This is a genomic window from Devosia sp. LC5, from assembly GCF_000735585.1.
Taxonomy (GTDB): domain Bacteria; phylum Pseudomonadota; class Alphaproteobacteria; order Rhizobiales; family Devosiaceae; genus Devosia.
The window spans coordinates 1-111512 of sequence record NZ_JNNO01000046.1 but is presented as its reverse complement, the minus strand read 5'-3'; the positions used below and the strand labels follow the sequence as shown (position 1 = coordinate 111512).

Annotated in this window: 117 protein-coding genes and 1 pseudogene (1 of these 118 running past the window's edge); 60 read left to right on the top strand and 58 right to left on the bottom strand. The window is 61.9% G+C overall.

The genetic code is table 11. The features are described from left to right. The 6 genes from FF80_RS19690 to FF80_RS19665 all read left to right on the top strand — a co-directional run. On the top strand, positions 1 to 374 hold the 3' portion of the coding sequence (locus FF80_RS19690) for a MaoC family dehydratase (RefSeq protein ID WP_035103461.1). It extends 106 nt beyond the left edge of the window; only the last 374 of its 480 coding nucleotides appear in the window; its start codon lies off the left edge, out of view; it ends in the stop codon at positions 372 to 374. Next, the gene (locus FF80_RS19685; protein ID WP_081917559.1) at positions 371 to 928 is read left to right on the top strand and encodes a MaoC family dehydratase; all 558 of its coding nucleotides are present in this window, start codon (positions 371 to 373) and stop codon (positions 926 to 928) included. The genes FF80_RS19690 and FF80_RS19685 overlap by 4 nt, the downstream gene beginning before the upstream one ends. A gap of 32 nt (positions 929 to 960) precedes the next feature. Continuing rightward, the gene (locus FF80_RS19680) at positions 961 to 1305 is read left to right on the top strand and encodes a hypothetical protein (RefSeq protein WP_035103459.1); all 345 of its coding nucleotides are present in this window, start codon (positions 961 to 963) and stop codon (positions 1303 to 1305) included. A 382-nt stretch (positions 1306 to 1687) separates the two neighbouring features. After that, on the top strand, positions 1688 to 2707 hold the full coding sequence (locus tag FF80_RS19675) for a TerC family protein (RefSeq protein ID WP_035103457.1): 1020 nt from the start codon (positions 1688 to 1690) through the stop codon (positions 2705 to 2707). A 122-nt stretch (positions 2708 to 2829) separates the two neighbouring features. Then, positions 2830 to 3222 carry a VOC family protein gene (locus tag FF80_RS19670; RefSeq protein ID WP_035103455.1) on the top strand — a complete coding sequence of 131 codons (393 nt, stop codon included), beginning with the start codon at positions 2830 to 2832 and terminating at the stop codon, positions 3220 to 3222. Between the two features lie 66 nt (positions 3223 to 3288). Further along, a complete protein-coding gene (locus FF80_RS19665; RefSeq protein WP_035103453.1) occupies positions 3289 to 3687 on the top strand; it encodes an aldehyde-activating protein in 399 nt (132 codons plus the stop codon). Positions 3688 to 3820: 133 nt separating this feature from the next. Here FF80_RS19665 and FF80_RS19660 read toward each other — a convergent pair whose 3' ends face one another. The 5 genes from FF80_RS19660 to petA form a co-directional block, all read right to left on the bottom strand. After that, complete coding sequence (locus tag FF80_RS19660) at positions 3821 to 4354, bottom strand: adenine phosphoribosyltransferase (protein ID WP_035103612.1); 534 nt, start codon at positions 4352 to 4354, stop codon at positions 3821 to 3823. 37 nt (positions 4355 to 4391) lie between these two features. Next, positions 4392 to 4586, bottom strand: a complete 195-nt coding sequence (locus tag FF80_RS19655; RefSeq protein ID WP_035103451.1) for a hypothetical protein — start codon at positions 4584 to 4586, stop codon at positions 4392 to 4394. Between the two features lie 145 nt (positions 4587 to 4731). Further along, positions 4732 to 5577 carry a cytochrome c1 gene (locus FF80_RS19650; RefSeq protein WP_035103449.1) on the bottom strand — a complete coding sequence of 282 codons (846 nt, stop codon included), beginning with the start codon at positions 5575 to 5577 and terminating at the stop codon, positions 4732 to 4734. 17 nt (positions 5578 to 5594) lie between these two features. Next, the gene (locus FF80_RS19645; RefSeq protein WP_035103447.1) at positions 5595 to 6845 is read right to left on the bottom strand and encodes a cytochrome b N-terminal domain-containing protein; all 1251 of its coding nucleotides are present in this window, start codon (positions 6843 to 6845) and stop codon (positions 5595 to 5597) included. A 14-nt stretch (positions 6846 to 6859) separates the two neighbouring features. Beyond that, positions 6860 to 7384 carry a ubiquinol-cytochrome c reductase iron-sulfur subunit gene (gene petA, locus FF80_RS19640; RefSeq protein WP_035103610.1) on the bottom strand — a complete coding sequence of 175 codons (525 nt, stop codon included), beginning with the start codon at positions 7382 to 7384 and terminating at the stop codon, positions 6860 to 6862. A gap of 253 nt (positions 7385 to 7637) precedes the next feature. On the opposite strand from petA, the gene FF80_RS19635 reads away from it, so the two are divergent. The 4 genes from FF80_RS19635 to FF80_RS19620 all read left to right on the top strand — a co-directional run bounded on the left by FF80_RS19635 (position 7638) and on the right by FF80_RS19620 (position 10560). Continuing rightward, positions 7638 to 8108 (top strand): TrmH family RNA methyltransferase, encoded by a 471-nt coding sequence (locus FF80_RS19635; RefSeq protein WP_035103445.1) that lies wholly within the window; start codon positions 7638 to 7640, stop codon positions 8106 to 8108. Continuing rightward, positions 8105 to 9001 (top strand): oxygen-dependent coproporphyrinogen oxidase, encoded by an 897-nt coding sequence (gene hemF / locus FF80_RS19630; RefSeq protein ID WP_035103443.1) that lies wholly within the window; start codon positions 8105 to 8107, stop codon positions 8999 to 9001. The genes FF80_RS19635 and hemF overlap by 4 nt, the downstream gene beginning before the upstream one ends. 2 nt (positions 9002 to 9003) lie before the next feature. Further along, positions 9004 to 10176, top strand: a complete 1173-nt coding sequence (locus tag FF80_RS19625; RefSeq protein WP_035103441.1) for an AAA family ATPase — start codon at positions 9004 to 9006, stop codon at positions 10174 to 10176. A gap of 180 nt (positions 10177 to 10356) precedes the next feature. Further along, positions 10357 to 10560: a DUF1059 domain-containing protein gene (locus FF80_RS19620; protein ID WP_035103439.1), complete on the top strand. Its 204-nt coding sequence runs from the start codon at positions 10357 to 10359 to the stop codon at positions 10558 to 10560. A gap of 195 nt (positions 10561 to 10755) precedes the next feature. On the opposite strand, the gene FF80_RS19615 is transcribed toward FF80_RS19620, so the two are convergent. From FF80_RS19615 to FF80_RS19605, 3 genes are all read right to left on the bottom strand, one after another. Further along, positions 10756 to 11937, bottom strand: coding sequence for a CCA tRNA nucleotidyltransferase (locus tag FF80_RS19615; RefSeq protein WP_035103437.1), 1182 nt, complete (start codon positions 11935 to 11937; stop codon positions 10756 to 10758). Continuing rightward, positions 11934 to 12560 (bottom strand): CoA pyrophosphatase, encoded by a 627-nt coding sequence (locus FF80_RS19610; protein WP_052153791.1) that lies wholly within the window; start codon positions 12558 to 12560, stop codon positions 11934 to 11936. The genes FF80_RS19615 and FF80_RS19610 overlap by 4 nt, the downstream gene beginning before the upstream one ends. A gap of 64 nt (positions 12561 to 12624) precedes the next feature. Beyond that, complete coding sequence (locus FF80_RS19605) at positions 12625 to 13179, bottom strand: N-acetyltransferase (RefSeq protein WP_052153790.1); 555 nt, start codon at positions 13177 to 13179, stop codon at positions 12625 to 12627. Between the two features lie 351 nt (positions 13180 to 13530). Between FF80_RS19605 and FF80_RS19600 the strand changes: the two genes are divergently transcribed. After that, positions 13531 to 14490, top strand: coding sequence for a glutathione S-transferase family protein (locus tag FF80_RS19600; RefSeq protein WP_035103435.1), 960 nt, complete (start codon positions 13531 to 13533; stop codon positions 14488 to 14490). 179 nt (positions 14491 to 14669) lie between these two features. Here FF80_RS19600 and FF80_RS19595 read toward each other — a convergent pair whose 3' ends face one another. Then, positions 14670 to 15146: an NUDIX domain-containing protein gene (locus FF80_RS19595; RefSeq protein ID WP_052153789.1), complete on the bottom strand. Its 477-nt coding sequence runs from the start codon at positions 15144 to 15146 to the stop codon at positions 14670 to 14672. Between the two features lie 110 nt (positions 15147 to 15256). On the opposite strand from FF80_RS19595, the gene FF80_RS19590 reads away from it, so the two are divergent. Then, positions 15257 to 16147 carry a metallophosphoesterase gene (locus FF80_RS19590; protein ID WP_035103433.1) on the top strand — a complete coding sequence of 297 codons (891 nt, stop codon included), beginning with the start codon at positions 15257 to 15259 and terminating at the stop codon, positions 16145 to 16147. 296 nt (positions 16148 to 16443) lie between these two features. On the opposite strand, the gene FF80_RS19585 is transcribed toward FF80_RS19590, so the two are convergent. Both FF80_RS19585 and FF80_RS19580 read right to left on the bottom strand, forming a co-directional pair. Then, positions 16444 to 17019 (bottom strand): dihydrofolate reductase family protein, encoded by a 576-nt coding sequence (locus FF80_RS19585; RefSeq protein ID WP_035103431.1) that lies wholly within the window; start codon positions 17017 to 17019, stop codon positions 16444 to 16446. Positions 17020 to 17232: 213 nt separating this feature from the next. Next, on the bottom strand, positions 17233 to 18132 hold the full coding sequence (locus tag FF80_RS19580) for a MurR/RpiR family transcriptional regulator (protein WP_035103429.1): 900 nt from the start codon (positions 18130 to 18132) through the stop codon (positions 17233 to 17235). Positions 18133 to 18277: 145 nt separating this feature from the next. On the opposite strand from FF80_RS19580, the gene FF80_RS19575 reads away from it, so the two are divergent. The 8 genes from FF80_RS19575 (at position 18278) to FF80_RS19545 (ending at position 23513) form a co-directional block, all read left to right on the top strand. Then, the gene (locus tag FF80_RS19575) at positions 18278 to 19315 is read left to right on the top strand and encodes an ABC transporter substrate-binding protein (RefSeq protein ID WP_035103427.1); all 1038 of its coding nucleotides are present in this window, start codon (positions 18278 to 18280) and stop codon (positions 19313 to 19315) included. Positions 19316 to 19375: 60 nt separating this feature from the next. After that, a complete protein-coding gene (locus FF80_RS19570) occupies positions 19376 to 20152 on the top strand; it encodes an ABC transporter ATP-binding protein (RefSeq protein ID WP_035103425.1) in 777 nt (258 codons plus the stop codon). Next, positions 20149 to 20907 (top strand): ABC transporter permease subunit, encoded by a 759-nt coding sequence (locus FF80_RS19565; RefSeq protein ID WP_035103423.1) that lies wholly within the window; start codon positions 20149 to 20151, stop codon positions 20905 to 20907. The genes FF80_RS19570 and FF80_RS19565 overlap by 4 nt, the downstream gene beginning before the upstream one ends. Further along, complete coding sequence (locus FF80_RS19560; protein WP_035103421.1) at positions 20904 to 21650, top strand: ABC transporter permease subunit; 747 nt, start codon at positions 20904 to 20906, stop codon at positions 21648 to 21650. Before FF80_RS19565 ends, FF80_RS19560 begins: the two co-directional genes overlap by 4 nt. Positions 21651 to 21678: 28 nt before the next feature. Beyond that, positions 21679 to 22257, top strand: a complete 579-nt coding sequence (locus FF80_RS19555) for an ATPase AAA (protein ID WP_035103419.1) — start codon at positions 21679 to 21681, stop codon at positions 22255 to 22257. After that, a complete protein-coding gene (locus tag FF80_RS19550; RefSeq protein ID WP_035103417.1) occupies positions 22254 to 22841 on the top strand; it encodes a nucleoside 2-deoxyribosyltransferase in 588 nt (195 codons plus the stop codon). Before FF80_RS19555 ends, FF80_RS19550 begins: the two co-directional genes overlap by 4 nt. Before the next feature lie 164 nt (positions 22842 to 23005). Beyond that, a complete protein-coding gene (locus tag FF80_RS21750; RefSeq protein ID WP_152558444.1) occupies positions 23006 to 23260 on the top strand; it encodes a hypothetical protein in 255 nt (84 codons plus the stop codon). A gap of 25 nt (positions 23261 to 23285) precedes the next feature. Next, complete coding sequence (locus FF80_RS19545; protein ID WP_152558443.1) at positions 23286 to 23513, top strand: hypothetical protein; 228 nt, start codon at positions 23286 to 23288, stop codon at positions 23511 to 23513. 34 nt (positions 23514 to 23547) lie between these two features. Here FF80_RS19545 and FF80_RS19540 read toward each other — a convergent pair whose 3' ends face one another. Genes FF80_RS19540 through FF80_RS19530 form a run of 3 tightly spaced genes read right to left on the bottom strand, consistent with a single transcriptional unit; the run spans position 23548 to position 25441 of the window. Next, positions 23548 to 24537 (bottom strand): zinc-dependent alcohol dehydrogenase family protein, encoded by a 990-nt coding sequence (locus FF80_RS19540; protein ID WP_035103413.1) that lies wholly within the window; start codon positions 24535 to 24537, stop codon positions 23548 to 23550. 20 nt (positions 24538 to 24557) lie between these two features. Beyond that, the gene (locus FF80_RS19535) at positions 24558 to 25043 is read right to left on the bottom strand and encodes a GNAT family N-acetyltransferase (RefSeq protein WP_052153786.1); all 486 of its coding nucleotides are present in this window, start codon (positions 25041 to 25043) and stop codon (positions 24558 to 24560) included. Next, the gene (locus FF80_RS19530; protein WP_035103411.1) at positions 25040 to 25441 is read right to left on the bottom strand and encodes a rhodanese-like domain-containing protein; all 402 of its coding nucleotides are present in this window, start codon (positions 25439 to 25441) and stop codon (positions 25040 to 25042) included. The genes FF80_RS19535 and FF80_RS19530 overlap by 4 nt, the downstream gene beginning before the upstream one ends. Positions 25442 to 25522: 81 nt before the next feature. On the opposite strand from FF80_RS19530, the gene ftrA reads away from it, so the two are divergent. Further along, positions 25523 to 26515 carry a transcriptional regulator FtrA gene (ftrA, locus tag FF80_RS19525; RefSeq protein ID WP_035103598.1) on the top strand — a complete coding sequence of 331 codons (993 nt, stop codon included), beginning with the start codon at positions 25523 to 25525 and terminating at the stop codon, positions 26513 to 26515. A gap of 12 nt (positions 26516 to 26527) precedes the next feature. On the opposite strand, the gene FF80_RS19520 is transcribed toward ftrA, so the two are convergent. From FF80_RS19520 to FF80_RS19510, 3 genes are read right to left on the bottom strand one after another with little or no spacing between them, the layout of a single operon-like run. Continuing rightward, positions 26528 to 26860 carry a hypothetical protein gene (locus tag FF80_RS19520; protein WP_152558442.1) on the bottom strand — a complete coding sequence of 111 codons (333 nt, stop codon included), beginning with the start codon at positions 26858 to 26860 and terminating at the stop codon, positions 26528 to 26530. 2 nt (positions 26861 to 26862) lie between these two features. Next, positions 26863 to 27714 carry an NAD(P)H-binding protein gene (locus tag FF80_RS19515; protein WP_035103406.1) on the bottom strand — a complete coding sequence of 284 codons (852 nt, stop codon included), beginning with the start codon at positions 27712 to 27714 and terminating at the stop codon, positions 26863 to 26865. Beyond that, the gene (locus FF80_RS19510; RefSeq protein ID WP_035103404.1) at positions 27711 to 28799 is read right to left on the bottom strand and encodes an alkene reductase; all 1089 of its coding nucleotides are present in this window, start codon (positions 28797 to 28799) and stop codon (positions 27711 to 27713) included. Before FF80_RS19510 ends, FF80_RS19515 begins: the two co-directional genes overlap by 4 nt. 181 nt (positions 28800 to 28980) lie before the next feature. Between FF80_RS19510 and FF80_RS19505 the strand changes: the two genes are divergently transcribed. After that, positions 28981 to 29421: a MarR family transcriptional regulator gene (locus tag FF80_RS19505; protein ID WP_035103402.1), complete on the top strand. Its 441-nt coding sequence runs from the start codon at positions 28981 to 28983 to the stop codon at positions 29419 to 29421. Between the two features lie 85 nt (positions 29422 to 29506). On the opposite strand, the gene FF80_RS22135 is transcribed toward FF80_RS19505, so the two are convergent. Next, the gene (locus FF80_RS22135) at positions 29507 to 30049 is read right to left on the bottom strand and encodes an antibiotic biosynthesis monooxygenase (protein WP_200877240.1); all 543 of its coding nucleotides are present in this window, start codon (positions 30047 to 30049) and stop codon (positions 29507 to 29509) included. On the opposite strand from FF80_RS22135, the gene sigJ reads away from it, so the two are divergent. Beyond that, positions 30036 to 30968 (top strand): RNA polymerase sigma factor SigJ, encoded by a 933-nt coding sequence (gene sigJ, locus FF80_RS19495; protein WP_081917557.1) that lies wholly within the window; start codon positions 30036 to 30038, stop codon positions 30966 to 30968. The two genes, FF80_RS22135 and sigJ, sit on opposite strands and share 14 nt — an antisense overlap. 366 nt (positions 30969 to 31334) lie before the next feature. On the opposite strand, the gene FF80_RS19490 is transcribed toward sigJ, so the two are convergent. Continuing rightward, positions 31335 to 31871, bottom strand: a complete 537-nt coding sequence (locus tag FF80_RS19490) for a MarR family transcriptional regulator (RefSeq protein WP_200877239.1) — start codon at positions 31869 to 31871, stop codon at positions 31335 to 31337. Here FF80_RS19490 and FF80_RS19485 point away from each other — a divergent pair. Continuing rightward, a complete protein-coding gene (locus tag FF80_RS19485) occupies positions 31870 to 32823 on the top strand; it encodes an alpha/beta hydrolase (protein WP_152558448.1) in 954 nt (317 codons plus the stop codon). The genes FF80_RS19490 and FF80_RS19485 overlap by 2 nt on opposite strands. A 48-nt stretch (positions 32824 to 32871) precedes the next feature. On the opposite strand, the gene FF80_RS19480 is transcribed toward FF80_RS19485, so the two are convergent. After that, a complete protein-coding gene (locus FF80_RS19480) occupies positions 32872 to 33261 on the bottom strand; it encodes a helix-turn-helix domain-containing protein (RefSeq protein WP_035103396.1) in 390 nt (129 codons plus the stop codon). A 123-nt stretch (positions 33262 to 33384) separates the two neighbouring features. Between FF80_RS19480 and FF80_RS19475 the strand changes: the two genes are divergently transcribed. Further along, a complete protein-coding gene (locus FF80_RS19475) occupies positions 33385 to 34233 on the top strand; it encodes an SDR family oxidoreductase (protein WP_035103394.1) in 849 nt (282 codons plus the stop codon). A gap of 30 nt (positions 34234 to 34263) precedes the next feature. Here FF80_RS19475 and FF80_RS19470 read toward each other — a convergent pair whose 3' ends face one another. Next, entirely contained in the window at positions 34264 to 35166 is a 903-nt protein-coding gene (locus FF80_RS19470; RefSeq protein ID WP_035103391.1) for a LysR family transcriptional regulator ArgP, read from the bottom strand. A gap of 94 nt (positions 35167 to 35260) precedes the next feature. On the opposite strand from FF80_RS19470, the gene FF80_RS19465 reads away from it, so the two are divergent. The 3 genes from FF80_RS19465 to FF80_RS19455 all read left to right on the top strand — a co-directional run bounded on the left by FF80_RS19465 (position 35261) and on the right by FF80_RS19455 (position 37636). Continuing rightward, complete coding sequence (locus FF80_RS19465; protein ID WP_035103389.1) at positions 35261 to 35872, top strand: LysE/ArgO family amino acid transporter; 612 nt, start codon at positions 35261 to 35263, stop codon at positions 35870 to 35872. 24 nt (positions 35873 to 35896) lie between these two features. Continuing rightward, the gene (locus FF80_RS19460) at positions 35897 to 36529 is read left to right on the top strand and encodes an FMN-binding negative transcriptional regulator (protein ID WP_035103387.1); all 633 of its coding nucleotides are present in this window, start codon (positions 35897 to 35899) and stop codon (positions 36527 to 36529) included. 180 nt (positions 36530 to 36709) lie between these two features. Continuing rightward, on the top strand, positions 36710 to 37636 hold the full coding sequence (locus FF80_RS19455; RefSeq protein WP_035103384.1) for a LysR family transcriptional regulator: 927 nt from the start codon (positions 36710 to 36712) through the stop codon (positions 37634 to 37636). Positions 37637 to 37670: 34 nt separating this feature from the next. On the opposite strand, the gene FF80_RS19450 is transcribed toward FF80_RS19455, so the two are convergent. From FF80_RS19450 to FF80_RS19440, 3 genes are all read right to left on the bottom strand, one after another. After that, positions 37671 to 38618 carry a hypothetical protein gene (locus tag FF80_RS19450; protein WP_052153784.1) on the bottom strand — a complete coding sequence of 316 codons (948 nt, stop codon included), beginning with the start codon at positions 38616 to 38618 and terminating at the stop codon, positions 37671 to 37673. A gap of 834 nt (positions 38619 to 39452) precedes the next feature. Further along, a complete protein-coding gene (locus FF80_RS19445; RefSeq protein WP_052153783.1) occupies positions 39453 to 41297 on the bottom strand; it encodes a hypothetical protein in 1845 nt (614 codons plus the stop codon). Further along, a complete protein-coding gene (locus FF80_RS19440; protein ID WP_035103382.1) occupies positions 41294 to 41971 on the bottom strand; it encodes a response regulator transcription factor in 678 nt (225 codons plus the stop codon). The genes FF80_RS19445 and FF80_RS19440 overlap by 4 nt, the downstream gene beginning before the upstream one ends. 131 nt (positions 41972 to 42102) lie before the next feature. On the opposite strand from FF80_RS19440, the gene FF80_RS19435 reads away from it, so the two are divergent. Further along, positions 42103 to 42570: a hypothetical protein gene (locus FF80_RS19435; protein ID WP_035103380.1), complete on the top strand. Its 468-nt coding sequence runs from the start codon at positions 42103 to 42105 to the stop codon at positions 42568 to 42570. Between the two features lie 74 nt (positions 42571 to 42644). Then, positions 42645 to 45908: an Ig-like domain repeat protein gene (locus FF80_RS19430; RefSeq protein ID WP_160172866.1), complete on the top strand. Its 3264-nt coding sequence runs from the start codon at positions 42645 to 42647 to the stop codon at positions 45906 to 45908. Between the two features lie 236 nt (positions 45909 to 46144). Here the strand turns inward: FF80_RS19430 and FF80_RS19425 are convergent, their stop codons facing one another. Further along, positions 46145 to 46504 carry a helix-turn-helix domain-containing protein gene (locus FF80_RS19425; RefSeq protein WP_035103375.1) on the bottom strand — a complete coding sequence of 120 codons (360 nt, stop codon included), beginning with the start codon at positions 46502 to 46504 and terminating at the stop codon, positions 46145 to 46147. A gap of 101 nt (positions 46505 to 46605) precedes the next feature. Between FF80_RS19425 and FF80_RS19420 the strand changes: the two genes are divergently transcribed. The 10 genes and pseudogenes from FF80_RS19420 to FF80_RS19370 all read left to right on the top strand — a co-directional run bounded on the left by FF80_RS19420 (position 46606) and on the right by FF80_RS19370 (position 56070). Continuing rightward, complete coding sequence (locus tag FF80_RS19420) at positions 46606 to 47445, top strand: enoyl-CoA hydratase/isomerase family protein (protein ID WP_035103373.1); 840 nt, start codon at positions 46606 to 46608, stop codon at positions 47443 to 47445. A 463-nt stretch (positions 47446 to 47908) separates the two neighbouring features. Beyond that, positions 47909 to 48475: pseudogene (locus tag FF80_RS22435) on the top strand (PAS domain-containing protein); the annotation flags it as partial. Further along, complete coding sequence (locus FF80_RS19410; protein ID WP_348270341.1) at positions 48452 to 49462, top strand: PAS domain S-box protein; 1011 nt, start codon at positions 48452 to 48454, stop codon at positions 49460 to 49462. The pseudogene FF80_RS22435 and the gene FF80_RS19410, both read left to right, overlap by 24 nt. A 681-nt stretch (positions 49463 to 50143) precedes the next feature. Beyond that, positions 50144 to 51277 carry a spermidine/putrescine ABC transporter substrate-binding protein gene (locus FF80_RS19400; RefSeq protein ID WP_035103367.1) on the top strand — a complete coding sequence of 378 codons (1134 nt, stop codon included), beginning with the start codon at positions 50144 to 50146 and terminating at the stop codon, positions 51275 to 51277. 103 nt (positions 51278 to 51380) lie between these two features. After that, the gene (locus tag FF80_RS19395; protein WP_035103364.1) at positions 51381 to 52208 is read left to right on the top strand and encodes an ABC transporter permease; all 828 of its coding nucleotides are present in this window, start codon (positions 51381 to 51383) and stop codon (positions 52206 to 52208) included. After that, a complete protein-coding gene (locus FF80_RS19390) occupies positions 52208 to 53023 on the top strand; it encodes an ABC transporter permease (protein ID WP_052153782.1) in 816 nt (271 codons plus the stop codon). Before FF80_RS19395 ends, FF80_RS19390 begins: the two co-directional genes overlap by 1 nt. Beyond that, positions 52980 to 54113, top strand: a complete 1134-nt coding sequence (locus tag FF80_RS19385) for an ABC transporter ATP-binding protein (RefSeq protein ID WP_244445836.1) — start codon at positions 52980 to 52982, stop codon at positions 54111 to 54113. Before FF80_RS19390 ends, FF80_RS19385 begins: the two co-directional genes overlap by 44 nt. Before the next feature lie 19 nt (positions 54114 to 54132). After that, positions 54133 to 54633, top strand: a complete 501-nt coding sequence (locus tag FF80_RS19380) for a nucleoside deaminase (RefSeq protein ID WP_035103360.1) — start codon at positions 54133 to 54135, stop codon at positions 54631 to 54633. Next, positions 54626 to 55426 carry a GntR family transcriptional regulator gene (locus tag FF80_RS19375; protein ID WP_081917554.1) on the top strand — a complete coding sequence of 267 codons (801 nt, stop codon included), beginning with the start codon at positions 54626 to 54628 and terminating at the stop codon, positions 55424 to 55426. The genes FF80_RS19380 and FF80_RS19375 overlap by 8 nt, the downstream gene beginning before the upstream one ends. Then, a complete protein-coding gene (locus FF80_RS19370) occupies positions 55426 to 56070 on the top strand; it encodes a flavin reductase family protein (RefSeq protein WP_052153781.1) in 645 nt (214 codons plus the stop codon). The genes FF80_RS19375 and FF80_RS19370 overlap by 1 nt, the downstream gene beginning before the upstream one ends. A 172-nt stretch (positions 56071 to 56242) precedes the next feature. On the opposite strand, the gene FF80_RS19365 is transcribed toward FF80_RS19370, so the two are convergent. Next, positions 56243 to 57007 (bottom strand): YafY family protein, encoded by a 765-nt coding sequence (locus FF80_RS19365; protein ID WP_081917553.1) that lies wholly within the window; start codon positions 57005 to 57007, stop codon positions 56243 to 56245. A gap of 104 nt (positions 57008 to 57111) precedes the next feature. On the opposite strand from FF80_RS19365, the gene FF80_RS19360 reads away from it, so the two are divergent. After that, positions 57112 to 57510, top strand: coding sequence for a VOC family protein (locus FF80_RS19360; RefSeq protein WP_035103358.1), 399 nt, complete (start codon positions 57112 to 57114; stop codon positions 57508 to 57510). Here FF80_RS19360 and FF80_RS22295 read toward each other — a convergent pair. From FF80_RS22295 to FF80_RS19335, 7 genes are read right to left on the bottom strand one after another with little or no spacing between them, the layout of a single operon-like run. Then, a complete protein-coding gene (locus FF80_RS22295; RefSeq protein WP_244445842.1) occupies positions 57507 to 57698 on the bottom strand; it encodes an SDR family NAD(P)-dependent oxidoreductase in 192 nt (63 codons plus the stop codon). The two genes, FF80_RS19360 and FF80_RS22295, sit on opposite strands and share 4 nt — an antisense overlap. After that, positions 57695 to 57808 (bottom strand): SDR family NAD(P)-dependent oxidoreductase, encoded by a 114-nt coding sequence (locus tag FF80_RS22290; RefSeq protein ID WP_244445835.1) that lies wholly within the window; start codon positions 57806 to 57808, stop codon positions 57695 to 57697. Before FF80_RS22290 ends, FF80_RS22295 begins: the two co-directional genes overlap by 4 nt. 44 nt (positions 57809 to 57852) lie before the next feature. Then, entirely contained in the window at positions 57853 to 58011 is a 159-nt protein-coding gene (locus tag FF80_RS22035; protein ID WP_160172865.1) for a hypothetical protein, read from the bottom strand. Beyond that, positions 58008 to 58481, bottom strand: a complete 474-nt coding sequence (locus FF80_RS19350) for a cyclophilin-like fold protein (protein ID WP_035103356.1) — start codon at positions 58479 to 58481, stop codon at positions 58008 to 58010. Before FF80_RS19350 ends, FF80_RS22035 begins: the two co-directional genes overlap by 4 nt. After that, the gene (locus tag FF80_RS19345) at positions 58478 to 58690 is read right to left on the bottom strand and encodes a hypothetical protein (protein ID WP_035103354.1); all 213 of its coding nucleotides are present in this window, start codon (positions 58688 to 58690) and stop codon (positions 58478 to 58480) included. Before FF80_RS19345 ends, FF80_RS19350 begins: the two co-directional genes overlap by 4 nt. Continuing rightward, the gene (locus FF80_RS19340) at positions 58690 to 59787 is read right to left on the bottom strand and encodes an alpha/beta hydrolase (protein ID WP_035103352.1); all 1098 of its coding nucleotides are present in this window, start codon (positions 59785 to 59787) and stop codon (positions 58690 to 58692) included. Before FF80_RS19340 ends, FF80_RS19345 begins: the two co-directional genes overlap by 1 nt. 10 nt (positions 59788 to 59797) lie before the next feature. Beyond that, a complete protein-coding gene (locus tag FF80_RS19335; RefSeq protein ID WP_035103350.1) occupies positions 59798 to 61006 on the bottom strand; it encodes an MFS transporter in 1209 nt (402 codons plus the stop codon). Positions 61007 to 61100: 94 nt separating this feature from the next. Between FF80_RS19335 and FF80_RS19330 the strand changes: the two genes are divergently transcribed. The 3 genes from FF80_RS19330 (at position 61101) to FF80_RS19320 (ending at position 65020) form a co-directional block, all read left to right on the top strand. Then, positions 61101 to 61988 carry a LysR family transcriptional regulator gene (locus FF80_RS19330; RefSeq protein WP_035103348.1) on the top strand — a complete coding sequence of 296 codons (888 nt, stop codon included), beginning with the start codon at positions 61101 to 61103 and terminating at the stop codon, positions 61986 to 61988. A 425-nt stretch (positions 61989 to 62413) separates the two neighbouring features. Continuing rightward, positions 62414 to 63265, top strand: a complete 852-nt coding sequence (mepA, locus tag FF80_RS19325) for a penicillin-insensitive murein endopeptidase (protein WP_244445834.1) — start codon at positions 62414 to 62416, stop codon at positions 63263 to 63265. 141 nt (positions 63266 to 63406) lie between these two features. Next, positions 63407 to 65020 carry an ABC transporter substrate-binding protein gene (locus FF80_RS19320; protein WP_244445841.1) on the top strand — a complete coding sequence of 538 codons (1614 nt, stop codon included), beginning with the start codon at positions 63407 to 63409 and terminating at the stop codon, positions 65018 to 65020. Between the two features lie 45 nt (positions 65021 to 65065). Here FF80_RS19320 and FF80_RS19315 read toward each other — a convergent pair whose 3' ends face one another. Together FF80_RS19315 and FF80_RS19310 are read right to left on the bottom strand one after the other, a co-directional pair. Continuing rightward, on the bottom strand, positions 65066 to 65887 hold the full coding sequence (locus FF80_RS19315; RefSeq protein WP_035103343.1) for an NlpC/P60 family protein: 822 nt from the start codon (positions 65885 to 65887) through the stop codon (positions 65066 to 65068). A gap of 128 nt (positions 65888 to 66015) precedes the next feature. Then, positions 66016 to 66429, bottom strand: coding sequence for a YciI family protein (locus FF80_RS19310; RefSeq protein WP_035103341.1), 414 nt, complete (start codon positions 66427 to 66429; stop codon positions 66016 to 66018). Between the two features lie 149 nt (positions 66430 to 66578). Here FF80_RS19310 and FF80_RS19305 point away from each other — a divergent pair, with 149 nt between their 5' ends. From FF80_RS19305 to FF80_RS19295, 3 genes are read left to right on the top strand one after another with little or no spacing between them, the layout of a single operon-like run. Beyond that, positions 66579 to 67907, top strand: a complete 1329-nt coding sequence (locus tag FF80_RS19305; protein WP_152558439.1) for an endonuclease domain-containing protein — start codon at positions 66579 to 66581, stop codon at positions 67905 to 67907. Beyond that, positions 67897 to 69237 carry a UDP-N-acetylmuramoyl-L-alanine--D-glutamate ligase gene (gene murD / locus FF80_RS19300; RefSeq protein WP_035103339.1) on the top strand — a complete coding sequence of 447 codons (1341 nt, stop codon included), beginning with the start codon at positions 67897 to 67899 and terminating at the stop codon, positions 69235 to 69237. The genes FF80_RS19305 and murD overlap by 11 nt, the downstream gene beginning before the upstream one ends. Positions 69238 to 69268: 31 nt before the next feature. After that, positions 69269 to 69601 (top strand): SMR family transporter, encoded by a 333-nt coding sequence (locus FF80_RS19295; RefSeq protein WP_035103336.1) that lies wholly within the window; start codon positions 69269 to 69271, stop codon positions 69599 to 69601. Here FF80_RS19295 and FF80_RS19290 read toward each other — a convergent pair whose 3' ends face one another. The 7 genes from FF80_RS19290 to FF80_RS19260 form a co-directional block, all read right to left on the bottom strand. After that, positions 69602 to 71296, bottom strand: coding sequence for a hypothetical protein (locus FF80_RS19290; RefSeq protein WP_035103334.1), 1695 nt, complete (start codon positions 71294 to 71296; stop codon positions 69602 to 69604). A gap of 549 nt (positions 71297 to 71845) precedes the next feature. Further along, positions 71846 to 72370, bottom strand: coding sequence for an MgtC/SapB family protein (locus FF80_RS19285; RefSeq protein ID WP_052153778.1), 525 nt, complete (start codon positions 72368 to 72370; stop codon positions 71846 to 71848). A 62-nt stretch (positions 72371 to 72432) separates the two neighbouring features. Then, positions 72433 to 73218 (bottom strand): SDR family oxidoreductase, encoded by a 786-nt coding sequence (locus tag FF80_RS19280; RefSeq protein WP_035103332.1) that lies wholly within the window; start codon positions 73216 to 73218, stop codon positions 72433 to 72435. A 120-nt stretch (positions 73219 to 73338) separates the two neighbouring features. Beyond that, a complete protein-coding gene (locus tag FF80_RS19275; protein ID WP_035103330.1) occupies positions 73339 to 74385 on the bottom strand; it encodes an NAD(P)-dependent alcohol dehydrogenase in 1047 nt (348 codons plus the stop codon). 205 nt (positions 74386 to 74590) lie between these two features. Continuing rightward, the gene (locus FF80_RS19270) at positions 74591 to 75403 is read right to left on the bottom strand and encodes an ATP-binding cassette domain-containing protein (protein ID WP_052153777.1); all 813 of its coding nucleotides are present in this window, start codon (positions 75401 to 75403) and stop codon (positions 74591 to 74593) included. Continuing rightward, on the bottom strand, positions 75400 to 76476 hold the full coding sequence (locus FF80_RS19265; protein ID WP_035103328.1) for an ABC transporter permease: 1077 nt from the start codon (positions 76474 to 76476) through the stop codon (positions 75400 to 75402). Before FF80_RS19265 ends, FF80_RS19270 begins: the two co-directional genes overlap by 4 nt. Before the next feature lie 143 nt (positions 76477 to 76619). Beyond that, on the bottom strand, positions 76620 to 77648 hold the full coding sequence (locus tag FF80_RS19260) for a sugar ABC transporter substrate-binding protein (protein WP_035103326.1): 1029 nt from the start codon (positions 77646 to 77648) through the stop codon (positions 76620 to 76622). Between the two features lie 286 nt (positions 77649 to 77934). Here FF80_RS19260 and FF80_RS19255 point away from each other — a divergent pair, with 286 nt between their 5' ends. Together FF80_RS19255 and FF80_RS19250 are read left to right on the top strand one after the other, a co-directional pair. Next, entirely contained in the window at positions 77935 to 79149 is a 1215-nt protein-coding gene (locus tag FF80_RS19255; RefSeq protein ID WP_035103324.1) for an ROK family transcriptional regulator, read from the top strand. A 94-nt stretch (positions 79150 to 79243) separates the two neighbouring features. Beyond that, the gene (locus FF80_RS19250) at positions 79244 to 81487 is read left to right on the top strand and encodes an EAL domain-containing protein (RefSeq protein WP_052153776.1); all 2244 of its coding nucleotides are present in this window, start codon (positions 79244 to 79246) and stop codon (positions 81485 to 81487) included. Between the two features lie 90 nt (positions 81488 to 81577). Here FF80_RS19250 and FF80_RS22030 read toward each other — a convergent pair whose 3' ends face one another. Next, a complete protein-coding gene (locus FF80_RS22030) occupies positions 81578 to 81736 on the bottom strand; it encodes a hypothetical protein (protein ID WP_160172864.1) in 159 nt (52 codons plus the stop codon). Positions 81737 to 81864: 128 nt separating this feature from the next. Between FF80_RS22030 and ade the strand changes: the two genes are divergently transcribed. Beyond that, positions 81865 to 83574, top strand: coding sequence for an adenine deaminase (gene ade, locus FF80_RS19245; protein ID WP_035103322.1), 1710 nt, complete (start codon positions 81865 to 81867; stop codon positions 83572 to 83574). Here the strand turns inward: ade and FF80_RS19240 are convergent, their stop codons facing one another. From FF80_RS19240 to uraH, 11 genes are all read right to left on the bottom strand, one after another. Continuing rightward, positions 83575 to 85731: a malate synthase G gene (locus tag FF80_RS19240; protein WP_035103320.1), complete on the bottom strand. Its 2157-nt coding sequence runs from the start codon at positions 85729 to 85731 to the stop codon at positions 83575 to 83577. Between the two features lie 248 nt (positions 85732 to 85979). Continuing rightward, positions 85980 to 87281 (bottom strand): guanine deaminase, encoded by a 1302-nt coding sequence (gene guaD, locus FF80_RS19235; RefSeq protein ID WP_035103318.1) that lies wholly within the window; start codon positions 87279 to 87281, stop codon positions 85980 to 85982. Then, positions 87278 to 88504, bottom strand: coding sequence for a urate hydroxylase PuuD (locus FF80_RS19230; protein ID WP_035103316.1), 1227 nt, complete (start codon positions 88502 to 88504; stop codon positions 87278 to 87280). The genes guaD and FF80_RS19230 overlap by 4 nt, the downstream gene beginning before the upstream one ends. A 208-nt stretch (positions 88505 to 88712) precedes the next feature. Next, the gene (locus FF80_RS19225; RefSeq protein ID WP_200877237.1) at positions 88713 to 89801 is read right to left on the bottom strand and encodes a BMP family ABC transporter substrate-binding protein; all 1089 of its coding nucleotides are present in this window, start codon (positions 89799 to 89801) and stop codon (positions 88713 to 88715) included. A 46-nt stretch (positions 89802 to 89847) separates the two neighbouring features. After that, positions 89848 to 90777 (bottom strand): ABC transporter permease, encoded by a 930-nt coding sequence (locus tag FF80_RS19220; RefSeq protein WP_035103314.1) that lies wholly within the window; start codon positions 90775 to 90777, stop codon positions 89848 to 89850. After that, a complete protein-coding gene (locus tag FF80_RS19215; protein WP_035103312.1) occupies positions 90774 to 91853 on the bottom strand; it encodes an ABC transporter permease in 1080 nt (359 codons plus the stop codon). Before FF80_RS19215 ends, FF80_RS19220 begins: the two co-directional genes overlap by 4 nt. Then, positions 91837 to 93369 carry an ABC transporter ATP-binding protein gene (locus FF80_RS19210; protein ID WP_035103310.1) on the bottom strand — a complete coding sequence of 511 codons (1533 nt, stop codon included), beginning with the start codon at positions 93367 to 93369 and terminating at the stop codon, positions 91837 to 91839. Before FF80_RS19210 ends, FF80_RS19215 begins: the two co-directional genes overlap by 17 nt. Before the next feature lies 1 nt (position 93370). After that, positions 93371 to 94231 (bottom strand): xanthine dehydrogenase accessory protein XdhC, encoded by an 861-nt coding sequence (xdhC, locus tag FF80_RS19205; RefSeq protein WP_052153775.1) that lies wholly within the window; start codon positions 94229 to 94231, stop codon positions 93371 to 93373. A gap of 349 nt (positions 94232 to 94580) precedes the next feature. After that, positions 94581 to 96908 (bottom strand): xanthine dehydrogenase molybdopterin binding subunit, encoded by a 2328-nt coding sequence (gene xdhB, locus FF80_RS19200; RefSeq protein ID WP_035103308.1) that lies wholly within the window; start codon positions 96906 to 96908, stop codon positions 94581 to 94583. Between the two features lie 172 nt (positions 96909 to 97080). Next, positions 97081 to 98538: a xanthine dehydrogenase small subunit gene (gene xdhA / locus FF80_RS19195; RefSeq protein ID WP_035103306.1), complete on the bottom strand. Its 1458-nt coding sequence runs from the start codon at positions 98536 to 98538 to the stop codon at positions 97081 to 97083. 2 nt (positions 98539 to 98540) lie between these two features. After that, a complete protein-coding gene (gene uraH / locus FF80_RS19190) occupies positions 98541 to 98897 on the bottom strand; it encodes a hydroxyisourate hydrolase (RefSeq protein ID WP_035103304.1) in 357 nt (118 codons plus the stop codon). 109 nt (positions 98898 to 99006) lie between these two features. Here uraH and FF80_RS19185 point away from each other — a divergent pair, with 109 nt between their 5' ends. Further along, positions 99007 to 99990 carry a LysR substrate-binding domain-containing protein gene (locus FF80_RS19185; RefSeq protein ID WP_052153774.1) on the top strand — a complete coding sequence of 328 codons (984 nt, stop codon included), beginning with the start codon at positions 99007 to 99009 and terminating at the stop codon, positions 99988 to 99990. An 82-nt stretch (positions 99991 to 100072) separates the two neighbouring features. Beyond that, positions 100073 to 101488 carry an allantoinase PuuE gene (puuE, locus tag FF80_RS19180; protein WP_035103302.1) on the top strand — a complete coding sequence of 472 codons (1416 nt, stop codon included), beginning with the start codon at positions 100073 to 100075 and terminating at the stop codon, positions 101486 to 101488. Here puuE and FF80_RS22025 read toward each other — a convergent pair. From FF80_RS22025 to FF80_RS19170, 3 genes are read right to left on the bottom strand one after another with little or no spacing between them, the layout of a single operon-like run. Continuing rightward, complete coding sequence (locus FF80_RS22025) at positions 101468 to 101617, bottom strand: hypothetical protein (protein ID WP_160172863.1); 150 nt, start codon at positions 101615 to 101617, stop codon at positions 101468 to 101470. The two genes, puuE and FF80_RS22025, sit on opposite strands and share 21 nt — an antisense overlap. 43 nt (positions 101618 to 101660) lie before the next feature. Next, positions 101661 to 102023: a glyoxalase/bleomycin resistance/dioxygenase family protein gene (locus FF80_RS19175; RefSeq protein ID WP_035103300.1), complete on the bottom strand. Its 363-nt coding sequence runs from the start codon at positions 102021 to 102023 to the stop codon at positions 101661 to 101663. Then, positions 102020 to 102472: an SRPBCC family protein gene (locus FF80_RS19170; RefSeq protein ID WP_035103298.1), complete on the bottom strand. Its 453-nt coding sequence runs from the start codon at positions 102470 to 102472 to the stop codon at positions 102020 to 102022. The genes FF80_RS19175 and FF80_RS19170 overlap by 4 nt, the downstream gene beginning before the upstream one ends. A 51-nt stretch (positions 102473 to 102523) precedes the next feature. Between FF80_RS19170 and FF80_RS19165 the strand changes: the two genes are divergently transcribed. The 8 genes from FF80_RS19165 to FF80_RS19130 all read left to right on the top strand — a co-directional run bounded on the left by FF80_RS19165 (position 102524) and on the right by FF80_RS19130 (position 109161). Next, positions 102524 to 102859, top strand: a complete 336-nt coding sequence (locus FF80_RS19165; RefSeq protein WP_035103297.1) for a metalloregulator ArsR/SmtB family transcription factor — start codon at positions 102524 to 102526, stop codon at positions 102857 to 102859. Positions 102860 to 102918: 59 nt separating this feature from the next. Further along, the gene (locus FF80_RS19160; protein ID WP_035103296.1) at positions 102919 to 103746 is read left to right on the top strand and encodes a bifunctional allantoicase/(S)-ureidoglycine aminohydrolase; all 828 of its coding nucleotides are present in this window, start codon (positions 102919 to 102921) and stop codon (positions 103744 to 103746) included. Further along, positions 103746 to 104246: an ureidoglycolate lyase gene (locus tag FF80_RS19155; RefSeq protein ID WP_035103294.1), complete on the top strand. Its 501-nt coding sequence runs from the start codon at positions 103746 to 103748 to the stop codon at positions 104244 to 104246. The genes FF80_RS19160 and FF80_RS19155 overlap by 1 nt, the downstream gene beginning before the upstream one ends. A gap of 74 nt (positions 104247 to 104320) precedes the next feature. After that, positions 104321 to 105082, top strand: a complete 762-nt coding sequence (locus FF80_RS19150) for an META domain-containing protein (RefSeq protein ID WP_035103292.1) — start codon at positions 104321 to 104323, stop codon at positions 105080 to 105082. A 10-nt stretch (positions 105083 to 105092) separates the two neighbouring features. Further along, a complete protein-coding gene (locus FF80_RS19145; RefSeq protein ID WP_035103290.1) occupies positions 105093 to 105716 on the top strand; it encodes a nucleoside deaminase in 624 nt (207 codons plus the stop codon). Positions 105717 to 105914: 198 nt separating this feature from the next. Further along, complete coding sequence (otsB, locus tag FF80_RS19140; protein WP_081917550.1) at positions 105915 to 106691, top strand: trehalose-phosphatase; 777 nt, start codon at positions 105915 to 105917, stop codon at positions 106689 to 106691. A 67-nt stretch (positions 106692 to 106758) separates the two neighbouring features. Then, a complete protein-coding gene (locus FF80_RS19135) occupies positions 106759 to 108171 on the top strand; it encodes a trehalose-6-phosphate synthase (protein ID WP_081917549.1) in 1413 nt (470 codons plus the stop codon). 132 nt (positions 108172 to 108303) lie between these two features. After that, positions 108304 to 109161: an intradiol ring-cleavage dioxygenase gene (locus FF80_RS19130; RefSeq protein ID WP_035103288.1), complete on the top strand. Its 858-nt coding sequence runs from the start codon at positions 108304 to 108306 to the stop codon at positions 109159 to 109161. A gap of 117 nt (positions 109162 to 109278) precedes the next feature. Here FF80_RS19130 and FF80_RS19125 read toward each other — a convergent pair whose 3' ends face one another. After that, the gene (locus FF80_RS19125) at positions 109279 to 110811 is read right to left on the bottom strand and encodes a DEAD/DEAH box helicase (protein WP_052153773.1); all 1533 of its coding nucleotides are present in this window, start codon (positions 110809 to 110811) and stop codon (positions 109279 to 109281) included. Positions 110812 to 111512 lie beyond the last annotated feature (701 nt).

Genomic DNA, 111512 nt, shown 5'->3' with positions numbered 1-111512 from the left:
TCGCGCGGCAATTCGACCCCCTGCCCTTTCATCTCGATGAAAAGGCCGCCAAGGCGTCGCTGCTCGGCGGATTGGCGTCGAGCGGCTGGCAGACCGGGGCGCTGAGCCTGCGCATGCTGGTCGACAGCTTTCTGGGCCAGATCGCCTCGGCCGGCGGGCTGGGCTTCACCAATCTCAAATGGAAAAATCCGGTCATGGTGGATGACACGATTGGCGGCACGGTGAAAATCACCGATCTGCGCCGCTCCGCCAGCCATCCGCAATGGGGCATTGTCACGCTCGACTTTGACGTGCGCAACCAGCAGGGCAGGCCGGTGCTGACCATGCGGCTGGCCAACCTGGTCGAGACGCGCGAAACGGAAGCCGCAGCATGACCCGCTGGTTCGAGAATATCGCGCTGAATGAGGTGTTTCCGCTCGGCAGTCACACTTTCACGGCCGATGAGATCATCAGCTTTGCCGCGCTTTACGATCCGCAATATTTCCATCTCGATCCCGAGGCTGCCAAGCACAGTCATTTTGGCGGGCTGGTCGCCAGCGGCTGGCACACGGTCAGCATCGGCCACCGCCGCATGGTCGACGCGCTTGAGGCTGAGGAAGAACGCCTGCGTGGCCTGGGGGAAGAGCCCGGCATTTCCGGCCCGTCGCCGGGCGTCAATTCCATGGACTTCAAGGTGCCAGTGCGACCAGGCGATACGGTGAGCTACGAGCTGGTCGTGACCGACAAGCGCGCCTCCAATTCGATTCCCGGCTGGGGCCTGTTGTTCAACCGCATCACGGCGACCAACCAGCATGGCGAGTTGGTCTACACGGCCGAAGTGGTCGGCTTTTCCAAATTGCGCGACTATCGCGCCCCCGCCAGCCGGCGAGTGTTGCTCGCGCTCACCAGATTGCCCTTGATCGGCGGATTGCTCAAGCGGCGCTCTTGAATGCGACAGCGCGCCCCGGCACTCTGCCGCTCATGCGCCGAATCGCCCTCACCGTCAGTCTTCTCGCCCTTGCTGCCACGCCCGGCTTTGCACAACAGGTTCAGGGCAATTGGTCATGCCGGGACGCCAATGCCACCCGCGCCGGCATCCTGACCATCTATGGTTCGGTCTATGGCTTCGCCTCGACCACTTTTGGTGACCCCTCCTCGGGGACTGGCGCCATTATGGGCTATCAGGACGGGGTCGGCTTCAGCGACGGCCCCCTGCGCGCCGCCCGCAATGTGCAGGCCGGCAGGGTTATTCCCGACCCCAATCATGGCGTGGCCATGCAGCTCGAAACCAGCGACGCCATCGTGATGTTGTGCACGCCGCGGTAGGGCGCGTTCTGCCTGCCAAACCGCACATATTTCAGTGGCAGCACTCCCAAATCGCCCCACCCACCGCTCTCCCTCGGGCCTGACCCGAGGGTCGCCCTCAACCCGGCACAAGCGGCGAATGGCCCTCGGGTCGAGTCCGAGGGAGAACGGTGCTGGTTTTGGCCTCCACGCCTAACCACGCAACCCATCGTGTCATTCTCACCACGGGTGGCCTGACGGCGGGCTAGATCGAGGCGCCAAAATCACCCCAAATTGCCGGGGGCTTGAATTCCGTCCGCTGCCTGCGCATAATTAGGGCGCGGCGCCGGGCCCCTCTGGCGAGAGTGATGATGCTCTCGCGATGTCGGAGCTGCTCCAATTTTCTCATGGAGATGGTCCGGCGATGGAATCGCTTCTTGCCGCCCTATCGGGTGATTTTCTAGGTACTCCTGTCTACTTCTGGGTCGCGTTTATCGCGCTCGTCATCGGCCTGTTGGTCTTCGACCTCGGCGTCCTGCACAAGGATGAGCATGAGATCGGCGCCAAGGAGAGCCTGACGCTTTACGGCTTCTACGTGCTGATTGCCCTGGCCTTTGGCGGCTGGGTATGGTGGCAGCGCGGCGCGGAAGCCGGTCTTGAATTCTACACCGGCTACCTGCTCGAGCAGAGCCTGGCGATGGACAATATGTTCGTCATCGCCACCATTTTCGGCTTCCTGGCCATCCCCCGCCTCTATCAGCATCGCGTGCTGTTCTGGGGCATTCTGGGCGTCATCCTGTTCCGCGCCATCCTGATCGGCCTCGGGGCCGCTTTGGTCAACGAATTCAACTGGATACTGTTCGGCTTCGGCGCCTTCCTGGTGTTCACCGGCATCCGCATGTTCACCCACAAGGACGAGGAGCCGAACCTGGAAGAAAACAAGGTCTTCCAGTTCATCTCCAAACGCTTCCGGGTGACCAAGCAACTGCATGGCCGCAATTTCACGGTCAAGCAGCCCGACCCCAAGACCGGCAAGATCGTCACCTGGCTGACCCCGCTGGCCGTGGCGCTGATCATGGTGGAAGTCGTCGACCTGGTCTTTGCCGTGGATTCCGTGCCCGCCGTTTTCGCGGTGACGCAGGACACGTTCATCGTCTACACGTCCAATATCTTCGCCATTCTGGGCCTGCGCTCGCTCTACTTCGCCCTGGCTGCCGCGATGAACCGCTTCCGTTATCTGCAGGTGTCGCTGGCGATTATCCTGGTGCTGGTCGGCATCAAGATCTTCCTCGTGCCGCTGCATATCCATATCGACACGCTGCTCTCGCTGCTGGTCACCGTCAGCATCCTGGCGGGCGGGATTGTCTTCTCGCTCTACATGACCCGCAACGAGCCCGATATTTCAGCCGAGGACCAACCCAAGACCGGTCAGCTCGAGCCGTAACGCTTCAGCGCTGACATACACTTCAAGAGGCCCGGCGCATCCCCTTGCGCCGGGCCTTTCCTTTGCCCAGTCTTGCCTCAATTCCGGTTTAACGAAAAGGAAACGACCACAGGAGCCAAGGCATGGGTGCCATCCAGGAAATCGTATTCGACTGCGACAAGCCGGCCAAACTGGCCCAGTTCTGGGCCGCAATGCTCGAGGGCTATGCCGTGCGGGACTATGACGAGGCCGAGATCGCCCGGCTCGCGGCGCTCGGCCTGACCCCGGATACCGACCCAACCGTGATGGTAGATGGCCCGGGACCCAGCATCTGCTTCCAGAATGTGGAAGGCCGGCGCTATGACAATAACCGTGTGCATTTCGACATTGGGGTGAGCGATCGCGGCAGTGAGGTCGAACGGCTCAAGGCCGCAGGCGCCGAAATCGTGCGGGTGCTGCCCACCTATACCGTGATGCGCGACCCCGAGGGCAACCAGTTCTGCCTCGTCGACCAGCGCCAGGCCATGGCGGCGTAACGTTGCTGACACGGCCTGTCACGGCCCATGGCTATGCTCGCGCCCATCACAGCTTGGAGCCACATCATGTCCCTTATCGCCACCTGCCACTGCGGCCAAACCAGGATCGAACTGCCTCATTTGCCCACCTCCGCCAAGGAGTGCAATTGCAGCTTCTGCCACAGGACCGGCGCGGTCTGGGGCTATTTCGGCGAAGGCGAATTGAACATGCTCTCAGCGACGGCGGAAAAGACCTATTCGGCCAGCGGCATGAATATGCACCATTTCTGCGCCAATTGCGGCATCCAGACCTGGGGCGATTCACCCGACTGGGCCTCGATGTACAATAGCGACGGCACCCCCAAGAACGGCGACCCCAACAGCTTCCCCACTGCACGCACCTATGCAGTCAATCTGCGGCTGGTGGATGGCCTGGATCTGTCGAGCGTGGTGATCGAGAAGATGGATGGGCGCAATAGCTGGTAGGTGAACTCCCTCGCGTCCGCCACCATTACTCACCCACCCACCGTGTCATTCCCGCGAAAGCGGGAACCTCTGTTGGCGATGCGAAGAAAGTAAACGGAGGTTCCAGCTTTCGCGGGAATGACACCGTGGTGGGTCAATGCCCCTGGAACGCCATCAGCGTCGACACTTCCACGCCCTCGGCTTCGAGCTTTGCCGCCCCGCCCAGGTCCGGCAGGTCGATGACGAAGGCCGCATTGGCCACCGTGGCACCTGTACGGCGCAGCAGGCCCACAGCAGCAATGGCCGTGCCGCCGGTCGCGATGAGATCATCGACCAGCAGCACATTGTCGCCGGCATCCAGCACGTCGGCATGGATCTCGATCGTGTCGACCCCATATTCGAGCGCGTAATTCTGCCCGATGGTCTCGCCGGGCAGCTTGCCCTTCTTGCGCACGGGGATGAAGCCGACGCCGAGCGCGATCGCCACCCCGGCCCCGAAAATGAAGCCCCGCGCTTCGATACCGGCCACATGGGTAACACCGAACTGGCGGTGCGCCTCGGCGATCTGCTCAATGCTGGCCTTGAAACCCTCGGGGTGCTCGATCAGCGTGGTGATGTCGCGAAACAGGATGCCCTTTTTGGGATAGTCCGGAATCGTGCGCACAAGGGCCTTGAGGTCGAGCGTCATCGCAATCCTGCAAATTGGATAATTGGTCTTGGAAAAATCAGGGAGCGCGGCGGCCCACAATATGTCGCGCGATCACGCCGGCATTATAGGCCGCGCTTCGGGTGACCCCGATGGCCGTTTCGCGTGCCTTGGGATTGCTGACAACCGCCCGCATACCGGCGCGCACCACGGGGTGGCGGCTGACGGTGATAGCGGCGCTGACGACGGTCACGGCGATGCGAACTGCGGACATGTCGGCGGCCTCGCGATTAATTTGGCGACTATTACCATATTGCGGCACCGCGCGCTCTTGGCAAGAGGCCTGAAGCCGATGTGACCCGTGACAAAAACAAAGGGCCCCCCATGGGAGCCCTTTGACGAAGTCGTATGAGCCCAGCTTAGTGCTCGATGCCCTGCCAGAGCTTGCGCTTGGTGGCATACATCAGGCCGGCAAAGGCGATGAGGAACAGCAGCACCTTGAAGCCGGTTTCCTTGCGGGACACGAGGCCCGGCTCGGCCAGCCACATCATGAAGGCGGCGACGTCGTGCGAATATTGCTCGACGGTCATCGGCACCGGCTCCTGGCCTTCGCCGGCTTCATAGGCTACCAGCTCGTCCTGCAACGGCGGGCCCATGCCAATGGCATGGCCGGGGAAATAGTCGTTGTAGAACTTGCCCTCGGGCAGGTCAAACCCTTCGGGCGCTTCGTCGTGATAGCCGTTCAGCAGCGCATGGATATAATCCGGGCCGCCTTCGGAATAGCCGGTGAAGTAATTGGTGATCCACCAGGGGAAGGCGTCCTTGATGCCACGAGCCTTGGCCAGCACCGAGAAATCGGGGGGCACGACGCCGCCATTGGCGTCGCGCGCATCCTGATCGGTCGCGAAGGGCGAGGGCCAGCGATCGGCCGCCACGGCCGGGCGAACCCCGCCCTCGGCGGTGGCGTCGGCCACTTCATATTCGGCCGCCAGCGCCTTGACCTGGCCTTCGGTAAAGCCGGGGCCGCCGTCTTCGGTCAGGTTGCGGAATGCCAGCAACCGGGCGCTGTGGCAATTGGCGCAAACTTCGCGGAACACCTGGAAACCGCGTTGCAGCTGGTTTTCGTCATAGGTGCCGAAAATGCCGGCAAAGCTCCAGCTTTGCTTTTCAACCGGCGGCGCGGTGCCTTCGGCAGCGAAAGCCGGCGCTGCGGCCATGCCAGCGGCGATGGCGACAGCAGCGATGATGGTCTTGAACGTCAACATTGAACCCGCCCCGCCTTTCACGAATGTGCCTTGCCGAGAACACTCTCGGAAATGCTGGTCGGCAGCGGCCTGGCAATTTCGATGCGCGACAACACGGGCAGGATGACGAAGAAATGGAGGAAATAGTAGCCGGTGCAGACCTTGGCCAGCGTCGTGTAAGGCTCGATCGCTTCCTGTGCACCGAGATATGCCAGGGCGATGAAGTCGAGCACGAACAGGGCGTAGAACCACTTGAACATCGGGCGGAACGTGCCCGAACGCACCTTGCTCGTATCCAGCCACGGCACCACCAGCAGTGCCAGCATCGACAGGCCCATGGCGATCACGCCACCGAGCTGGGAGTTGATGAACAGCACGTTGAAATCGACGGCACGCAGGATGGTATAGAAGGGCAGCAGATACCATTCCGGCACGATATGGGACGGGGTAACCTGCGAATTGGCCTGGATGTAATTATCCGGGTGACCAAGGATATCGGGGGCGAAGAACACGAACCACGCGAAGGGGATCAGGAACAGCACCATCGCGAAGGCGTCCTTCATCGTATAATACGGATGGAAGGGCACGGTATCGCGCTTGTCCTTGACCTCGACGCCGATCGGGTTGTTGTTGCCCGGCACATGCAGCGCCCAGATATGCAGCACCACGACCGCCGCAATGATGAACGGCAGCAGGTAATGCAGCGAGAAGAAGCGGTTGAGCGTGGGGTTGCCGACGGCAAAACCACCGCGCAGCAGCTGCAGCAGGCTCTCGCCAACCACCGGGATTGCCGAGAAGATATTGGTGATGACCGTAGCGCCCCAGAAGCTCATCTGGCCCCAGGGCAGCACATAGCCCATGAAGGCCGTGGCCATGGTCAGGATGAAGATGACGACGCCCAGGATCCACAGAATCTCGCGCGGCGCCTTGTAGGAGCCAAAGAACATGCCGCGGAAAATGTGGATGTAGAGGGCCGCGAAGAACATCGAGGCGCCTACCGAGTGGACAGCCTGGATGATGCGGCCGCCATTGACGTCACGGCGGATATGCTCGACCGAGTCAAAGGCCAGCGCCACATTGGGCGTATAATGCATGGCCAGGATAATGCCGGTGACGATCTGCACGCCAAGGCACAACACCAGGATGGCGCCGAACGTCCACCAATAGTTGAGGTTCTTCGGCGTGGGGAAATCCATCAGGTGCTCTTTGGCAAACCTGACGACGGGCAGGCGCTCGTCGAGCCACTTTTCGGCGGCGTTTCCCGGAACGTAAGTCGAATGTTCTGACATCGGAAAAGCCCCCACTAACCGATCTGGACCAGCGTATCGCTGATAAATTCATAAGGCGGCACCACAAGATTCTTGGGTGCCGGGCCTTTGCGGATGCGGCCGGCGCTATCGTAGTGCGAACCGTGGCATGGGCAGAACCAGCCATCGAAATCGCCCGACTGCCCGGTCGGCACGCAACCGAGATGAGTGCAATTGGCGATCATGATCAGCCATTCTTCATGGCCGGGCTTGGTGCGCTGCTCGTCGGTCTCGGGATCCTTGAGGTCTGCCAGCGGAACCGCCTTGGCCTCGTCGATCTCGGCCTGAGTGCGATGCCGCACGAAAACCGGCAGGCCGCGCCAGGTGATCGTCACCGACTGGCCCTCTGGAATATTGGCGAGATTGAACTCGATACTGGCCAGCGCCAGCGTCGAGGCATCGGGATTGAGCTGGTTGATCAGCGGCCAGACCACTGCCGCCGCGCCCACGGCACCAACGGCACCGGTTGCGACATACAGGAAGTCCCGCCGCGTCGTTGAATGTTCTGCTTGCGTAGCCAAGGTCACGATCCCCGTACAATACACGCCCGACGCGGCCGGCAGCGGCAAGGCTCCTCACGCATAAGCGGAATCAGCCGCCGTCCACCCTCAAGCGGCCCGTCAGTCCGGGGTTCTTTTTGCACTGTCACAGGAACTTGTCCAGTGCGCCCGGCAATGACATGGAACAAGTGCGACACTATTCCCAACCCGATTGCCGCAACAGACCTTAAAGTGCCAAATCCACGGCGGGGATACCGCCTTGTCCGAGGAGTCCATGTCCGTAGAACTCGCCCTCTATCAGCCTGATATCGCTAACAATACCGGTACGCTGATCCGGCTTGGCGCCTGCCTGGGCGTCACGATTCACATCATCCACCCCACCGGCTTCCCCTTTTCGGCCAAATCACTGGCTCGAGCCGGGCTCGACTATGTCGACCACGCCATCGTGCGCGAGCACACGGGCTTTGCCGCATTCCAGGCATGGCGCTTGTCCGAGGGCCGGCGGCTGGTGCTGCTCTCCACCAAAGCGACGATTTCGGCCTATGCCGCCCGATACGAGGCCAACGACATCCTGATGGTGGGCCGCGAAAGCGCAGGCGTACCCGATACCGTGGCCAACACTGCCGGCCTTTGCGTGCGCATTCCGATGCGCGACGGTTTGCGCTCGATCAATGTGGCGCTGGCCGCAACGCTTATCCTGGGGGAAGCAAAAAGACAGACCGATGGGTTTACAGGGCTGCAATGAGCGTTCATTCCACTTCCACCATGACTCTTCCGACCGGTATCGACGACAAGAAAGCCACAGCCGCCGCCTGGTTTCGCGCCCTGCGCGACCGGATTTGCGCGGCCTTCGAACAGCTGGAGGCCGATGTCAGCGGCCCCAACAGCCATCTGCCGCCTGGCACATTCGAGCGCACCCCCTGGGATCGCGCTGCCGGCGGGGGTGGGGAAATGTCCATGCTGCATGGCCGGGTCTTTGAAAAGGCAGGCGTGCATATCTCGACCGTCCATGGCGAGTTCTCGGCCGATTTCGCCAAGCAGATGCCGGGCACCGAAACGGGCGCCCAGTTCTGGAGTTCGGGCATTTCGCTGATCGTGCACCCCTGGAATCCTCATGTTCCAGCCGTGCATATGAACACGCGCATGATCGTCACCGGCAAGCAATGGTTCGGTGGCGGGGCTGATCTGACCCCGGTGCTGGATCGCCGCCGTGTTCAGGACGATCGCGACAATCTCGATTTCCATGCCGCCATGCGAGCCGCCTGTGCGGATCGGCCGGGCATTGATTACCAGCGCTACAAGGACTGGTGCGACGAGTATTTCTTCCTGCCCCACCGCAATGAACATCGCGGCATTGGCGGCATTTTCTACGACCAGCTCAATTCGGGTGATTGGGCGGCCGATTTCGACTTCACCAAGGCGGTAGGCGAGGCGTTTCTGGGGATCTACCCCGAACTGGTGCGCCGCAACTATGAAACGGCATGGACCGACGCGGACCGCAACGAACAGCTGATCCGGCGCGGGCGCTATGTCGAATTCAACCTGCTCTATGATCGGGGCACCATGTTCGGCCTCAAGACCGGTGGCAATGTGAATTCGATCCTCTCCTCCATGCCGCCTGAAGTGCGCTGGCCCTAGCCATGAGCATCTCGGCGCTCGAGATTGTCGGCTATCGCTCCGTGCGGAAGATTCGCTTCCCGATCCGCCGCCTGACCGTGCTGGTCGGCGGCAATGGCGTGGGCAAGACCAATCTCTACCGGGCGCTCGAACTCTTGCAGACCTGCGCCCGCGGCACGCTGGCCGAAGAGATCGCCCGCGAGGGCGGCCTCAGCTCGATCTTCTGGGCCGGCGGCAAGAATCTCACGGCCGATGGCAGTTTCGATCCGCGCTACCGGACCGACGGCTTTCGCAAGGGCGAAGGCAATAGCCTTCGGCTCGAAGCCCAATTCGAGGAACTGGGCGAAGGCGGCATCGACCCGCGCTATCAGATCGAGGTGGGCTTTGCGCCCGCCAAGGCCGCCGCAGCCTTCCCCAATGAGGCGCAGGTCAAGGCCGAGACGATCCAGCTTGTCCAGCGCGGCAAGACCGTATCGTTGATGGAGCGCAAAGGGGGCGTCGCCTGGGCGCGCGATGACGCAGGCCGCAAGCAGACCGCCAATGACGACCTGCTGGCCAGCGAGACGGCACTGGCGGCATTGTCGGGCCGCCCCGAAATAGCCGCGGTACGCGATGCGCTACTGGGCTGGCGGTTTTATCATGGCTTCCGCACGGACGCGGATTCGGTACTGCGCCGGCCCGCCCGTGCCGTCACCGCCCCCATGCTCGCCTCGGACGGCAGCAATCTGGGGGCGGTGTTTGCCACCCTGCGCTTCATTCGCGAGGACACGACCGACCTCGACGCCGCGATTGCCGATGCCTTTGGTGGCGCAGAACTCGTCACCGAGATCGGTGAATTTGCCACTTTCGGCATGCGCTATCCCGAAATGCCCAAACGGGCCTTCGCGCCGCATGAACTCTCCGACGGAACGTTGCAGTTTCTGGCCCTGGCCGGGGCCTTGCTCTCCTACCGGCTGCCCCCGTTCATTGCCCTCAACGAGCCTGAAACCAGTCTGCATCCCAGCCTTTTGCCCATGCTGGCCCGCATGATCGTCAAGGCCGCAGAACGCTCGCAAATCTGGGTGGTAACGCATTCGCGCGAACTGGCCGACGCCATCGCCGCCGAAAGCGGCGTGCTGCCGCGCGAAGTCACGCGCGATGATGACGGCACCTGGATCGAGGGGCTGAGCCAGATCGGTCTGTTCCCGGACGAATAAGAGACATGGTGCCACGACCTCGTTCTTCGACAAGCTCAGGATGGAGGTCTACGGGGGTATTCGGCGCGCTGTCAGTAGACCTCATCGTGAGCCTGTTGAACCACGAGGTCCTGGCACAAATTCCGGAACCCTCCCCCGCCCCGCACGTTCCCTCCCACTGCTCAAACTAGGGAGATGCAGATGAAACGCTTTGATTCGGGCTCACTGATCCCCGGCTCCACCTGGCATGCCGAAGCGGAAAGCGAAGCCGAGGTGGTGCGCCGCGCGGTAGAAAATCTCAAGACCCTGCATGGCGAAACCGATGTGCGCCCCGACATGATCGAGCGCATCAAGGAGCGCATCGTCGATACCGGTGCGCCTGCGAAGAAGGCAACCAAGCACTAGGACCAGATGGCAGTCCAGCGCCGCTTCACCTCTCCCCTTGGGGGAGAGGTCGGCCCGTTTGGGCCGGGAGAGGGGGCCTTTCTTCGTATACGGCATCAAGAAAAGGCCCCTCACCCCACCCTCTCCCCAAAGGGAGAGGGTGCGGCAGCCCCAATGCCGCAGCAAAAGACCTACCGGCGTGAATGTCGATTCAGCCTAGACCCTAGCCTGCGCCAGCAGCGACTCCCGATCCAGCGCGAAACCGCTATCGATCCAGATGCGCTCGAGGCGCGCCAGTTCCTGGCCCAGGGCCGGCCCCGGTTTGATGCCGAGGCCGGCCAGATCGTTGCCCGAAATCGGAAACGGCACCAATTGCACCGCGGCAAGCGAGCGCGCGGCTTCCGCCAGCCGGTCAGGCTTCCAATTGCCTTGCGCGGCGGCCAGCGCCAGCCCCTCGACGGCCACTTCACCAAACCGATAGGCGGCCTCATCCAGCCGGTCCTGCTCGACCATGTCAGCAGCGGTCGCAACGGCCTGTGCCGCACGCATGACCTCGTTGGAGAGCCGCCATTGCTGCTGCACGCTATCGGCGGGCCGGTCTCCGATCAGAACGGCGAGGCGCGTGGCAGGCGTAAAACCGCCCAATGTCTCATAGGCCTTGAGAATCTTGATCCGGTCGGCGTCGATCTCAACCAACCCGATGGCCGCCATGGCACCCAAAGTCAGCGCGATATCGGGCAAAGCCAGCATGCGCATGATTTCGCTGCCGACCCGCTCGGCCGACAAATGGCCCAATTGCCCCACCGCCGCGGCACAGGCGGCAAGCCCGTCGGGGTCCAACTTTTCACCCCCATGGCTGGCTGAAAACCGGAAGAAGCGATAGACGCGCAAGCCATCTTCGGCGATCCGCATCGCGGCGTCGCCGATGAACCGCACGCGGCCATTGAGCGCGTCATTGATGCCACCCAGCGGATCAAACAGGGCGCCATCGGCCCCGCAATAGAGCGCATTGAGCGTGAAATCGCGCCGCGCCGCGTCCTCGGCCCAGTCATTGCCGAACGCCACCACGGCATGGCGTCCATTGGTTTCGACATCGCGGCGCAGCGTTGTGACCTCGGCCAGGGTCTCACCCAGCTTGAGGGTCACCGTGCCGTGGTCGATGCCGGTGGGGTAATGGGCGATGCCATTGGCCTTGGCGCGCGCGATGACCTCGTCGGGCGTGAGTTCGGTCGCCAGATCAATATCGGGATTGTCCCGCTCGCGGCGCAGCAACGTGTCACGCACCACCCCGCCAACGGCGCGGGTGCGGCCCATGCCGCCATCGAGCGCAGCAAGAATCGCCTGCGTTTCCGGGCGGACCAGCCACTCGGCGCTCGCCAGCCGTTCTTCGGGGCTCATAATGCAGCCTCCCCAAGGGCCAGGTCGCGGAACTGACGGGTGAGGTTGGCGGTAATGCCCCAGATGGTGTGGCCATCATGGTCGATCTGCCAGGTGCTGTGTTCCCGCCCATTCCGCTTGATGCGGAAGCGGCCATAACTTTCGGTGTCCAGAATGCGCTGCAGCGGCACCTCGAACACCGAATGCACCTCGCCCGGATTGGGCACAAAGGGGCCGCTGGGCGCCACTTCGGCAATAACCGGGGTGATCAGGTAATTGGTGCCGGTGAAATAGGTGGGCATGAAGCCCAGAATGCGCGCGTCCTTGCGCCGCATCCCCACTTCCTCATAGGCCTCGCGCAAAGCCGCTGCCCCGACATCGCTATCGGATGCATCCACCTTGCCGCCAGGAAAAGCCACCTGGCCGGAATGCGCCCGCAAGTCTGGCGAGCGCTCAGTATAGAGCACGGTATAGCCCTCGGGCCTCCGAATCAGCGCGATCAGCACCGCCGCCGGCACGGGCGGACGATCAAAAGCCCGCTCCGGCAGCCAATCGGGCACCAGGTGCTCCCCGCCCGGCAGAGCAGGCGGCGCCGGCAGCAGCCGCGCGGCAAGTTGATCGATGACGGAAGCGTCCAGCGACAAGAGGCACCAGCAATTCAAATCGGAATGAGGAGCTTAAGCGAGCCTGCCCGCCCCTGCATCCCTTTTATCGCTGGAAAGCCACGATCGAACCGCTCAGCGTCGTGGCCAGCGATTTGTCATCGGCATAGACCAGCACGCGGGTCGGATCGACCGGGCCGGGGAACTGGATGGCGCCCAGGGTCGTGGGCTCCCAGCCCAGGGGGCAATAGTAATCGCGGTCGCCCACCAGCATGACGAATTGGCCATCGCCCCGCGCCAAAGCGCGCTTGGTGACTTCGCGGGCCAAGAGCTTGCCGGCGCCAAGCTTGCGGAAATTGGGGTGAGTAGCCAGCGGGCCGAGCATCCAGCCATTGATGCCGCCAACGCTGATCGGGGTCATCCAGACCGAGCCGCAGGCCGTGCCATCCACCTCGGCAACAAGGCTCAGGCTCCTGTCGATCGGGAACCGCTCGCGAATGCGAAAGGCCGTGCGGGCAAACCGGCCCGGACCAAAGGCAATGGCCTGCAATTCCTCGATGAAAGCATCATCGGCGGCAGTTGCATAGCGAACGGTCGGAACACGAAGGGGCGAAGCGGAGACAGCAGCGGCCGCAGCCGAAGGCGCAGATTGAAGGCTCATGACAAGTTCCAGGATGGAATGCGTAGGACAAACCCGGCACCCCAAGAGGGGCACCGCTTCAAAGGACCGCTTACGGTCGTCGTGTCACCAGCAAAACCTTTACCATCCTGGGCGCCTCCACGCCTGAAAATCGCATTAGCACCATGGGCGCCTCGCGTAAACAGAAAGGTATTGCAGCGCCGAAGAAAATCAAGGCCTTCGGCAGGCGCTGTGTTCAATATGCACAACACTTCGTCACGCCATTGGGTTCTTATCCTTCCCGCCGCGCCGGTCTATGTGAAGGGCAACGTATTCGGCTTGCCGGACTTAGACCTGCAAACGAGACGACAACATGACGGAAAGGCTTCGATCGTGGGACAATTGATCGACGGTAAATGGTCCACCCAATGGTACGACACCAAAAAGACGGGCGGCAAATTCGAGCGCAGCCAGGCGGGTTTCCGCAATTGGGTCACTGCCGATGGCAGCGCCGGCCCATCGGGAACAGGCGGGTTCAAGGCCGAGGCGGGACGCTATCATCTTTATGTGTCGCTGGCCTGCCCCTGGGCGCATCGCACGCTGATCTTCCGCAAGCTCAAGAATCTTGAAGACCTGATCACCGTGTCGGTCGTCTCGCCCAAAATGCCCGACGAAACCGGCTGGAGCTTCAAGACCGATGAAGGCTCGACCGGTGACGGCCTGCTCGGCAAGGACTTCCTGTGGCAGGTCTATACAAAGGCGGTGCCGGACTATACCGGCCGCGTCACCGTGCCCGTGCTGTGGGACAAGCAGACCGGCACGATCGTCTCCAATGAAAGCTCGGAAATCATCCGCATGTTCAACTCGGCGTTCGACGAGTTGACCGGCAATACCGACGACTATTACCCCGAAGCCCTGCGCCCCCAGATCGACGCCATCAATGCCCGCGTCTATGACGACATCAACAATGGCGTCTACAAGGCCGGCTTTGCCACCAGGCAGGAGGCCTATGACGAGGCCGTCGCCAAGCTGTTCGACGCGCTCGATTGGGTCGAAGGCCTATTGGGCGAAACCGCTTATCTGACCGGCGAGGCCATCACCGAAGCCGATTGGCGGCTGTTCACCACGCTGGTGCGGTTTGACGCGGTCTATGTCGGCCACTTCAAATGCAACCGCAAACGCATCGCCGACTATCCCAATCTCAGCCATTATCTGAAGGCGCTCTACGAGGTTCCCGGCGTCAAGGAAACGGTCGATCTCGACCATATCCGCACGCATTATTACTGGAGCCACATCACGATCAATCCGACGCGGATTATCCCGATTGGGCCGGAGCTGCCGTTTTTGAAGTAGGTTACGCTTCCTAACACTTGCGCTATTCCCTCCGTTCATCGTCATCACCCGGCTTGTCCGGGTGATCCATATCTCGGCACGCGCGGCGGCATGGATTGCCCGGACAAGCCGGGCAATGACGATAAAGGGGCTAGCTTGGGAGAAAGCCGAGAGTTCTCAAAGTGCCCCGATGACAGCCCTCAATACCCCCAAACCTCCCGCTTGGGTTGGCCATCGAAATACTCATCGATCCGCTGCGACGTCGCTGGGGTCACCCCCTGGGGCAGCGCCTTGCGGTCGAACCAGCCGGCTTCGGCAATCTCGTGATTGGGCTTGAAAGCGCGTTCCAGCACATGGTTCTTGGCGACATAGAAGGCGACATGGTCGCGATCGGTGACGGGGCTGGCATTGTGATAGATGCCGAACAGCTCGATCGGCCCGGTGACCCGGTAGCCAGTCTCTTCCAGCGCTTCGCGCCGTGCCGCCGCTTCCATGGTTTCTCCGGGATCGACGCCCCCGCCGGGAAATTGCCAGCCCGGCACATAGGTGTGGCGGATCAGGAACACCTTGTCCCCATCCACCAGCATGATGCGCGCGCCTATGGTCATCCTGTGCCAAAGCCCCTTGAGAGTCAGGAAGACCTTGGCGCGCACCTGCTGGAATCGATTCATCTGCATGGCTGGCTCCGTTTTCGCCCTATCGGTAGCAGAGCTTTGATGACGACAAAATTGACGTTACGGGCGATTGTCCGTTTTCTTGCCCCTTCCCTTCTGGCATTACGCCCTCAATGATCACCCTTGCCCATATCTCCGACATCCATCTTTCGCCCATGCCCGAGGTCGCGCTGCGCGATTTGCTCGGCAAGCGGCTGACCGGCTTTCTCAACTGGAAACTCAAGCGGCATGGCGAACTCAATAGCGAGACGCTGGGGCGCCTTGTTGCCCATATGCAGGGCCAGAATGCCGATTTTACGGCAGTCACGGGCGATTTGACCAATCTGGCGCTCGATAGCGAAGTGGCGCGCGCCGGCAAATGGCTCGAGGCTTTGGGCAGCGCCGATCGCATTGCGGTCTGTCCGGGCAATCACGACGCCTATGTGCCCGGCGCGCTCGAAGCCGCCCAAAAGGATTGGGGCGGCTATCTCAAGGGCGAAACCCTTGACGGAGCGGCCTTTCCCTTCGTGCGTCGCATGGGCGAGCTGGCCATCATTTCCTGCTCAAGCGCGGTTCCCACGCGCCCCTTCCTCGCCATCGGCCGCTTCGACGAAAAACAGGCCGACCGCCTGGGGCGCATTCTGAAGGCCATGGGCGATGCCGGCTATTTCCGCACCGTGCTGATCCATCACCCGCCCAATGCCGAATTGCAGCATCCCTCATTCGGCCTCAAGGGGCACAAGCTGTTCCGCCAGGTCGTTGCCGAGCATGGCGCCGAACTGATCCTGCACGGCCATACCCACCGCTCCTCGATCCATTCCATTCCCGGCAAGAACCACGAAGTGCCGGTCGTCGGCGTTGCCGCGGCCAGCGCCGCACAGGGCGGCACACTGGACGATCCGGCGCGCTACAACCTGTTCCGCATCGAGAAATCCGGCGAAGGCTGGACCTGCACCATGCGCGAATACGGCTTCCAGCGCCTGGGCTCGGACATCGTCATGCGCCTGCAAATGCGGATCTACTGAGCGCTTTTCGGCGCGTTTGTTATCGTTCGATAGGTTTGGCATTTCGCTCGGTACGTGCGGCTCAAAGTTCGCACTGGTCTGGCTCTCCATGACTGCCTAGGTTAGTTTGAGAAGTTGCTGTAATGTCGGGAAGGCGCCCCATTTCAGCCATTGGCGCGGTGTCGACCGCATCCCAAAAGCGGCCGTTCCGGTGAAAGGCCGGCAATGGCGATAACGGGGTGAATTGCTGCCACGCCGGTAATCAGCTGCCAACGGCAGGCAAGTGCCGGAGCGGCATTCCATTGCGCGTCGCGTCGTCAATGTAGGGACGGTCGATAGATGAACTCTTGGATGCGACCGTCGAGAGTTCGGGTTTCCAGCAGCTCAAGATCGAAGTCCTGGGCGCCCTGGAACAGCGGCTCGGTGCCGGTCAGACCGGTGATTGCGGGGAAGACCGTTACCTGCAGGCGGTCGACGAGACCCGCGGCAAGCAGCGACCGGTTGAGCGACAGGCTGCCGTGTGTTCGTAGCGGAACTGCAGATTCCTGCTTGAGACGGGCAAGGATATCGACGCCATCGCCGGCCTCGACGGTGGCATTCGGCCAATTCAGCGGCGCCTTCAGGGAGTTGGACACGACCGTAGTCGGCAGGTTCACCATGCGATTGACCCATGGATCGAAAACGTCCGAATCCGGATCATCTGAGGAGCGCATGCTCGCAAACGCCCTGTAAGTTCTGGCTCCAAGCACCAGACGCTGCTCCTCGCTGTAGAGGGCGAGACGATGGGCAAGCAGCTCGGGACCCTGCTTGCCCCAATAGCCACCCCAGCCGCCGCTCACACTCCCGAAGCCGTCCAGGCTGCAGAATACATCGACGGTCAAAATTGCGGTCATGATAACCTCCTGTCGGGGTTGAGTGCGCGCAGGTTCGACTGGTTTATCGCCCGGCTTCAGAACGACGAACGAGGCCATGCGAAATAGACATGCTTCGTGAAGAATCGCCGGGGGGCACGCAACGTCCCTTTTGTCCGTGAAGTTCCATCGCCGGAGCGATGCGCCAATGCCTGGGTAGGCCACCGAATCTCAGGGATCGATTTATGATGGCGCTTAGTCTGGAACCCAATCCGTCGGCGAACTGATCATCCAGGGATACGTATAGGCCGCAAATTTTTCCACCACCTCGGCGGCATTGGGCGTCTTGCTGGCGACGGCGGCGACAAGCGCTTCGATTAGACCCAAAATGGCGGTGTCAGACGGCGGGTTGAATTCATGATGCGCCTCGACCAGCAGCGATAGCGCGCTCATGGCGGCCAAGGGCGAATTGAGATGATCGGTGATCGCCAGGACAGGTATGCCGTGTTGCCTGGCATGCTGGGTCACCACCAGCGTATCGCGCATGTAGAAGGCGAAGGCTACCGCGATGACAAGGTCGTTTTCGCCAAACTTGAACAATTGCCGCCCAGCGCCGACCACACCACCACCATTTTCGGCCGTGCGGACCGATTTTCCGGTGAGTTCCAGCCCGACGGCAAGGATATTGGCGAGGCTGCCCGCATTCTCGAAACCGGCGATGTAAATGCGTTCGGCATTGACGATCATCTCGACGGCTTTTTCGGTCTGTGATGCGGTGAGGTTGGAGATGGTCGCTTCGAGGTTAGCGATATCCTCGCGCATTGAGGCGATCATCACCTCCTGCGGGCTGGCGCCCTCCGCCAGCTTCTGCTTGAGCCGCTCAGCCGGAGCAAACAGGGATTCAAAGCCCTTAATCAACTCGCTGCGGAATTCAGCATAGCCGGCAAAGCCGATGGCGGTGGCAAACCGATTGGCCGTCGCAACCGACACCCCGACGGTTTCCACCGCCTCGTGAATGCTCATGCGGGCCAGGGTGACGGGATCGGCCAGCACCTGGTCAGCGAACTGGCGCAGCGCCGAGGACAGGTCCGAATAATGCGTGGCAATACGTTGGGCGACCAATGTTTGCGCTGGAAGTCTATTTTTTGTGCGCATCTATTTTTCTGCCGGTTTTCCGCTCAATAAACTTGAAACTCCTGTTACAGGTGATATCAATCTCTGTAACAAAAACAACATCCCAGGGTGAGGACGCCGTGCTGCCACGGCGCAGGTTCTTCGTCGCCAAGGAGCGTAACGACATATGAGCAAGCTGCCACCACTTTCTCTTACCCGCCGTCAGATGCTGGTTAGCATGGCCGGCACCGGCCTCGCCATGAGCATTCCGGGCTGGGCCGTTGCGCAGGCTGGCGCCCCCGTGACCACAGCCCTCGGCTGGATCCCCAATGCCGAATATGCCGGCCTGTGGATCGCCATCGAGAATGGCTATTTCGCCGAGGAAGGTATCGACATCAGCTATACGCCGGGTGGCCCGAACGCCCCGGGCGTGCTGGTCGCACTCGCGGCGGGTGATGCCAATTATGCCGGGGCGGACTGGATTCCCTTCTTCGAGGCCCTGAAACGCGGCAACGACTTCGTCGTTCTCGGCGCTGCCTTTCCCACCAGCCCCGCGGCGCTCCTGTCCATGGCCGCCCACCCGGTGAAAGAGCCCAAGGACCTCGTTGGCGCACGCATTCTCAACCAGATGCCGGCCGACAAGAACACGATAGACTTCATTCTCACCAAGGCCGGTCTGCCGCTCGATTATACGCTGGTGCCGACCGGCTTCTCCCCCGAGCCATTGGTGGCCGGCGATGGCGACGCCTATTTTGCCTTTGCCACCAACCAGCCGATCACTCTGGAGAATATGGGCCTCGCCCGCGACAAGGATTTCTTCGTCACCCTGATGAGCGATCTTGGCTATTCGACCCCGGCCGGCATCATTGTCGCCGACCGCAAATATGTCGAAGAGAACCGTCCGCGGGTGGTCGGCTATCTCAAGGCGCTGCTCCGCGGCTGGATCGAGAACGGCAAGGACCTCAAGGTTGCGGCCGAGCTGATCATCAACAAGTACGGTGCCGATTTCGGTCTCGAGCTGGCCCAACAGATCCGGCAGAACGAACTCGGCCAGCCGCTGATCCAGGCGGCCGACGCACCCGGCCCGTTCTGGTTCGACCCGGCAGTCGTCGACACGACCATTGCCGAAATCGCCAAGGCATCCGGCATCGACTCCATCCCGGCCTCTTCCGAGATCGTGGACCTCGGCCCGCTCGAAGAAGCCATCGCGGCCATCAAGGCCTGACCGTCTCCCTGACTGTGGTGGAGGTGTTCGCACCTCCACCACATTTTTCCGGACTTTCCGATGACCGAAACCGCCATCCATCTCGATCGCGTCGGCAAAAGCTTTGCCCTCGACAATGGCAAGCAACTGACCGCACTCAGCGAGATCGATCTCCGCATCGGCAAGGGCGAGTTCGTGGCGCTGCTTGGGCCTTCCGGCTGCGGCAAGAGCACGGTCCTGCGGTTGGCGGCCGCGCTGGAAACGCCGAGCGCCGGGCGCGTGACGATCGACGGCAAGGAGCCACAGGCTCTCAGCCGCGCCCATCGCCTGGGCGTCGCCTTCCAGGATCATGCCTTGCTGCCCTGGCTCGACATCTTCGCCAATGTGGCCCTGCCGTTCCAGGTCGCCGGCCGAAAGGTCGACGACGCTCGCGTCAAGGAACTGATCGGGCTCGTTGGGTTAGCGGGTTTTGAGAAGGCGCGGCCGCGCCAATTATCCGGCGGCATGCGACAGCGTGCTTCCATCGCGCGTGCTCTTGCCCTGCAACCCGATGTGCTGCTGCTCGACGAGCCTTTCGGCGCATTGGATGCGGTTACCCGGCGGCATATGAACCTGGAGCTGCAGCGCATCTGGAGTGCACAGCGGATTACCACGCTTCTGGTCACGCATTCTGTCGACGAAGCGCTTTTCCTGGCCGACCGCGTGATCGTCATGAGCGGCCGTCCCGGACGCATCATCAGGGACATCAGTATTCCCTTCGAGCGCCCCCGGCATCCATCCGTCATGCGCGACAAGCGCTTCCACGAACTGGTTGACGAGCTGACCCTGGCGCTCGAGCCGGAAGGGGCCGCGCCATGACGCTGCAATCGGAGGCGGTGCATCGCCTCGTTCTTGGGGCCGTGGGGGTGGGGCTGTTCCTGGCTATCTGGCAGGTCATCGGCACCTATCGGCTGGCGGGAATGACCTGGCCTCCGTTGACCGACGTGCTGGCTTTCATAGCCGATCCCAGCAAGCAAGGCCTGTTCGTCCGGGCCATGCTGGCCAGCTTTGCCTCGGTCGCCCTGGGCTATGTCGTGGGTATTCTGAGCGGCGTCGCTGCAGCCATGTTGGGACAGGTGCTGCCGATCATGCGGCCCGGCCTCGACCGTCTCGTTGCGGTCATCCATGCCGTTCCACTTGTGGCTCTGGCGCCAGTCTTCATGGTGCTGGCCAATCGCGACCTGACCCCGCCCGCCATCTCGGCGCTGGGAGTCTTCTACATGATCTACGTCGCCACCACCTCCGGCCTAAAAGCCGCCAGCCATACCCATCGGGATCTGTTCACTGCGCTTGGTTCCAGCCCCACGAGCCGCTTTCTTCGTCTTGAACTGCCGGCGGCGCTGCCGGCGCTAGTCTCGGGCATGAAGCTGGCCATCCCCGTGGCCTTCATTGGCACCATTGTCGGCGAATGGTTCGGCGCCTCGCGCGGCCTTGGCCTGCTGATGGTTTCGGCCATGCAGAACTTCCAGATCCCATTGCTGTGGAGTGCCGTGCTGATCGTCACAACGGCATCGCTAGCCCTCTTCGGGCTGATGAGCCTGTTCGAACGTCTCGTCTATGGACGGTTCCAATGAGCGGCGTACGCACCTTCATCTCGCACTACTGGGGCGTTCTTGGCATCCTGCTACTCTGGCAGGCCTGGGTCAGCATTTCCGGTCTCAACGCGATCGTGCTGCCGAGCCCGCTCAGCGTCGTGGCGGACCTCGTCGCCAATCCGGCGATCTATGCAGGCAATGCTGGCAAGACCTTCCTCGTCGCTGTCCTGGGGCTGGCCTTCGGCCTCCTCGCCGGTGTGCTCCTGTCGCTGGCCGCATGGACATCGCGCCTGCTCAACGGCCTGCTGACACCGCTCGGCCTGATCTTTTCGTCCATTCCCGTTGTGGCTTTGATCCCGATCCTGGCGCGCCTGCTCGGCTATGACATGCGCACGGAAATCGCCATCGTCGCCGTCGCAGCCTTCTTCCCGACTTTCGTCTTCGTTGGGGCGGGCCTCAAATCCCGGCCGCCTGGCAGCGATGATCTGTTCAATGTACTGGGCGCCACCCCCTGGCAGCGCCTCCTGCGCCTCGTCATGCCGGCTGCCGTGCCCAACATGATGGTTGCCCTGCGCCTGACCGCCCCCGAAGCCGTACTGGCAGCCATTCTCGCCGAACTGCTCATGGGCACCTCGGGCCTTGGCTTCATGTTCCGCGAGGCCGCCGGGCGGTTCGCTATGGAGCGCGCCTTCGGCACCTCGATCATCGCCACCATCACCGCCGTTATCGTCTTCGGTCTGTTCATGGCGGCCGAAAGGCGCGTCGACGCGCTGTGGAAATAACTCTTCTCTCACCTCTCAGGAGCCCATCATGAAAGTCCAGCAGCCGCCCGATCCGTGGCAGCGCACCACCACCGAACATGGCTTTGCCGCCGACGAAGTCATCTCGGCGCTGCAAAAATGTACCCGCCGCGGCATGACGCAGAACGTCCTGCTTCTGGCCTGGGAAATGTTCATCACCAGCCCGGAAATGGAAGAAATGATGTGGTCGCGCCTCTGCGTGATCGCCGTGGAAGACATCGGCTTCGGCAATGTCGACGCGCCCGTGCTGGTCGAGACGCTCTATCAACAACACCTGCGCTACCCACGCCCGGCCGGCGATCGTTTCCTCTTTGCCGCCCATGCCATCCGACTGCTGACCGGCTCCAAGAAGGACCGCACTAGCGACGACATGGTCAACTGGGCGAAGCGTTCCATCGAACTGGGCGAAAACTTGCCAGAGATTCCCGATATCGCGCTCGACATGCACACTCGCCGTGGCCAGGAAATGGGCCGCGACTATCTATTCTTCATGACGGAAGCTTCCAAGGTCATTCCCGAGATCGAGAATAAGGACCAGAGCTACAAGGATTGGATCCTGAAAGCACTGGCCGACGGGAAGCTCACATGAGCCCGACCCACAAGGTCTATATCGCCGGACCGGAAGTCTTCCTACCCAATGGCTTCGACCAGATGCGCATCAAGGGTGAAATGGCTCTGGCTGAAGGATTTTTCCCTAGCACGATGGCCGAAAACGACCTCGACCCAACCGGCGCCACGCCCTTCGAATTCGGCTGCCAGATCAGCGCCGCCAACGAGCGGATGATGCGAGAGGCCGATTTCTGCATTGCCAACCTGACGCCGTTTCGCGGTATCTCCGCCGACGTCGGAACCGGCTATGAAGTCGGTTTCATGATCGCTCTGGGCAAGCCGGTGTTCGGCTACACCAACATCAGCAAGCTCTATTACGACCGCTTGCTCGAAGACTATTACGGCGGCAAGGCCGAGAAGGACGCTGACGGCGTGCTGCGGGGCGCCGACGGGCTGATGATCGAAGACCACGGCATGGTGGACAATCTGATGTATGACGGCGGCATTGCCGCCATCGGCGGCAGGCTGGTGCGTCGCGACGTGGCGCCTGGTCGCATGCTCACGGACCTCGGCGGCTATCAGGAATGCCTGAAGCTGGCGCGCGAACTGTTCGACAAGCGCTGATTTTGGAGGGCGGAGACGACAGGCGTCGCACGCGTGGGCGGATTGAGCGTGGCAACCCACACCACATGGCCTGAAACGCTTGTTTCGTGCCTCCGCCTCGACCAGCCGTTGACAAGCCAGGCCATCAACCAATGCCGCAGATAGGGTCTTCGATGAGTTCGAGAATGGTTCATTCCAGCGCTGTTCCCTCCGGAACCCTGTTGAGCAGATACGACAGCCCACCGGCTTATGCCGATTGCTTTGTCGTTGATGTCGATGGAACCGCTGACGTGGGCAGCTTCTGCGCGGCGTTCTATACGACGTTCCTGTTCCGGATCGAGCGCGTCATTCTTGCGATGCTGGGCCGCAATGCTACCGACCATGATGCGGCCTCGTTGGCACGGGGAGAGCGCCAAGGAATTCGCGGCCTGGACAGTTGAGCAGCGCAATGAGCAAGAGATACTCATGCGTGATGCGACGGGGCGCACACGGTCATGGTTCATGACCGCACCGCTGGGCTCGGGTGGCACGCGGCTATTCTTTGGCTCGGCGATCAGCGCCACGACAACAGGACCCGGCAAGCCTGCCTCGATCGGTCCTGTGTTCCAGATGCTCCTGGGTTTTCACAAGCTCTATTCGAGGACCCTGCTGGCCCAGGCAGCCGCGAAAATCCGTCGGAACGCCCAGGACTGACCCGCAGGGCGCGGCGCAGTGGCCATCCAGGCGATCAAACGGTGATGACGACCTTGCCGAATTGGTCGTTGGATTCGAGATGGCGATGGGCCCCAACGATATCGTCGAATGCAAAACTCTTCGAAATGGTTGGCTTCAGGTCGCCAGACTGCACCCCTTCGAGAATGAAGGCCTTGGCAGCCTCGAGCTTTTGCGGGCTGCGGACAGTCTCGTGGACGAGATAACCGCGGACCGACAAGGTCTTGCTGAGGGCGATAAACAGCGGGAAGGGCGTCGGTTCCGGACTAAGGCCGCCATATTCGATGATGGTTCCACCAACCGATGCGGCGCCGGCCAGCGCTTCCACCATGGGTCCTCCGATAGCGTCCAGAACGGCCTTCACACCGGCTATGCCGGAGATTTCCTTCAGCCGGGCTTCGACATCTTCCTCTGCCGCGGCGATGACGTAGGCGGCGCCGGCGTCAAGCAAGGCCTGCCGCTTCGTCGACGTCCGGGTGATGGCGATCGGTGTCGCCCCGATCTTGCGGCAGATCTGGATGGCGGCGAGGCCAACGCTGCTCGAGGCTGCGGTGATGGCTGCGAAGTCGCCCGCCCGCAGTCCGCACACGTCGATGAGGGCGCCATGCGCGGTCAGGTAGGCCATCCACAGCGCAGCCGCCTCGCCCCATCCCAGATTCGGCGGATGCCTGACGACATGAGCGAATGGGATAGTCGCGAGTTCTCCGTGCATCGGATATGCGATCATCGAGATCGGTGGCACAACGCTCACGGCGTCGCCGATAGCGAGCCCCGTCACCCCTTCGCCCAACGACTCCACCGTGCCCGAGGCTTCAAGTCCGAGCCGTGCGGGCAGCGTCGGCGTTTCGATATAGGCTCCGGCGCGCATGAGCGCTTCGGCGCGGTTGAGCCCGAGCGCCCTGGTGCGAATGCGCACTTCGCCGGGGCCAGGCGGGGCAACGTCCACCTCCTCGATGCGGAGAACTTCAGGACCACCGAACTGGTGGAAACGCACGACACGTGCCATGGGCTAACTCCAAATGGTCATTAGATAGGGGAATCGGGACCCTGACCCGTCGCCAGAGTCGTCGAAATAATCTTCGTGAAACGCATCTTGCTTTGGCCGGCAGCGCCTTCGCGTTCGTAGAAGCGAATTGCATCCGCGTTCCACGCCGGTGTCTGCCACTCGATCCGGTGCACGCCCGCTCCATCTGAAAGGTGGCACGCGTGGTCGAAGAGGCGCTTGCCAACGCCTCGACCGCGCGCATCCGCGCGGACGAACAGGCAATCGAGATAGGCGAAACGGCTGGCGCTCCAAAGCGCATAGTCGAATGTGAAAGCGGCGTAGCCGGACAGCGCGCCGTGTTCTTCAGCCACGATCAGGCGGATGGGTGGATCCGCTTGATGCAGGACGAATACGATATCGTCCTCGTCCAGAGTTGCCGACGCCCCTTCGAACGCTGCGTGTTGCCGGATCAAGTCCAGTAAACGCGCAGCGTCCGCCGGGACTGCATTTCTGACGAGGCGCGTCACGCCGCTTCGTCTGAGACGAGGGTGAAACCTTCGTCCAGCCAGCCGGTTACACCCCCGGCCATGATCTTGACCGGCCGCCCGAGTTCGGCAAGTCGCAACGCACCACGGGCCGCCCCATTGCAATGGGGACCAGCGCAATAGGTGACGAAGATCGTGTCTTCCGGCCATTCAGCCATCTTGGACCGCACAATCTTGCCATGGGGAAGGTTGATGGCTCCGGCAATGTGGCCCTTGGCGAAAAGCGCCGGGCCGCGCACGTCCAGCAGGACGAAATCCGCGCCCTTTTCGAGGGCGTCGTGGGTGTCCCAGCAATCGGTTTCAAAGGTGAATTCTGCCGCAAAATGCTCCCGGGCCAGGGCGCTGGGGGCCGGTGGAATAGCGGTAACGGATGTTGCCATGATTGGTCTCCTTGCATCGCCAATCTGTCCGAACCTAGCCGGGGCTTGCAATTGGCTGGAATGACAATATACGTAAACATCATGCCAAACCTCTCCGGTCCCCTTGTCGTCGCCCTGCTCTACGATGGTCTGTGCACCTTCGAGTTCGGCATCGTTGCGGAAATCTTCGGCCTCGCGCGCCCTGAGATGGGCCCCGAGTGGTATCGCTTCGCAAGCTGCGCGGTGGATAAAGGGCCGATGCGCGCCCATGGCGGCTTTACCATAATGGCCGATAGCAACCCGGAGCTGCTGCAACAGGCCGATATCGTCGTCGTTCCCGGCTGGAAGGGAGCGGACGTTCCTGTCCCTGACGCGCTTTGCCAGCAGCTTCGTGCTGCCCATGAACGGGGCGCGCGGCTAGTATCCATTTGCTCCGGCGCCTTTGTCCTGGCGGCGACGGGGCTCCTCTCCGGCGGCACCGCCACGACACATTGGCGATATGCCGACAAGCTCCGCACGCTCTATCCCGAGGTCGCGGTTGATGACGCCTCGCTCTACCGGGAGCACAACCGGATTTACACATCCGCGGGCAGCGCTGCCGGCATTGACCTTCTGATCGAGATCATCCGGCAGGACTTTGGCGCCACCGCCGCGAATTCGGTGGCAAGACGCCTGGTGATGCCTGCCCATCGCACGGGCGGCCAAGCCCAGTTCATCGAGCGCCCGGTTGCACAGCGTGAAGGTCTGGAGATCGCTCCGCTTCTGGAGAATGTCCGGGCAAATCTGGCGCAAAACTGGAGCGTGGACCGCATGGCCGAGCAATGTCGGATGAGTGTCCGGACGTTCATGCGCAGGTTCTCCGAAGCCACGGGCCAGACACCGGGAGATTGGCTCGTGTCCGAACGTGTCGGCGAAGCGCAACGGCTGCTCTGCCAGGGGCAGGCGAATATGGACCTGGTGGCGCTGGCGTCGGGATTTGGCAGTTCTCATACGCTTCGCCACCATTTTCGGAAAAGGATCGGCATCAGCCCGAGCGAATTTCGCAAGCGCTTCATCAACGAGACCCCTGGCAGTTGGGTATCCGCGGCACTTTGATCGCATTGACCATCAGTCAAGGTGCAGGACGACTTTGCCCGAAATCTCGCGGCGCATGAACCGTTCGGCGACGTCTCCGATATCTTGCCAAGACGCCTCCAGCGCAATTCTCGGCCGCAGGGATCCTAACTCGACCAGCCGTATCAATCGCTGCAGTCCCTCAGCAAAATCCCAGCCGGGCCTGGTTCCGTCCGGAGCCGTGGTCATGGCAAAACGAAGCTCGCCCTGATTGAGCGACGTCGAATGGACGCGGACAACAGCCTGGTCCGGCAAAGGAGCAGCTTCTGGAACCTCCCGCAGGACGAGGCGCGAGCGAGACGACGAATCGACGACGATCGAGCGCATCCCTACCGCGACCCTTCGAGCCATTCGGATCGGTGTTCGTGGATAAAGGCCTCCAGGGAGCGTGGCTGGGCGCCGCCCACTGTCTCCACGATGTCAGAAGGTTCGCCAAAATCACCGTCCCGGACACGCCTATAAAGGCTGTCGAGAACGTCGGTGATCCAGGGCGTCAATCCATTCAAGGCCTCTTCAATTGGCTGGTCGATGGCCTCGATCGTGCGTCCGGTTGCCGATGAAAGAAGTTCGGCGACCTCCTGCAGCGTGACGCCTTGCGGCCCCGTAATGGTGTAGTGCCGCCCATGATGGATGTCGGGGGCGAGCAGCGCCTTGACCGCCACCGTCGCGATGTCGCGTGTGTCCACCCATGCAATGGGTGCGCCACCCGATGGCATACGGAGGACGCGATCTCTTTGGATTGATTTCAGGAAGTGTCGCGCATCGGTGAGATCCTGATGGAACCACGATGGCCGCAGGATCGTCCAGCGCCCGGCATTCGCAACAACTTCTTGCTCGACGCGCCGTATCCAACTGTCGCCGGTATCTTTCTCGGCGCTCTGTTCCGAAAGCAGCACGACCTGCGCATCTGGCGCCCGCTGAACGAGGCTGCCGACCAGATCGTCAGCGTTCTCCAGGTCGGGCCGCATGAGGTAGATCGCATCGACATCAGCGACGGCAGAGTCCCATGTTTCCACCTCAAGCCAGTCAAACCGGATAGACCGAGCAGCAGGATCAGTCTCAGCGCCATAGGGCCGGGATGACCCGGCCCTGACCTCGACATCAGGCTCGCAAGCCAATTGCCGGATGACCTCGCGGCCAGTCTTGCCGCGAGCACCAGTGACAAGGACGGACCGGGTCATGCGACTTCCAACTGGTGGAGTGCAGGATAATCCGTATACCCCGTGTGGTCGCCGCCATAGTAGGTCGCGGGATCGGGCATATTGAACGGCCCGCCTGCGCGGATGCGGGCGTCGAGGTCGGGATTTGCCAGCCAGGCCGTGGCAAGAGTCACGGCATCGGCGATCCCGGACTCCACCGCTGCCAAGGCCGCATCAGGCGAGGCGGGGAAGGCATCGGGGGACGCGTGCGGGTTGAGAATGAACGTGCCCGGCCAGGCGGCCCGAAGCGTCTTCGTCAGTTCGCGGTCGCCGACCTCAACCACATGCACATAGGCAAGGTTCTCTTCGGCCAGCCCTTCCAGGAGGGGCTGATAGACCGGCGCAGGATTGCTCTCGACAATATTGTTGAACGGACTTGCCGGTGACAGCCGGATGCCAGTGCGCTCTGCACCAATGGCACCGGCAACCGCCCCTGCGACCTCGAGGGCGAAGCGGATTCGGTTCGGTATCGACCCACCATAGTTGTCGGTGCGGACATTGGTGTTGTCGGCGAGGAATTGATGAACCAGGTAGCCGTTCGCGCCATGGATTTCAACGCCGTCAAAGCCCGCGTCGATGGCGTTGCGCGCAGCAGCGACAAAATCGCCAATCGTCGCTGTAATATCGGTGGAAGTCATCTCTCGTGGTACCGGATGATCGAGCAGCCCTTCGCCGGTAAACAGCTTCTCGCCTGAGGCAATAGCCGAGGGTGCGACCGGCATCGCCTGGTCAGGATAGAGATAGGGATGCCCTATGCGTCCGGTATGCGTCAGCTGTGCGAAGATCCGGCCGCCCTTGGCATGAACTGCGTCCGTGACTGTGCGCCACCCCTGGATCTGGTCGGCCGAATGCAGGCCCGGCGTATTGATGTAACCCTGCCCGATCACGCTGGGCTGGATACTTTCGCTGATGATGAGGCCGGCACCTGCACGTTGCGCGTAATACTCGGCTGTCAGGGCGGTGACGACGCCTTCCGCTGAGGCGCGGCTGCGGGTCATGGGCGCCATGAACAGGCGGCTCGGTAGGACCAGGTTTCCGACGGTTATGGGATCGAAGAGGGTGCTCATGCGGGAAATCTCCATAATGCTTGAGTGGATCAAGTATTAGGCCATCGCGATTGCTTGAGTCAATCAAGTATGTTTGCTGGGGTGCGCGATCGCCCCGTGGTGCCTCCGGCGCATCAGGTCCCGGACCTGTCGGAACGCAACAGCCTTGAGTCACTCAAGTAATTGGGGATAGAATGGCGATATGGCTATTCCATCCGGTCCCGTTACCCCGTCCACCGACGCCGAGCGCGCAATGTTCGACTTTGTCGATGCCTATGACCGCGCCTATGAGATTGCGGCGGCCCAGCACGACATGACGGTGGCACAGGCCTGCGTCCTGGGCAGGATCAGCAAGCCACGCGGAATGCGCGATCTGGCCGACGAATTGCGCTGCGATGCCTCCAACATCACCCAGATCGTCGCGCGGCTTGAGGCCCGCGAACTCATCGAACGGCATGCGAACCCGGAGGATCGGCGTGCCCGGCAGCTCATTCGCACCCCGGCCGGCGATGCCCTCAATGCCGCATTTGAGCGCTCGTTCGAATTCGCAAGAAATGCATCGGCTACGCTCACCGCCGATGAGCAGAACGAGCTCGCCCTCCTGCTCCGAAAGGCGCTTGGCCAACCAATGGTCGATGGTTGATCCGTCAGTTGGTTGGCCCAACGAGTTTCCGATGAGGTCGGCGCACACCGGCGCGCCAACCCCTTTGCGAAACATGCCCGCATATCTAGGCGCTATATTCACCTACAACGTCGTAGAGGCCGGGAACCGGCTTGGCCAAACCCGCCAGTTTCTTGGCAAACTCGGCGGCGGCAGCATCATTCTGCGTGGCTTGAACATCGGCCGCACTCGCCCATCTGGCAACGTTGACAATGCGCTTGCCATCCTTGCTGGCCAGAAGCGTCACCGAAACGAAGCCGGGACGCTTGCTGATTACCGTGTCGGTGGCGTCCTGAAGAATTTTCGCAACCTCGGCCTGCTTGCCGTCTTCGACTTCAAGGATATTGACGAAGGTAACTTCACCGTTCGACATGACTTTGATCTCCATCTTTTTGGCGCTGCATGGAGCGCGCCGGTCAAAAGTCGAGCCCGCCTGGCGAGCTCGCAGATATGACGATCGCGCGCATGGAAATGTCAGTTGCAAGTCGCTTGCACAGGCAAAACTCTCGCCTGACATTTGAGCTGCCTGCATCGTCATTGGCTTAGAGAGGAAGCCGGTGTGCGGCTTTCCTGAAACAAGAGTCGAGGCAGAAACGGTGAAACCGACCAATCGCAAGCTCGTCGGGCATCCAAAAGATGATCCGGGGTTCCGAAAGGATGAAGCTGCGCTGATCGCGTTGGGTTATCGCCTGCTCGGAACAGTTGCTGACGCAGAAGATGCGGTGCAGGAAACCTATGCGCGATGGTACGCCCTTGACCCCGATCAACGACGGGAAATTTCCGTCCCCTTGGCCTGGAAGCGCACGACGCTGGCCCGGATATGCTTTGACCGGCTCAAATCCTCCCAACGCAAGCGGGAGGTCTATGTCGGCGAGTGGTTGCCCGAGCCGGTCCAGGGCAGCCAATTCTGGGGCTTCGCCTCCAACCCGCCGATGGATACAGCATTCGGGACGTCGGTGGGCGCTGAGTCCATTTCAATGGCACTGATGATCGTGCTCGACAAGATGACCCCACCGGAGAGGGTCTGCTTCATTTTGCATGATGTGTTCCAGTACACCTTCGAGGAAATCGCCGAAATCATCGGTCGCACTCCGCAGGCGTGCCGGCAATTGGCCTTCTCGGCGCGGAAGCGCCTGAGCAACCGGGCGCGCAGCCAATCGACGCGTGAGGACCATGCAAGGCTCAACGACGCCTTCAGGGCCGCCTGGCAAACGGGCAATGTTGCAGCGCTGATCGCCCTCCTGGATCGCGACGCCGAGGCCATCACCGATGGTGGGGGAAAAACTGCAGCGGCCATCGAGCCATTGGTCGGATCTCATGCAGTTGCCGAGTTTTTCGTGGGAATTTTTGCTCGTCAGCCGGATTTGCAAGTCGAGCCCGCGACGGTGAATGGAGAGCCCGGCATGATCGGCATGGCAGGAGACCAGATTATCGCGGTGATCACGACCTCTGTCCGGAAGGGCGTGATTCACAATATCTGGGCCATGCGCAATCCGGACAAATTGCGCTCATGGGTCAAGAGACCCTAGGGTCAGGACTCATTGATCAGAACCAGAAGATGACGGTTGCTGCGATTGCTGAGAAGAAGATGTGGGCTCATCGATCATAGCGGGTTACCCGCACTCCTGCTCTTTGCGCACAGCGGCGTCTATCGACCCGTTCGGATCGCGGGCGCCGCGCTGGCTATGGTCGCGTCGCTTGGCTGGTTGGCGGATCGGCTGGGCGGCACATCATCTATCGCCATCTGGGCGGACGGCGTTGGGCACCAGCTGCCATGGGGCATTGCGATCCTTTTGATAGTAGCCGTTGCGATATGGGCGTTCCGGCGCAGGATAAGCCGATAGGCCGATTGGATTAAGCTCGCTCAGAATATGGCAGCTTTCGCGATTGCAGCATCACGCATCGCCAATATCGGAGACAATCCGGCCCGGTGCAGCGAGACTAATCGGTTCGCTGCCGACAAGCTCAGTGAGGGTCCTTTCGAGTCTGGCGAGTTCATCGCTGCCAACCTGCTTCGCCCATCTCGAGCGCAGTTCCTCGAAAATCGCCTCGCCTTCGCGCATAACCGCATTTCCCTGCAGGGTAACCTGAACCAGCTTGCGACGTGCATCGGTCGGGTCGTCGGCGCGGGTGACGTAGCCGCGCTCCTCGAGCAGCGCGATGGTCTTGGCGGCCGCCTGTTTGCTGACTGCCAGCCGTCGACCCAGTTCCGACGCGTTGTCGGCTCCTGCAGCAATAGCCCGCATGGCGAAATCATGCGCCGGGTGCACATCATCATGGCCGCGACGCGCCAGTTCGGCCGTCGCGGCGGCCGCGAGCGAGCGAAAGCCGCCAAGCAGGAGAAGTGCGAGATCTGCGCCGGTTCGTGACATGGCGCCAGCATAAGTCGCGCCGAATGAAGTGACAACCAGGTTGTCGAAATGCGTGGACATGGACAATGGGGTTGTCTATATCTCTATAACGACAACTAGGTTGTCCAAATGGAGATCAAAAATGCAAATTACTCCTGTCGGCCAGACGCGCCCCGGCTTTACCCATCACCGCGTTGCGATCAACGCTGCCGAGATCCACTATGTGTCGGCCGGCACCAGGGGCTCGCCAATCCTTCTGGTGCATGGCTTTCCGGAAACCTGGTGGACTTTTCACAAGGTGATGCCGCTGCTTGCCGAGCGCCACCGCGTCTTCGCCCTCGACCTGCGCGGCTTCGGCGATTCCAGCGCCGGGGACGATATGCAGGACGGCAACACGGCGGCAGCGGATCTGCACGATCTCATTGCTCATCTCGATGTCGGCCCCGTACATCTCGCCGGACAAGACATTGCCGGCGCTAGCCTTTTCCAGTTGGCGGCGAAGCATCCCGCTGACATCACGAGTTTTACCGCGATAGAGATGGGCCTGGCCGGCTTTGGACTGGAGGCGCTGGCCGACATCACGCATGGCGGCGCCTGGCATATTGGGGTACTGGCCGCCCCTGGTATTGCCCAGATGCTGCTGACGGGACATGAAGACGCATTTCTGCAATTCATGTTCGCCTCGATGTCTGCCGATCCGGCAGCCATTTCTCCAACGGACATCGCAGAATTTGCCCGCACCTATGCCAGGCCCGATGGCTGGCAAGGCGCTGCGGCACTTTATCGATCAATGCTCCGCGACGGTGCCGCCATCAAGGCTATCGCCCAGGCAGAGCCGTTGAGCATGCCTGTCCTTGCCATCGGCGCGGGTGGCGGTGAGTTCACCGCCGCCACCATGGCCCAGGTGAGCCTGCACAAAATACGCACGGTTTTGCTTGATGGCGTTGGCCACTACGCAGCCATGGAAGCGCCCGACCGGATGGCCTCTGCCATGCTCGACTTCCTGGCTGATGTCGACGGTGACAAACTTTAAACGTTACAGAGGAGTCGGCCATATCGGTGTCCAGCAAACATCTCGATATTAGCCGCGACGGCGTTGATCGAACAGCAGTTGCGCTGTTTCGATCCCCTCCTGGCGCGATCGGGCCCATGAGACGAGGGCTTGCAGCGGGGCCTTGAGCGAATGCCCTGCCTCAGTCAGGGCATATTCCACGCGAGGTGGAATAGTCGGAAATGCCGTGCGCTGCACCAAGCCATCGCGTTCGAGGCCACGCAGCGTCAAGGTCAGCATGCGGTGAGAAATTCCAGGAACGGCTCGTTGCATGGCGTTGAAACGCAAAGGGCCATGTGTCAAGACCTCAACCACCAGCACGGTCCACTTGTCGCCTATCCTGTCGAGAATACGCCCAAGAGCTTTGCAATTCGCCGCAGCCTCTGTTTCGGCCTCGCCTGGTAAATTTGCCATCGTCATTCTCCCCAAACCTGCGCGCGATCAAACCTGTTCGCGAGGCACCAAATCGTGCCGTCTTGCGCCTTTCTCAGTTACCCTCTTATCGTCACGAACAAATTGTTCGTAACGATATTGGATGGATAAATGAAGATCGGCGTTAGTGGCGCAAGCGGAAATCTGGGGCAGGCTATCGTGGGAGAGTTGACCGCCCGTTCAGCAGGTCACGAGACGATAGCAATTTCTCGTACACCCGATAGGATCCCCAACGGGGTCACGGCGCGATATGGCGACTACGATCACCCCGACACCCTGGCGCAAGCCTATGCAGGCTTGGATCGGTTGGTTCTGATCCCCTCAAGCGATATGCGTCCTGGCAAGAGGAGCGAGCAGAATATCACAGCGATTGAGGCGGCTGTCAGCGCCGGCGTCAAACATGTGGTGATCTTGTCGGGAGCCGGAGCGCGCGACGTCGCCGAGCCCGACATTGGCGCGGCGTACTGGGCCAGCGAGCGATATGTTATTCGCAACGCGCCGCGTTGGACCATTTTGCGCATGAATTATTATGCGGAATCTCTGGCTCAAGAGGCAACCATGGCTACGCAGCGGGGTGCCCTGCCCGGCTTTTCTGAGAACCGTGTGGCATTCGTGGCGCGGGATGACATCGCTGCAGCAACCGCCGGCATTCTGCTGGGGGAAGGCCATGCCGGAGCGACATACACGGCCACCGGCTCCAAGGCCTATACCGGGGCAGAGCGTGCGGCACTGATTGCCGAAGTCACCGGCCAATCGCTCGGTTTTTTGGTTGTTTCCGCCGCAGCATTCAAGGCTGGCCTCGAACAGGCAGGGATACCCACGGACTTCGTGAATGTCCTGGTGAGCATCCAGCATCATTTCGCCGCTGGTGGAATGGATATCGTCACCGGCGACGTGGAGCGTCTCGCTGGGCGTCCACCGATGGCGTTGCGCGATGCTCTGGTTGCAGCCTTGCGTTAGGCCCGCCAGGTGCGCTGCCGGAAGCCCCGATCAACTCACCACCAGTTCGCGCCGCGCCGCGCCGATGACTGCCTGGGTGAGCGCGGATAGCGGATCGGCAGACAAGCGATTCACCTGCCAAAACAGGGGTACATCCAGCGAGATGCCCGGGATCAGTTCGACCAGCCGGCCTTCCGCCAGGTGATCCTTCACCAGTTGCGCCGGGTTCAGGGCCCAACCGATCCCCGCGAGGCTTGCATCGACAAAGCCCTGCGTCGAGGGCAACCAGTGGGTTGGATGGGTGACGCTCTGTCCGAAGGCTTTATGCATCCACTCGATCTGGAGGCGATCCTTCTGGTTGAAGGTGAGCGCCGGCGCCTGGACCAGCGATTCCGGCGTTACGCCGGCCGGGAAGTGGCGATCGATATATTCGAGGCTCGCGGTGGCGTGGTAGCGCAGCGCGCCCAATGGAGTGGCATGGCATCCCTGGACCGGCTTGCCGAGGGAGGTGACCGCCGCCACCACGCGGCCGCGCCGCAGCCATTCGGCTGTGTGTCCCTCGTCGTCGATCGAAACACTCAAGAGGTGGTCGGTTTGCCGGGTGAAGGCGGCAACAGCAATAAGGAACCACGTCGCCAGGCTGTCGGCATTGGTGGCGACGTTGAGCGTTACCCTTTGCATGCCGGCATCCGGATCAATGAGCCCCGGAAGATTCTCGATCAATCCCCTTTCGAGCATGCCCACATGCTCCATGTGCCGACAGAGCCATTCCCCCCGTTCGGTGGCCGTGCAGGGGGTGCCCCTCTCGATCAGGACGACACCAAGCCGTTCCTCCATCTGGCGGACGCGTTGGGAGATAGCGGACGGGGTGACATTGAGCGCCCTGGCCGCCTTCTCGAAGCTGCCCGTCTGTACCACCGTCGCTACGGCTCGCGCCGCGCCATAGTCGATCATGGATTAGCTCCGCTAAATCTTGGTTAGCTAGTTTAACTGGCCTAATCACCCTGCGCCAGTTATCTGCAGGTCCAACAATCATCAAGGGGTTCAGGTGGATTTCTCGGTTTTCATCGCCGGCATGACGATGGGCCTAAGCCTCATCGTCGCCATCGGGGCACAGAACGCCTTCGTGCTGCGTCACGGGTTGCGCAACGAGCACGTCCTGGCGGTCTGCCTGACCTGCGCCCTGTCGGACGCAATCCTGATCGTGGCCGGCGTGACCGGCTTCGGAAAGGTGACGGCCTGGCTTCCCTGGCTCGACCCGGTGATGCGCTATGGCGGCGCCGCGTTCCTGATCTGGTATGGCGCCAGGAGCCTGCTCAGTGCCCTGCGGTCGACGGAGGCGTTGCGCGTCGCAACCGAGGTGGCGAGCCCCACTCTCATGGCGACACTGCTTGCCTGCCTCGCCATCACCTGGCTCAATCCGCACGTCTATCTCGACACTGTCGTCCTGCTTGGGACGATATCGACGCAGTTTCCGGGCCTCGAACTGTCCTTCGCGGCGGGTGCCGTGATTGGATCATTCCTGTTCTTCTTCTCGCTTGGCTACGGGGCAATCTGGCTGCGGCCGGTCTTTGCCAAACCGTTGGCATGGCGCATTCTGGACGCGGTCATCGCCGTGGTCATGACCGGCATAGCGCTGAAGCTCATTGTCGGCGCCTGAGCCGTCAAAACTGGAGGCAGACCGATGTATACCCCGCCCGCATACAAGCAAGACGATCCCGAGACGCTCCGGGTGATCATGCGGCAATCGCGACTGGCGACGCTGGTGACGGCGGCGGCCGAGGGTCTGCTGGCGACGCCGCTGCCTCTGTTCCTGGACGAGACCGAGGGTCCCCATGGGACGCTCTACGGGCACCTGGCGCGGGCAAATAGCCAGTGGAGCCTTCCTGTGCTGGGGGAAGCTCTCGTCCTGTTTTCGGGGCCGGACGCCTATATCACCCCATCCTGGTACGCGACCAAGCAGGAGACGGGCAAGGTCGTGCCCACCTGGAACTATGTGGCGGTACACGCCTACGGTCCGGTCGAGTTCTTCCAGGACAAGAACCGGTTGCTTGATGTCGTTTCGCGGCTGACCACGCTCCACGAGAAAGATCGAGCGGAACCCTGGGCCGTCGCCGATGCGCCTGATAGCTACATCCAGGCGCAACTCAAGGGCATAGTGGGGATCCGGCTGCCCATTGCCCGCCTCGAGGGCAAGCTCAAGATGGGCCAGCGCGACAGTGCGCAAGACCGTCTCGGCGTCGCCAAGGGCCTCGCCGAAAGCGCTCGGGCCGGCGACCAGGCCGTCGCACCGCTCATTCCGACTGGACCACGATAGATAAGGCTCAAAAGGTCGGTGTCCGGAGGGACAGATTGCACTGATGATGGCTACTACCGCGCGGCCCGGCTGAGCTAGACCCGTTCGAGTCTTACGGTGAGGCCATTTCAATGGCTATTCAGCAGATGACAGCGCCGGTGCATGGTGACTACATGTCGATCGAGCTGCGGAGAACTTGGATTGAACCATCCACTTGCGGAACTTGATGTCAGCCTGTTGGTGACCTTGGATGCACTGCTCAAGGACAACAATGTCACCCATGCCGCGGCACGGCTGAACATCACGCAATCCGCGCTTTCTGCCCGCCTGACGCGACTTCGCCAACTGCTGGGCGATCCGCTTTTCATCCCTTCGACGTCGGGCCGAGGAATGGTCGCCTCGCCGCACGCCCTGGCGCTGAAGTCTGACCTGGCTGGGTTGTTGGAGCAGTTGAGCGCATTCATCGGCACGGCAAAAGTATTCGAGCCAGCGACCAGCACGCGCATCTTCCGCATAGCGGCGACCGACAATCCGGTGTCGATCCTGGCGCCCGACCTGATCCCTTTGATCAAGGCCGCGGCGCCGCGCGCCAGGGTGGCCTTCACCATGCCCAACAAGGCACGGATCGCCGAGGATCTCGAAACGGGCGACATCGATGTGTTCATCGGCGTTGCCGAGGACGTCGTGCCCGGCCTGATGGCGCGCAAGCTGTTTAAGGAGGAGTTCGTTACGGCCCAGCGGCGCGACCATCCACGCGGCACCGGACCGCTGACCCTGGACGAATTCTGCACCCTCGATCACTTGTTGATTTCGACCAGCGGGGGCAATTTCTCCGGCATCATCGACGCCGTGCTGTCCGACCTCGGGCGTGAGCGTCGTGTGAGCGTCTCGGCGCAAAGCTATGCCCTCGCGCCGCTGATCCTGGGCAGCACCGACCTTGTCTGCACCCTGCCGCGCCGGTTCCTGCAGCGGTTTGCCGGCACGCTGGACCTGGTAGAGGCACCGCTGGAACTGGCGCCGTTCGAGATGAGCCTGTTCTGGCATCCGCGCATGAGCGCGGATGCCGCACATAGCTGGTTACGCAAGCAAGTGCTGCAGAGCGCCAGGAACGGACGCGGGTCGAACTGACACGGCCGGGCGGCGTTCCCGGCCGTGTCAGCCGCTAGAACTCCTGCAGTAGGTAGTCGCCGACCTTGGCCGCCTCGGGGTCGAACAGCGTATCCAGCCGGGAGTTGAGCACATATGTGTCGCTTCCCGCGGTTGCGGCTGCAGTCGGCATCGAGAGTGCACTGGCCTGCTGCCGCGTGATGGTGGCGGAGCGCCAGCCATCGGTCGAGGTCAGCTCAACCACGCGATCGGCGCCAAGGTTCTGCACCGCCAGCAGGTGTTCGCCATCGACCAGATGGATGCCGTCGACGCCCACCAGTGCTTCGGGCAGCGTGACCGAGGCGATATCGGTCGGATCGGTCAAGCTGACCCGGAACAGCTCTCCGCTATTGTATTTACCGACCAGCAGGTAACCATCCTCATGCCAGGCGATCCCGTTGAGGTTGAAGCCCTGCTCGGTCAGAAACAGCGGACTCTGGGCAAAGATGGCAGCATTGCCCGAGGTGTCGATCTTGTAGATGAGCGGTGCGAAGCTGTCAGTCACATAAGCATTGCCCGCATCGTCGAGGGCGATGTCGTTGGCAAAGTGGGCGCCTTCGCTGAGGTTGCCCAGGTCATAATAGGCCTTGGGTGCGCCGGTGGTGGCGTCGTAGGTGGCGACAGCTGCCAGCGTGCCTTGGGTCGCGGCGGCGGTACGGGCGCCCGCACCCGGATCTGAATTGGTGACCCACAGCGTGTTGCTGGCATCGTCGACCAACAGGCCGACCGTCGAGACCAAACGGTCATCGGTGACGAACGGCGTGTAGGCGCCGGTTCGATCGAGCCTGGCGACAAGGCCCTGCGTGACCGAACCGAGCATGAAGCTGTCCTGCTTGGCCGAATAGGTGAAGCTCTCGGGATAGGACTGGTCCGAGTTGAAGGCTATGTCCTGAGCCACGGAGGGGGCAGCGAGGGCGAGGATGGGGGCAATCGCCACGCCGGCGAGAAGAGTACGACGGATCATTTCTGAAGTTCCTTTCGATCATCGATGACGCTGATCTAGGGGGCTCCTGCCTGCTGCAGAAATTCCAATCCTCGATGGGACAAATCGATCAGATCGATTGCTCCACGGCTTGCGCCGTAAAAACGGGTCGCCCTTGGCAGGCAGGATCGTACTGCGAGATGCCCATCCGACCCTCGCTCGTTAGAGAGTCGCGCGCTGCAGCGTCAGCAGCATAGCGGGCGTGTGCGGTCCGTTCTTCCCTAGGTGCTGGCGGGCCCGCGTCCAGCTAGACCATGAATCGTACGATTGCGCGAAGCAATGCCCAAGTGCGGCGCCGGTAACCGCCAGGACGCCGATCGCTCCGCCTAATGATCGTTCGCACGCTCAAATTGCTTGGGTTACCTCGCCCGGCGCCACCAAATGAACGGCAACTTCGGTGACAGTGGGAGCACTTTGAAGGACCGATTTGGGGGTCGGTCGCCGTCTTAAACGAGGTGGTTTGCCGACCGGCGGCTTCAAAACCGAAAAATCCGTTGCCGCGCCTCACACCCACGGAAGCGACCGCCGTCGCCAGTTGCCGCTCCTTTGCCCAAGCGTTAACCGTAGGTCTGTAGCCGCTACCCGAGTGTGAATAGATCGACTGCCGGTGAGTGACTGACCATGTCGGTCTGCAATTGCTCATGTGCGGCGTTCACCGGATCGATGCCGTCGGCATAGGGACCAACGGTCAGGCGGTTGGGGCGCGTCCCGAACTCCATACCCGCAAGACCGATGAGCATTGGGCGTTGGGCGATGCGAGCAGGCAGTTAGCGGATCGCTGCGCTTGTTTCCAAGCTCTGCCAGGTCGGCAATTGCTTAGCGATCCGCAAGCCGGAGCGGGAGGCGCAGGGTTAGAATGGCCTGGCCGTCAGCCCGTTTGAAGCAGACCTGACCACCCAGCGCCTCAGCCCGGCGGCGCATGTTATCGAGGCCGTGGCCGGAGCCGATTTCGTCATCTTGCACCACGTCATTGCCGATGGTGATTGCTGCGCCGTTGATATCGGGGCGCCCCTGAATGCGGATCGTCGCGGTCGTGCTGTGCTTGATCGCATTGGTAACTGCCTCCTGCAGGATCCGCAAAACCGAAAGCGCATTGCCAGGCGTCACGCCGGAAATCTCGGGCAATTTCTCCATCGACCAGTCCAGCGCGACGCCAAGACGCCGCAATTGCGGCTCCAGCTTTTCGCGAAAGCCGGCCATGGCCAGCGGCAGGTCCTGGTCGCCAATGTCGAGTGAATTGATCACCAGCCGCAGATCATCGAGCGCCGCGCGGGCGGCGCCTTCGACGACCTTATGATCCGCGCCGCGCTCGCTGAGTGCGATTATGGAAACCAGGTGGCCGCTGAGCCCGTCGTGCAGGTCCAGCGTGAGCCTTTGCCGCTCGTCTTCGCGTACCGTCTGGGCTGCATGCCGCCGCTCCCGCTCATGAAGAGCCGAAAGCTCGCTTTCCTGCTCGGCCAGGCGCTGTCGCAGATCGTCATTGGACCGGTCCAGGCTATTGAGACTGGTAGCCAGCCGGCGCATGAGCAGCACGACAATGGCCAGCATGGTCAGTGGCCGCAAATAGCTCGAGAGCAGGAAGGGCGCGTCGCGCAGCCCCAGCACCACGATAAAATCGCGCAGCCCGATCCAGCCCACCAGCAGGAAGGGCACGGCCAAAAGCCCCATGGTCCAGCGCTTTTGCCGCCAAAAACTGATGATCAGCATCAGGGCGGCGCCCAGATAGCCCGTCAGCGCCATGGCGACGCTGATAAGCACGGCCAGCATTGGCCACATGGGGAGCAGTCGCACGCAACCCACCAAGGCCAGCGGCAAAATCCAGACGGCGTGGATCAGCCAGGGCGGCCGGGCGCGCTCTGCCAGCGCCAGGGCCAGGCCCAGCACGATCAGGCCGAACGATCCCAGCAGCAGGTTTTGCAGCAATACCAGCGACCCGGTGGCTGCGCCCAGCGTTGCTCCCTCCATTTCAAGAAAGGTGACCGCCAGCGTGGTGCAGCCCAGCAGCGCCAACCAGCGAAACACCGGATCGTGCCGCCGCGCCGTCCACAGGGTGACCAGCCCCAAGACCACCACCATATGCAGCACGAGGGCGGCAATGCGCGCCTGCCCGGCTTGCAGCATGGCAAACCATGGCGATTTCCCCAGCACGTCGATCGGCCCGAGATGCACGGCAGAAAGATAAAACGGTATCTGTCCTTCGGTCCGGGCCAACTCCAGCCGCAACCGGTTGGTGCCCACAACGAACAGATTGGGCGGCACGCGCAGCAGCAACGTTATGCCCTGGGTCGGCTGCATCCAGGGCGATACCAGGGGCAGCGGGCCGAGATTGCCGTTGAGCGTGAAGGACAAATTGTGACGCAATGCCGGGATATAGATTTCCTGCGGCTGGGAAGGGATTTCCCCAAGGGTGAAGACGATCTCATAGGCGGCGCTGGCTGCTCCCGCTGTGGGCGGATGAAAGCTATGCGGCAGTTGCACCATTTCATTTGGCCTGCCCGCTACGGCCAGTTCGGCCTGCTCGAAGGTCAGCCCTGCGGTCGGTATGGGTAGCCGGGCCCAATCGGGCATGGTCCCCAGCACCAGGGTCAGCAGGATCAACAGGAACGCGGGCAGCGCGGGAGCCTTGCGCTGCGCCGGGGCCTCTGCGTCCGCTGCGCTCACAGCCGGATCAATCCCAGACGCGTCGCCTCGAACACCGCCTCGGAACGGTTGGAAGCCTGCAGCTTGCGGTAGATATTACGGATGTGCACCGGCACGGTCTGGCGCGACATGTTCAGCCGCTCGGCCAGTTCGGCATAGGTAAAACCTTTGGCAATACCCCAAAGAATATCCATTTCGCGTGGCGTGAGATGGGGCTTGTCAGGGGCTGGCTCGGCGGCAATATCGCCCCGCTCCGAGAGCCGCCGCACGAGCACCCGCGCAATGCGCGAGGAAATGGGGGAGCGCCCCGCCATGACATCGGTAATGGCCTCGATGAGGTCGATACTGTCGGCGTCTTTCAGCAGGTAGCCCGCAGCACCGGCCTCAATGGCGTCGAGCACGATACGCTCGTCAGTCATCACCGAGATCACCATGGCTTCGGCGTCCGGCCGGGTCTGGCGCAATAGTCTTATCGCCTCGATGCCATTGCCATCGGGCAGTTTGAGGTCGGTAACCAGCAGGTCGAATTCTTTTGCCTTGATGGCCTGCAAGGCCTCGGCAAGCGTGCCGCATTCGGCCACCAGAGCGGCTCCCTGCCAGGCGGCCAGAATGGCGGCAAGGCGCCGGCGGATCGGCTCGTCATCCTCCACCAGAACAATCCGAAGACGCTCGCTCCTGTGCCCCTCGCTCGCCATGGCGGTCCCCGCTAACCCGGCCCGACTATAGTCAGCCCCCACCGGCCAAGCATACCACTTTCATGGTATGCCCTCGCCGCGCCCCCGCGCCTATGGTCCGGCCCAGCTATGGCGCCTGGGGGAGGCGGATCATGATCGCAGCTTTTCGTCGGATACGGCAGAAACTGGACGGCCTGGTGACAAGCTGGGCGCCCGCGCAGGATGTAACCATGCTTACGCTGCGGCCCATGCCTTGGGAGTTGGACCGGAGAGGCCACCCCACACGCGGTTTGTGGACCGATATCGCCGCGCTCGCCGCCCGCGGCTGGTGCGCCGATTGCGGGTATTTTCCGGACCTTGCTGCCGGTAAACCGGAATTGCAATCCCAATCCGCCAAGGCGCGGCTGCGGCCCTTTGAAAGCTTACTGGTCCGCACCAGATTTTTCGCCATCGGCACCGGAGAATTGCTTCTCTACCATGAGCTTTGCACACCGGCCGGCGAAATTATGGCGACTTTCACCACGCGCCTGCCCCTCGCCGAACTCACGCCTGCCGACCCGAGCACATCCACGAGCACCGTCGCCCCGATACCGGCAGATCCTGTGGCCCGGGCGGCGTGATCGGTCGCCCCATCGTGCCGTGATGCCAGGTACGCATCTTGAGATTGAACAGATAGTTTTAGAAGGCGTGGCGCGTGCTCGTAGATCATATCCGACGTCCGGCTCCGCCCCGGTCGCTGAAGAACGCCGGCTTAGTTCTGATCCTTGCCGCCCTGGTTCTGATCCAGGGGGTGTCCCAGGCCGCCGCCGCTGTTTCAAACGGCAGCTTGATCTGGTCCTATGTAGGCGACGATCTCTGCGTGGCCGGGCCCTATAAGAACAGTGATGTCGCAGTTGTCCACACCAGCTTTAGTGCGACCACCGGCGGCCCAGGGGAGACGGTTTCGGTTAGTATCTGGACCTCGGGCTACAATCGCAATCAATTGACAGCGACGACGCCTGCCGGTTCCACGATTGCATCGGCATCAGGTGACGTTACTGTTCGGAGCGCTTATCTCGTCGGGAATGCCACATACCTCTACCTGCGTTCATCTTTCATCGATGCAGGTGATGGCCGAGGCGACTACACGCCACCACTTTCACCTCCGGACGCCCCTGCTGGCAATGGCGGCAATTATCACCAGACAGCCGTCGATATGTCCCAGGACCCCGACTGCATCCCCCGCCCCGATGTCCAGCTCGAATATAGTGGTGCGGTGTCCTCCGGTGCCGCCACCGTTCTCAACGGCCGCGACTTTGGCGATGTGCAAGTGGATGCCGGGTCTGTAGCCCACACGTTCACCTTGCGATCCATCGGCATCTCATCGGTCAATGTTTCGGCGATCACGGTCACTGCCGGATCCGGTTTCAGTGTGTCCCCCGCATCGCTGGGGGCGATTTCCGCTACCGGGGATTTCACGGTCAGCTTTGACCCAAGCTCGGGCGGTATCGTCACGGCGCAGCTCGATATCGTCAGCGATGCCGTCTCCGGCCCTATATCGGTGCCCCTTGCCGGCAATGGCCTGGCGGATACCACCGCCCCAGCGGCGCCGGTGATAACGGCGCCGGCCAACGGCGCAATCATCCACGACAGCACACCCACGATCAGCGGAACGGCCGAAGCCAATGCAACGGTAACGCTGACGATCGACGGCGTCCCGGCAGGCAACGCGACGGCTGCTGGCGGCGCCTGGGCGTTTGCCAGCGCCTTGCTCGCGGATGGACCGCACCGGGTCACCGCCACTGCGACCGATGCCGCCAGCAACGTCTCGCCCGCGTCGGCCGAGACGGTTTTCACGGTGGGCCAGGTCTCAACCACAGTCTCGCTTGCCGCATCGGTCCCGACTTCGACGCTTGGCCAGGCCGTCCTGTTTACCGCGACGCTATCCGGCGGCGTGGCGCCGACCGGCAGCGTTGAGTTCTTCGACGGTGCGACCTCGCTGGGCAGCGTGCCGCTATCGGGCGTCGAGGCGTCGTTGTCGCTTTCGACCCTGGGCGTGGGTCCGCACTCCATCACCGCAGTCTATTCGGGCGACACCGATAATGCGTCCAGCACCTCGGGTATTGTCGCTCATTCAGTCGATCAGATCGTCACGACGCTGACACTTGCCGCGTCGGGCCCGACCTCGACTGCCGGCGAGTCCGTCAGCTTCACCGCGACGGTGGTCGGCGCCGCGGCGCCAACCGGCAGCGTTGAGTTCTTCGATGGTCCGACCTCGCTGGGCAGCGTGCCGCTATCGGGCGTGGAAGCGTTGCTTACGCTCTCGACGCTCGGTGTTGGTCCGCACGCCATCAGCGCCACCTATTCTGGAGATATCAACAATGCGCCCAGCACCGGCGCCATTGCTCATTCGGTCGGCCAGATCGTCACGACGGCAACGCTTGCCGTATCCAGCCCCAGCTCGACGCCCGGACAGGCGGTGACCTTCACCGCCACGGTGTTGCCGGCCACGGCGTCCGGCACCGTCACCTTTCTGATCGACGGGACCGCCCAGCCTCCATCGGCAATGTCGGGGGGCGTTGCGACATTGACGACCAGCCTGCTCGATGCCGGTTCGCATGAGATTCTTGCCCGCTATGACGGGGACACGCGCCACGCCGGCTCAATGACGCCGACACTCGCCCATACGGTGATCGCGCTGGGTTCGGTCACCATCCGGCAAGAAACCGATGGCATGGATGCAGTGTTTGGCTTCTCGTCAGCAACGAGCGGTCTCAACCTGTCCGTTGCCACTTCGGGTGGGCGCGGGGCAAGCGCGGCCATATCCCTTGCGGCCGGGACCTATAGCGTCACCGGCGACGACATGAGCGGCGCCGGTTTCGGCCTTACCGGCCTGGCCTGTTCCGATGGCGATAGTATCGCCGATATCGCCAGCCGCACCGCCAGCATCGTGCTCGATGCCGGCGAGGCACTTATCTGCACCTTCACCTCGGTCCAGTCCGGCGAGAAGACCAGCCGGCTGATCGAGGATTTCCTGATTACCCGCGCCGACCTGATCCTGGCCAACCAGCCCGATGTCCAGCGCCGCATCGATCGCCTCAACGGCGCCACGCCCTCCGGTGGCAATCCCGTTTCCGCGCTGATGAATTATCTGCCGGGCGTCGTCCAGGGCGGCCCGCTTACCGTCTCCACCTCGCTCGGCGCCATCGAGCGCCTAGCCGGCAATGAGGCATCCGGCCAGTTCGACATGTGGCTCGAGGGCACTTTCGCCTTGTTCGACGCCGGCGGTCCGGACGGCACTTTCAACACTGCCAGCTTTGGAGCCGACTATCTGGTCACGCCGGACCTGCTCATCGGTGGGTTCGTGCAGGTGGACCACCTGTCGCAAAGCTCATCGCTGGATCCGGCGACGATATCAGGCACCGGCTGGCTGGCCGGGCCCTATGCCACCGCGCGCCTGAACGAAAGTCTTTATCTCGACATTCTCGCCGCAGCGGGCACATCCTCAAACCTGGTCAGCCCCTATGGCACCTATGAGGACGGGTTCGATGCCACGCGCTGGCTGCTAAGCGCCTCGCTGCAGGGCCAGTGGCAATGGGCCAACTGGACGTTCAGCCCGCGTGCCCGGGTGAGCTATTTCGAGGAAACCACCAAGGCCTATACCGATAGTCTGGGGGTTGGCATTGCCTCGATCACCGCCGGTCTCGGCCAGATCGCCGTTGGGCCAGCGATCTCCTACCGCTATGCAGCCGCGGGCAATGTGGTCATCGATACCGGCCTGCGCCTTGAAGCTATCGCCGATATTCTCAGGACCCCGACGGCTTCCGGGTTCGGCGATATTCACGCGCGTATCGAAGGCACGATCGATTTATCTCTGCCCGGAGGCGCGAAATTGGGCTTGTCGTCGGCCCTCGATGGCATCGGCGGCGACACTGGAACGGTCACCAGCGCCAAGATCAAGGTTAGACTGCCCTTCTAGCGCATTGCCCGACATTTCCATGCTCGCGGTCGTCATACAAATGGGCCCGATTGGTAAGCCCGGCGTTTGGCTGGCGCGCTCTAGGCCGCGCCATAGAGATGGAGCATAAAGTTATGTCGAACGGTGAAGTGACCTTCGTCAATATCCTCGCCCCCAGCTGCATTTGGGCCAGTTTCCGAAGCGAACGTTGAACGTTGAAGAATCGACGGTATGACGCCGCCCGCCCGATCGAACTTCTAGTCTCGACTGTCATAGTTGGACTGCGCCGCACCAATCGCGTCCATATTGTCAACGGTCCAGCCGTACAGGACTGAAAACGGCCCCTCCAGCGATTGGCCAAGCGGGGTCAACGCATATTCGACCCCGAGCGGCGGTCCGGGCAAAACCCGGCGGGTGATCATGCCATTGCGTTCAAGCTTACGCAGGGTTTGCGTCAGCACCCGCTGGGTTATGCCGGCAAGCCTGCGCTTGATCTCGTTGAAGCGCCTAGGCTCTCTCAAGACGAACAAGGCCATCATCGACCACTTGTCGGCGATCTGATCGAGAATTTGCCGGCTGGGGCAATCCACTTTGAAATGGGGATCTACATCGTCCATCGGTATGCTCCGGCATCCCTGATATCTTCAGAATGCGTAATTGACACTAGGTATCAGATGCATACTTAAGACGCTCCCTTTTCACAAGAGCTGGAGCCTTCATGACTGCCCCATACCAAACCATTCACGTCGTTACCCAAGGCGGCATCGCCCGCGTCACCATCGATAATGCGCCGGTCAATGTCCTCTCGCTCCAGATGATGGTTGAGCTGACCGCCTTTCTCGACTCGGTGAAGGACGATGCGGCGACCAAGGTCGTCGTCTTCGACAGTGCCAATCCCGATTTTTTCATCGCTCATGTCGACATGACCATGGCAGAAGATCCCAAGTTCTTCGAAAAACTGACCGCGCTCGCCCTGCCCGGGTTGAACCCATTCCAAAGCCTCTCCGAGCGTGTGCGTCGCCTGCCGCAGGTTACGATCGTCCAGCTCGAAGGCATGGCGAGAGGCGGGGGCGCCGAATTCGTTGCCGCAGCTGATATGAGCTTTGGTGCTATCGGCCGGGCCGCGCTCAGCCAGGTCGAAGCCTTGATGGGCATCGTTCCTGGTGGAGCGGGAACGCAATATCTACGCCACCGTGTCGGCAGGAACCGTGCACTTGAAGTATTGCTTGGAGCCGATTTGTTCGATGCGAAAACCGCAGAACGCTATGGTTGGATCAATCGCGTACTTCCGCCTGACAGCATCGGCGCGTTCGTCGATGCTCTTGCCCAAAACATTTCGACCCTGGCCGATGGCGTTGTTGCCGCAGCAAAGCAGGCTGTCCCAGCCGAGGACTATGGGAACGGCTTAGAAAGCGAGAATGCTGCCTGGGCCGGCCTGATTGCACGACCGGCGGCCGGACGATTGATCCTTGGCGGCCTGGAACGGGGCGCACAGACACCTGTTGTTGAGCGCAACATCGAAGTCATGCTTCGCGAACTGGCAGCGCAACAACCGTAATCCATCTCGAATGCTTGGCGGCGCGATCTAGCGCACCCCGCCAAGTTCACGTTCCCCTGGAGCGGTAGCTTCTCTATCGCGGTTTGTGTCAATGGCCCCCCTTCCTTTGCGCTGTCTATTCTATCTTGCCTATGGTAGGTTTACTGTTGCTGTCGTTTAGAAGCGGAGAACCGAGCGGCTGCGGCGCCCGGACGTTAATAGTTCCGGAGAACGCTATGCCATTGCTTGAAAAGACATCTGTCAAAAGTCCCTCCACACAGCTTTCCGAGCTACTTGATGACGGGTTCCTGCTGCAGAACCTACCTATCGGCGTGTACGTGTGCGACGCGGATGGCCTAATCACCAGATTTAATCCTGCTGCGGCAGAGCTCTGGGGACGGGAGCCAAAGTTGGGAGAGCCCGATGAGCGCTTCTGCGGCTCCTATCGTCTGCTTGATCTCGACGACACACAAATCCCCACGCCGAATGTCCTACGGCCGTCGCGCTCGCGACAGGCCAGCGGTATCGCGATAAGCGCATCCAGGTAGAGCGCCCGGATGGAAGCCGTATTACCGCGCTGGTGAGTATCGAACCGCTAAAGGACCACAACGGGCATGTCGTCGGCGCCGTAAACGTCTTTCGCGACAGTAGCCTTCATTGGCCCTCGCTCAGGACCTCTGACGCCGGCGCAACCTCGCTTGCGCAAATCCTCCAAGCGCTGCCTGCGGCGATCTATACGACGGACGCTGCGGGCAAGATCACTTTCTTCAACGAAGCAGCCGTCAGTTTGTGGGGCGCGCGTCCGGAGATCGGGCGGAGCGAGTTTTGCGGCTCGTGGAAGCTTTACTGGCCGGACGGCACGCCGCTACCGCACGATCAGTGCCCCATGGCCATTGCGCTCAAGGAGCAGAGGGCCATCGCGGGACAGGAAGCAGCGGCAGAGCGGCCGGACGGCGCGCGCGTTCCGTTTCTTGCCTACCCTACGCCGCTGTTCAACGAAGCAGGAGAACTCGCCGGCGCCGTCAACATGCTGGTGGACATCAGCGGGCGCAAAGCTGCGGAGCTCGCCAGTCAACGTCTGGCTGCGATCGTGGAATCCTCCGATGATGCAATCCTGTCCAAGGATGTGAACGGCATCATCATGAGCTGGAACCAGGGCGCAGAACGCGTTTTCGGGTATCGTGAAGATGAGGTGATCGGGAAGCCCGTCACCATTCTCATTCCGCAGGACCGCCAGGACGAAGAGCCACGGATCCTTGCCCGCATCCGACAAGGCGAACGCATCGACCACTATGAGACCGTCCGGCAGAGAAAGGACGGCAGCCTTATCGATGTCTCCCTGTCCGTATCGCCTATCGCCGATGCAGATGGAAAAGTTGTTGGCGCGTCGAAAATCGCGCGGGACATTTCGGACAGGCGGCGCGCCGAAGAGCAGAAGGACCTCTTGCTTCATGAGATGAACCACCGCGTGAAGAACCTCTTTGCGTTGGCTGGTGGACTTGTCAATCTGAGCGCCCGCGGCGCCTTATCTGTTCAGGACCTTGTCTCCGACCTTCAGGGAAAATTTCTGGCGCTGGCGCGAGCTCATTCTCTTACTCTGGCAACTGCCGAGACCGATTTTCACCAGATCGCGACGCTTCACGCGCTCATTGCAGAGGTGACCGAGCCTTATTGTGGCGATGAGGCCTCCGGGCCTCGAATAATCGTTGTGGGGGACGACTTCTCGCTCGGGCGCAGCGCCATTACCAATATCGCCCTGCTGCTTCACGAGTTCGCGACGAACGCGCTCAAATACGGTGCTCTGGCGGAACCCACGGGTCAGGTGGTGGTCGAGTGCTCGGGCGAGGGAGACACGTTCCGCATGATCTGGCGGGAAGATGGGGTGGGCCAGCGAGGAGTAGATTCCTCACAGGAAGGATTCGGCAGTCGCCTGGCACGTGCGACCATCGGCGCGCTCGGTGGCAGTTTTTCTCGAGAGTTTACGAACCATGGCCTTGAGATAAAGGTCACATTGCCACAAGCCAAAATCCGCGAATAGCAGCAGAAGACGTCGGGGCTGGTCGACAGCTTGCCTGAAAATTTGCAACTGACCATGGGGTTCAGTATCCGTATCCGGCGAGTGTGTGCCGGCGGGGACCAAGAACCTTCCCCGGGGCCAGGGCGGCCAGAGTGGATCGGGCAATTCATCGGCGAACTCCTCCAGGAAGCAGCGGCGAAGAAGCTCGTCCTCCCTATTGAAGCTGCTTACGACATCCAGCCGCCGATACCGCTGATGAATGCCTCCAAGTCCGCCGACCAAATCCTCGCCTCGGTCCAAGCTGCCCATAAAGTGGCGATGGAGCGTAGCTAGAAAACGTTGCTCTGCGGGCAACGTCGAAGAGGAGGAGTAGCGGCTTGTTCGCTTCCGGCATCCAGAAGGTGATTGGCAGACTTTAGGCAAAATCGCCAGCTGGCCAAGGGCCTCGGGCGACAGGCATGGATGCAGGTGACCCGTCTCTGCGTCCGGCCTGTTGAATGCCGCTCAAATGATTAAATAGTAAGCGACCCTGCGCAGGGCGCCTCCTTTGTAGGCAGAGATCCTATTCTCTCATCTGGCGCAAGTGCAGCGCGGCCGTTGATATCAAACAACTTTTTCGGGCGGCAAAGTTGGCACGCAATTTGCTCCATGTTTTGCATGCACCAATCGCATGCACTTACTGCGCACAATGGAGAGAGAACAATGAACGTGCCGAAATTCATGTCTCGCGACCTCAGTCGCAGAGGGTTCATTAAAGCCGGCCTGGCCGGCGCGGCCGTCGCCGCGACCAGCAAGTGGTCGCTGGCCCAGGCCCAGGAGCCCAATGTCCTCAATTACCTGTCATGGCCTGGCAATGCCGACCCCTACCTGATCGCCGACTTCGAGAAAGAACATGGCGTCACCGTCCGGATCAAAGAATATGTCGGTGGCGACCAGATGCTGGCGGTGATCAACCAATCGCCACCGGGCTCCTTCGATGTTGTGCTTGCCGACGCCGAATACATGCACCTGCTGCACGAAGCCGATTTCATCGAGGAGCTGGACCCGGCGGACTATCCGCTCGAGGACTTCTTCCCCGAATTCCAGAAGTTCCCGCTGCACTGGTTCGACGACAAGCTTTATGGCGTGATGACCGATTTCGGCTATCTCGGCCTGTCATACAACACCGATGTCTATAAGCCTGAGGAAGTGCAGTCCTATGCCGCTCTGTGGGCCGAGAAGGCGCAGGGCAAGGTCGGGTTCTTTGACTGGTATCTGCCGTCCATGGGCTCGATCAGCCTGGCCGAGGGCAATCGCCCACCCTTCGATATCGACTCCGAGCACTTCGAGGCGGTCAAACAGAAGCTGTTCTCGCTGAAGCCTCAGGCGTCGGGTTTTTACACCATTGCCGACATCTTCTCGTCATTGACCAACGGCCAGACGCATCTGGTCCCCGGCATTGGCGAATGGATCACCTTGGGCCTCCGCCTCAACGGCGTGCCGGTCGATACCATCATCCCCGACGAGGGCGGGCTGCAATGGACGGAGTCTCTTTCGATCGTGAAAGGAACGCCGAAGGCTGATCTGGCTCGCAAGTTCATCCAGTACACGACCTCCCCGGAAGGCCAGGTGAAGATGGCGACCAAGGTCGACAACAAGAAATCGATCCCCTCGATGGCAGGCTGGCGGTTGCTGAACGAGACCATGCCAACCGATGCAGAAATCCTGCGCCTGACCTTCGACGCGCCCAATGTCATGGACGAGTACAAGGCCGGCAAGATCGCCTTCCGCCAGTTGCCGTCGCAGCAGTCGATCGAGGATTGGAACGACGTCTGGAGCGAGTTCAAGAGCCTCTAGCAACAAGCCTGGGGAGTTCTCAGCGATGACTGACAGCATACACGTCGACGGCGCGACCGGATCTCGGAGAGCCCCTGCTTCCAGGGTCGGATCGCACTCGTTTATGCCCGTGGTGCTGGGAGCTCCCGTTCTTATCTGGCAATTGGTCTTCTTTGCCGCGCCACTGGCCTTCCTGCTGGTCGTGACATTCTGGAAGGTTGCGTCCTTCAAGCTCGAGCCTGCATTCTCGTTCGATAACTGGACCAAGGTCCTGCTCTCCGGTCCCTATCAGAAGGCACTGGTCTACACGGCCGGAACCGCCTCGCTGGCAACATTGCTGACCGTGCTCGTCGCGCTCCCGGCGGCGTACACGATTGCCTTCAGGTTGTCGCCAAAACTGCGAAACCTGGCCGTCACCTGTCTCATCGTCCCGGTGTTCTCGAGCTATCTGCTCCGGATCTATGCCTGGCAGATTGTCTTGAGCCCGGAAGGCGTCATCAACAGCGTCTTCAAGGGGCTGGGAGGGGCCGGTCTATCGCTCCTGGGCGGACAGTTGGCGCTGCAGATCGGCCTGCTCACCCTGACGCTGCCGGTCGCTATCCTGGTATTGGTACTCGCTTTTTCGGGCATTGACCGCACACTGATCGAAGCAGCCGAAAACCTTGGCTGCCGGCGCAGCAAGGTGATCGTTCACGTCTTGCTGCCATCGATCCGCAACGCCATCGTCCTGGCGGCGTCCACGGCATTCATCCTGTCCTTTGGCGACTATGTCAGTCCGCTGTTCATGACCGGCAGCAATCCGCCCACGCTGTCGATCCTGATCGTCGATACCGTCAAATCCGGATCGCAATGGCCCAGGGCCTCGGTCATCGGCATCACGATGCTGGCGGCGCTCATTCTGGTCTTTGTCGCCGGACAGTTACTGACTCGCACCGGCAAGGGAGCCCAGTGATGTCACGTATCCTGAATACCCGCCTGTCGCGGCTGTCGCAGTTTGGTTTCCTGTCCCTGCTGGCGCTGTTCATCGCGACGCCGATGTTGATCATCGTCGTGTTCTCATTTGACGCGAACCGGTTCCCGACCATCCCATGGGGCGGGTTCAGCCTGCAGTGGCACCAGGCGGTGCTGGCCGACTCGATGATCCGCGACGCCTTCGTCAACAGCGTCATCGTGGGGCTGGGAACGGCGGCTATCGCTACGGTGCTCGGCTTCGCGGCCGCCTATATCGACTATCGCTACTTCTTTCGCGGCAAGACACTGTTCGGCCTGCTGGTGGCCGTGCCCCCGGCCGTGCCTGTCAGCATTCTGAGCATGGCCATGCTGGCCTTTCTGTCTCGCATCGGCCTGTTCGGGAGCCGGGAGGCGATCATCGTCTGCCACGTAGCGATCGCGACCTCGTTCGCCATGGCCATTGTTCGGCTGCGGCTGGGGAAGTTTTCCCGTGACCTGGAGCCGGCAGCGTGGAACCTGGGAGCCTCGCCTTTTGCGACGATCTTCTTCATCACCGTGCCGTTTTGTCGGCCGGCCCTGTTCGCCTCGTTCTTCCTGTCAGCGGCGGTGTCGTTCGACGAGTTCCTGATCGCCTGGTTTGTGGGTGGCGTGAATGAGACGCTGCCAGTGCGCATCCTCAACCTCCTCCAGGGACAGGTGAACCCGAAAATCAACGCGATCGGCACCATGGTACTCATCATCAGCGTGGCTCTTGTGCTTATCGCTCAGCGCTTTGTCGGGTTCCGCGCCACCCGGGCAACCTCCTCCAACGGCTAAAGGCATCCCCATGACCGATCCCTTCGTCAGCCTAAAAAATCTGGACAAGCGCTTCCCCGGCCACCATGCCGTCAAGGATATCAGCCTTGACATCAAAGGCGGTGAGTTCATCGCCCTGATGGGTCCCTCTGGATGCGGCAAGTCGACCACGCTACGGCTAATTGCCGGTCTGGACGAGCCGACAGGTGGCGAGATCTATATCGGTGGCCGTGCCATGAGCGGCATCCCGGCCTATGAGCGCGACACGCCCATGGTTTGGCAGAGCCTGGCTCTCTTCCCATTCATGACCGTCATCGAGAATGTCGAATTTCCGCTGCGTATGAAGGGCGTTACACCCAAAGTACGTCGCGACAGGGCTATGGAATGGCTGGAGAAGCTGGGCCTTGGGACCATGGCCAATCGCGGCATTGCGCAATTGTCCGGCGGCCAGCGCCAACGCGTCGCCATAGCCCGATCGCTGGTGACGCAGCCCTCCGTTCTGCTGCTTGATGAACCCTTGAGCGCCCTCGACTCCCACTTGCGCGTGCGCATGCAGACGGAACTGTCGCGGCTGCATAAAGAACTGGGCATCACCTTTATTTATGTCACTCACGCCCAGTCAGAAGCCTTTGCGCTGGCGGACCGCATCGTTCTCATGAGCGAAGGCACCATCCAGCAGACCGGCCGCCCACAGGATGTCTATCGCGAGCCAGCAAATGCCTTCGTGGCCGATTTCATGGGCATGAACAACATTGTTAGTGGCTCAGTGTCGCGGAGCGATGGCGAGGGTGTGGTAATCGATGGCAAGGCAGGTCAGTTTCGGGTAGCCAGCAAGAACGCTGCTCGTTCCGGAGATGTGAGCTTCGTCATTGCCGCCGACCGCATCCAGATCGGCCAGGCCAATATGGCCTCCGCCAACTCCGTGGCCGGCAAGGTGATTGGCATTGAGTTTGTCGGCTCGACGCAGACGATTTTCGTCGAGGCAGATGGCGCCGAGTTCCGCGTGCAGAAGCAACAGCACGAAATTGAAGCTCTCAACATTCAGCCCGGCTCAAAGCTGACTCTATATTGGCAGCCCGATCACGCCTGGCTGCTGCCCGACACGAACTGAAGACCAGACCGGAGGAACTATGACCTACAACGAAGCCTTCATGCAGCGCGCGATCGAACTGTCCGGGACGGCATTGGGAATAGCGGGAACTGAACCTTTTGGCGCCGTCGTCGTCCGCGACGGCCGGATTGTCGGCGAAGGTCTCAACCATTCTCTGGCGCATTTCGACCCGACCTCGCATGGCGAAGTAGAGGCGATCCGTGACGCCTGTCGGAAATTGTCGACTGTCGATCTCAGCGGCGCCGAAATGTACACCAGCTGCGAGCCCTGTCCGATGTGCGTCGCCACCATGGAAGTGGCGGGTATTTCCGCGCTCTACTACGCGGCCTCGATGAGCCAGACAGGCGAGGCATTCGAGGGATTGACTAAGACGCATCGTCATCCCATCGATGTCGACCGCCTGCGAAGCCAGGCCGGTGCTCTGGTCGGGGACCGGTTGATCCCCTCGCAGCAGCATCTTGATAGGCAAGCCAGTGACATTCTGGTCGCCTGGGCGACCGCAAGGAAATCCAATGGCTGACAAAAAGGTAGATCTACAGGTCCTGGCGGCCCGTTCGGTCAACGACCCCACCGCCAAGGGCGAGGGGCCACCCGAAACCGCCCGCAATCCATTGACCAAAGCTGCCCCGGCATCGCGTACCGAGGCGGTCCAGGAAGCGCTGCGCCAGGCAATCATCGAACAACGATTGCGGCCCGGAGCGCGTCTGCCGGAAGACGCCATCGGCGAGACATTCGGAACCAGTCGCACCATAGCCCGGGAGGCGCTTGGACGCCTGGCCGTGGAAGGACTTGTGGAATTGAAACCGAACAAGGGCGCATTCGTCGCCAATCCCTCGCTGGAAGAGGGCCGCGACATCTTCATCGTGCGGCGAGGGCTGGAGAGCATCGTAACCGGCTTGCTAGCCGGGAAATTGAGCCCGAAGGAGCTCAAGGCTCTGCATGATTTGGTCGACAAGGAGGAGGCTGCGGCAGACGTTGACGAGCCTGAGTCGATCCGGCTGGCGGGTGAGTTTCATCTGGTTCTGGTTCGGATGACTGGGAACGCCCTGCTCATACGGTATTTGACCGAAGTGATCTCGCGTTGCTCGCTGATCCTGGCCATGTATGGACGCCCGCATTCGGCACAGTGCGGGGCCGATGAGCACCGCGACATCATCCAAGCGCTCTCCGACGGTGATGCGGAAGCCGCAGACCGGCTAATGGATACGCATCTGGCGGCCGTCGCCAGCCGTGCCCAGCTGGAGAGCAAGCCGGAGCGCGACATCCGGGATCTGCTCGCTCCCTACGCTAAGCTGGTGAGGGAGGCTCAATAATGCTCGACATAACCGCAACGGCGGAACCACAATCTGCCCGCACCACCTTTGATTTCAGCGAATTGACTGCCCGCGAGCGCTATAAGCTCATGATCGGCACGGTGGTGCCGCGGCCAATTGCACTGGTCACAACCGTCGACGAGCAAGGGCGTGTCAACGCAGCACCCTTCAGCTTCTTCAATTGCCTGTCTGCCGATCCGCCCATCCTGGCGCTTGGAGTCGAGTTCCAGCCGGACATGTCGTTCAAAGACACCGCCCACAATATCCGGATGACCGAAGTCTTCACGGTCAACATGGTCTCCATGTCCATAGCCGAAGCCATGCATGTATGCGCCGCAAAATACCCTCGTGACGTCGACGAACTCAAGCGGGCCGGCCTAACGGCGATGCCTGGCGTAAAGATCGCCGCTCCCTGGATAGCCGAAGCCCCTGCGGCGTTCGAATGTCGGCGGCATCTGACGCTGGAGTTGGGGAAGTCGCGTCAGATCATCATGGGCGAGATCGTCTATGCCCATTACGCGGGCGGTATCGTGGACGATCGGTTGCACGTCGACGCGGGAAGGATGGATACCATTGCCCGTCTCGGCGGCGACACCTGCTCCACGATCCGAGATCGCTTTGAGATGCTCACACCTACGGTGTAGGAGGCCCGATATTGCCGTTACTTGCTCGGCCTGGCGGGGCATAGGATGCAATTTTGGCCGTGGGGCCTGAGACTCTTCAGCACTGTTTGTGCCTGGGGGGTGGGCAGGCAGCCTCTGAAAACGCGACGAATATCTGAACCGCAGATCCATGGACTCCGAGCGCTCGTCGGTGTCAGGCAGGTTGGTCTCGCCTTCCATCCAGTTGTTTTTGTCGGCGGTCAGCTCTGAAGCTTGCCTCGGCGTTGCCCTGTGCAAGTTCCGCAGACCGCCACGCCGCCCATCGCCTAAGCAACACGCCATGGGACTCCGAGACGGGCTGGTCGAGTATCTCGACGGTTTCTATCCGATCGGTGCGGAAATGGCGAAAGCCCTGCCGCAACTCGCACCATGCGATAAGGACGCAGCTGGTGTCCGAATAACCAAGCACAACGGGCCAGATCGTGCGTTCGGTCCGATTGTCTTGCTCAGCGCGGTAGATCAGGCGAACCTTCATTCGCCTCCGGATCGCGTCCCGCATCATTGCCGTATCCGCCTGCTCTGCCGATGCACCGAGAGGCGGCTGCGCCGCCGTGCTCGGCTCTGCAACAAACGGTCTCAGGTGAGCCGGAACAGCCGTTACGATCTTGGCAAGAACATCGTAGGCAGCAGGTGAAAGCTGCGGGTCACCGCGCATCGCCACCCATTGCGCTCCGAGCACAATGGCCTCGAGCTCTGCCGGGGTCAGCATCAACGGCGGCATGTCGTATTCGTCCGCCAAAAGATAGCCGAACCCTGCCTCGCCCTGGATCGGCACCCGTTGCGCCATCAAGGCCGCCATATCGCGGTAGACGGTGCGTGCGGACACTTCCAGCTCGGCGGCCAGCGCAGCGCCCGTCACTGGCCGGCTCGATCGGCGTAATATCTGAATGATCTGAAAAAGGCGTTCTGCGCGACGCACGACCTCATGACACCTGCTGACATAATGGTGGCAACAGGATTGCGCTACAAGCCGGCCATGCGCAAGCCGTCGTCAACAATCCGACCAGTATCAAAGGAAACGTCATGAAGTTCGCATCCGTCCGTCTCATCGCGGCTGACATCAAAACCATGGTGGCCTTCTATGAGATGGTCACGGAGACAACCGCCGCCTGGCTGGCGCCACAGTTCGCCGAAATTGTCACCTCTGCCGGCACACTCGCCATCGGGAGCGCGGAGACGGTCGCATTGTTCAGTCCGGGAAGCTCGGAGCCGCGCGCCAACCGCACCGCAATCCTCGAATTTATGGTCGATGACATCGACGCTGCATTCGAAAGGCTCAAAGATAAAGCTGAGATAGTCCACGAGCCCAAGCTTTTGCCCTGGGGCAATCGCACCTTCCAGGTTCGCGATCCTGAAGGCTCTGCGGTCAGCTTGTTTATGCCTTTTATCGATGCAGCAAAAGCGCGTTTCGCATCACGTTAGGAGGGCAGAAAGTTGGAGTTGGGCATCAGGCCGGCATTCAGAAACGTGACATCGACCCGGCCGAACTTTTCCTTGGCGAGCATCACCAGGTCGTCATTGTCCGACTGCTTGGTGACGTCCAGCTCCTGGAAAGCGACCTGCCCGCCATTGCGCTCTATCTCGGCAGCGATCGTTTTGAGTTTATCTATACGGCGTGCACCCAGAACGACTTTCGCCCCTTGCTGGCGAGCAGCTTCGCAGTGGCTTCGCCGATGCCCGACGAAGCGCCGGTTATGAGCACAACTTTGTCTTTGATCATTTTTTGAGCTCTTTCATTTGGGTTTTGGTGTCAGCTCGCGCCGGTCACCGCTGGAAGGTAAAGTCCGTTGGCCCCGGCGTTCTGCTGAGGCCAAAGTCGGCAAGACCGCGATGATCCAGCTCGCGCCGCAGGGTCTTCAAAACCCGTTTGCGCTGCCAGGCGTGAACGATCTTTCGTGCGATAGCCACAATGCGCTTGCTCATCGGACCGGCTCGATACGGACTGGAAATTCGCCCCTGATATGGAGGGCCTCATAGCCTTCATCAAAGCGGCCAAGGCGGATCAGACCGGTATGCTCGTAGGGGGCGCAAAACAGCGCCAGGTTGCCCCAGGACTTGAAATAGCAAAGGTCGTAAGGCTGTTCATTCTCGAACGGCCCGCTGCCCTCTTCCGTGAGCTTTCGCGGCAGGTGCACGATTTTCTCATTGCTCGAAAAATCCTCGATCGTGAGATCGAGTGGCAACATCGAGTAGAAGTCCCGCGCGGACGGATTGTCGTACAGGGTGGCGATCATGGTTTGACTGCCGAACGTCATCCTGATTTTCATGTCGGTCCTCCTCTGGCCTGCCGGTTCATTCCCCTGTTGGGCTTTCGCCAGGGAGGGCAATAGAACTGTGGCAACGCCGGCGGCGATCAAGGCGCGGCGGTTGATCAAAATGGGCTTTTTGCTCATCTAGGCGGCTCCAGTTTTGCTTTGGAGGTGTCCTTGTACGGGAGCAAGGAGGGCTTCTCCTGGCCGTCCCTGACCGGCTTGCCGCCGTAGGCCTGCTCGTTGAAGCCTCCGGTCATGCTGATAGCCAGCCAGTCGAATTGGGTCCCAATGCCGCCCCCGAAGGTGCGGCACCAGAACTTTCGCAGGCTCATGCGCTGCGGGGCTGACATCAGGCCAGGTGCTGCTCGAAGAAGGATTGCAGCTTGTCGAAGGGAATGATGTCCATCTGGTCGTAAAGATCGACGTGGCTGGCGCCCGGGATGATCATGAGCTCCTTCGGCTCTGCCGCAGCTGCATACGCCGTCTCGCTCATGTAGCGGGAATGCGCATTTTCGCCATGAACCAACAGAGTTGGACGAGGCGAAATCTCGGCGATGTAGGTCAGGAGCGGCATGTTCATGAAGGACAGACCGGAGGTCATCGCCCAGGAGTTGCCCGAGTTCACCGCACGCGGATGATAGCCACGCGGCGTGCTGTAGTAGTCGGCATAGTCGACCATGAACTGAGGCTCGCCGCCTTTGAGCTGGTTCGAAGCGGGGCCGTATGCCGGAACTCCAGCTTCGGCGTCCTTCCAACGCTGCTCGCCCAACTGCTCCAGCATTTGGGTGCGCTGTTCCAGGGTGACGCTGTCGTTGTAGCCATGGGCTGAGACGCGGCTGATGTCATACATCGTGCTCGCCACAACCGCCTTGATGCGCTTGTCGATCGCAGCGGCATTCAGAGCCATACCGCCCCAACCGCAGACGCCAATGATGCCGATCCGTTCGCGATCAACGGAAGGTTCCAGGCCGAGAAAATCGACGGCTGCGCTGAAGTCTTCGGTATTGATATCGGGCGATGCGATGTTGCGTGGCTCGCCGCCGCTTTCGCCGGTGTAGGACGGATCGAAGGCCAGGGTGATAAAACCCCGTTCAGCCATGGTCTGGGCATAAAGGCCCGACGACTGCTCCTTGACCGCCCCGAAGGGGCCGCTCACAGCAATTGCCGGGAGGCGCTCACCCGAGCGTCCCTGAGGCGAATAGAGGTCACCCGCCAACGTGATGCCGTACCGGTTCTTGAACGTGACCTTACGGTGATCAACGCTTTCGCTTTTCGGGAAAACCTTGTCCCAATCGGTCGTCATAGTGAGTCCTTCCTGCGCTGCAGCTGGTAGCCCGGCGATCGCCAGTGCACTCACCGCGATGGCGCCGGCACCGGCTGCCTGAAGGAGATTGCGCCGGGACATGCCTGCCTGTGAGAAGTCGGTTTCATTGTCGAAATTGCTCATCTGAAATCTCCTATGAGGTTTGGTTGAGTTTGAGGGTTGAGCGCCAGGCCACGACCGCTAGGAGCGACGAGGCGCCCAGAGTGGCAGCGGCGAAGGCAAAGGTGCTCCACCATCCTGCCGTGTCGAACAGGACGCCGCCGAGGGCCGCGCCCATGGTGATAGCGAGTTGGATGATTGCGACCTGCAGACCGCCGCCGGCTTCGGCGTCATCGGCCAGATACCGGCTGAGCCAGGTGCCCCATCCAACAGGCGCAGCGGTGCCAAAGAGGCCCCATGCGACCAGCATGATCGCGGTTAAGACGGTCGAGGTTCCGAAGGCGATCAGCCCGAGGGCGATCGCGGCCATGACGAGCGGGATCGTGCCGACAATGCTGAACAGGCGGTTTTGCAGCAGCCTGCTGACCAGGTAAGTGCCGGCGACACCGGCAAGCCCCATCAGCAGGAGGAGCAGCGACAGGGTTGTCACGGGAACGCCCGTGACGGTTTCCAGAAATGGCCGAAGATAGGTGAAGAGCGCAAACTGGCCCATGAACAGCAGGAAGATCGAGGCCATGCCAAGGGCCACCTGCGAACGAAGCAGGAGCCGGAAGACATTGGGAGAGCTTTCGGCGCGTTCTGGTGGCAACGAGGGCAGCTTGACCCACTGCCAGAGCAGAGCCACGAGAGCGAGCGGCACGACCAGGAAGAAGGCGCCACGCCAGCCGATATAGTCACCAAGCAGGCTGCCGAGCGGTGCCGAAATCGTCGCCGCAATCGCGTTGCCCGCATTGATCATCGCGAGGCCTTTGGGCACCGAATCTGCCGGCACGAGGCGCATGACGATCGCCGTAGACATCGACCAGAAGCCGCCGATCGCGACGCCCAGCAGGGCGCGGCCTACCATGAGCACGGCATAATTGGGAGCGAAGGTGACGATCGCGGCGGATAAGACCAGGGATGCGGAGAAGGCGAGCAACACGACGCGGCGGTCGAGCTGGCGCGTCAGGCCCGAAATGAAGAGGCTTGTCACAACAGCGAACAGGCCCGAGATAGAGATCGCCTGCCCTGTCTGGCCTTCCGTTACGCCCAGCTCGGCCGCGATCGGCGTTAGAAGGCTCACCGGCATGAATTCAGACGCAATCAACACCGCTACGCAGAGCGACATCGACAGGACTGCGCTCCAGGCAGCGGGGTTCCGGACAAGGTTTTCATCGTAGGTAGCGGCTGAGTGCTGTGTCATGCCGCTGTAATTAAATGATGACCGCTTCCTCGATTAGTCCCAGCAATCGGCTAAGACTTATTGCATCCCGACATAAATCGAAGGATTATGCAGTATGAAGCGCGAAGATCTGATGGATATGCTCTGGTTCATGGCAGTTGCCGAAGAGCGAAGCTTTACCAAAGCGGCCGCCAGGCTCGGCACGTCGCAATCCACGCTGAGCCACACCATCAAGCGCCTTGAAACGCGAATGGGCATCAGACTTCTCACCCGCACCACCCGCAACGTGTCACCGACCGAAGCCGGCGAGAAGATATTGCGCTCTTTGGCGCCGCGAATTTCTGAGATCGAGCACGACATCGATGCCGTATTGGAGATCCGGGACAAGCCTTCCGGAACTGTGCGCATCACTCTTTCCGATCACGCCTTGGAAAGCGTTGTCTGGCCGAAGCTGCAGCCGGTTATGAAAGACTATCCCGACATCACGATCGAATTGAATGCTGACAATGGCTTCCGCAACATCGTCGAAGAGCGCTTCGATGCTGGCGTGCGTCTTGGCGAGAGCCTGGACAAGGATATGATCGCGGTACGGATCGGCCCCGACTGGCGATTGGTTGCCGTGGGATCGGCCGCCTATTTTGAGGCGCGTGGCACCCCACAGCATCCCCAGGAATTGGTTGGTCATAATTGCATCAACCAACGCCATATCAGGTCAGGAGGCCTCTATGCCTGGGAGTTCGAAAAAGAGGGGCGCGAGCTTCGAGTGCGAGTGGATGGGCAGTTCATTTTTAACAGCTCATATGCGCAGATTGCCGCTGCAAAAAGCGGCTACGGCATTGCCTATCTACCCGAGAACCTTGTGCTCGATGACATTGCGAGCGGCCGCCTCGTCCAGGTTCTTGATGACTGGTCGCCTTTTTTCCAAGGCTACTATTTATACTACCCCAGCAAGCGGCAAAATTCACCGGCGTTTTCGGTTGTCATGAACGCGCTGCGCATATAGGCCGGTGCCTTCAATCCGTGCCAGCAACTCATCCAGCACCCGTTCCCTGTCAGCGAAGCTGAAGATGGATCCGCGCCTCGTTAAATTCGCGGCGCTGGAAGCTGGAGTGAAACCTGCGTTTCAAAAGCCGCTCGTCAAAGGGATGTTCTATCTGAGGCGGGATACACACCGCCTTCGAAGGTGAGCCAGGTCATCTCGTTATAAAAGCCCCGCACCTGCGGGGCTTTTATTTTGTCAGCATGATCACGCAAGTGCTCTGTTGAGCCATACAAAAGCGAACAGCATCGTCATTTTGAGCCAAACCGAAGGGTGACATTGTTGATTTTACTAAAGAATTTTTACCGCAGTAAGCCAAATCTGTCGAACGCTAACAGCGCGCGCGTTCGGCGCTATAGTGAGGTGTGATTCACGGCCGGGTACCAATGATGCTGCTCCGCTTTCTGGGTGCCATATCCATTGCCTTCGTCCTGCTCGCTGCGCCCGGGCATGGGCAACAGCCGGCGCGCGACCTGTTTGGTGCGGTGACAAGTCCGACCGGCGGCCCCTCGGTGCCGATCGGCAGTTATGCCAAGGGCTGCATTGCCGGGGCGGTGCAATTGGCGGCGGATGGGCCGGGCTGGCAGGCCATGCGATTGTCGCGCGATCGCCGCTGGGGCGCGCCCGAGCTGGTCCACTATATCGGCGCGCTCGCGCAAATTGCGGCGCAGGATGGCTGGCCGGGCCTTTTGGTCGGCGATATGGGGCAGGCGCGCGGCGGACCGGCCAAAAGCGGGCACGCTTCCCATCAGATCGGACTCGATGTCGATCTCTGGCTGCAGCCCATGCCGGGCAACGCGCTGAGCGCCAAGGAACGCGAGGAACTATCCGCGATTTCGGTACTCAAGCCGGGCAGCCGCGATGTTGATCCAAGGCGGTTCGGCGAAGCCGAGCGCCTGCTGATCTATCGCGCGGCGCAATTGCCGGGTGTCGCCCGCATCTTCGTGGCGCCCGGCATAAAGCGCTCGCTCTGCGAGACAAGGTGGCGGGACCGCAGTTTTCTTGGCAAAATCCGCCCCTGGTATGGTCATGACGACCACATCCATGTCCGGCTTGCCTGCCCAACTGGGGCTTCGTCCTGCGTGGACCAGGACGTGGTGCCACCCGGAGACGGCTGCGGCACCGAGCTCGATTACTGGTTTACCGATGCTCCCTACCAGCCGAGCACCAGCCCGCCGGCCCCGCCGCTGACGCTGGCGGATTTGCCCCAGGCCTGCACAGCTGTCCTCCGGGCAAAATGAGGGCGTTTGGCTCTTGCCTCGACTCCGGATTTGGGCCGATCTTCAAATGAACGGCATCGCTCCAGCGATGTGCAGATGCAGAGGAGAAAAACAGTGCTGAAGAATAAAGTGATCCTGGCGGCGTCCGCCCTGGTGCTGGCCATGGGCACGGTGCCGGCCAGCGCCCAGGTGGTGCTGACTGCCAGTTCCGAACAGACCACGACCTGGGTGCGCAATTTCAATCCGTTCAACCAGACCTCTGCCCGCGCCACCACCAAGGATTTCATCTACGAGCCGCTGGCCATCTTCAATCGGCTGGCCGGCAACAAGTGGGAATATCGCCTCGCGGAAAGTTTCGAACTGGCGGACGATCTCAAATCGATCAGCTTTACCCTGCGCGACGGGCTCAAATGGTCCGATGGCGAACCCATCACCGTCGATGACGTGGTGTTCACCTATGATTACCTCAAGAAGTTCCCGGCGCTCGATTTCAACTCGGTGGCGCCGCTGATGCAATCGGTGGAAAAGGTCGACGAGCGCACGGTCCGCTTCAACCTGGTGCAGCCCAATTCGCTGATCGCCACCACCATCGTGGCCATGCCGATCGTACCCGAGCACATCTGGAGCGATATCGCCGATCCGGTCACCTTCGCCAATGAGACCCCGGTCGGCTCGGGCCCCCTCACCGAGATCACCCGCTTCACGCCCCAGGTCTACGAGCAATGCCGCAATCCCAATTACTGGGATGCGGAGAGCCTGAAGGTCGATTGCATGCGGCTGCCCCAGCTGGCCGACAATCCGCAGGTCCTTTCGGCCCTCGCCGATGGCACCCTCGATTGGGCGACCAGCTTCATTCCCGATATCGACAATACATTCGTGGCCAAGGACCCCGAACACAACAAATACTGGTTCCTGCCCTCGAGCCTGGTCGCGTTTACGCTCAACCTCGAAAGCCCCGACGAGAACAACAGGAAAGCCTTCAACGACGTGAATTTCCGCCGTGCGGTCAGCATGCTGATCGACCGGCAGACCATTATCGACATTGCCGGCTACGGCTATCCGGTGATCAACGAAGACCCCTCCATGCTGGGCGAATTCTACAAGGCCTTCGGCAATCCCGAAGTCGCCACCCAGTTCGGCCAATATGGCAAGTTCGACCTCGATGCCGGCGTGGCTCTGCTCGAGACCTCGGGTTATGTCGACAAGGATGGCGATGGCTTCCGCGACAATCCCGACGGCACGCCAATCAGCATCGACATCGAAATCCCCAATGGCTGGACAGACTGGATCGACGCCACTCAGATCGCCATCGAGACGTTGAAAGAGGCGGGCCTGAACGTAAAGATGAGCACACCCGAGGAATCGGTCTGGGCCTCCGACCTGATCGGCGCGAAATATTCCATGTCGCTCAACGCGATAGGGTCGTCCGCCAATCCGTACTTCCCCTATATTCGCTCGTTCAACCCCGCCGACTTCGGCAAGAGCCGGACCTCGGCCCAGCGTTGGACCGATCCTGAAGTGGTCGAAATGCTCAACAAATATACCCAGGTGAAGGACCCGGCCGAGCAGAAGTCGATCATGGACGCCATCCAGCTCAAGGTAGCGGAGGCCATGCCGGTGATCCCCGTCTACAACAGCCCCTCCTTCTACCAGTACAGCACCAAGCGCTTCACCGGCTGGGCTAGCGCGGAAAATCCCATCGTTTCGCCGGTGATTTCCAATGCCAATCCGGGCCGCCTGCTCCAGCTGCTGGCACTGCGGCCGGTCGCGCAATAGCCTCAACTGAACACAAGCGAGGACGCGCTAACGCGCGTTCTCGGCTCAGGGACGTCGAAACGCCGTCGGTTCACCGCCACCCATGCGGCTGATGCGCGCAATGGCCTCGGCCAGAGGCTCGACGGCCACGGCCATGTGCCAGCTATTGGCGTGGATGATGTCAGCCTGGTTGATCATCATCGCCACATGGCCGCGCCAGAAAACCAGGTCGCCGCGCGCCAGTGTCTCGATGGGCTCGCCCATTCCCGCCTGCTGGTCGCTGTCGCGCGGGCAGGTCCTTCCGCTGGCGTAGAATGCCTGTTGCACCAGCCCGGAACAGTCGAGCCCCAGGCTCTCGCGTCCGCCCCAGAGATAGGGTGTGCCCACGAAGCGCTCGGCGACGGCCACATAATCGGTCTCGGCCTGGTCGATGGGCGCCAGGTGCTCCTCTACAAACCAGCCGCCCGCCGTCTTTACGAAGCGCCCCTCCTGCCCCTCGGCGGCAATCATGGCATTCATGGAATAGAGCCCGCTGGGCACGGCCTTTATGCTGGGCGCGCTGAAGGCATAGCTGCGAAGCACCCGCACCCAGTGGGTCGGCGCGCTGGAGACCGCGCCCAGCGCCACGGCCTCGACATAGCCGACATAGCCGTCGCGCTTGGCCTGCCCGAAGGCCCAGCCATCCGCCTCGTCCAGCACCTCGAACAGTTCGCCAAACAGCACTTGATCAAGCTGCTCGGCACCAAGCGACGGCGCGCGGCGCAAGGAGGCCGACGGCACCGTCGTCTGGCGCATATTGGTGTCGACATAGCGGGTGGCCGGGACGATCCCTTCCAGCGATCGGGCAGCAATCCCGTCGCGGGCCAGGGTCAGGCGGGGATCAGGCAAAGCGGGCCCTCGACATGGTATAAATGGCTCGCTGGCTCGTCATGAAGACGTGATTGCACATGCGCGGACGCTAGCTCAACAATCGCATTCTGTCACTGCCAGCCACGACGAGCCATATCAGACCAACCTCAAATCTTGTCGCGCACCCGGTTGTGGATTTCGGCCACTTCGGGGGTCATCGCGTCGCCGAATGCGTCCATTTCGAACATCGGCCGGATTTCGAGCACGCCGCCACCTTCCATTGGATTAGGGCAACGCCGCGCCCAGGCCACGGCTTCGTCCATGTCCTTGACCTCCCAGATCCAGAAACCGGCCACCAATTCCTTGGTTTCGGTGAAGGGGCCATCAATGACCGTGCGACTGGAACCGTCAAACAGGATGCGCTTGCCCTTTTTGGAGGGCTGCAATCCTTCACCGGCTTTCATGATGCCCGCCTCGGCCAGCTGTTCATTGAACTTGCCCATGGCTTCGAGCATTTCCGTGGTGGGCATTACCCCTTCTTCGCTGTCTTGGTTGGCCTTGACAAAAACTATGACACGCATTTTTCCGTCTCCTCTGTCATGCCGGATTGTTCCGGCTTCAACCACACGACGAACAGCATGGCCAGGATTCGACACAGAGCAAGCGCCCTACTCCCGCCACGCCAGCAAATCACTTATATGAGTGGCACCATCCGCGAGTGATCAGCCCCGTGACCGAACAATTTCTCATCGAGCGCCCAACCTTCCATCCGGCGACGGGCCAGGCCGTTTTCACCTATGGCCTGGGCGGCAAGAGCTTTACCGAAAGCCTGACCCTGCCCCCTGCCGATGCGGAAAAGGCCACTAGCCCCGCTTTCGCCAAGCTGCTCGATCTGACCGCCATTGTGCTGGGCGTCAGCTATTTCAAGCTGCGCGCGCCATTCGAGATCGTCGCGCCCAATATCGCGCTGAGCGAAGCCGAGCGCGCCTTTGCTATCGACGTCTATGAGAACGGGTTGGGTGAATTCTATGCCCGCAATAATCTGGCTCGCTTCGGCAAGCTCACCATTTCGGCCCCCCATAATGCCGAAGCCATCAAGCCGATTGTCGCCCTGCCCGACCGTGCTTTGCTGCCCATTGGCGGGGGCAAGGATTCGTTGGTCAGCGTTGACCTGCTGACCGCTGTCGGGCTCGATTTCACGCCCTTTGCCGTCAATCCCAAGGGCCCGATCGTCACCTCGGTCGACAAGATCGGCATCCAGCCGGTCTATGTCACCCGCACGCTCGACGCCGAGATGATCCGGCTCTCCAAGGAACCGGGCTATTACAATGGCCATGTCCCCTCCACCGCGATCAATTCCATGATCGCCGCGCTCTGCGCCGTACTGTTCGGCTTCAACCAGATCGTGCTGTCCAATGAGCGCTCGGCCAGCGAGGGCAATGTCACCTTCGACGGCCGCGAGACCAATCACCAATATTCCAAATCCCTTGGCTTCGAGCTGCTGATTGCCTCCATCCTGTCCGACGCTACCGGGGGAGCACTCAAATATTACTCGCTGCTCCGCCCCTATTCGGAGGCGCGGATCGCCTCGCTCTTCACCCACGAAACCAAGTTCGATCGGGTGTTTTCCAGCTGCAACCGCAATTTCCGGCTCACCGGCAATGACGGTCCGCTCTGGTGCGGGGAATGCCCGAAATGCCATTTCGTCTTCCTGATCTTTGCCCCGTTCATGGCCAAGGATCGCCTGCTGTCGATCTTCGGCAAGAACCTGCTGGACAACCTCGATAACGAAGCCTCATTCCGCGAACTCTCGGGCCTTGCCGGACAAAAGCCTTGGGAATGCGTGGGCGAAATCCTCGAAGCTGCAGCGTGCCTCTATACGCTCACCCGCCATGCCGATTGGCATGAGGCGGCTGTGGTGCGCGCGGTCAAGGCGGACCTGTTTGCCCAATATGGCGAGCCCAAGCTGCAGGCCGCCATGGCCGAATGCCTGACCGATAGCCATGACCATCACATCCCCCCGGCGCTTGCCGCCAAGGTGGCCGCCTATGCGGTTTGAAGAACCCGTTCTGCTCTATGGCGCGGGCCGCGAGGCCATTTCCACCGCCGCCTTCCTTAAGGCGCGCCAGCCCGAGCTCAAGCTCTATGTGACGGTCGATAGCGGGCAGGCCGACATTCCCGGCGCCGAGCAGATTGCGGCTGACGAGCTGGGCATGGCCATCCGCGACCATAGCTTCGGCCTCATCGTCAAAAGCCCGGGCGTGTCGCTCTATAAGCCGGTCTTCGATATCGCTCGCCATTCCGGCATTCCGGTGACGTCCAACCTCAACCTTTGGGGCGCCACCTATCGCCATGGCCGCACCGTGATCGCGATAACCGGCACCAAGGGCAAATCGACCACCGCCACGCTGACCCATCTGATGCTGGCCCGCTCGGGGATCGATGCGGGGCTGGCGGGCAATGTCGGTGTCGCTCCGCTCGATATTGCCGGCCGGCATCCCGTCGTCATCTTCGAATTGTCGAGCTACCAGACCGCCGATATGAATTTCCTGCCCGACATCGCGGCCGTCACCAATCTTTATCCCGAGCATGTCGATTGGCACGGCTCGGTGGACCGCTATTTCCACGACAAGCTGCACCTGATCGATCGCGACGGCAGCTTTCCGGTGGCTTTGGGCGCCGGCGCCAAGGGCAATGCGCTGGTCGCCCATGCCGTTCGCGATCACCGTCGCCTGCTGCGCGAGCTGACGCCGGACGAGCTGACGGCCATCGACAAGGCCGCCATCGGCTCGCGCCTCAAGGGTAGCCACAATGTCGACAATGCCCGCCTCGCCGCCCAGATCGCCCTGGCCGCCGGAGCGAGTATTGAGGGCGTGGTGGCCGGGATTGCGGCTTTCGTGCCCCTGCCCCATCGGCTGGAGGAACATCAGTTCGGCGGCACCATTTTCGTCAATGACTCGATCTCGACCACGCCCGAAGCCACCAAGGCGGCGCTCGCCGCCTATAAGGGTTTCCGCATTGCCCTGATCGCCGGCGGGCATGAGCGCGAGCAGGACTATACCGAATTGGCGAGCCTTCTTGCCGGCTATGGCGTGACGACGCTGGCCTGCCTGCCCGTCACCGGCGCCCGCCTCGCTGCGGCAGCCAGAGCGGCCGCACCCGATATCACCGTACTGGCCCAACCGGACCTCGCCAGCGCCATGCAGACGCTGCACGCTTGCCGCCAGCGATTCGACGCGGTCATCCTCTCGCCGGGGGCGCCGTCCTATAACCAGTTCAAGAATTTCGAGGAACGTGGAGTACGATTTGTGGGCCTCGCACAAGCCATCTTTGGCCAGCCGGAAGCAAAGAAGCCCGATTTGCGGGACCTCAGCCGCGCCATAGATTAGCAGCCACATCCCTCAAGCTCCTGGAGCGGCCATGCCCGGTCTGATCTATCTCACCATCGCCATTGTCGGCGAGGTGATCGCCACGTCCTTCCTGCGCGCCTCGGCCGGCTTCACCCAGCTCGTCCCCACAATCGTGGTGGTGGTCGGCTATGGCATCACCTTCTATTTCTTCTCGCTGGCGCTGCAGACCATTCCTGTCGGCATCGGCTACGCCATCTGGTCGGGTGTCGGCATCGTGCTGGTCTCGATCATCGCCTATTTCGTCTATGGGCAGACGCTGGACCTGCCCGCTTTGATCGGCATCGGCCTGATCCTGGCCGGGGTGCTGGTGATCAACCTGTTCTCGCAATCATCGGCGCATTGATCAGAACGCGGCATTGAGCGACGCGGGTGACACGCCCGCCGCCGCCAATGTCGCGCCGATCCGGCCCAATAGGCCCGCATCGCTGATACGCTTGCGCAATTGCGGCAACACGCCCGCCGCCCGGAAACTGGCAATCTCGAGCACTTGCGGCAGGTAGCGATTGACCACCGCACTGTTCCCGGCCTCCTGCGCCGCCATGATCGCCAGCACCGGCCCCAGTTCGCGATCGGCCGCAGCATAGATTTCGGCATAGGCAATGGCGGTGGGAAAGTCCCGGTCTCGCAGCGCCGCCAGAGCCGGCACGCCAAAATACCAGGCTGGCGGATTGGGCGCACCGGTTATCGCTTGCCCGGCCAGCGATCCCGCTTTTTCGAGGTTCCCGCCAAAGGCCAATACCCGCGCATAGCCCGCCAAGGCATCGGCGCTGGCCGGATTGAGCTGCACCGCCGAGCCGAACGCAGTCTCCGCCCGGTCCTGCTCGCCTATGCCCTCAAACAGCCGCGCCTGCTGCTCCCAGACAAAGGCGCTGACCGGTGCGGCGGCGATGGCCATTTCTATGCCCGTTTGCGCCATGCGATAGTTCTCCACGCTGCCCGCGCCATTTCCTGTTTCCGCGATCAGGCTCGCCACTGCGGCCAGCACGCCCGCCGCGCCGCTTTCGCCATCGGGCAGGCCGGCAAAGCACAGCTTGGCGCGCTCGCCCGCCTCGGAGCTGCCCGTATCGCGATACAGATCGAAGGCAACCCGGCAGAGATAGAGATTTTCATTGCCCGCCAGCGGCACACCGGAGGCAAGAAATTGCCGCGCCGCTGTATGCACCGGCCCCCTTGTGCTGCCCAGCACCAAACTCAGCCGCCGCGAGACTTCATCGAGCGCCAGCGGTTCGCTGGCCTGCGCCACCGGCAGCGAAATCACCTGGCTCCAGACAATGTCGCTGGTGCGGGTATCGGTGAGGATGGCGCTATATTGCACCGCATCGGCCTCCACCCGCGCAATGCCGCTCAGCGCAAAGCCGACGGGGACCGGGGCAGCATCGAGCGAACCGAGGCCGTCGTCGTAATACAGATCCATGGTCTCGAAGGCATCAAGATCGGTGACCAATTCGATGGCCAGGCCCGAAACCGACAACGGACTGCGCCCCTGCCCAATCAGATTCTGGAATTCCGACACACCCATGCTGGGCCGCTGCACCGCGCCGGCCACCGAACTCTGCCCATCCTGGCGCGGTTGCCCGCCGGACAGCCAAAAGGCAAGCGCCCCTGCGCCAAGCGCGATCACCGCCAGCACGGACCAAAGGATTATGCCGCCGCGCGGCGGCGCAACAGGCGGAACCTTAGCCGGGGCAATCGGCGTTTCAGGCGGCGCATCGGCCAGATGGAATTCAGGCACATAGCGCCCGACCGGCAGCAAAATCCGCACCGGCTCGGTCGCGCCCGGCCCTTGATAATAGCTATCGAGCAAGGCCCGCAGCCGCCGCGCCTGCACGCGCACGATCGGATCCACCTGTGGGTCAAAATCGGCGGGCCGGCCAAATACATCGACAGCGATGGAATAGGCCTTGATGGCCTGCTGCTCGCCATTCAGCGTGCGCTCTACGATATAGCTGGCAAACCTGGCCAGCTGCGGCGAACGCGCGATTTCGGGCCACTCGAGCAGATGATCGAGAGCCGAAACGATCTGGTCGCGCTCTGGCACAGGACGAAGAACAGCACACCTCCCGAAAAACGGGCGTGATTGTGTGCCTTTACATGTAAAACGCAAGCGAATGTTACCCGGGTATTACCCCGTTTTGCCTGTTTCCCCGCCCCCGCTTCACGCATAGCCAGCCCGTCAGCGCTCCGTTGAAGCGTGACCTGGTTTGCGGTGATGCGGCGTCTCCGCGGACATTCTTGACCATGCAGGACTAGCTCGGCCCTCCGTTCCCCGACGGTGTGGCCGATTCTCTTTTGTTTCTGGATGCGAAACCCGTGTCCAGCTCAATTGGCATGCAATCCCTGCGTCCACAGGTTGCATGCCACGGCGGGAAGGAATGCTGCAGGATCTGCCTTCGGGCCGGCCTTGCATTCCCAAGCTCCCTTCCCGCCATTTACTCCCCCTCCGGCAGCTTGCACCTGCGCCGGAGCGGCGTGCCGGCCCTACTCCAAGGGGGCTTGGCAACAGGGCGCGGTCGCGACACCTCCCGGTCGCTGATCGTACGGGGGGAGAAGCAGGATCGGCAGCGCGCATGTCCCTCGGCGCGCACCATCAATCTCCATCTGCTTCTCCCCGCGGCCCTTTGGCAGCAGGATTTTGCGCATCGCGCCCCACCACATGATGGGCAAAGGCCCGCAACACGGCCAGGATCATCACCGCCAGCACCGCTACGCCCAGCGCGATAAGGTAATAGCCCAAGGCCACCGCAACACCGACGGCGCCCGCCAGCCACATGCCGGCGCCCGTGGTCAGCCCCTGCACGCCGCCACCGCGCCGGAAAATCGCCCCGGCGCCAAGAAAGGCGATGCCCGCGGTCACCGCCTCGACGGCGCGGATCGGATCGGGATTGGAATGCCCCTCGCCCTGGATGGTGTGGAATATCTCGAACGCCAGGATCGTGAACAGCGTGGCCGCCACCGCGATCAGGATATGCGTGCGCAGCCCGGCCTCGGCCGTGTTCCACTCCCGCTCGAACCCGATCATGGCGCCCAGAATGGCCGCGATCACCAGGCGAATGGCAATGATGTGCTGGGGAAGATAAGTATCGACGAATCCGACGGCGTTGCCGACATCCATTGCAATGGCCCTTGTTGTGACGCTGCCGTCACAACCGGAAGACCGCTCCTTGGGTTCCGCGCTCAGACCGTCTTGAGCCAGCCGCCATCGACGAAATAGGTCGAGCCGGTCGAATAGCTCGCCTTGTCCGAACACATGAAGACAAAGAAGTTCGCCAATTCCTCAGGCGTCGCAAAGCGCTTCATGCCGCCCGCCTCGTCAGCCACGCCCTGCAAATGTGCCTGCCAGCCATCTTCGCCCGCAATCTGCTTGGCGGTCTTGATCCAATCGGGCGTCAGCACCAGACCCGGGTTGATGGTGTTGACGCGGATATTGTCGCCGACCACTTCATTGGCCAGCGTCTTGGAAAACATCATCAGGGCCGCTTTGGTGGTGTTGTAGATCGGCTCATACCACAGCGGCTGCACCGCACAGATCGAGGCATTGTGCAGCACCACGCCACCGCCGCGCTGTTTCATGCCCGGCACCAGCCCCCGCGCCAGCCGCACGGCGGCCATCACATGCAGGTCCCAATAATATTGCCACTTGGCGTCGTCGGCCTCGGCAATGGTCTCGTTCGAGCCGGTCCCGGCATTGTTGATCAGGATATCGGCCCCGCCAAACGCCTTGGCCGTGCCCTTGATCACCGCCTCGCAGCCTTCGGCGGTGGCCACATCGGCGCTGATGGCGGTGGCGATAATGCCGAACCTGTCGGCGACGCTAGCTGCCGCATCATCGCCCCGCCGCTTGTCGCGACCAACCAGCACCAGGTTAACCCCCTCGGCCGCCAGCCCCTCGGCGACAGCCAGCCCAATGCCCACCGTACCGCCGGTGATGACAGCGACCTTGTCGCGCAGATTTAGATCCATGTTGTCCTCGCTCCCTGAGACCTCATGGTGAGCTTGTCGAACCACGAGGTCGGGCACAGCTATCTCGCCACGACCTCGTCCTTCGACAGGCTCAGGATGAGGTCTACTGGCTCTATTTCGCTACCGCGCCACCCTGATCTGCAGCTTCACATCACTCGGCCGCGCTTCAACGGCGCGATCAAACGCCTTGATCGAATCCTCGAAGGCGAACGTTTCGGAAATCAGCGGCTTCAAATCCACCTTGCCCGAGGCGAATAGCGCGATGGCGCGGTCATATTGATGGGCATAGCGGAACACGTTTTCGATCCGCAGCTCCTTGGTCGACGCCCCGGCGATATCCACCGCCACCGGATCGACCGGCAGGCCGACCACCACGATAGCGCCGCCCGGGCGCGGCAGGTCCATAATTGTTTTCCAGGCATGGGGCGAACCTGAGCATTCGAACACCACATCGGCGCCCCAGCCATCGGTCAGCCGCGCGACCTCCTCGACGATATTCTTCTCGCTTATATTGACCGGGATGACGCCCTGATAGCGCGCCGCAATATCGAGCTTGGGCTGGGCCAGATCGGCCACGATCACCCGCGCGCAACCGCCAGCCAAAGCCGCAATCGCCACCATGGTGCCAATCGGCCCGGCGCCCAGCACCACCGCCGTATCGCCGGGCGTGATCCTGGCCTTGGTCGCCGCCTGCATGCCCACGGCGAAGGGCTCAACCATGGCGCCTTCGGCAAAGCTGACATTGTCGGGCAGCTTGAACGTGTAATTGGCCGGGTGCACGACCTCGGGCGTCAGCACGCCATGAATGGGCGGCGTCGCCCAGAAGCGCACGGCGGGATCGACATTATACATGCCCAGCCGGCTGGCCCGCGAATTGGCATCGGGAATGCCCGGCTCCATGCAAACGCGGTCACCCACCCTCAGATTGGTCACGCCCGCCCCGATTTCGGTAACGGTCCCCGCCGCTTCATGCCCCAGCACCATGGGCGCATTGACCACGAACGGCCCGATCTTGCCATGGGTGTAATAATGCACATCCGAGCCGCAGACGCCCACGGTATGGATGGCAATCCTGACCATGCCCGGCCCCACATCGAGCGGCAGATCGATATCGCGCAGCGCCAATTCATGCTGGCGTTCAAGAACAAGGGCGCGGACTTTGGTCATGGGACAGATCCGTAAACTGGCTGGTTGGCATTGCGATGAAATCTTGTATCCCACCGGGCCATTCCCGCGAAGCCGGGAATCGCGGTTCGGATACGCACTCTCCGCGCCGTCATCACCCGGCTTGTCCGGGTGATCCATGCTTCAGCGGACGCGGCGGGATGGATTGCCCGGACAAGCCGGGTGATGACGATAGTGGAGGGGTTCGCTAAATCCCAGGAGGCTGCATCGCGCCCGTCATGATCGCAACCGCATCGGACATTGTGTAATCCTTCGGATTGATCACCGCGATCCGCTTGCCCAGCCGGTGGATGTGGATGCGATCGGCCACCTCGAAGACATGGGGCATATTGTGGCTGATCAATACGATCGGCAGGCCGCGCCGCTTCACATCGAGCATCAATTCCAGCACGCGGCGGCTTTCCTTGACCCCCAGGGCCGCCGTGGGCTCGTCCATGATCACCACGCGCGAGCCGAACGCGGCCGCCCGGGCCACGGCAACACCCTGCCGCTGGCCACCCGATAGCGTTTCCACCGATTGGTTGATGTTCTGGATGGTCATCAGCCCCAATTCGCTCAGCTTTTCACGCGCCAGCCGGTTCATGGTCGAGCGATCCAGCAGCCGGAAGATATTGCCAAGCGGCCCGGATTTACGCATTTCGCGGCCCAGGAACAGATTGTCGGCAATCGACAGCGCCGGCGACAGGGCAAGGTTCTGATACACCGTTTCGATGCCAGCCAGCCGGGCCTCCATCGGCGATTTGAAATGCACCGGTGAGCCATCGAGCTTGATCGTGCCGGCATCGGGGATCACGGCGCCGCACAGCGCCTTGATCAGCGTTGATTTGCCCGCGCCATTGTCGCCGATGACGGCCAGGATTTCCCCGGGCATCAGCTCGAAATCGGCATTGTCCAGCGCCACTACCTTGCCATAGCGCTTCTGCAGGCCAGTGGCGCTGAGGATCGGCTGGGGCCCGGCGATCGGCGTTGCGGTAAGGCTTGCTGTTTGATCGAGGCTCATGCGGAAATCTTCCTGATCCACTGGTCGGTGGTGACCGCGATGATGATAAGGGCGCCCACGGCAAATTCCTGCCAGAGCACATCGACGCCTGCCAGCGCCAGGCCATTGCGGAACATGCCCACGATAAGCGCGCCGAGCAGCGTGCCGACGATCGAGCCGCGCCCGCCGAACAGCGAAGTGCCCCCGATCACCACGGCAGTGATGGAATCCAAATTCGCCGTCTGGCTGCCGAGCGGGGATACCGCGCCGACGCGCCCGATCAGCACCCAGCTCGCCAGGGCGCAAATGAACCCGGCCAGGGTATAGACGCCGATCAGCGTCATCTTGGTATTGATACCGGCCAGCCGCGCTGCCTCCGGATCATCGCCCGTCGCATAGATATGCCGGCCAAAGGCGGTGCGATTGAGAATATACCAGACGCTCGCGGCGATCAGGATCATCACCATCGAGCCTGCGGTGAGGATCGCCCCGCCGCCCAGCGCCACTCGCGCGCCCATCCATTGCAGCATGGGCGCGATAGCCGCGATATCCTGGCTGCGGATGGTTTCGGACTGCGAGATGAAGATGATCATGGCGCCATAGATCGACCAGGTGCCCAGCGTCACGATGAAGGGCGGCAGCTTGACCAGCGCCACCAATACGCCATTGATCAACCCGCACAGAATGCCGGTGCCGATGCCCAGCACGAAGGAAATTTCCACCGGTACGCCCGCGACCACCGATAGCCGCCCCATGACGATGGAGCTCAGGATCATGATCGCACCGACCGACAGATCAATGCCGGCAGTGAGGATGATCAGCGTCTGGGCAATGCCCAGCACGCCAATGATCGTCACCTGCTGCAACACCAGCGACAGATTGAAGGGCGCGAAAAACTTGCTGCCCGCCGCCACCGAAAAGATCGCAATGGCCACGATCAGCACGATGAAAGGAATGGCCGTGGGATAGCTGTGCAGGAACGCCTGCAGCCGCCGGATCGGGCCGGGCGCATCCTCCTCGAAACTGGCCACCGCCTGCGCGGCGCCCGCCAATCCCTTTTCCGCTACGGCCGAGCCGCTTGCGTCATCACTCATCAACGCCCCTCCCCAGGGTAATGTCTCAATAGGCCTCATGGTGAGCTTGTCGAACCACGAGGGCGTGGCACCGGGGATAGTTCAACCGCGTCCTTCGACAAGCTCAGGATGAGGTCGAACCATTCCCCGGTGGTCAGGTCAGCTTAGCCCCAGCAGAGTTCGGTACCCTTGGTGGTGTCGATGGACTCGACTCCCGCCACCGGCTTGTCGGTCACCAGCGCGGCCCCCGTGTCGAAGAAATCCAGCCCTTCCGTCACAGCAGGCTTTTCGCCGGTATCGGCGAACGTCTTGATGGCTTCCATCGCCATCGAGGCCATGAGCAGCGGATATTGCTGGCTGGTGGCGCCGATCACGCCGGCCTTGACGTTGGCAACGCCCGGGCAACCGCCATCGACCGACACGATCAGCACCGAGCCATCATCCTTGCCGATGGCCTTGAGCGCCTCGAACGCGCCCGCAGCGGCAGGCTCGTTGATCGTATAGACCACGTTGATATCGGGGCATTTCTGCAGCAGCGTTTCCATGGCGGTGCGGCCGCCATCTTCGGCGCCGCCGGTCATTTCGTGCCCGCAAATACGCGCATCGTCTTCGTCGCCATATCTGTTGGGGTCTTTCACATCGATCCCGAAGCCGGCCATGAAGCCCTGGTCGCGCAGATAGTCGACGGTCGGCTGGTTCACCGCCAGATCGAGGAACGCAACCTTGGCATTGGCCGCCGCATCGCCCAGCGTGCCCTTGGCCCAGGCCCCGATCAGCTCGCCCGCCTTGCGATTGTCGGTGGCAAACGTGGCGTCGGCCGCTTCGATCGGATCGAGCGGGGTATCGAGTACGATGACCAGCAGGCCCGCATCGCGCGCCTGTTGGATGGTCGGCACGATGGCACTGGAATCCGAAGGCACGATGGCAAAGCCCTTGGCGCCCGAGGCTATCAGGTTTTCGATGGCCGCGATCTGGCTGTCATTGTCGCCGTCGAACTTGCCGGCAAAGGTGCGCAATTCGATGCCCAACTCGTCCGCCTTGGCCTGGGCGCCTTCGCGCATCTTGACGAAAAAGGGATTGCCCTCCGTCTTGGTGATCAGCCCGACAATGGTCTCCTGCGCCATCACGGCCGTGCCACCCATCAGACCCAGCATCACGGCCCCTGCGGCCGCGATTTTGATAAACCTACCCATAATGTCTCCTCCCGGGATGTGCCGTCGCCCTGCTGGGCGCGGCGGGTCGAAAGACCGCGTGGCGCTCTCCTCCGGCCACCGTCCTCGCCGCCATATCAGCCACACATTCCGCTCCTGTCAATAAATTAATCCAACTGATTTATTAATTGACAGAACGACCTCATCGGCGCCACTAGTTTACGCGGAGGAGCTGCAAGCCAATGAAAACGATTGCGAATTCGGGCCCATTTGGGCTAGCTGCGCTATGGCAAATTATTGGCCTGGTTAAGAAAACAGGGGCGGATGGATGGTTGAGGCAGACGGCGGCCGGGCCCGTTCGGACGATCTGAGCCGCGGCACCAACCAGACGGGCGTCCGCCTCTACAATGAGCGGCTGGTGCTCTCGCTGATCCGGCGTCACGGTGCCCTGCCCAAGGCCGATATCGCGCGCCGCACTGGCCTGTCGCCCCAGACCATATCGACCATCGCCAATGCATTGGAACGCGATGGCCTGATCGCGCGCCAGTCTCCGCTGCGCGGCAAGGTAGGCCAGCCCCTCGTGCCCTATGCGCTCAATCCGCGCGGCGCTTTTTTCCTGGGGCTCAAGATCGGCCGGCGCAGCTCCGATATCGTGCTGCTCGACTTTGTCGGCACCGTGCTGGGCCGCATCCATGAGCCACACCCCTATCCCACGCCCGATATCGTGCTGGCTCTGGCCCGCCGCGGCATCACCGAATTGACCGCCCAGCTCAGTCCTGCCGAACGCCCCCGCATTGCCGGCTTCGGCATCGCCTCGCCCTTCGAATTGTGGAACTGGGAGGCGCAATTGGCCGCGCCGCCCGAAGTGCTCGAATCCTGGCGCCATGCCGATATCCGCCGCGATATCGCCGCCATCAGCACCTGGCCGGTCTATCTGCACAATGACGGCACCGCCGCCTGCGCGGCCGAACTGGTGCTGGGCAATGGCCAGCATGGCGAGGATTTCCTCTATATTTTCCTCGGCTCGTTTCTGGGCGGCGGCGTCGTGCTGGGAGGGCATCTGTTTCCCGGCCGCACCGGCTATGCCGGCGCTCTGGCTCCCCTGCCCGTTCCCGTTCCCGGCGGCTTCCAGCAGATTCTGCGCAGCGCTTCGATCTATGTGCTGGCCGACCGGCTGAAGGCGGCGGGCGTGGATCCACAAGTGCTCTGGCTCGACCCCAGCGATTGGGGCCCATTGGGCGCTCCGCTCGATGACTGGATCGCCGAGGCCGCCCAAAGCCTGGCGCTGGCCTGCGTCACGGCGGTCTCCATCATCGATTTCCGCACCATCGTTCTGGATGGCGCCTTCCCCCCCTCGGTGCGCACCCGCCTGGTCGAGGCGACGCGGGCAGCCTTGGAGCAGTTCGACCGGCAAGGCCTGGCCCCCTTCGACATTGCCCAGGGCACGATCGGCTTCGGCGCACGTGAGGTTGGCGGCGCGTGCCTGCCGCTATTGGCCAATTTCACCCAGGATCGCGAAGTCCTGTTCAAGGAAAACGGCTGATTAAGATCGGTCCGCGGATTTATGCGAAATCCGGTAACCAGTCTGCAAGTTTACCCGGTCTAGGTTAAGCGGGTTATCGGCCCGGTTCCTATTCATGCAGGCGCAAACTTCGACGACCGAACGTTGGCACTTTATAACGGCTGTCCTGCTGCCCGTCGTCCTGGCGCTGGTTGCAACAGCTGCCGCTGTGATTGGCTTTGTCTTCTGGTCGACCAGCACGATCGATCAGCGTGCCATTGAACGCCAGACCATCATGGTCGCGCAGGTGCTGCAGGCCAAGCGCGATCACATGCTGAAGGACCAGGGTGGCATGGCCATCTGGGACGAGGCGGTGATCCGGGCCGGCCAAAACTTCGACGGCGATTGGGTCCATGCCAATTTGGGTCTGTGGATGCATAGTTTCTTCGGGCATGACCGCACAATGGTGCTCGATGCCCAGGACCGGCCGCTCTATGTAATGGAAAATGGGCAAGATACGTCCACCACCGGCTTCCGCTATATGGCCAGTGGCGTCATGCCCCTGGTCAATCAGTTGCGAACCCTGATAGCCGCCGGCCAGATGGCCGATTTCGTCAATGGCAAGGTCGATGTTCCACCCACGGTCTGCGACTTCGCGCTGGTCGATGGCAAGCCTGCCATTGTCGGCGTCAGCCCCATTGTCAGCCACACCCGCAGCATAGCGCACACGCCGGGCTCGGAAAACCTGATGGTCTCGGTGCGCTTCCTCGGGCCACAGACCGTCGGCGAAATGATGCATCAATATCTGATCGAGGATGCAGCCTTCGTGCTCGTCCCCTCGGCCAGTCCCGATCGCGTGTCCTACCCGGTGATCAACGATGTTGGGCGTTTCGTGGCCTTTTTCGAATGGACCGGCGACCGCCCCGGCCGGCTGATGCTGGGCCATACCGTACCGCTTCTGATCGTCGTAATCCTGGCAGGCGCGCTGCTCTTCATGCTGCTGCTGCGCAAGCTGCGCGGCTCTTCGGCCGCCCTGCAGGAAGGCCGCCGGATTGCCGAGCACGAGGCCGCACACGACCGGCTGACCGGCCTGCCCAACCGCACCAATTTCGATACCCACCTGGCGCGCGTGCTGCGCGAGCAAAAGGCCCCGAGTACCAACATCGTCCTGCTGATGCTCGATCTCGACCGCTTCAAGCAGGTCAATGACACGCTGGGCCACCAGGCCGGCGACGATCTGATCCGCAGCGTCGGCGAACGCATCCGCCTGGTTGTCGGCACCGAAGTCATGGTGGCCCGGCTCGGCGGCGACGAATTCGCCATTCTCGCCGTCACCCACAATCGCCCCTTCGACGCCATGGCGGTATCCGGGCGCATCATCGAAGCCATCGGCCGCCCCTTTGATCTGGGTCACTTCAAGGCCCATGTCGGGGTCAGTATCGGCATTGTTGAAGCCAACGCCAGTTCGGACGAACCACGCGAATTGGTGCGCAAGGCCGATATTGCGCTTTACGAGGCCAAGGCGGGCGGGCGCAACCGCGCCATGGTCTACGAAGAACACATGAACGAGCTGCTCCAGCTCCAGCACACCATCGAAGGCGAGCTGCGCGCCGCGCTCAAGCGCAGCGATCAGCTCTCGGTCGCCTTCCAACCACTGGTCGATCAGAAGACGCGCAAGGTCATCGGCGCCGAAGCGCTGGCCCGCTGGTATCACCCCAAATACGGGCAGATTTCTCCCGCGCGTTTCATTCCCGTGGCTGAAAATACCGGACTTATCGAGGAGTTGGGCGAATTCGTGCTGCGGCGGGCCTGCGAGGTCGGCGCCAGTGCCCCGGGCCGCACCATCGCGGTCAACATGTCCCCGACCCAGCTGCGCAACCCGTATTTCTCCAATCAGGTCTTCGATATCCTGCACCAAACGGGCATGCGTCCGATTGATCTGGAACTTGAAATCACTGAATCCATCCTGCTCGATGACGAGAATATTTCGGCCCAGAACCTGCGCACCTTCCGTGCGGCAGGCATCCAGATCGCGCTGGACGATTTCGGCACGGGCTATTCCTCACTGAGCTATCTCAAGCGCTACCCCGTCGATCGCATCAAGATCGACCGCTCCTTTGTCAGCCAGCTTGCCGAAGGCCATGTTTCGGTCGCCATCACCCAGGCCATCGTTACGCTCGCCCATGCCATGGATATCGAAGTCACCGCCGAGGGCGTGGAATCGGAAAAACAGGCAACCATTCTGGGCAAGATGGGCTGCAATACCCTGCAGGGCTTCCTGTTCTCGGGGGCTGTCGTCCCCGCCAAGATCGCCGGCATTTTCGCCGACCCGCTCAACACACCCGAACGCCGCCGCCGCGCCCGCAACCACGCCGCTTGAGCAATGGGCCTGGCCGGCAGCCGCCGGAACCCGTCTATTGGCACCGGACAATAGTCAAGTCCTCGCGGCTGGCTCTGATCAGGCGGCCCATCAGGTCGGGTTCGGCTGGCTCATGGCAAAGACGAGATAGATGATGGCGAACAGGATAACGATGCCGATCAGCGAAATGACCAGCACGCGCATGTTCATCTTGCGCGGGTTGCCCTGCCGCACCTCGGTCTTGTTCTTGTGTGGATCATAGGTTTCCAAACCAATCTCCCCTTTTTGGCGCTTAGGGGCAAACGTGTGCCCCCTGCCCTGGTTCCGGGCAAAGCCGGGACTTGACGCCGCAGGGCCAGCGGCCGAGTTTCAGCCATTGCCCATTCCAGGATATTTTGATGACCTCTGCCGCACTTCTCACCCGCATGATCATGGCCGGACAGGGCAAGGCACCAGCCGATCTCGTCATCAAGAATGTGCAATTGCTCGATGTCATCACCGGCGCGACCGCCCCAAGCGACATCGCCATCGTGGCCGGCCGCATCGTGGGCACCCATGCCAGCTATGAGGGCGAGACGATCATCGAGGGCGCCGGCCGCTATGCGGTGCCCGGCTTTATCGATACCCACCTGCATATCGAGTCCTCGCTGGTCACGCCCTTCGAATTCGACCGCTGCGTGCTGCCGCATGGCGTCACCACAGCCATCTGCGATCCGCACGAAATCGCCAATGTCCTGGGCGCCGAGGGTATTCGCTATTTCCTCGATAGCGCCGCCGAGACCATCATGGATATACGGGTGAACCTGTCCTCCTGCGTGCCGGCCACCGGTTTTGAAACCAATGGCGCGGCGCTGGAGATCGAAGACCTCGAGCGGTTCCGCAACCATCACAAGGTCATTGGCCTGGCCGAAATGATGAACTTTCCCGGCGTGCTGTCAGCCGATCCGGGCATTATCGCCAAGCTCGCCGCCTTCCAGGACGGCCATATCGATGGCCACGCCCCGCTGCTGCTCGGCCAGGGGCTCAACGGCTATCTTGCCGCCGGCATCCGCACCGACCATGAGGCCACATCAGCCGCCGAAGCCCGCGAAAAACTCGCCAAGGGCATGGCCATCCTGATCCGCGAAGGCTCGGTCTCCAAGGATCTCAAGGCGCTGGCCGAAATACTGGACGAAAACACCTCGAGCTTCGTCGCCCTCTGCACCGACGATCGCAACCCGCTCGACATCGCCGAGGAGGGCCACCTCGATAGTTCCATCCGCCGCCTCATCGCCATGGGCCGCCCGCTGCACCATGTCTATCGCGCCGCCAGCCACTCGGCCGCCCGCATTTTTGGCCTGACCGATCGGGGCCTGCTCGCCCCCGGCTGGCGCGCCGATATCGCCCTGCTCGATAGCCTCGAGGATTGCCGCGTTTCCGACGTGCTGACCGCTGGACGCCTGGTGCGTCCCGAACTGTTCGCCGCGCGCAAGCCCGTGCCGCCGGTGGGCCTGACCTCGGTCAAATCCCGCCCCATCGTAGCCGATGATTTCATCGTCCCCGCCCGTGCCGATCGCAACCAGACCCCGGTCATCGGGGTAAAACCGGGCCTCATTCTCACATTCCGCCAAAATGCGACGCTGGAGGTTAACCAAAGGGGAACCCAGGCCGACATTGCGCAAGACGTTTTGAAATGTGCGGTCATCGAGCGCCACGGCCGCAACGGCAATATCGGCCGCGGCTTCGTCACCGGCTTCGGCCTGCAGCGCGGCGCCATCGCCAGCTCGGTCGGCCACGATAGCCACAACATCACCGTCATCGGCGCTAATGACGAGGATATGGCCCTAGCCGTCAACCGGCTGATCGAGCTGCAGGGCGGCTTTGCGGTCGCCGATGGGGGGAGGATAACTGCTGAACTGGCCCTGCCCATAGCCGGGCTGATGAGCCTCAATCCCTTCGAAACCGTCGCGCAGGACCTGCATCACCTGCGCGACGCAGCCCTCGCGCTAGGCTGCGTCCTGCCCGAACCGTTCCTGCAAGTCGCCTTCCTCGCGCTGCCGGTCATCCCCCATCTCAAGATGACCGACCGCGGCCTGTTCGACGTCGATAAGTTCGATTTCGTCAGCTGATCAATGCGCCTGCCGCGCCTTGACCTTCCGCCGGGCCGCATGCAGCAGCGGCTCGGTATAGCCCGAGGGCTGATCCGCCCCATGCAGCGCCAGATCGAGCGCGGCCTGAAATGCCACCGATTGGAAATTCTCCGCCATCGGCCGATAGAGCGGATCGTCCGCATTCTGCTGATCGACCACCGCCGCCATGCGCTCGAACACCGAGGTCACCTCGTCTTTTGAGACCAAGCCATGGCGCAGCCAATTGGCCACCGCCTGCGAGGAAATCCGGCAGGTCGCGCGGTCTTCCATTAGGCCCACATTGTTGATATCGGGCACTTTGGAACAGCCCACGCCCTGCTGCACCCAGCGCACCACATAGCCCAAAATGCCCTGCGCATTATTCTCCAGCTCGCGGGTAATCTCCTCGCGGCTCAGCGCATAAGGCGCCTGCACCGGCATGGAGAACAATTCCGAAAGAGGAGGCACCGGCTGGTTGTGACGGCGCTGCTGCGCCTCGAACACGTCGATCTGGTGATAATGCAGGGCATGGAGCGTCGCGGCCGTCGGCGAGGGCACCCAGGCCGTATTGGCGCCCGCATTGGGATGGCCGGACTTGGAGCTCATCATCGCCGCCATGTCGTCAGGCCGCGCCCACATGCCCTTGCCGATCTGCGCCTTGCCGGAAAGACCACAGGCCAGCCCGATCAGCACATTGCGGTCTTCATAGGAGGCAATCCAGCGCTCGGATTTGATCTCGTCCTTGCGCAGCACCGCTCCGGCTTCCATTGAGGTATGGATCTCGTCGCCCGTGCGATCGAGGAACCCGGTATTGATGAAAAACACCCGCTCGCGCGCCGCGTGGATCGCCGCCTTGAGATTGGCCGAGGTGCGGCGCTCTTCGTCCATGATACCGATCTTGATAGTCAGTGGCTTGAGGCCCAGCATCCTCTCCACCGCGGCAAAAATCGCACAGGCAAAGGCCACTTCCTCGGGCCCATGCATCTTGGGCTTGACGATATAAATCGCGCCCGTCGTGCTGTTGAGCCTGTCATGCATGGCACAGAGCACGGTGAGTGCCGCATCCATCAACCCTTCGCCAATCGGCTTGCCATCGGCCAGCACCGCGTCCGTCGTCATCAGGTGGCCAACATTGCGTACCAGCAGCAGCGAACGGCCCTTGAGCACCAGCGGCGCCCCATTCACGTCCTTGTAGCTGCGATCGGCATTGAGCTTGCGGGTCACCTGCCGCCCGCCCTTTTCGAACGTGTCTTCCAGGCTGCCATTCATCAGGCCCAGCCAATTGCGATAGACCCCGACCTTGTCTTCGGCATCAACCGCCGCAACCGAGTCCTCGCAATCCTGAATCGTGGTCAGCGCCGCCTCGACAATGATGTCGCTGAGCCCCGCCTTATGCGACCCGCCGATAACGCTGCCCGGCTCGATCACCAGAATGACATGCAGCCCTTGATGGCGCAGCACCAGCTCGCCCTTGGTCTCGGTGCCGCCATAGCCGACAAAAGCCGAGGCATCCTTGAGCGCCGTGCGGCCAGCTTCCGAATCGACGACCAGCCGGCGGACCTCGCCGTCCTTGATCACATGATAGCCCGTAACGTCGCGATGGCTGCCATTTTCGAGCGGAAACGCCTCGTCGAGGAAACTCGCGGCCCGATCGACCACCGCTGCCCCGCGCGCCGCATTATAGCCCTTGCCCGGCGCAAGATCGCCGCCGCGCTCGATAACATCGGTGCCGTAGAGCGCGTCGTAGAGGCTGCCCCAGCGCGCATTCGCCGCATTCAGTGCATAGCGCGCGTTGCTGACCGGCACCACCAATTGCGGGCCGCAAAGCGTGGTGATCTCAGGATCAAGCCCGGTGGTTTCAATCGTAAAATCAGCCGGCTCAGGCACCACATAGCCGATATCCCGCAGGAAGAATTCATAGCCCTGTGGATTATTGGCGACTGGTCCATAGCGGCGATGCCAATCATCGATCCGGCCCTGCAAATCCTCGCGCTTGGCCAGCAGCGCCGCATTGGTGGGGCCATGCTCGGCCACTAGCGCCGCAAACCCGCTCCAGAATTGATCGGCCGATACAGAAAGCCCGGGAAGCGCTTCTTTCTCAACAAAATCGACCAGCAGAGGATGAACCGAAAGGCCGGATTTTGTCGCGTAGGTCATTGTCGTTCCTTCTTCGTCTCCTCCCTGTAGGGAGGGCAATTGCATGTGGCGCGATGCTCACCTCGCCCCTCAGGCGAGAGGTCGACGGCAAAGCCGGCGGGTGAGGGGTGCGATGCTGCAACATCATTGATGCCTTGGCATCGCATCCCTCACCCTAGCCCTCTCTCCTGAGGGGCGAGGGGACGGCTCAGCATGTGCTGGAGATTCAGCGCTAAAACCATGCCGACTCTAAGACAAGGCCAACGCCCTCACAACCCGCCTAAAATTGACTTGGCCTGCGCGCCAGCAACATAGACCTCGGCGATCGAACGATCGTCGCCCAGCGTCTGCAGCAGGAACAATTCCTCGACCAGATCGGTCACCGTCTCCATGCGCAGCCGCATGGCTGGCGTCGCGCGCGCGTCGAGCACCACCAGATCCGCGGCGCAACCCGGCTCGATCGAACCGATCGTCCCCTCAAGCGACAGCGCCCGCGCATTACCCAGCGTCGCCATATAGAACGAGTTCAGCGGGGTCAGCCGCTGGCCGCGCAATTGCAGCACCTTGTAGCCCTCATCCAGCGTCGCCAACATGCCGTAATTGGTGCCCCCGCCAATATCGGTAGCAATCCCGATCCGCACCCCGGCCTTGGCCAGCCGCTCGCGATCGAACAGTCCACTGCCCAGAAACAGGTTCGAGGTGGGGCAGAACACGGCGACTGATTGGGTTTCGGCCAGCACCTGCGTTTCCCGGTGATTGAGGTGGATCGAGTGACCCAATAGCGTGCTGGGGCCGAGCAGCCCATAATCCTCGTAGATGCCGGCATAGTCCGGTGAATCCGGATACAGCTCCATCGAGAAACTGATCTCGGCGGCATTCTCGCTCAGATGCGTCTGTACATAGCATTGCGGATACTCGGCCACGAGCGTCCGCGACGCCTCCAGCTGCGCCGGGGTCGAGGTGATGGCAAAGCGCGGCGAGATGGCGTAGAGCCCCCGGGCCTTGCCGTGCCAGCGCTCGATCAACGCCTTGGTGTCGTCATAGCCCGACTGGGCGGTGTCGCACAGCGCTTCGGGCGCATTGCGATCCATCATCACCTTGCCGCCCACCATCAGCATATTGCGCTTTTCCGCCTCGGCGAAATAGGCATCGACGCTTCGTGGATGGCTCGAGCAGTAGGCCACGGCCGTGGTCGTGCCATTGCGGATCAGCTCGTCATAGAAAGCCGCCGCCACCGCGCCCGCATGCCCCTGCTGGCTGAACTTTTGTTCCTCCACAAAGGTATAGGTATTGAGCCACTCCAGCAGCGAGCCGGCATAAGAGGCGATCATCTGGCTCTGCACATAATGCAGATGCAGATCGATAAAGCCGGGCAGGATCAGGTGCGGGCGATGATCGACAATCTCGGCATCGCCAACCACACCAGCATCATAATCGCCAACGCTGGCCACCTTGCCATCGGCAATCACCACCATGCCATCGGCGAAATAGCGATAGCTCGCCACGTCGTCGATATTCTGCGGTTCGCTGACAAAGCTCAGCACCCGTCCGCGCAGAATGGTCCTGCTCATTGGCCCGAGCCTTCGCGGAACCACTCGACCAGCAAGGCCCGTTCTTCCGTGGTCATCTCTGTGGCATTGCCCGGCGGCATGGCATGCGAATAACCCGCCTGAATGGCGATATCCCTGGCGTGATTGGCCACCGCGATATCATTGTCGAGAATGACATTTTTGGGCGCTTCATAAATGCCCGGCCAGACCGGCTCGGCGGTATGGCACATGGCGCAGCGGGTCTGCACGGTCAAGCTGGCCTCGGCGAAATGGCTGGCTGCGAGAAAGGGTTCGGCCGCACGAGACGCCACCTCCTCCCCCGCCGATCCCGGCAGTTTGGGCGCAGTCGACAGCCACGCAATGATCAGGAACAGCACCACGGCCACTGCCCAGGTCCAGTGCGGATTGCCTTTGCGGGCGTGGCGCGTGTTGAAATAGTGCCGGATCACCACGCCGACCAAAAAGATCAGCGAGGCGATGATCCAGTTCCACTGCGTGGCAAAGGCCAGCGGATAGTGGGACGACAGCATGAAGAAGATGACGGGCAGCGTCAGGTAATTGTTGTGCAGGCTGCGCTGCTTGGCGATCTTGCCATATTTGGCATCGGGCACCCGGCCGGCCTTCAGATCCGCCACCACGATCTTCTGGTTGGGAATGATTATCATGGCTACATTGGCCGCCATGATCGAGGCCGTGAACGCCCCCATATGCAGCATCGCCGCCCGTCCGGTGAAGAGCTGCGTATAGCCCCACGCCATGGCCGTCAGGATCACGAACAGCACCAGCATCAGCCCGTTCTGGCTCTCGCCCAGCGGCGATTTGCACAGGCGATTGTAGACCACAAAGCCAAGCACGATCGAGCCCATCGAGACCAGGATCGCCGCCCAATTGGGCACGTCCAGCACGTTGCGATCGATGAGGTAGATATCGGCACCGACATAATAGATCAGCGCCATCAGCATGAAGCCGCTTAGCCAGGTCCAATAGCTTTCCCATTTGAACCAGGTCAGATGCTCGGGCAGGAAATCGGGCGCCACCAGATATTTCTGGATGTGGTAGAAGCCCCCGCCATGCACCTGCCATTCCTCGCCATGCGCCAGCGGCGGCAGGCTGGGCGTCTTGCGCAGGCCCAGATCGAGCGCGATGAAATAAAACGACGAGCCGATCCAGGCAATGGCGGTGATGACATGCAGCCACCGGACCGCGAACATCAGCCATTCATAAGCAATTGCGTAGTCGGGCATCGTCTCTAGTTTCCTTCCTACCCTCGCCCCTTGTGGGAGGGGGACAGAAAATCTGCGTTCAGCAGATTTTCAGGGTGAGGGGTCCTGAGCCATCCTATCGCCTCGCGGCATCTGGAAAGCACAGAACCCCTCATCCGCCCTTCGGGCACCTTCTCCCTGAAGGGGAGAAGGAAGAGGTGATCGAACCACCCCTTCCCAGTTCAGCCACTTAAGCCGGCGGGTTCACGCCTTCGACATACCAGTCCATGCTCAGCAGTTCCGCATCGGTCAGCGTCACCCCGGCAGGCACTTTCTCGGCGCCGGTATGGTCGTTGATCGGGCCGGTGAAGATGTTGAACGAACCATCGATCTGGCCGTTCTTGACGGCTTCGGCAGCGGCGACGACGTCGGCCGGGATGGACTCGTTATACGGCCCGATCTGCACTTCGCCTTCCTTCAGGCCCGGCCAGCGGTCAGCACTGGCCCAGTTGCCATCGATCACTGCCTGGGCCGACTGCACATAGGTGGGGCCCCAATGATCGATGATCGAGGTCAGCTGCGCCTTGGGCGCGAAGGCGCTCATATCGGCGCCCTGGCCGAAACCGCCGACAATGCCACGCTCTTCTGCAACCTGCAGCGCCGCTGGGCCATCGGTGTGCTGGGCGATGATGTCGATACCCTGGTCGATCATGGCGCGGGCCGCGTCGGCTTCCTTGGCCGGATCGTTCCAGGTCGAGATATAGACCGGGGTGATCTCGAAAGCCGGATTGATCTTGCGGGCCGCCAGCACGAAGGAATTGATGCCCATCACCACTTCGGGGATCGGGAACGAGCCGATATAGCCCGCCTTGCCGGTCTTGGAGAGGTGGCCCGCAATGGTGCCGCAAACGGCGCGGCCTTCATGGAAGCGGGCATTATAGGTCGCCACATTGTCCGAGCGCTGGTAGCCGGTGGCGTGCTCGAATTTCACATCCGGGAACTGCTGGGCAACCTTGATGACATAATCGCCATAGCCGAAGCTGGTGGCAAAGATCAGCTTGTGGCCGGACTGGGCCAGTTCGCGCAGCACGCGCTCGCAATCGGGGCCTTCGGGCACATTCTCGACAATGGTCGGCTCGGCGACCAGTTCGCCCAGCGTGTCCTTCATGAACTTGGCGCCCTGCGCATGGCCGAAGTTCCAGCCATTGTCATTGGGCGTACCAATCAGCATGAAGCCCACCTTGAGCGGCTCGCCCTGGGCAAAGGCCCGCGAACCGAGTAAGGGCAGGGCGGCGGCGGCAGCGCCGGCCTTGAGGATAGTGCGGCGATTAATGGTCATCTGTCTCTCCTGAATATGTTCTTGATTGATCAAGGGCTGGCAACCCTCAATTGCTTGGCAGAAACGGCCTGCCAAGACAGGCCGGTGCATTGCTGGAAGCATCGCGCCGGATGGAAATCAGCACCAGTACGGCAATAGTGACAAGATAGGGCAAGGCCGCCCATAGCTCGGATGGAATAACCGAAAGCGGTCCCCCGCCGGCCTTGGCATAAAGCTCCATGGTCATGACCAGGCCGAACAGATATGCCCCCGCCAACAGCCGGAAGGGCTTCCACGAGGCGAACACCACCAGCGCCACGGCAATCCAGCCGCGCCCCGCCGTCATCCGCTCCGCCCATTGCGGGGTGAGCAGTAGCGGAAAACAGGCCCCGGCAATGCCCGCCATCGCCCCGCCAAACGCCACAGCGGCATAGCGCACTCCCACCACCGAATAGCCGATGGAATGGGCCGAAAGATCATTCTCGCCCACAGCGCGTAAAATCAGCCCGGCCCGCGTCTTCTTCAAAAACCACCAGACCGCGATGACCATGGCCAGTGAAAAATAGACCAGCGCCGAATAACCGAACAGCACCCGCCATACCGGATGAGTGGCGATCTCCGCCGGAAACAGCGGTCCCAATAGAGTAACCGGCCGGGCGCTATAGCCCTGCCCTGCCAGCGCCGAAAAACCGGTGCCGAAAATGGTCAGCGCCAGTCCGGTGGCCGTCTGGTTGGCCGATAGGCTCAGCGTCAGGAAGCCGAAGATCAGCGAGGTCGCCACCCCGGCCGCCGCCGCCAGTGCAATGGCGAGATAGTGGTTGCCGGTGAGGAACAGGGTAATGAAGGCGGCGATCGCCCCCACCAGCATCATGCCCTCGACGCCCAGATTGAGCACGCCTGCCTTCTCGACCACCAATTCGCCAGTCGCCGCGATCAGAATGGGGGTCGAGGCCCCCACCACGGTAACGATAATGGCGATGATGAGTTCGGGCGTCATGCGCGCGCCTCCGCAGCAGGAGCCACCCGTTTGATGCGATAGCGCACCAGAATATCGCCCGCCAGCAGGAAGAACAGCATCATGGCCTGGAATACCCCGGTCGCCGAACTGGACAGCCCGATACTGGTCTGCGCCACTTCCCCGCCGACAAAGGTGATGGCCATCACGATACCGGCAAAGATCACGCCAAGCGGGTTGAGCCGGCCAAGGAAGGCCACGATAATGGCGGTAAAACCGTAATTGGTGGGAAAGCCCGGCACCATGCGCTGGAATGGCCCGGCGACTTCCAGCATGCCCGCCATGCCCGCCAGCCCGCCGCTGACCAGCATGGCCAGCCAGATCGTCTTGTTCTCGGAAAAACCGCCATACCGGGCCGCATGCGGCGCCGCTCCAACCACCTTCATCTGATAGCCGAATACCGAGCGCGACATGACAAACCAGGCAATCAGCGCCACGGCCACGGCGATCGGCACGCCCATATGCACGATGGTGCCAGGGATGATAGTGGGCAGGCGCGCGGCCTCCGAGAAAATGCGGGTCTGCGGAAAGCCCATCCCCATCGGGTCCTTCCAGGGGGCACGGACCAGGTAATAGACCAATTGCACCGAAGCATAGGTCAGCATCAGGCTGGTGAGGATTTCGTTGACCCCCAGGCGGGTCTTGAGCAAAGCCGGAATGGCGGCATAAGCCGCGCCGCCGATGACGCCGGCAAGCATCATCAGCGGTAAAATCCACCAGCCGCTCATGCCATAAGTGGATAGCGCCACCCAGGTCGCCGCCAGCCCGCCCATGACATATTGCCCTTCGGCGCCGATATTCCAGACATTGGCGCGATAGGCGATGGACAGCCCCACCCCGATAATGATCAGCGGCGCGGCCTTGACGCCAAGGTCCTGCCATTTGAACGCATTGGTCAGCGGTGTGAAGAAGATTTCGCGCACCGCGCCAATGCCGTCATAGCCAATTAGCGAAAAGATCACGGCGCCAATGACCATGGTCAACAGCACGGCCGCAATCGGGGTCGCGTAAAGCATGAGCCGGGACGGCTCCAGGCGCTTTTCAAGCCGGAACTGCATCAGCGCCCTCCATCGTGCCATGCACTCCGCCCATCAACAGGCCAATCTCTTCCACCGACACCCCGTCCACCGGCCGGGCCGGGGACAAATGCCCCAGATTGATCACCGCCAGCATGTCGCACAGCGCCAGCAACTCATCGAGATCCTGGCTGATCACCACAATGGCCGAGCCGGCCGCCGCCAGATCGACCAGCGCCTGATGGATCGCCGCCGCCGCGCCCGCATCGACACCCCATGTCGGCTGGCTCACCACCAGCACACTGGGCTTTTGCAGGATTTCCCGGCCCATAATGTATTTCTGCAAATTCCCCCCGGAGAGCGAACCCGCCGTCGAACCCGGCCCCAGCGCCTTGACGGCAAAATCAGCAATCACCTTGCCGGTATAGGTCTTGGCCGCGCCCGAATTGATCAGGCCCAGCATGACCATGCCCAGCCTGTCGCGCGCCGTCAGCACCGAATTGTCGCTCAGGCTGAAATCGCCGATTGCCGCATGCCCATTGCGCTCCTCAGGCACCGCACACAGCCCATGCTTGCGCCGGCCGGTCGTTCCGAGCAGGCCCAGCGGATAGCCGTCAATGGTCACGGCATCCTTGTCATCGCCGATGATTTCGCCGCTCAGCGCATCGAGCAGCGCGTTCTGGCCATTGCCGGCGACCCCGGCAATGCCGAAAATCTCGCCGGCTCGCACCGTAAAGCTCACATCATCGACCGGCACATCGAAATGCCCGGTCTTCCTGGTGGAGAGGCGCGAGACGACCAGCTTGGGCTTGCCCATGCTGCGGCCGGGCTGGCGCACGATATCCTTGAGCCCGGCGCCGATCATCTTCTCGGCCATCGAGCGCGATGTTTCCTGCCTGGGATCACAGGTATCGACCAGCTTGCCGCCACGCAGAATGGTCGCGGTATCGCATAGAGCTTTGATTTCGTGCAGCTTGTGGGAAATGTAGAGAATGGAACAGCCCTGCGCCGCGAGCTTGCGCAACACGTCGAACAATTGCTCGACCTCCTGCGGCGTCAGCACCGAAGTGGGCTCATCCATGATCAGCAATTTGGGGTCGAGCAGCAGCGCCCGCACAATTTCGATGCGCTGGCGCTCACCCACCGACAGCGTCGCCACGGTGCGATGCGGATCGAGCAGCAGCCCGTAGGTATTCATCACCTCGCGGATGCGCGCTTCCAGCTCCCGCGCGGGAATTTTGGCATCCATGCCCAGCGCGATATTTTCCAGCACGCTCAGCGCCTCGAATAGCGAGAAATGCTGGAACACCATGCCGATGCCCAGTTTCCGCGCAGCCTTGGGATTGGTGACATTGACCACCTGCCCATCCCAGGCGATTTCGCCGGCATCTGGCTGCATGATCCCATAGATCATCTTGACCAGCGTGGATTTGCCCGCGCCATTCTCGCCCAGCAGCGCATGGATTTCGCCGGGCTTGACCGCAAAACTGACATTGTCGTTGGCGAGCACGCCGGGAAAGCGCTTGGTGATACCGGTCAATTCCAGCCGATACGGCATACTAGCGTCCAATCACCACCCCCAGTTTCTTGGGGGTGCGTGCCCGCGCAGATTCAGCTTCCCACCGCCCAATGTGAACCATAATTTCTGCCGCCGCCAGTGCCGCAATAATCGCCGGCCTTTTATCCCCAAGCCCTTGGCGGCCAATAGGAGAAATCAGCCGCTCGAGCAATGCCGGATCGCCGCCTTCCCCGACAAACCAGCTGGAGAATTTTGCCCGTTTGGTTTGCGAACCCACCATGCCGGCATAGGGACTGTCGGCGCGTTTCAGTGCTTCCGCCACGATCAGGAAATCCAGTGCATGATCATGGGTAAGCACCACATAGCTGCTACCCTCCGGCGCCGACCGCACCACGGCCTCGGGCATGGCCACCCGCCGCCACGCCACGCCCGCCGGCAACATGCTCAATTCCTCCTGCCGCGTATCGATCACCTCCGAACGCACCGGCAGCAGCGCGAGGATTTGCGCCAGCGCACGGCCGACGTGACCGGCGCCGAAAATGTAAACCTGCGGCTCCTTGGCCTCCTCCGCCGCAATGCGCGCAACCAGATTTGCCCGCACATCCGCATCGGCATGCCGCAAGCTGACGCCGACCCGCCCCCCGCAACATTGCCCGATTTCCGGACCCAGCGGCACATCCATCGCCTCTTCGGCCCGCCCCTCGGCGATCAGCCGCCGGGCATGCTCGATCACCATATACTCGAGCGCCCCGCCGCCAATCGTGCCGAAAATCGAGCCCATGCTGACCAGCATGAACGTACCCTGCTCACGCGGCGACGAGCCGCGCACTGAGGTCAGTTCGCAGGCAATAATGGTGCGGTGGGCAGCGAAGAAATCGGCGAGTTCGGCGGAGCGGGTCATGGTGCGGCCTCGTATGGCCTTGGGGATACCCCTTCCCGACCTGCCGCCGATGAGCAGGACAATCGCATGTGGCTCGGTTCACCTCGCCCCTCAGGGGAGAGGTCGGCGCGTAGCGCCGGGTGAGGGGTGCGATGCTTCCATATGAGTAATGCACCCAGCATTGCACCCCTCACCCTGCCCCTCTCCCCTGAGGGGCGAGGGGACGATAGAGCCGTGACCTCGGTGCACATGCTATAGCCCGGCCTCAAGGGGGAGGGAGGGTAAAGCTCCAGACTCTGTGGGCGTGTGTTCCCCTCCCCCTTGAGGGGAGGGGCCGGTGGTGGGGATCGGCGGTCTTGGCACAACGCCGTCACCCCCTTGCCTCCCGCTTCAACCGCTCACACCCCATCAATACCCGCTCAGGCGTTACCGGCGTATCCAGCCTTGGCGCGATTTTATAGTCCGCCACGCTCGCCACCGCCATGCTGAGCGCCTCGACCACGCTCATCGCCAGCATCAGCGGCGGCTCGCCCACCGCCTTGGAGCGCCCGATCGTCGGCTCCTTGTTCACCGACCATTCGGCCAGCCGCACGTTGAAAATCCGCGGCACATCGCTCGCCACCGGAATCTTGTAGGTCGACGGCGCCTTGGTACGCAGTTGGCCCTTGTCGTCCCAGACCAGTTCTTCCGTGGTCAACCACCCCATGCCCTGGATGAACCCGCCTTCCACCTGCCCGATATCGATGGCCGGGTTGAGCGAGCGCCCGACGTCATGGAGGATATCCACCCGGTCCACCACATATTCGCCCGTCAGCGTATCGATCGTCACCTCGCTGACCGAAGCGCCATAGGCAAAATAATAGAACGGGTGCCCCCGCCCGGTCGCCCTATCCCAATGGATTTTCGGCGTCTGGTAGAAACCGGCCGCAGAAAGCTGCACACGGTTCAGATAAGCCGAGGCAATCAGCTCGGCAAAAGCCACGAACTGGTCGCCCGCCTGAATGCCGCCCGGCACAAACTCGACCACCGCCTCATCGCATTGATAGAGCTTGGCCGCATGGGTGACGAGCCGCGCCTTGATCTGCCGCGCCGCATCCCAGGCCGCCATGCCGTTGAGATCGGAACCGGACGAGGCAGCCGTGGCCGAGGTGTTCGGCACCTTGCCGGTCGAGGTCGCCATAATCTTGATGGCATCGAGCCCGACGCAGAAGGCATCGGCCAAAACCTGCGCCACCTTGATATAGAGCCCCTGCCCCATTTCGGTGCCGCCATGGCTGAGATGGATCGAGCCATCCTTGTAGACATGCACCAGGGCGCCGGCCTGATTATACCAGGTGGCGGTGAAGGAAATGCCGAATTTGACCGGGGTCAGCGCAATGCCCTTTTTGAGGATCGGGCTCCCCGCATTGTAGTCGAGGATCGCCTTGCGGCGGGCCTGGTAATCGGAGGATTGCTCCAGCTCATCCACCACGCGATGGATGACATTGTCCTCCACCACCTGGTGATAGGGCGTCACATTCTCGCTGTCGGTGCCATAGAAATTGGCCTTGCGGATCTCGAGCGGATCGCGCCCCAGATCATAGGCAATATCCTCGATCCAGCGCTCACAGGCCATCATCCCCTGCGGGCCGCCAAAGCCACGAAAGGCGGTGTTGGAGACGGTATTGGTATAAAGCGGCTCAGAGCGGGCGCGCACGGCAGGATACCAATAGGCATTGTCGCAGTGGAACAGAGCCCGGTCGGTAACGGGCCCGCTCAGGTCCGAGGAAAACCCTGCGCGAGCGCCGTAGACGGCGTCGACCGCCTGGATCTTGCCCGTGTCGTCATAGCCGACATCGTAATCGACCACGAAATCGTGCCGCTTGCCGGTGGCCGTCATGTCGTCGTCGCGGTCGGGGCGGATCTTGCAGGCACGGTTCCACTTCTTGGCCGCAATGGCCGCCACCGCCGCGAACAGGTTGCCTTGGGTTTCCTTACCGCCAAAGCCGCCGCCCATGCGGCGCACATTCACCGTCACCGCATGCTGCTGGATGTTGAGCACATGGGCCACCATCAGCTGCACTTCGCTGGGGTGCTGGGTGGAGGAAAAGACGGTCACGTCCTCATCTTCGCCGGGGATCGCCATGGCGATCTGGCCTTCGAGGTAGAAGTGGTCCTGCCCGCCAATAGTGACACTGCCCTTGACCCGGCGCGGCGATTTTTCAAAGCCCGCCGCGACATCGCCCCGCTCGAGCTTGAGCGGCTCAGTCACCAATTGCCCGCCTGCCGCCTGTGCGGCGCGCACGTCGAGCGCGAAGGGCAAATCCCTGTACTCGACCTGAGCAAGATGGGCCGCCCGCCGCGCCTGGTCGCGGGTTTCTGCGATCACGGCAAATAGCGGCTGGCCCCAGAAATGCACCTTGCCCGCAGCAAAGATCGGCTCGTCATGCTTGTGGCTGGGCGAAACATCATTCTCGCCGGGAATATCCTCGGCCGTGAGCACGCCAATCACGCCCGGCGAGGCTTTGACCGCCGCATAGTCGATGGCAACGATCTCGGCATGCGGCTTGGTCGAAAGCGCCAGATAAGCATGCATCGTGCCGGCCGGCTCGATCATGTCATCGATATACTCGGCTGAGCCGGACACATGCTTGGGCCCGCTATCGTGGCGAGTGGACTCATGCAGCGTCGAGCGGGAAATGGTCGGGTGCTTGTTCATAGGCTCTTCCTTCCCCTCTCCCCTTGAGGGAGAGGGTGGATCGCGCATAGCGCGAGACGGGTGAGGGGTTCTGCGCCAGCCCATGCCGGAAATGCAGAAAGAGACCCCTCATCCGCCCTTCGGGCACCTTCTCCCTCAAGGGGAGAAGGAAGGCATCGTGCCCGGTAAACCATCACGCCACCTCCCGCCGCAATCTTTGCCCACGCCCCGTGGTCTCATGGAAAAACCGCAGCAGCAGGTTCTGCGCCGTCAGCAGGCGATATTCCGCCGAAGCCCGCATGTCGGAAATCGGCTGATAATCCTCAGCGAAAGCCCCGATAGCCGCTTCCACCGTCTCCAATGTCCAGGGCTTGCCCACCAAAGCCGCTTCCACGGCCCTGGCGCGTTTTGGCGTCGCCGCCATGCCGCCAAAGGCGATACGGACCATCCCGACCACGCCGGCATCGTTGACGAAAACCCGGAAAGCCCCGCAGAGCGCCGAGATATCTTCCTCGCGGCGCTTGGAAACCTTGTAGGTCGCGAAATGTTCGCCCGCCGGCAGATAGGGAATGGTGACGCTTTCGACGAACTCGCCCGGCTGGCGGTCCTGCTTGCCATAAGCGAGGAAATAATCTTCGAGCTTGATCTCGCGGCGATGCTCGCCCCAGCGCAGATGCAGCTTGGCGCCCAGCGCGATCAGCGGCGGCGGCGTGTCGCCAATCGGCGAGCCATTGGCAATATTGCCCCCGATCGTGCCCATATTGCGGATCTGCTCGCCCGCAATGCGATCCCACAATTCGCCCAATTGCGGGAAATTGGCCGCAATGGATGGCAGCGCTTCCGAATAGCTGACCCCGGCATAAAACCGCAATTCGCTATCGTTTTCCGCGATGCGCTTGAGCTCCTGCAAATGGCCGATGAAAATCACCGGCCCAATGCGCCGCATGAATTTGGTGACCCAGAGCCCCACATCGGTCGAGCCGGCCACAATGGTCGCGCCCGGATTGGCTTCGTAAACCGAAGCGAAATCATCAAGGCTCGCCGGCACGATGATCTGGTCGGCAATCTCGACGCGGCGCCCATCATGGATCGCCTTGATCTTACCCTTGAGCGCAATGCGCTCGGCCCGCAGCGGATCGGCCTCCGGCGCGCCATAAGAAGAAATCGCCTTGGCCGCACGGATGATCGGCGCATACCCAGTGCAGCGACAAAGATTGCCCTGCAGCGCCTTTTCAATCGCCGGCTGGCTCGGATGGGGATCGCGCATCCACAGCCCATAAAGGCTCATCACAAAGCCCGGCGTACAAAACCCGCATTGGCTGCCATGCTGATCGACCATGGCCTGCTGCACAGGGTGCAGCGTGCCATCCTTGGCCCGCAAATGCTCCACCGTCACCACATGGGTGCCGTGCAGGCTCCCCACGAACCGGATACAGGCCGTGACCGAGTCATAGATCATCTCATCGCCGTGGAGCCGTCCGACCAGCACGGTACAGGCCCCGCAATCACCCTCGGCACAGCCTTCCTTGGAACCGCGCAGGCGCTTTTCCAGCCGCAGGAAATCGAGCAGCGTCGTATCCGCCGCCACATCGGTCAGCGCGATTTCCTCGTCATTGAGGATGAAGCGAATGGCGTTGGCGATCTCGGCCATGCCTAGCTCCCCCGATAAGTCGAATAGGCAAATGGGCTGACCAGCAGCGGCACGTGATAATGCTTGTCCTCGGAGATCGTGAAGCGGATCGGCACCACATCGAGGAATTGCGCCTCGAGCTCCACGCCCAGCCGCTCGAAATATTGCCCGACATGGAAGTGGATTTCGTATTCGCCATTCTGGAACTGGTCGCTGTCGAGCAGCGGCTGATCCACCCTGCCGTCAGCATTGGTATAGCTATCGGCTATGTGGTGCGTATGATCGCCATGCACATAGAGCAGCTCAAGCCGCATCCCTTTGGCCGGCTTGCCATGCATCGTATCCAATACATGCGTCGTCAGGCGTGCATCACCCGCCATAAGCTGCTCCTTGCGTCGTCCCCACGGGAAACCATAGCGCGCGTGGAATTGTTCTTGATACTCTCAATTTGGGAGCATTATGCTGCCAGATCGGCAGCAGTGTAAGATCATGGATTCCAGACCAAAGCCACCCGACCGCCCCCGCGAACATGCCCTTTCCACCGGCCTTTTGGCGCGGGTGTTCCACCAGCCATCGCTGATCTATTTCAACGCCGTGGCGACGCATCTGTCGATCCGCGAGGCGGCGCGACGGCTCGATATCGCCTCCTCGGCCATCACGCGGCAGGTCGCCCAGCTCGAAGATGCCCTCGGGATTGCCCTCTTCATCCGCGAAAAGCGACGGCTGCGGCTGTCGCCAGCGGGCGAAATCCTCTTCCGCCACTCCCGACGCTTAGCGGCGCCCATCGAGGCAGCGGTGTCCGAAATCGAGATGCTGCGTGGCATCAAATCCGGCTCGGTCCGCATCGCGGCAGCCGAAAGCATTGGCCTCTCCTTCCTGCCCCGGCTCATCACCGATTTCGGCCGCCGCTATCCCCGGCTCAATCTCGACGTCTCGGTTACATCCTCATCGGGCGTCATCGAGCGGCTCTTGGATGAGCGCGTCGATATCGGGCTCGGATTCATCGCCAAGCCGCCCCGCCAGATCGACGTCGCCTTCCGCCGCGACGTGCGGATCGGCGCAGTGATGGCGCCCGACCACCCCCTGGCCGCCAGCAAACACCTCACTTTTCGGCAATGCATCGAGCATCCCCTGGCCGTGGCCAAGCCGGAAATCTCCATCCGCGAAGTCATCGAGCCCTTCCTGCGCGGCTCGGCCACCATCCTGCCGCCGCTGGTCGAGGTCGATTCCATCCGCCTCATGGTGGAACTGGCTTTGGGCGGCCACTATGCCTCGATCATGACGCCCATCGGCGCCCAGAACGAAATCGAACGCGGCACCCTGGTCTTCCGCCCGCTCGAAGATAGCGGCCTGCCCACCAACCGCTTCGGAATTATGGTCCGCGGCAGCAGCGCCCTGCACCTGGCCCCCGCAATATTTTTCGACCACGCCAAGGGCTATTTCGAAGGCGTCTCCCTGCCAGGGGCGGTGTAACCGTGCGCCAGGGCATCTAGCGCCCCGCGTCCACATCTGCTTACCTTACCGCCTCCCTCCGACCTTTCCACGAGACAGTCCAATGCGTTACCCCCGCGACATGCACGGCCACGGCCCCACTCCGCCCAATGCCAACTGGCCCGGCAGCGCGCATGTGGCGGTGCAATTCGTGCTCAATTACGAAGAGGGCGGGGAAAACAATATCCTGCATGGCGACGCGGCTTCCGAAGCCTTCCTGGTCGATGTGGTCGGCGCCGCGCCCTGGCCCGACAAGCGCCACTGGAACGTCGAATCCATGTATGAATATGGCGCGCGGGCCGGCTTCTGGCGCCTGCATCGCCTATTCACCGAAGCCGCCTTGCCGCTCACCATTTACGGCGTCGCCACCGCTTTGATGCGCGCCCCGGCCCAGCTTGCCGCCATGCAGGAAGCCGGCTGGGAAATCGCCAGCCACGGCTATAAATGGGTCGAGCACAAGGACATGACGCCCGAGGTCGAGCGCCAGCAGATTGCCGAGGCGATCCGCCTGCACACCATCGCCACGGGCGAGCGCCCCCTGGGCTGGTACACCGGCCGCTGCTCGCTCAATACGGTCGATCTGGTCTCGGAGGCCGGTGGTTTCGCCTATATCTCCGACACTTATGACGACGACCTGCCCTATTGGCGCGTCCATCAGGGCCAGCCCCAGCTCATCATTCCCTATACGCTCGCCGCCAATGACATGCGCTTCGTCACCGCCTCAGGCTTTGACAATGGCGAGGAATATTTCCAGTTCCTCAAGGACAGTTTTGACTGCCTCTATGCCGAGGGCCGAGCCGGCTCGCCCAAGATGATGTCGATTGGGCTCCACTGCCGCCTCGTCGGCCAGCCCGGCCGCTTCCAGGGGCTCAAGAAGTTCGTTGACTACATCAAGAGCTTCGACAAGGTCTGGGTGCCCACCCGCCTCGACATCGCCCGGCACTGGGCTAGGGAACACCCCTATCGGGCCCCCGAATTCATCCCCTCGCAACTGCCCAAAGCCGAGTTCGTCGAAAAATTCGGCTCGATCTTCGAGCACTCCCCCTGGATTGCCGAACGCGCGTGGGAGGGTGAGCTGGCCCCGGCCAATGACACCGCCATAGGCCTGCAATTTGCCTTGCGCACCCAGTTCCGCCTGGCCACCGATGAAGAACGGCTCGCCGTGCTGCGCGCCCACCCTGATCTGGCTGGAAAATTGGCCGCCGCCAAGCGGCTGACCGCAGCTTCGACCGAAGAACAGGCCTCCGCCGGCCTCGATGCCCTGACCGACGCCGAGCGCGAAAAGTTCACCGCGCTCAACAAAACCTATGTCGAAAAATTCGGCTTCCCGTTCATCATCGCGGTCAAGGACAATACCAAGGCCTCGATCCTTGCCGCCTTCGAGGCGCGCATCACCAACAGCGCCGCCGAAGAGTTCAAGGCGGCCTGCGCGCAGGTCGAACGCATTGCGCTGCTGCGGCTAAAGGCGATCCTGCCGTAAATCCGGCAGATCGGCTTCCCGCAGCAGGGTGGCCAGCAAGGCCAACAGCCCGAGCCAAGGCACATTGTGCCGCAGCCAATCCGCCGTTTGCCGCCCGCTATGGTGCTCATGTTCACTCATGAGCACCATGATGCGCGCCAATAGTTGATGATTTGGTAAGCCTAACGCCGCGCTACCAGGCGTCCGGCGTGCGCACCAGATGCACTATCCCGGCCGGGTTGAAGAACCACCCACCCTTGAATCCCTCGCCCAGCGGTTCGATGCCATCATTGCGAACCACGCCCGCCACCTCCAACGCACTTGCTGCAGCAGGGAAATCCGGCGTGAACAGCTCGAGCCACACCTCGGCTTGCGACAATTGCGGCACATGGTCGATCCACAGCCGGTTCGGCCCATAGACAAAGCCGACCACATCCGGCTTCTCCGGAACGCGCTGCAGCCCAAGAGTGTCCCGGTAGAACGCCACGGTGGCTTCGTAGCAATGGGTCGGCACCTTCATGGCAATATTGATACCGCCGCCGATTTCGGCACTCACTTGTAAAACCCCTCGCGCAGATTGATGCCGTGCTCGATATAGGCCTTGAGCGCGCACAGCATGCCGGTCCAGCCTTCGCAATTGCCCAAAGCCGCCTTGAGCCCTGCATCGCCGTCGCGCCAGCCTTTTTCCGCGATGGTCACCAGCGTCCGGCCATCATCGAGCCCCGAAAAGCTCATGGTGACCGTCGTGTCATAGGCCGGCCCGCCATCCTCGGCCGCCTGCCAATGCAGCACGATTTCCTTGTCTTTCTCGACCCGCTCCACCTTCACCGGAAACGCCCCGGGAAAATCGGCAAAGTCCCACGTCACCGTCGCTCCCATCTCGAGCCGCCCCTTGGCGCCGCCGGTGGTGAAATAGCCCGACAGCTGCTTGGGGTCCGCCACCGCCTCGAACACTTCATGCACCGGCTTGGCGATGCGCCCGCTGACCCTGAAATCATAAGCCATCTGTCTCTCCTCATGCTTGACTGCCCTTACGATATGTTATAAAAATATAACATGTCAACTGAAGACGAAAACGACAGCATCTTCAAGGCCCTGAGCCACCGCGCCCGCCGGCACATCCTTGATCTGCTCAAGGACGAGCCACGCACCACCGGCATGCTCTGCGACCTGCTGCCCGAGCTCGACCGCTGCACCGTGATGCAGCATCTCAAGGTGCTCGAAGAAGCCGGGCTGATCGTCGTCGAACGGCGCGGTCGCGAGCGCTGGAACCATCTCGATGCCCTGCCCATCCATGCCCTGCACGAACGCTGGATCGGCCCCTACGCCACCTATGCCGCCGCCATGCTGAGCAAGCTCAAACGGCAGGTGGAAGCGCCAGAGCGCTCTTGACGAAGCGGGCGCCGCGCTGTCCAGTCAAGCCAGACGCCGCGTTGCCGCCAGGAGACCACTTGACCACTTCCCCCTATGCCATTCCGTCCGCTGGCCTGCCCGCCCAGACGGCCCTCCATACCGGCCGCGCCGTCTTCACCGAGGCCTATGCGGTCATCCCCCATGGGGTGATGCGTGATATCGTCACCAGCTATCTGCCCCATTGGACCGATACCCGCGCCTGGGTGATCGCCCGGCCGCTCTCGGGCTTTTCCGAGACCTTTTCGCAATACATCATGGAAGTGCTGCCCGGCGGCGGCAGCGAAAAACCCGAGCCCGATGCAACAGCCGAAGGCGTTCTCTTCGTCGTCAAAGGCGAAGCCAGTCTCACCATCGACGGCAAATCCCACCTGCTGACCACCGGCGGCTATGCCTTCCTGCCCCCCGGCTGCGCCTGGACCCTGTTCAACAAGAGCGCTGCCCCCGTCAGTTTCCATTGGGTGCGCAAGCGCTATGAGGCCGTCGAGGGGATCGAGCTACCCACCGCCTTCGTCGCTAATGAACGCGACACTCCCATCCGCTGGATGCCCGGCACTGACGATCGCTGGGGCACTACCCGCTTTGTCGAGCCCACCGATCTGCGCCACGATATGCATGTCAATATCGTTACGTTCGAACCCGGCGCCTCGATCCCGTTCGAGGAAACCCATGTCATGGAACACGGCCTCTACGTGCTCGAGGGCAAAGCGGTCTACCGGCTCAACCGCGACTGGGTCGAGGTCGAAGCCGGCGATTTCATGTGGCTGCGCGCCTTCTGTCCCCAGGCCTGCTACGCCGGCGGCCCCGGCCGGTTCCGCTACCTGCTCTACAAGGACGTCAACCGCCACATGAAACTGAGCCTGCGCTGATGAGCGAGCAGGCCATTTTCATTGAGCCGCTGACGGTGGAGGCTTTCGCCCCCTTCGGCCAGGTGATCCAGACCGCGGGCGCCCATCATTACCCGATCAATGCGGGCATGACCGAGCGCTTCCACGACCTGGCCAATGTGCAATTGGGCGGCGATAATCCCCGCCCCCTGATCTCAATCTTCCGTGGCCAGCCCTATGCCATTCCGCTCAGCCTCAAGCTGGTCGAGCGCCACCCCCTGGGCAGCCAGGCCTTTTATCCCCTCTCGGAACGTCCCTTCCTCGTCGTCGTCGCGCCTGACATGGACGGTGTACCGGGCGCGCCCCGCGCCTTCCTCACCGGGCCAGGCCAGGGCGTCAATATCGCGATGAACACCTGGCATGGCGTGCTGACGCCGCTGGAGCGCGATAGCGATTTCCTCGTTGTCGATCGCGGCGGCGATGGCAATAATCTGGAAGAATATCTTTACCCCGCGCCATTCATCGTCAAACACGCCGATTGAAACCCCGGTGGGCGAGCATCCATAATGCTGCCAAGGCGTTACGTGAGGACCGATTGCTTGAGAGGGAGGACACCATGCTCAAGATCGTGCTGACCCTGTTGCTGCTGCTCACCACCGGATTTGGCTCGGCCATTGCGGCCGAGGACCTGACCTTTTCCGGCGAAGTGACCTATCGCCAACGCATCGCCCTGCCGGAAAATGCCCAGCTCCGCGTGACGCTGGTCTCGCTCAGTGCCGAGGGGCCCAGGCCCATTGCCGGCGCCACCGCCCTGCTCGCCGCCCCCGGCCAGGTGCCGCTCTCCTTTGCCTTCGACGTGCGCTCCAATGTGGTCGCTGCGAGCGGACATTATGGCCTCTCCGCTGAAATCCTTTCGGGCGATATCGTCGTGTTCCGCGACGCCGCTCCTGTGCCGGTGGATTTGCAAGCCATCGCCCCCGTCACCATTATCGTCCAGCCCGTTCCCGTCCCCACCGACCCGGTCGCCACGCTCGATATCATGCCCACCATTTTTGAAACCGAATGGATCGTCGACAGCATCGGCGGCACGCCCGTTCTGGCCACGGCCATGCCAACCCTCTCCATCGCCCCCGAAGGCCGTGCGGGCGGGCATGGCAGTTGCAACAGCTATTTCAGCGAAGCCGCCTTTGCCGATAGCGGGCTCAAATTCGGCCCCGTCGCTGGCACCCGCATGGCCTGCGCCCCCGAAATCATGGCTCAGGAAGCCGCACTCTTCGCCGCCCTCGCCGCCACAGCGGGCTACGAGATCAAAGGCAATATCCTCTACCTCAACGATGCCGGCGGCACCTCGCTGGTTGTACTGCACGCCGCACCATAGAAAGTTAAAGATGGATTCTGCCGCTCTGATCGACCGCCTCCTCGACGTCATCGAGCAGGACATCGCCCCTGTGACCCAAGCCGGCGTGGCGCGCGGCAACAAGCTGTTCGGGGCGGCCATCCTGCGCAAGTCCGATCTCTCGGTCGTCGTGGCCGAAACCAATAACGAGGTCGAAAACCCGCTCTGGCATGGCGAAATGCATGCCATCAAGCGCTTCTTCGAACTCCCCGCCGACCAGCGCCCCGCCGTCAAAGACTGTCTGTTTCTCGCCACCCACGAGCCCTGCTCGCTGTGCCTGTCCGGCATCACCTGGTCGGGCTTCGACAATTTCTATTTCCTGTTCAGCCACGAAGACAGCCGCGATAGCTTCGCCATCCCCTACGACATCCAGATCCTCAAGGCGGTCTACGCCACCCCGGACCCCGAAACCGGCACGGTCTCCCCCGACCGCCCGCTCTACAACGCCACCAATCAATATTGGACCAGCCACAGCATCGCCCGCATGATCGCGGGCCTCGACCGTGGCCACCGCGAAACCCTGCTGGCCCGCTTCGACGACGTGAACGCGCTTTATGCAGACCTCTCCGCTGCCTACCAGAAGGACAAAGGCAACAAGGGTATTCCACTGGCGTGAGGATATTAGGGAGACCTCATGGTGAGCCTGTCGAACCACGAGGTCGAGCGAGTGGAGGCTTGGCCGCCACGACCTCGTCCTTCGACAAGCTCAGGATGAGGTCTGCTGGGATGTGGCTTTCCCCACATACCTGCCATGCCGAACCAATCGCCGCACCATGCGTTGATGCTTCAGAATACTTCCCTTCCGAGGCACGTCATGTCCCAGATCGACCAGGCAGAGCCACACGCCATTCCGCGTTTGGCCATCTTCACCGACTTCGACGGCACATTGGTCGAACTGGCCGAAACGCCGGACGGCATCGATGTTCCCGTATCGCTGGCCCATCAGCTTGAGCGCACCGCGCGCGAGCTCGACAGCGCCTTTGCCGTCCTCACCGGCCGCGAGATCGAGGATATCGACAAATATCTGGCCCCGCTCACCCTGCCCATTGCCGGTGCCCACGGCACCCAGCGCCGCCGCGCCGACGGGTTCGTTGAAACCGTCGATCCCGCCGCAATCCTTGCTGCCGAGGAAATTGCCCGCACCATCGAGCCGCTGGTAATGACCCATCCAGAACTGGTGCTCGAAGCCAAGGAAGGCGCCGTGGCCCTGCATTACCGGCAAGCGCCCGAGCTTGAAGATGTATGCCGCCACGCCATGGAAGAAGCCGTCAACGGCATTCCCGATTTCACCCTGGTCGCCGGCAAGATGGTCATCGAGGCCCGCCCCCGCAGCATGACCAAGGGCACCGCCCTGCGCGCCTTCATGCAGGAAGAGCCGTTCCTGGGCCGCCTGCCGATCTTCATCGGCGACGACACCACCGACGAAGACGGCTTCATCGCCGCCCAGGAATTGGGTGGCGTCGGCATCAAGCTGGGCGAAGGAGAAACCTCGGCGCGCATGCGCATCGCCAATGTCGCCTCGGTCCACGCCTTGCTGCAGGGCCTGGGCGACATCGTCGCCCGGGACCGGGAATATGAACAGACGCATTAGGACGCCCGATCTGCACCTCCCTTGCGGAGCTGCAGTTCGGCGTCTGGACTAAAATAGGGGCAAACATATGAGCCGTTTGATCGTCGTTTCCAATCGCACGCCGGGAAAAGGCCCCGCCGCGGGCGGATTGGCCGTTGCCTTGCGCAAGACCCTCAGCGAGCGCGAAGGCTTCTGGTTCGGCTGGTCCGGCCGGCTGACGGAACATCCCGAGCGCGAGGCGCGCTTCGAAGATATCGATGGCCTCTCGGTCGCCCAGATCGATCTGACCCGCGACGATCACCACGATTATTACGCCGGCTTTTCCAATTCGATCCTGTGGCCCAGTTTCCACCTGCGGCTCGATCTCGCCACCATCGAGGCCCATTGGTATGAGGGCTATCGCCGCGTCAATGTGCAATTCGCCCGTGCCCTCTTGCCCCTGCTCAAGCCCGATGACGTGATCTGGGTGCACGATTATCACCTGATCCCGCTGGCCAGCGAATTGCGCAATCTGGGCGCCCGCAACCGCATCGGATTTTACCTCCACATCCCATTCCCCACTTCCGACGCGCTCTACGCCATTCCCCACCACAACGATCTGATGCGCGACCTGTCGCGCTATGACCTCGTCGGCATGCAGGCCAAGCGGGACGTCGCCGCCTTCACCGAATTCGCCGATCACCAATCGCCCTCCTCCCTCTCGGGCAATCCGCTCAAATCGGTGGATTTCAGCCGCACCGAGGTCGATTCCTTCCCCATCGGCTCAGACCCGGACGCATTCGCGCGCCTCTCGGTCAGCCCCGCCGCGACCAAGATGGTCAAGCGCATGGAGCGGGTGCTCCGCGAGCAGAAGCTGATCCTGGGCGTTGATCGGCTCGACTATTCCAAGGGCCTGCCGCAGCGCGTCGAAGCCTATGAAAAGCTGCTCGCCAACAATGCCCGCTTCCGCCGCCATGTGCATATGCTGCAGGTGGCGCCGCCGTCGCGCGACACGATCAAGGAATATCAGGAAACCAGCGACGCGCTCGACGCCATGTGCGGCCGTGTGATGGGCCGCTTTGCCGAGCCCGATTGGCAACCCCTGACCTATGTCAAGCGCGCCTATGGCCAGCCCAGCCTCGCCGGGCTCTACCGCCTGGCCAAGGTGGCTCTGGTCACCCCGCTGCGCGATGGCATGAACCTGGTGGCCCACGAATATGTCGGCTCGCAAAACCCCAAGGACCCGGGCGTGCTGGTCTTGTCGCGCTTTGCCGGCGCTGCCGAGATTTTCGACGGCGCCATCGAGGTCAACCCCTTCGACACCGACGAAACCGCCGAAGCCCTGCGCATCGCCCTCGACATGCCACTCGACGAACGCATCGCCCGCTGGACGTCCCTGATGGAGGCCGCCCGCGAACACAATGTCGACGCCTGGGCCGCCCGCTTCCTCGATCGCCTCGCCCCCGCCACTACCGCCGGCAGCGGCACCAGGGATATTCTGTACCTGGCATCGGTGGCGTGATCGCTCACCAAATGGTCATGCGCCTTTCCGGCTTGTAACGCTCTTTTCTAGCTACAAACCGCTATCAGGATATCCAAGGCCGGCGTTGAGCGGAGCATCCGAGATCCGGCAGAACCGCAAAAAGGGGGTTACATGACCAGAATCAATCGCCGCGATGCCTTCCGGGGCCTCGCCGTCACCGCATCGGGCGGCCTGCTGATGAGCCAATCGGCTTTCGCGCAGGAAGCCGCCGCCCCGGCCAGCCAGACCGCCGCCCTGCTCCAGGGCGCAGATGTCTGCGTCATCATCCCGGAGGTTACCGAAGGCCCCTATTATTTCGACCCGGCCATGGAGCGCGCCGACATCACCGAGGGCCGACCGGGCATTCCCATGCGCCTGCGGCTGCAAGTGGTCGATGCCGCTTGCGTGCCCATGACCGGCGCGCGGGTCGATATCTGGCATTGCGATGCCAGCGGGGTCTATTCCGGCTATGCCGGCCAGGGCGATGATGGCAGCGTCGATACGACCGGCGAAACCTTCATGCGCGGCACCCAATTCACCGCCGAAACCGGCATTGTCGAATTCGAGACCGTCTATCCCAGCTGGTATCGCGGCCGCACCACCCATATCCATTTCAAGGTGTTTCTGGACCAGACCAATATCCTGACCGGGCAGATCTTTTTGCCCGACGCGCTGAGCGAATATATCTATCTCAACGTCGCGCCCTATAACGACCGCAGGGAGGAGCGCGACACGCTCAACTCCAATGACAGCATAGCCACCCAATCCACTCGCGCCGCCTTCGCCTTCGTCAAGGAATTGGAGGCGGAATATCTGGTCGCCATGATCGTGGGCGTCGATCCCAATGCGCAATCCGCTGTAGGCTTTGGCGGCGGCGACAGGCCAGCAGGCGGCCCACCGCCAGATGGCGCCGGCGGTCCCCCGCCCGGCGGTGGCGGGCCGACGGGCACGGCGGATCGCTCAACCATGGTACCGCCGCTCAAAGAGTAAATTCAAACCACGGAGTCGTCCCGGCGCAGGCCGGAATGACCCGGTGGGAGTGGGTAGCTTAGTGAAAACAAGAAGGGCGGCCCTCGCGGACCGCCCTTCTTTCAATTCGAAAACCCCTTACGAGGCTGCACGCCCGCGCTGACGATCCGCATTGGACCGCCCATTGGTGCGGGCCGCGTCCTTCTGGGTTTTGCCCCAGCGCTGCTTCTTGGCCTCGGGCTTGGCGCCGACAGGCTTGCCGGTTTCAAGATCCCGGCGCACACGATTGACCTGGCCCTCGGGCCGGGCAGCGCGAGGCGCTTCGGCTGGACGCGCGCGCGGTGTTTCGGACGGCTGGTGGTGCGGCTGGCCCTTGCCGGCATCCTTGGCGAATTCGGCAAAGGGACGGCGCTCGGCGGGCGAACGGCGATCGACCTGCTGGCGCGGGTTCTTGGCCGAACGCGGACCCGGACGGCCACCATTGGGCTTCTTGTAGGCCGAACGCGGGGCTTCATTGACGCCGGTATCATTGCCCAGATGCAGGTCACCCGACACCGGCAGCGTGCGGCGGATCAAGCGTTCCACATCGCGCAGCTTGCCGCGCTCGGTGCCGTCGCACAGGGTAATGGCAATGCCCGAGGCGCCGTTGCGGCCCGTGCGGCCAATACGGTGCACATAGTTTTCCGGATCATCAGGCAGCTCGTAATTGACCACATGGGTGATGCCGGGCACGTCGATCCCACGGGCGGCAATATCGGTCGCCACCAGAATGCGGACATCGCCCGAAGCAAAGCCCTTGAGCGCATTCTGGCGCGCATTCTGGCTCTTGTTGCCATGGATCGCCGCGGCCTTGTGGCCATCGAGATCGAGGTTCTTGGCGACGCGGTCGGCACCATGCTTGGTGCGCGAGAAGATGATCACGCGTTCCATGTTTTCGGTTTCGCTGGCCAGCAGTTCATTGAGCACGCCGCGCTTGGCCTTGGCACCGGAAAGGATCACGCGCTGGTCGATCTTGACCACGGTGGAGCCGGCAACCGAAGCGTCAACACGCACCGGATCGTTCAGCAGGCCCTTGGCCAGGTCAGCGATCTCAGGCGCCATGGTGGCGGAGAACAGCATGGTCTGGCGGCGCTGGCCGATGGCCTTGGCAATGTGCTTGACCGGGGCGATAAAGCCCATGTCGAGCATGCGGTCGGCCTCGTCGAGCACCAGCCAGCGGGTTTCGTTCAGCTTGATCTTGCCGTCATCCATCAGGTCCTTGAGACGGCCGGGGGTGGCGACAACGACGTCGACGCCCTTGGCAATCTTCTGCACCTGGTGGTAGCGCGACACGCCGCCCAGCACGAGCACGGTGGACAAAGCCATCTTGGAGCCGGCAAATTTGCGGATGTTTTCGTCGATCTGCACGGCCAGTTCACGCGTCGGCGCCAGGATCAGCGCACGGGTGGTCATCGGCCGGGCCTTGCCGGTCAGGGTCAGGATACCGGCCAGGATCGGCAGGCCGAAAGCGGCCGTCTTGCCCGAACCGGTCTGGGCAATGCCCATCAGGTCCTTGCCTTCCAGCAGCTTGGGAATGGCCTGGGCCTGGATCTTGGTGGGCACGGTAAAACCACCAGCGGTGAGGCTGTCGGTCAGAACGGCGGGCAGGCCCAGAGAAGTAAAATCAGTCAATGTTTAGTCTTTCTGCGCATCAAGCGCATGGCGGCGCGCAGAACAATGCAGCGCGCATGTCGCCAGCCGCACCTGCGGTGGCGAGGGTCAACAAACGCAATCGGGCGATAAAGGGAGATATCGCGCGGGTGCTGGCTCGAACCCGGACATACTGTTTCCGGGCTGACTTCGCCGCTCACCGCTAGGATCGATAAGAAGAGAAGTCCGTCGCTGATAGGCTTGCTGGCAATGTCCAGCTGCGACGATGCTGCCTAAATGGGGGAAGCGAGCTGAAATAGCAAGGCAATTCGTGTTTTGCCGATGCATGGCGGGGTTGCAGAGGCGGGATTGGGGCCCTCATTACCCTCAGGGCTGGCCATCGCATATCCTCTGATCGCGGTGCTCTATCGTCCCCTCGCCCCTCAGGGGAGAGGGCCAGGGTGAGGGGTGCGATGCTCGGACATCACCCCCGCGGCAGCATCGCACCCCTCACCCGGCACTACGCGCCGACCTCTCCCCTGAGGGGCGAGGTGAGCCAGGGCATCGGCGGGTGGTGGCGGCGGCAGGCGGCTTCAAACCCCCCCCTAACAACAATAACCAACTATCCGCCCCACACCCCCCCTGCCCCCCCCCCATCGCGACGAAACACTCAAAACCTCCACCATCACGACCATCCTGCGGTGCTTAATGCACACCCCCCCCCGCCCCCCGCCCCCGCTCCA

Excerpts from the sequence above, each read along its gene's own strand:
- FF80_RS19685 (WP_081917559.1), top strand. The coding sequence starts at position 371 with ATGACCCGCTGGTTCGAGAATATCGCGCTGAATGAGGTGTTTCCGCTC.
- FF80_RS19680 (WP_035103459.1), top strand. The coding sequence starts at position 961 with ATGCGCCGAATCGCCCTCACCGTCAGTCTTCTCGCCCTTGCTGCCACG.
- FF80_RS19675 (WP_035103457.1), top strand. The coding sequence starts at position 1,688 with ATGGAATCGCTTCTTGCCGCCCTATCGGGTGATTTTCTAGGTACTCCT.
- FF80_RS19670 (WP_035103455.1), top strand. The coding sequence starts at position 2,830 with ATGGGTGCCATCCAGGAAATCGTATTCGACTGCGACAAGCCGGCCAAA.
- FF80_RS19665 (WP_035103453.1), top strand. The coding sequence starts at position 3,289 with ATGTCCCTTATCGCCACCTGCCACTGCGGCCAAACCAGGATCGAACTG.
- FF80_RS19660 (WP_035103612.1), bottom strand. The coding sequence starts at position 4,354 with ATGACGCTCGACCTCAAGGCCCTTGTGCGCACGATTCCGGACTATCCC.
- FF80_RS19655 (WP_035103451.1), bottom strand. The coding sequence starts at position 4,586 with ATGTCCGCAGTTCGCATCGCCGTGACCGTCGTCAGCGCCGCTATCACC.
- FF80_RS19650 (WP_035103449.1), bottom strand. The coding sequence starts at position 5,577 with ATGTTGACGTTCAAGACCATCATCGCTGCTGTCGCCATCGCCGCTGGC.
- FF80_RS19645 (WP_035103447.1), bottom strand. The coding sequence starts at position 6,845 with ATGTCAGAACATTCGACTTACGTTCCGGGAAACGCCGCCGAAAAGTGG.
- FF80_RS19635 (WP_035103445.1), top strand. The coding sequence starts at position 7,638 with ATGTCCGTAGAACTCGCCCTCTATCAGCCTGATATCGCTAACAATACC.
- hemF (WP_035103443.1), top strand. The coding sequence starts at position 8,105 with ATGAGCGTTCATTCCACTTCCACCATGACTCTTCCGACCGGTATCGAC.
- FF80_RS19625 (WP_035103441.1), top strand. The coding sequence starts at position 9,004 with ATGAGCATCTCGGCGCTCGAGATTGTCGGCTATCGCTCCGTGCGGAAG.
- FF80_RS19620 (WP_035103439.1), top strand. The coding sequence starts at position 10,357 with ATGAAACGCTTTGATTCGGGCTCACTGATCCCCGGCTCCACCTGGCAT.
- FF80_RS19615 (WP_035103437.1), bottom strand. The coding sequence starts at position 11,937 with ATGAGCCCCGAAGAACGGCTGGCGAGCGCCGAGTGGCTGGTCCGCCCG.
- FF80_RS19605 (WP_052153790.1), bottom strand. The coding sequence starts at position 13,179 with ATGAGCCTTCAATCTGCGCCTTCGGCTGCGGCCGCTGCTGTCTCCGCT.
- FF80_RS19595 (WP_052153789.1), bottom strand. The coding sequence starts at position 15,146 with ATGCAGATGAATCGATTCCAGCAGGTGCGCGCCAAGGTCTTCCTGACT.
- FF80_RS19590 (WP_035103433.1), top strand. The coding sequence starts at position 15,257 with ATGATCACCCTTGCCCATATCTCCGACATCCATCTTTCGCCCATGCCC.
- FF80_RS19585 (WP_035103431.1), bottom strand. The coding sequence starts at position 17,019 with ATGACCGCAATTTTGACCGTCGATGTATTCTGCAGCCTGGACGGCTTC.
- FF80_RS19580 (WP_035103429.1), bottom strand. The coding sequence starts at position 18,132 with ATGCGCACAAAAAATAGACTTCCAGCGCAAACATTGGTCGCCCAACGT.
- FF80_RS19575 (WP_035103427.1), top strand. The coding sequence starts at position 18,278 with ATGAGCAAGCTGCCACCACTTTCTCTTACCCGCCGTCAGATGCTGGTT.
- FF80_RS19570 (WP_035103425.1), top strand. The coding sequence starts at position 19,376 with ATGACCGAAACCGCCATCCATCTCGATCGCGTCGGCAAAAGCTTTGCC.
- FF80_RS19565 (WP_035103423.1), top strand. The coding sequence starts at position 20,149 with ATGACGCTGCAATCGGAGGCGGTGCATCGCCTCGTTCTTGGGGCCGTG.
- FF80_RS19560 (WP_035103421.1), top strand. The coding sequence starts at position 20,904 with ATGAGCGGCGTACGCACCTTCATCTCGCACTACTGGGGCGTTCTTGGC.
- FF80_RS19555 (WP_035103419.1), top strand. The coding sequence starts at position 21,679 with ATGAAAGTCCAGCAGCCGCCCGATCCGTGGCAGCGCACCACCACCGAA.
- FF80_RS19550 (WP_035103417.1), top strand. The coding sequence starts at position 22,254 with ATGAGCCCGACCCACAAGGTCTATATCGCCGGACCGGAAGTCTTCCTA.
- FF80_RS21750 (WP_152558444.1), top strand. The coding sequence starts at position 23,006 with ATGGTTCATTCCAGCGCTGTTCCCTCCGGAACCCTGTTGAGCAGATAC.
- FF80_RS19545 (WP_152558443.1), top strand. The coding sequence starts at position 23,286 with ATGCGTGATGCGACGGGGCGCACACGGTCATGGTTCATGACCGCACCG.
- FF80_RS19540 (WP_035103413.1), bottom strand. The coding sequence starts at position 24,537 with ATGGCACGTGTCGTGCGTTTCCACCAGTTCGGTGGTCCTGAAGTTCTC.
- FF80_RS19530 (WP_035103411.1), bottom strand. The coding sequence starts at position 25,441 with ATGGCAACATCCGTTACCGCTATTCCACCGGCCCCCAGCGCCCTGGCC.
- ftrA (WP_035103598.1), top strand. The coding sequence starts at position 25,523 with ATGCCAAACCTCTCCGGTCCCCTTGTCGTCGCCCTGCTCTACGATGGT.
- FF80_RS19520 (WP_152558442.1), bottom strand. The coding sequence starts at position 26,860 with ATGCGCTCGATCGTCGTCGATTCGTCGTCTCGCTCGCGCCTCGTCCTG.
- FF80_RS19515 (WP_035103406.1), bottom strand. The coding sequence starts at position 27,714 with ATGACCCGGTCCGTCCTTGTCACTGGTGCTCGCGGCAAGACTGGCCGC.
- FF80_RS19510 (WP_035103404.1), bottom strand. The coding sequence starts at position 28,799 with ATGAGCACCCTCTTCGATCCCATAACCGTCGGAAACCTGGTCCTACCG.
- FF80_RS19505 (WP_035103402.1), top strand. The coding sequence starts at position 28,981 with ATGGCTATTCCATCCGGTCCCGTTACCCCGTCCACCGACGCCGAGCGC.
- FF80_RS19485 (WP_152558448.1), top strand. The coding sequence starts at position 31,870 with ATGGACAATGGGGTTGTCTATATCTCTATAACGACAACTAGGTTGTCC.
- FF80_RS19490 (WP_200877239.1), bottom strand. The coding sequence starts at position 31,871 with ATGTCCACGCATTTCGACAACCTGGTTGTCACTTCATTCGGCGCGACT.
- FF80_RS19480 (WP_035103396.1), bottom strand. The coding sequence starts at position 33,261 with ATGACGATGGCAAATTTACCAGGCGAGGCCGAAACAGAGGCTGCGGCG.
- FF80_RS19475 (WP_035103394.1), top strand. The coding sequence starts at position 33,385 with ATGAAGATCGGCGTTAGTGGCGCAAGCGGAAATCTGGGGCAGGCTATC.
- FF80_RS19470 (WP_035103391.1), bottom strand. The coding sequence starts at position 35,166 with ATGATCGACTATGGCGCGGCGCGAGCCGTAGCGACGGTGGTACAGACG.
- FF80_RS19460 (WP_035103387.1), top strand. The coding sequence starts at position 35,897 with ATGTATACCCCGCCCGCATACAAGCAAGACGATCCCGAGACGCTCCGG.
- FF80_RS19450 (WP_052153784.1), bottom strand. The coding sequence starts at position 38,618 with ATGATCCGTCGTACTCTTCTCGCCGGCGTGGCGATTGCCCCCATCCTC.
- FF80_RS19440 (WP_035103382.1), bottom strand. The coding sequence starts at position 41,971 with ATGGCGAGCGAGGGGCACAGGAGCGAGCGTCTTCGGATTGTTCTGGTG.
- FF80_RS19435 (WP_035103380.1), top strand. The coding sequence starts at position 42,103 with ATGATCGCAGCTTTTCGTCGGATACGGCAGAAACTGGACGGCCTGGTG.
- FF80_RS19425 (WP_035103375.1), bottom strand. The coding sequence starts at position 46,504 with ATGGACGATGTAGATCCCCATTTCAAAGTGGATTGCCCCAGCCGGCAA.
- FF80_RS19420 (WP_035103373.1), top strand. The coding sequence starts at position 46,606 with ATGACTGCCCCATACCAAACCATTCACGTCGTTACCCAAGGCGGCATC.
- FF80_RS19410 (WP_348270341.1), top strand. The coding sequence starts at position 48,452 with ATGCTGGTGGACATCAGCGGGCGCAAAGCTGCGGAGCTCGCCAGTCAA.
- FF80_RS19400 (WP_035103367.1), top strand. The coding sequence starts at position 50,144 with ATGAACGTGCCGAAATTCATGTCTCGCGACCTCAGTCGCAGAGGGTTC.
- FF80_RS19395 (WP_035103364.1), top strand. The coding sequence starts at position 51,381 with ATGCCCGTGGTGCTGGGAGCTCCCGTTCTTATCTGGCAATTGGTCTTC.
- FF80_RS19390 (WP_052153782.1), top strand. The coding sequence starts at position 52,208 with ATGTCACGTATCCTGAATACCCGCCTGTCGCGGCTGTCGCAGTTTGGT.
- FF80_RS19380 (WP_035103360.1), top strand. The coding sequence starts at position 54,133 with ATGACCTACAACGAAGCCTTCATGCAGCGCGCGATCGAACTGTCCGGG.
- FF80_RS19375 (WP_081917554.1), top strand. The coding sequence starts at position 54,626 with ATGGCTGACAAAAAGGTAGATCTACAGGTCCTGGCGGCCCGTTCGGTC.
- FF80_RS19370 (WP_052153781.1), top strand. The coding sequence starts at position 55,426 with ATGCTCGACATAACCGCAACGGCGGAACCACAATCTGCCCGCACCACC.
- FF80_RS19360 (WP_035103358.1), top strand. The coding sequence starts at position 57,112 with ATGAAGTTCGCATCCGTCCGTCTCATCGCGGCTGACATCAAAACCATG.
- FF80_RS22290 (WP_244445835.1), bottom strand. The coding sequence starts at position 57,808 with ATGATCAAAGACAAAGTTGTGCTCATAACCGGCGCTTCGTCGGGCATC.
- FF80_RS22035 (WP_160172865.1), bottom strand. The coding sequence starts at position 58,011 with ATGAGCAAGCGCATTGTGGCTATCGCACGAAAGATCGTTCACGCCTGG.
- FF80_RS19350 (WP_035103356.1), bottom strand. The coding sequence starts at position 58,481 with ATGAGCAAAAAGCCCATTTTGATCAACCGCCGCGCCTTGATCGCCGCC.
- FF80_RS19345 (WP_035103354.1), bottom strand. The coding sequence starts at position 58,690 with ATGTCAGCCCCGCAGCGCATGAGCCTGCGAAAGTTCTGGTGCCGCACC.
- FF80_RS19340 (WP_035103352.1), bottom strand. The coding sequence starts at position 59,787 with ATGAGCAATTTCGACAATGAAACCGACTTCTCACAGGCAGGCATGTCC.
- FF80_RS19335 (WP_035103350.1), bottom strand. The coding sequence starts at position 61,006 with ATGACACAGCACTCAGCCGCTACCTACGATGAAAACCTTGTCCGGAAC.
- FF80_RS19330 (WP_035103348.1), top strand. The coding sequence starts at position 61,101 with ATGAAGCGCGAAGATCTGATGGATATGCTCTGGTTCATGGCAGTTGCC.
- mepA (WP_244445834.1), top strand. The coding sequence starts at position 62,414 with ATGCTGCTCCGCTTTCTGGGTGCCATATCCATTGCCTTCGTCCTGCTC.
- FF80_RS19320 (WP_244445841.1), top strand. The coding sequence starts at position 63,407 with ATGGGCACGGTGCCGGCCAGCGCCCAGGTGGTGCTGACTGCCAGTTCC.
- FF80_RS19310 (WP_035103341.1), bottom strand. The coding sequence starts at position 66,429 with ATGCGTGTCATAGTTTTTGTCAAGGCCAACCAAGACAGCGAAGAAGGG.
- murD (WP_035103339.1), top strand. The coding sequence starts at position 67,897 with ATGCGGTTTGAAGAACCCGTTCTGCTCTATGGCGCGGGCCGCGAGGCC.
- FF80_RS19295 (WP_035103336.1), top strand. The coding sequence starts at position 69,269 with ATGCCCGGTCTGATCTATCTCACCATCGCCATTGTCGGCGAGGTGATC.
- FF80_RS19285 (WP_052153778.1), bottom strand. The coding sequence starts at position 72,370 with ATGGATGTCGGCAACGCCGTCGGATTCGTCGATACTTATCTTCCCCAG.
- FF80_RS19280 (WP_035103332.1), bottom strand. The coding sequence starts at position 73,218 with ATGGATCTAAATCTGCGCGACAAGGTCGCTGTCATCACCGGCGGTACG.
- FF80_RS19275 (WP_035103330.1), bottom strand. The coding sequence starts at position 74,385 with ATGACCAAAGTCCGCGCCCTTGTTCTTGAACGCCAGCATGAATTGGCG.
- FF80_RS19270 (WP_052153777.1), bottom strand. The coding sequence starts at position 75,403 with ATGAGCCTCGATCAAACAGCAAGCCTTACCGCAACGCCGATCGCCGGG.
- FF80_RS19265 (WP_035103328.1), bottom strand. The coding sequence starts at position 76,476 with ATGAGTGATGACGCAAGCGGCTCGGCCGTAGCGGAAAAGGGATTGGCG.
- FF80_RS19260 (WP_035103326.1), bottom strand. The coding sequence starts at position 77,648 with ATGGGTAGGTTTATCAAAATCGCGGCCGCAGGGGCCGTGATGCTGGGT.
- FF80_RS19255 (WP_035103324.1), top strand. The coding sequence starts at position 77,935 with ATGGTTGAGGCAGACGGCGGCCGGGCCCGTTCGGACGATCTGAGCCGC.
- FF80_RS19250 (WP_052153776.1), top strand. The coding sequence starts at position 79,244 with ATGCAGGCGCAAACTTCGACGACCGAACGTTGGCACTTTATAACGGCT.
- ade (WP_035103322.1), top strand. The coding sequence starts at position 81,865 with ATGACCTCTGCCGCACTTCTCACCCGCATGATCATGGCCGGACAGGGC.
- FF80_RS19240 (WP_035103320.1), bottom strand. The coding sequence starts at position 85,731 with ATGACCTACGCGACAAAATCCGGCCTTTCGGTTCATCCTCTGCTGGTC.
- guaD (WP_035103318.1), bottom strand. The coding sequence starts at position 87,281 with ATGAGCAGGACCATTCTGCGCGGACGGGTGCTGAGCTTTGTCAGCGAA.
- FF80_RS19230 (WP_035103316.1), bottom strand. The coding sequence starts at position 88,504 with ATGCCCGACTACGCAATTGCTTATGAATGGCTGATGTTCGCGGTCCGG.
- FF80_RS19225 (WP_200877237.1), bottom strand. The coding sequence starts at position 89,801 with ATGACCATTAATCGCCGCACTATCCTCAAGGCCGGCGCTGCCGCCGCC.
- FF80_RS19220 (WP_035103314.1), bottom strand. The coding sequence starts at position 90,777 with ATGACGCCCGAACTCATCATCGCCATTATCGTTACCGTGGTGGGGGCC.
- FF80_RS19215 (WP_035103312.1), bottom strand. The coding sequence starts at position 91,853 with ATGCAGTTCCGGCTTGAAAAGCGCCTGGAGCCGTCCCGGCTCATGCTT.
- FF80_RS19210 (WP_035103310.1), bottom strand. The coding sequence starts at position 93,369 with ATGCCGTATCGGCTGGAATTGACCGGTATCACCAAGCGCTTTCCCGGC.
- xdhC (WP_052153775.1), bottom strand. The coding sequence starts at position 94,231 with ATGACCCGCTCCGCCGAACTCGCCGATTTCTTCGCTGCCCACCGCACC.
- xdhB (WP_035103308.1), bottom strand. The coding sequence starts at position 96,908 with ATGAACAAGCACCCGACCATTTCCCGCTCGACGCTGCATGAGTCCACT.
- xdhA (WP_035103306.1), bottom strand. The coding sequence starts at position 98,538 with ATGGCCGAGATCGCCAACGCCATTCGCTTCATCCTCAATGACGAGGAA.
- uraH (WP_035103304.1), bottom strand. The coding sequence starts at position 98,897 with ATGGCGGGTGATGCACGCCTGACGACGCATGTATTGGATACGATGCAT.
- FF80_RS19185 (WP_052153774.1), top strand. The coding sequence starts at position 99,007 with ATGGATTCCAGACCAAAGCCACCCGACCGCCCCCGCGAACATGCCCTT.
- puuE (WP_035103302.1), top strand. The coding sequence starts at position 100,073 with ATGCGTTACCCCCGCGACATGCACGGCCACGGCCCCACTCCGCCCAAT.
- FF80_RS22025 (WP_160172863.1), bottom strand. The coding sequence starts at position 101,617 with ATGGTGCTCATGAGTGAACATGAGCACCATAGCGGGCGGCAAACGGCG.
- FF80_RS19170 (WP_035103298.1), bottom strand. The coding sequence starts at position 102,472 with ATGGCTTATGATTTCAGGGTCAGCGGGCGCATCGCCAAGCCGGTGCAT.
- FF80_RS19165 (WP_035103297.1), top strand. The coding sequence starts at position 102,524 with ATGTCAACTGAAGACGAAAACGACAGCATCTTCAAGGCCCTGAGCCAC.
- FF80_RS19155 (WP_035103294.1), top strand. The coding sequence starts at position 103,746 with ATGAGCGAGCAGGCCATTTTCATTGAGCCGCTGACGGTGGAGGCTTTC.
- FF80_RS19150 (WP_035103292.1), top strand. The coding sequence starts at position 104,321 with ATGCTCAAGATCGTGCTGACCCTGTTGCTGCTGCTCACCACCGGATTT.
- FF80_RS19145 (WP_035103290.1), top strand. The coding sequence starts at position 105,093 with ATGGATTCTGCCGCTCTGATCGACCGCCTCCTCGACGTCATCGAGCAG.
- otsB (WP_081917550.1), top strand. The coding sequence starts at position 105,915 with ATGTCCCAGATCGACCAGGCAGAGCCACACGCCATTCCGCGTTTGGCC.
- FF80_RS19135 (WP_081917549.1), top strand. The coding sequence starts at position 106,759 with ATGAGCCGTTTGATCGTCGTTTCCAATCGCACGCCGGGAAAAGGCCCC.
- FF80_RS19130 (WP_035103288.1), top strand. The coding sequence starts at position 108,304 with ATGACCAGAATCAATCGCCGCGATGCCTTCCGGGGCCTCGCCGTCACC.